This window comes from Kiloniella laminariae (assembly GCF_027214005.1).
GTDB lineage: Bacteria > Pseudomonadota > Alphaproteobacteria > Kiloniellales > Kiloniellaceae > Kiloniella > Kiloniella laminariae_A.
The window spans coordinates 114,335-229,677 of sequence record NZ_JAPWGY010000001.1; the positions used below are offsets into that span (position 1 = coordinate 114,335).

General features: G+C 52.6%; 100 protein-coding genes, 1 tRNA gene and 1 other RNA gene (2 of these 102 running past the window's edge). 44 read left to right on the forward strand and 58 right to left on the reverse strand.

Annotation, left to right across the window (positions count from 1 at the left end; translation table 11 throughout):
- From O4H49_RS00530 to O4H49_RS00555, 6 genes are all read left to right on the forward strand, one after another.
- A protein-coding gene (locus O4H49_RS00530) for a GatB/YqeY domain-containing protein (protein WP_269421452.1) crosses the window boundary here: on the forward strand, nucleotides 1-190 show its end. The gene continues 263 nt to the left of window position 1, outside the view; 190 of the gene's 453 nt are visible here — the last part of the coding sequence; its start codon lies beyond the left edge, outside the window; the stop codon is at nucleotides 188-190.
- Nucleotides 191-482: 292 nt separating this feature from the next.
- On the forward strand, nucleotides 483-2,456 hold the full coding sequence (dnaG, locus tag O4H49_RS00535; protein ID WP_269421453.1) for a DNA primase: 1,974 nt from the start codon (nucleotides 483-485) through the stop codon (nucleotides 2,454-2,456).
- Nucleotides 2,457-2,553: 97 nt separating this feature from the next.
- Nucleotides 2,554-4,578, forward strand: coding sequence for an RNA polymerase sigma factor RpoD (gene rpoD / locus O4H49_RS00540; RefSeq protein WP_269421454.1), 2,025 nt, complete (start codon nucleotides 2,554-2,556; stop codon nucleotides 4,576-4,578).
- A gap of 16 nt (nucleotides 4,579-4,594) precedes the next feature.
- Nucleotides 4,595-5,083 (forward strand): ASCH domain-containing protein, encoded by a 489-nt coding sequence (locus O4H49_RS00545; RefSeq protein ID WP_269421455.1) that lies wholly within the window; start codon nucleotides 4,595-4,597, stop codon nucleotides 5,081-5,083.
- A 47-nt stretch (nucleotides 5,084-5,130) separates the two neighbouring features.
- A complete protein-coding gene (locus tag O4H49_RS00550) occupies nucleotides 5,131-6,003 on the forward strand; it encodes an MBL fold metallo-hydrolase (RefSeq protein WP_269421456.1) in 873 nt (290 codons plus the stop codon).
- Between the two features lie 112 nt (nucleotides 6,004-6,115).
- Nucleotides 6,116-6,192 (forward strand) — tRNA-Ile (locus tag O4H49_RS00555).
- A 59-nt stretch (nucleotides 6,193-6,251) separates the two neighbouring features.
- On the opposite strand, the gene O4H49_RS00560 is transcribed toward O4H49_RS00555, so the two are convergent.
- From O4H49_RS00560 to O4H49_RS00575, 4 genes are all read right to left on the reverse strand, one after another.
- A complete protein-coding gene (locus O4H49_RS00560; protein WP_269421457.1) occupies nucleotides 6,252-6,872 on the reverse strand; it encodes a class I SAM-dependent methyltransferase in 621 nt (206 codons plus the stop codon).
- 156 nt (nucleotides 6,873-7,028) lie between these two features.
- Nucleotides 7,029-7,904: a glutathione-dependent disulfide-bond oxidoreductase gene (gene yghU / locus O4H49_RS00565; RefSeq protein ID WP_269421458.1), complete on the reverse strand. Its 876-nt coding sequence runs from the start codon at nucleotides 7,902-7,904 to the stop codon at nucleotides 7,029-7,031.
- Nucleotides 7,905-8,067: 163 nt separating this feature from the next.
- Nucleotides 8,068-9,171 carry a saccharopine dehydrogenase family protein gene (locus O4H49_RS00570; protein WP_269421459.1) on the reverse strand — a complete coding sequence of 368 codons (1,104 nt, stop codon included), beginning with the start codon at nucleotides 9,169-9,171 and terminating at the stop codon, nucleotides 8,068-8,070.
- Nucleotides 9,153-9,776: a DUF4166 domain-containing protein gene (locus tag O4H49_RS00575; protein ID WP_269421460.1), complete on the reverse strand. Its 624-nt coding sequence runs from the start codon at nucleotides 9,774-9,776 to the stop codon at nucleotides 9,153-9,155. Before O4H49_RS00575 ends, O4H49_RS00570 begins: the two co-directional genes overlap by 19 nt.
- Nucleotides 9,777-9,877: 101 nt before the next feature.
- Between O4H49_RS00575 and O4H49_RS00580 the strand changes: the two genes are divergently transcribed.
- A complete protein-coding gene (locus tag O4H49_RS00580; protein ID WP_269421461.1) occupies nucleotides 9,878-10,348 on the forward strand; it encodes a DUF2269 family protein in 471 nt (156 codons plus the stop codon).
- Between the two features lie 187 nt (nucleotides 10,349-10,535).
- On the forward strand, nucleotides 10,536-11,003 hold the full coding sequence (locus O4H49_RS00585) for a PAS domain-containing protein (protein ID WP_269421462.1): 468 nt from the start codon (nucleotides 10,536-10,538) through the stop codon (nucleotides 11,001-11,003).
- A gap of 198 nt (nucleotides 11,004-11,201) precedes the next feature.
- Here O4H49_RS00585 and O4H49_RS00590 read toward each other — a convergent pair whose 3' ends face one another.
- From O4H49_RS00590 to O4H49_RS00600, 3 genes are read right to left on the reverse strand one after another with little or no spacing between them, the layout of a single operon-like run.
- Nucleotides 11,202-11,573, reverse strand: coding sequence for a VOC family protein (locus tag O4H49_RS00590; protein ID WP_269421463.1), 372 nt, complete (start codon nucleotides 11,571-11,573; stop codon nucleotides 11,202-11,204).
- 2 nt (nucleotides 11,574-11,575) lie between these two features.
- On the reverse strand, nucleotides 11,576-12,028 hold the full coding sequence (locus O4H49_RS00595) for an ArsR/SmtB family transcription factor (protein WP_269421464.1): 453 nt from the start codon (nucleotides 12,026-12,028) through the stop codon (nucleotides 11,576-11,578).
- Between the two features lie 34 nt (nucleotides 12,029-12,062).
- On the reverse strand, nucleotides 12,063-12,509 hold the full coding sequence (locus tag O4H49_RS00600; RefSeq protein ID WP_269421465.1) for an SRPBCC family protein: 447 nt from the start codon (nucleotides 12,507-12,509) through the stop codon (nucleotides 12,063-12,065).
- Between the two features lie 190 nt (nucleotides 12,510-12,699).
- Between O4H49_RS00600 and O4H49_RS00605 the strand changes: the two genes are divergently transcribed.
- Nucleotides 12,700-12,939 (forward strand): YdcH family protein, encoded by a 240-nt coding sequence (locus O4H49_RS00605; RefSeq protein ID WP_269421466.1) that lies wholly within the window; start codon nucleotides 12,700-12,702, stop codon nucleotides 12,937-12,939.
- 80 nt (nucleotides 12,940-13,019) lie between these two features.
- On the opposite strand, the gene O4H49_RS00610 is transcribed toward O4H49_RS00605, so the two are convergent.
- The 7 genes from O4H49_RS00610 to O4H49_RS00640 all read right to left on the reverse strand — a co-directional run bounded on the left by O4H49_RS00610 (nucleotide 13,020) and on the right by O4H49_RS00640 (nucleotide 21,465).
- The gene (locus O4H49_RS00610) at nucleotides 13,020-13,787 is read right to left on the reverse strand and encodes a Fe2+-dependent dioxygenase (RefSeq protein ID WP_269421467.1); all 768 of its coding nucleotides are present in this window, start codon (nucleotides 13,785-13,787) and stop codon (nucleotides 13,020-13,022) included.
- A gap of 51 nt (nucleotides 13,788-13,838) precedes the next feature.
- On the reverse strand, nucleotides 13,839-14,945 hold the full coding sequence (locus O4H49_RS00615) for a DUF1513 domain-containing protein (protein WP_269421468.1): 1,107 nt from the start codon (nucleotides 14,943-14,945) through the stop codon (nucleotides 13,839-13,841).
- Between the two features lie 13 nt (nucleotides 14,946-14,958).
- Nucleotides 14,959-16,065, reverse strand: coding sequence for an imelysin family protein (locus tag O4H49_RS00620; protein ID WP_269421469.1), 1,107 nt, complete (start codon nucleotides 16,063-16,065; stop codon nucleotides 14,959-14,961).
- The gene (locus tag O4H49_RS00625; RefSeq protein WP_269421470.1) at nucleotides 16,065-17,612 is read right to left on the reverse strand and encodes a di-heme oxidoredictase family protein; all 1,548 of its coding nucleotides are present in this window, start codon (nucleotides 17,610-17,612) and stop codon (nucleotides 16,065-16,067) included. The genes O4H49_RS00620 and O4H49_RS00625 overlap by 1 nt, the downstream gene beginning before the upstream one ends.
- Before the next feature lie 198 nt (nucleotides 17,613-17,810).
- Nucleotides 17,811-19,094, reverse strand: coding sequence for an imelysin family protein (locus tag O4H49_RS00630; protein WP_269421471.1), 1,284 nt, complete (start codon nucleotides 19,092-19,094; stop codon nucleotides 17,811-17,813).
- Between the two features lie 307 nt (nucleotides 19,095-19,401).
- Complete coding sequence (gene bfr, locus O4H49_RS00635) at nucleotides 19,402-19,884, reverse strand: bacterioferritin (protein WP_020592562.1); 483 nt, start codon at nucleotides 19,882-19,884, stop codon at nucleotides 19,402-19,404.
- A 153-nt stretch (nucleotides 19,885-20,037) separates the two neighbouring features.
- On the reverse strand, nucleotides 20,038-21,465 hold the full coding sequence (locus O4H49_RS00640; RefSeq protein WP_269421472.1) for a PLP-dependent aminotransferase family protein: 1,428 nt from the start codon (nucleotides 21,463-21,465) through the stop codon (nucleotides 20,038-20,040).
- Nucleotides 21,466-21,581: 116 nt separating this feature from the next.
- Here O4H49_RS00640 and O4H49_RS00645 point away from each other — a divergent pair, with 116 nt between their 5' ends.
- From O4H49_RS00645 to ettA, 6 genes are all read left to right on the forward strand, one after another.
- Complete coding sequence (locus O4H49_RS00645; protein ID WP_269421473.1) at nucleotides 21,582-22,199, forward strand: LysE family translocator; 618 nt, start codon at nucleotides 21,582-21,584, stop codon at nucleotides 22,197-22,199.
- Nucleotides 22,200-22,553: 354 nt separating this feature from the next.
- On the forward strand, nucleotides 22,554-24,074 hold the full coding sequence (locus tag O4H49_RS00650; RefSeq protein WP_269421474.1) for a helix-turn-helix domain-containing protein: 1,521 nt from the start codon (nucleotides 22,554-22,556) through the stop codon (nucleotides 24,072-24,074).
- A gap of 188 nt (nucleotides 24,075-24,262) precedes the next feature.
- On the forward strand, nucleotides 24,263-24,646 hold the full coding sequence (locus tag O4H49_RS00655) for a response regulator transcription factor (protein WP_269421475.1): 384 nt from the start codon (nucleotides 24,263-24,265) through the stop codon (nucleotides 24,644-24,646).
- A gap of 128 nt (nucleotides 24,647-24,774) precedes the next feature.
- The gene (locus tag O4H49_RS00660; RefSeq protein ID WP_269421476.1) at nucleotides 24,775-25,233 is read left to right on the forward strand and encodes a hypothetical protein; all 459 of its coding nucleotides are present in this window, start codon (nucleotides 24,775-24,777) and stop codon (nucleotides 25,231-25,233) included.
- Complete coding sequence (locus O4H49_RS00665; RefSeq protein WP_269421477.1) at nucleotides 25,223-27,979, forward strand: sensor histidine kinase; 2,757 nt, start codon at nucleotides 25,223-25,225, stop codon at nucleotides 27,977-27,979. Before O4H49_RS00660 ends, O4H49_RS00665 begins: the two co-directional genes overlap by 11 nt.
- 134 nt (nucleotides 27,980-28,113) lie before the next feature.
- On the forward strand, nucleotides 28,114-29,790 hold the full coding sequence (gene ettA, locus O4H49_RS00670; RefSeq protein WP_269421478.1) for an energy-dependent translational throttle protein EttA: 1,677 nt from the start codon (nucleotides 28,114-28,116) through the stop codon (nucleotides 29,788-29,790).
- Nucleotides 29,791-29,957: 167 nt separating this feature from the next.
- Here ettA and O4H49_RS00675 read toward each other — a convergent pair whose 3' ends face one another.
- Together O4H49_RS00675 and O4H49_RS00680 are read right to left on the reverse strand one after the other, a co-directional pair.
- Nucleotides 29,958-30,587: an MlaC/ttg2D family ABC transporter substrate-binding protein gene (locus tag O4H49_RS00675; protein WP_269421479.1), complete on the reverse strand. Its 630-nt coding sequence runs from the start codon at nucleotides 30,585-30,587 to the stop codon at nucleotides 29,958-29,960.
- Nucleotides 30,588-30,597: 10 nt separating this feature from the next.
- Nucleotides 30,598-31,488, reverse strand: a complete 891-nt coding sequence (locus tag O4H49_RS00680; RefSeq protein WP_269421480.1) for a VacJ family lipoprotein — start codon at nucleotides 31,486-31,488, stop codon at nucleotides 30,598-30,600.
- A gap of 402 nt (nucleotides 31,489-31,890) precedes the next feature.
- Between O4H49_RS00680 and O4H49_RS00685 the strand changes: the two genes are divergently transcribed.
- The 3 genes from O4H49_RS00685 (at nucleotide 31,891) to O4H49_RS00695 (ending at nucleotide 34,950) form a co-directional block, all read left to right on the forward strand.
- Nucleotides 31,891-32,382: a thioesterase family protein gene (locus O4H49_RS00685; RefSeq protein WP_269421481.1), complete on the forward strand. Its 492-nt coding sequence runs from the start codon at nucleotides 31,891-31,893 to the stop codon at nucleotides 32,380-32,382.
- Between the two features lie 147 nt (nucleotides 32,383-32,529).
- Complete coding sequence (locus O4H49_RS00690; RefSeq protein WP_269421482.1) at nucleotides 32,530-33,030, forward strand: pentapeptide repeat-containing protein; 501 nt, start codon at nucleotides 32,530-32,532, stop codon at nucleotides 33,028-33,030.
- A 135-nt stretch (nucleotides 33,031-33,165) separates the two neighbouring features.
- Entirely contained in the window at nucleotides 33,166-34,950 is a 1,785-nt protein-coding gene (locus O4H49_RS00695; RefSeq protein ID WP_269421483.1) for a chloride channel protein, read from the forward strand.
- A gap of 108 nt (nucleotides 34,951-35,058) precedes the next feature.
- On the opposite strand, the gene O4H49_RS00700 is transcribed toward O4H49_RS00695, so the two are convergent.
- A complete protein-coding gene (locus O4H49_RS00700) occupies nucleotides 35,059-36,192 on the reverse strand; it encodes a succinylglutamate desuccinylase/aspartoacylase family protein (RefSeq protein ID WP_269421484.1) in 1,134 nt (377 codons plus the stop codon).
- A gap of 127 nt (nucleotides 36,193-36,319) precedes the next feature.
- Here O4H49_RS00700 and O4H49_RS00705 point away from each other — a divergent pair, with 127 nt between their 5' ends.
- From O4H49_RS00705 to O4H49_RS00715, 3 genes are read left to right on the forward strand one after another with little or no spacing between them, the layout of a single operon-like run.
- Nucleotides 36,320-38,608, forward strand: coding sequence for an ATP-dependent helicase (locus O4H49_RS00705; RefSeq protein WP_419715199.1), 2,289 nt, complete (start codon nucleotides 36,320-36,322; stop codon nucleotides 38,606-38,608).
- Nucleotides 38,608-39,486 (forward strand): 50S ribosomal protein L11 methyltransferase, encoded by an 879-nt coding sequence (locus tag O4H49_RS00710; protein WP_269421485.1) that lies wholly within the window; start codon nucleotides 38,608-38,610, stop codon nucleotides 39,484-39,486. The genes O4H49_RS00705 and O4H49_RS00710 overlap by 1 nt, the downstream gene beginning before the upstream one ends.
- 58 nt (nucleotides 39,487-39,544) lie before the next feature.
- Nucleotides 39,545-40,354, forward strand: coding sequence for a substrate-binding periplasmic protein (locus tag O4H49_RS00715; protein WP_269421486.1), 810 nt, complete (start codon nucleotides 39,545-39,547; stop codon nucleotides 40,352-40,354).
- Between the two features lie 105 nt (nucleotides 40,355-40,459).
- On the opposite strand, the gene O4H49_RS00720 is transcribed toward O4H49_RS00715, so the two are convergent.
- On the reverse strand, nucleotides 40,460-40,852 hold the full coding sequence (locus O4H49_RS00720) for a DUF1127 domain-containing protein (protein WP_269421487.1): 393 nt from the start codon (nucleotides 40,850-40,852) through the stop codon (nucleotides 40,460-40,462).
- Nucleotides 40,853-41,127: 275 nt separating this feature from the next.
- Between O4H49_RS00720 and O4H49_RS00725 the strand changes: the two genes are divergently transcribed.
- Nucleotides 41,128-42,945, forward strand: coding sequence for an aminopeptidase P family protein (locus tag O4H49_RS00725; RefSeq protein WP_269421488.1), 1,818 nt, complete (start codon nucleotides 41,128-41,130; stop codon nucleotides 42,943-42,945).
- Between the two features lie 94 nt (nucleotides 42,946-43,039).
- Here O4H49_RS00725 and O4H49_RS00730 read toward each other — a convergent pair whose 3' ends face one another.
- Nucleotides 43,040-43,930, reverse strand: coding sequence for a LysR substrate-binding domain-containing protein (locus O4H49_RS00730; protein WP_269421489.1), 891 nt, complete (start codon nucleotides 43,928-43,930; stop codon nucleotides 43,040-43,042).
- Between the two features lie 363 nt (nucleotides 43,931-44,293).
- Between O4H49_RS00730 and O4H49_RS00735 the strand changes: the two genes are divergently transcribed.
- Complete coding sequence (locus O4H49_RS00735; RefSeq protein WP_269421490.1) at nucleotides 44,294-45,097, forward strand: alpha/beta fold hydrolase; 804 nt, start codon at nucleotides 44,294-44,296, stop codon at nucleotides 45,095-45,097.
- Nucleotides 45,098-45,126: 29 nt separating this feature from the next.
- Here the strand turns inward: O4H49_RS00735 and O4H49_RS00740 are convergent, their stop codons facing one another.
- The 22 genes from O4H49_RS00740 to O4H49_RS00845 all read right to left on the reverse strand — a co-directional run bounded on the left by O4H49_RS00740 (nucleotide 45,127) and on the right by O4H49_RS00845 (nucleotide 71,692).
- Entirely contained in the window at nucleotides 45,127-46,029 is a 903-nt protein-coding gene (locus O4H49_RS00740; protein ID WP_269421491.1) for a DMT family transporter, read from the reverse strand.
- A gap of 143 nt (nucleotides 46,030-46,172) precedes the next feature.
- Nucleotides 46,173-46,922 carry a helix-turn-helix domain-containing protein gene (locus O4H49_RS00745; protein WP_269421492.1) on the reverse strand — a complete coding sequence of 250 codons (750 nt, stop codon included), beginning with the start codon at nucleotides 46,920-46,922 and terminating at the stop codon, nucleotides 46,173-46,175.
- A gap of 88 nt (nucleotides 46,923-47,010) precedes the next feature.
- Nucleotides 47,011-49,125, reverse strand: a complete 2,115-nt coding sequence (ligA, locus tag O4H49_RS00750) for an NAD-dependent DNA ligase LigA (RefSeq protein WP_269421493.1) — start codon at nucleotides 49,123-49,125, stop codon at nucleotides 47,011-47,013.
- Between the two features lie 5 nt (nucleotides 49,126-49,130).
- A complete protein-coding gene (gene recN / locus O4H49_RS00755) occupies nucleotides 49,131-50,801 on the reverse strand; it encodes a DNA repair protein RecN (protein ID WP_269421494.1) in 1,671 nt (556 codons plus the stop codon).
- A 33-nt stretch (nucleotides 50,802-50,834) separates the two neighbouring features.
- Nucleotides 50,835-51,674, reverse strand: a complete 840-nt coding sequence (locus O4H49_RS00760; RefSeq protein WP_331283731.1) for an outer membrane protein assembly factor BamD — start codon at nucleotides 51,672-51,674, stop codon at nucleotides 50,835-50,837.
- A gap of 225 nt (nucleotides 51,675-51,899) precedes the next feature.
- Nucleotides 51,900-52,853, reverse strand: a complete 954-nt coding sequence (gene lpxC / locus O4H49_RS00765; protein ID WP_269421496.1) for a UDP-3-O-acyl-N-acetylglucosamine deacetylase — start codon at nucleotides 52,851-52,853, stop codon at nucleotides 51,900-51,902.
- 168 nt (nucleotides 52,854-53,021) lie between these two features.
- Nucleotides 53,022-54,710 carry a cell division protein FtsZ gene (gene ftsZ, locus O4H49_RS00770; RefSeq protein ID WP_269421497.1) on the reverse strand — a complete coding sequence of 563 codons (1,689 nt, stop codon included), beginning with the start codon at nucleotides 54,708-54,710 and terminating at the stop codon, nucleotides 53,022-53,024.
- Nucleotides 54,711-54,803: 93 nt separating this feature from the next.
- A complete protein-coding gene (gene ftsA / locus O4H49_RS00775) occupies nucleotides 54,804-56,075 on the reverse strand; it encodes a cell division protein FtsA (RefSeq protein WP_269421498.1) in 1,272 nt (423 codons plus the stop codon).
- Nucleotides 56,076-56,148: 73 nt separating this feature from the next.
- Entirely contained in the window at nucleotides 56,149-57,006 is an 858-nt protein-coding gene (locus O4H49_RS00780) for a cell division protein FtsQ/DivIB (RefSeq protein WP_269421499.1), read from the reverse strand.
- Entirely contained in the window at nucleotides 57,003-57,935 is a 933-nt protein-coding gene (locus tag O4H49_RS00785) for a D-alanine--D-alanine ligase (protein WP_269421500.1), read from the reverse strand. Before O4H49_RS00785 ends, O4H49_RS00780 begins: the two co-directional genes overlap by 4 nt.
- A complete protein-coding gene (gene murB / locus O4H49_RS00790) occupies nucleotides 57,932-58,870 on the reverse strand; it encodes a UDP-N-acetylmuramate dehydrogenase (RefSeq protein WP_269421501.1) in 939 nt (312 codons plus the stop codon). Before murB ends, O4H49_RS00785 begins: the two co-directional genes overlap by 4 nt.
- A gap of 3 nt (nucleotides 58,871-58,873) precedes the next feature.
- Entirely contained in the window at nucleotides 58,874-60,310 is a 1,437-nt protein-coding gene (gene murC, locus O4H49_RS00795) for a UDP-N-acetylmuramate--L-alanine ligase (protein WP_269421502.1), read from the reverse strand.
- On the reverse strand, nucleotides 60,307-61,497 hold the full coding sequence (gene murG, locus O4H49_RS00800; protein WP_269421503.1) for an undecaprenyldiphospho-muramoylpentapeptide beta-N-acetylglucosaminyltransferase: 1,191 nt from the start codon (nucleotides 61,495-61,497) through the stop codon (nucleotides 60,307-60,309). Before murG ends, murC begins: the two co-directional genes overlap by 4 nt.
- Nucleotides 61,494-62,618, reverse strand: coding sequence for an FtsW/RodA/SpoVE family cell cycle protein (locus O4H49_RS00805; RefSeq protein WP_269421505.1), 1,125 nt, complete (start codon nucleotides 62,616-62,618; stop codon nucleotides 61,494-61,496). Before O4H49_RS00805 ends, murG begins: the two co-directional genes overlap by 4 nt.
- Nucleotides 62,615-64,051 (reverse strand): UDP-N-acetylmuramoyl-L-alanine--D-glutamate ligase, encoded by a 1,437-nt coding sequence (murD, locus tag O4H49_RS00810; protein WP_269421506.1) that lies wholly within the window; start codon nucleotides 64,049-64,051, stop codon nucleotides 62,615-62,617. The genes O4H49_RS00805 and murD overlap by 4 nt, the downstream gene beginning before the upstream one ends.
- A gap of 7 nt (nucleotides 64,052-64,058) precedes the next feature.
- Nucleotides 64,059-65,147, reverse strand: coding sequence for a phospho-N-acetylmuramoyl-pentapeptide-transferase (gene mraY / locus O4H49_RS00815; protein WP_269421507.1), 1,089 nt, complete (start codon nucleotides 65,145-65,147; stop codon nucleotides 64,059-64,061).
- The gene (locus tag O4H49_RS00820) at nucleotides 65,147-66,571 is read right to left on the reverse strand and encodes a UDP-N-acetylmuramoylalanyl-D-glutamyl-2,6-diaminopimelate--D-alanyl-D-alanine ligase (protein WP_269421508.1); all 1,425 of its coding nucleotides are present in this window, start codon (nucleotides 66,569-66,571) and stop codon (nucleotides 65,147-65,149) included. The genes mraY and O4H49_RS00820 overlap by 1 nt, the downstream gene beginning before the upstream one ends.
- Nucleotides 66,568-68,082, reverse strand: a complete 1,515-nt coding sequence (locus O4H49_RS00825; protein WP_269421509.1) for a UDP-N-acetylmuramoyl-L-alanyl-D-glutamate--2,6-diaminopimelate ligase — start codon at nucleotides 68,080-68,082, stop codon at nucleotides 66,568-66,570. The genes O4H49_RS00820 and O4H49_RS00825 overlap by 4 nt, the downstream gene beginning before the upstream one ends.
- Entirely contained in the window at nucleotides 68,069-69,838 is a 1,770-nt protein-coding gene (locus O4H49_RS00830) for a peptidoglycan D,D-transpeptidase FtsI family protein (protein WP_269421510.1), read from the reverse strand. The genes O4H49_RS00825 and O4H49_RS00830 overlap by 14 nt, the downstream gene beginning before the upstream one ends.
- Entirely contained in the window at nucleotides 69,835-70,185 is a 351-nt protein-coding gene (gene ftsL / locus O4H49_RS00835) for a cell division protein FtsL (RefSeq protein ID WP_269421511.1), read from the reverse strand. Before ftsL ends, O4H49_RS00830 begins: the two co-directional genes overlap by 4 nt.
- Nucleotides 70,182-71,222, reverse strand: a complete 1,041-nt coding sequence (gene rsmH / locus O4H49_RS00840) for a 16S rRNA (cytosine(1402)-N(4))-methyltransferase RsmH (RefSeq protein WP_269421512.1) — start codon at nucleotides 71,220-71,222, stop codon at nucleotides 70,182-70,184. Before rsmH ends, ftsL begins: the two co-directional genes overlap by 4 nt.
- Complete coding sequence (locus O4H49_RS00845) at nucleotides 71,219-71,692, reverse strand: division/cell wall cluster transcriptional repressor MraZ (RefSeq protein ID WP_269421513.1); 474 nt, start codon at nucleotides 71,690-71,692, stop codon at nucleotides 71,219-71,221. Before O4H49_RS00845 ends, rsmH begins: the two co-directional genes overlap by 4 nt.
- Nucleotides 71,693-72,163: 471 nt before the next feature.
- Here O4H49_RS00845 and O4H49_RS00850 point away from each other — a divergent pair, with 471 nt between their 5' ends.
- On the forward strand, nucleotides 72,164-72,976 hold the full coding sequence (locus tag O4H49_RS00850) for an enoyl-CoA hydratase (protein ID WP_269421514.1): 813 nt from the start codon (nucleotides 72,164-72,166) through the stop codon (nucleotides 72,974-72,976).
- A 6-nt stretch (nucleotides 72,977-72,982) separates the two neighbouring features.
- Entirely contained in the window at nucleotides 72,983-74,629 is a 1,647-nt protein-coding gene (locus O4H49_RS00855; protein ID WP_269421515.1) for an acyl-CoA synthetase, read from the forward strand.
- 28 nt (nucleotides 74,630-74,657) lie between these two features.
- Here the strand turns inward: O4H49_RS00855 and rnpB are convergent.
- The 9 genes from rnpB to O4H49_RS00900 form a co-directional block, all read right to left on the reverse strand.
- Nucleotides 74,658-75,099, reverse strand: an RNA gene (gene rnpB / locus O4H49_RS00860) — RNase P RNA component class A.
- A gap of 19 nt (nucleotides 75,100-75,118) precedes the next feature.
- A complete protein-coding gene (locus tag O4H49_RS00865; protein WP_269421516.1) occupies nucleotides 75,119-75,832 on the reverse strand; it encodes an N-acetylmuramoyl-L-alanine amidase in 714 nt (237 codons plus the stop codon).
- The gene (gene gcvA / locus O4H49_RS00870; RefSeq protein ID WP_269421517.1) at nucleotides 75,801-76,760 is read right to left on the reverse strand and encodes a transcriptional regulator GcvA; all 960 of its coding nucleotides are present in this window, start codon (nucleotides 76,758-76,760) and stop codon (nucleotides 75,801-75,803) included. The genes O4H49_RS00865 and gcvA overlap by 32 nt, the downstream gene beginning before the upstream one ends.
- A gap of 234 nt (nucleotides 76,761-76,994) precedes the next feature.
- The gene (locus O4H49_RS00875) at nucleotides 76,995-78,164 is read right to left on the reverse strand and encodes an NAD(P)/FAD-dependent oxidoreductase (RefSeq protein WP_419715200.1); all 1,170 of its coding nucleotides are present in this window, start codon (nucleotides 78,162-78,164) and stop codon (nucleotides 76,995-76,997) included.
- A gap of 18 nt (nucleotides 78,165-78,182) precedes the next feature.
- Nucleotides 78,183-80,030: an ABC-F family ATP-binding cassette domain-containing protein gene (locus tag O4H49_RS00880; protein WP_269421518.1), complete on the reverse strand. Its 1,848-nt coding sequence runs from the start codon at nucleotides 80,028-80,030 to the stop codon at nucleotides 78,183-78,185.
- A gap of 14 nt (nucleotides 80,031-80,044) precedes the next feature.
- A complete protein-coding gene (locus O4H49_RS00885) occupies nucleotides 80,045-80,782 on the reverse strand; it encodes a TerB family tellurite resistance protein (RefSeq protein WP_269421519.1) in 738 nt (245 codons plus the stop codon).
- A gap of 173 nt (nucleotides 80,783-80,955) precedes the next feature.
- Nucleotides 80,956-81,765, reverse strand: coding sequence for a DUF3750 domain-containing protein (locus O4H49_RS00890; protein WP_269421520.1), 810 nt, complete (start codon nucleotides 81,763-81,765; stop codon nucleotides 80,956-80,958).
- Nucleotides 81,766-81,903: 138 nt separating this feature from the next.
- Complete coding sequence (gene yghX / locus O4H49_RS00895; protein WP_269421521.1) at nucleotides 81,904-82,788, reverse strand: YghX family hydrolase; 885 nt, start codon at nucleotides 82,786-82,788, stop codon at nucleotides 81,904-81,906.
- 134 nt (nucleotides 82,789-82,922) lie between these two features.
- The gene (locus O4H49_RS00900) at nucleotides 82,923-83,618 is read right to left on the reverse strand and encodes a DUF2161 domain-containing phosphodiesterase (RefSeq protein WP_269421522.1); all 696 of its coding nucleotides are present in this window, start codon (nucleotides 83,616-83,618) and stop codon (nucleotides 82,923-82,925) included.
- Between the two features lie 188 nt (nucleotides 83,619-83,806).
- Between O4H49_RS00900 and O4H49_RS00905 the strand changes: the two genes are divergently transcribed.
- From O4H49_RS00905 to O4H49_RS00925, 5 genes are all read left to right on the forward strand, one after another.
- Nucleotides 83,807-85,201, forward strand: coding sequence for an FAD-binding oxidoreductase (locus O4H49_RS00905; RefSeq protein ID WP_269421523.1), 1,395 nt, complete (start codon nucleotides 83,807-83,809; stop codon nucleotides 85,199-85,201).
- Nucleotides 85,202-85,787: 586 nt separating this feature from the next.
- Nucleotides 85,788-86,885 carry an ABC transporter ATP-binding protein gene (locus tag O4H49_RS00910; protein ID WP_269421524.1) on the forward strand — a complete coding sequence of 366 codons (1,098 nt, stop codon included), beginning with the start codon at nucleotides 85,788-85,790 and terminating at the stop codon, nucleotides 86,883-86,885.
- A gap of 87 nt (nucleotides 86,886-86,972) precedes the next feature.
- On the forward strand, nucleotides 86,973-88,067 hold the full coding sequence (locus O4H49_RS00915) for an ABC transporter substrate-binding protein (protein ID WP_269421525.1): 1,095 nt from the start codon (nucleotides 86,973-86,975) through the stop codon (nucleotides 88,065-88,067).
- 152 nt (nucleotides 88,068-88,219) lie between these two features.
- A complete protein-coding gene (locus O4H49_RS00920) occupies nucleotides 88,220-89,479 on the forward strand; it encodes an ABC transporter permease (protein ID WP_269421526.1) in 1,260 nt (419 codons plus the stop codon).
- Nucleotides 89,480-89,484: 5 nt separating this feature from the next.
- Nucleotides 89,485-90,333, forward strand: a complete 849-nt coding sequence (locus O4H49_RS00925; RefSeq protein WP_269421527.1) for an ABC transporter permease — start codon at nucleotides 89,485-89,487, stop codon at nucleotides 90,331-90,333.
- A gap of 109 nt (nucleotides 90,334-90,442) precedes the next feature.
- On the opposite strand, the gene O4H49_RS00930 is transcribed toward O4H49_RS00925, so the two are convergent.
- Entirely contained in the window at nucleotides 90,443-91,498 is a 1,056-nt protein-coding gene (locus O4H49_RS00930) for a GlxA family transcriptional regulator (protein WP_269421528.1), read from the reverse strand.
- A gap of 185 nt (nucleotides 91,499-91,683) precedes the next feature.
- Here O4H49_RS00930 and O4H49_RS00935 point away from each other — a divergent pair, with 185 nt between their 5' ends.
- Genes O4H49_RS00935 through O4H49_RS00950 form a run of 4 tightly spaced genes read left to right on the forward strand, consistent with a single transcriptional unit; the run spans nucleotide 91,684 to nucleotide 96,945 of the window.
- The gene (locus O4H49_RS00935) at nucleotides 91,684-92,934 is read left to right on the forward strand and encodes a sarcosine oxidase subunit beta family protein (RefSeq protein ID WP_269421529.1); all 1,251 of its coding nucleotides are present in this window, start codon (nucleotides 91,684-91,686) and stop codon (nucleotides 92,932-92,934) included.
- 12 nt (nucleotides 92,935-92,946) lie between these two features.
- Nucleotides 92,947-93,333, forward strand: coding sequence for a sarcosine oxidase subunit delta (locus O4H49_RS00940; protein ID WP_269421530.1), 387 nt, complete (start codon nucleotides 92,947-92,949; stop codon nucleotides 93,331-93,333).
- Nucleotides 93,333-96,353 carry a sarcosine oxidase subunit alpha gene (locus tag O4H49_RS00945; RefSeq protein ID WP_269421531.1) on the forward strand — a complete coding sequence of 1,007 codons (3,021 nt, stop codon included), beginning with the start codon at nucleotides 93,333-93,335 and terminating at the stop codon, nucleotides 96,351-96,353. Before O4H49_RS00940 ends, O4H49_RS00945 begins: the two co-directional genes overlap by 1 nt.
- Nucleotides 96,346-96,945: a sarcosine oxidase subunit gamma gene (locus O4H49_RS00950; RefSeq protein WP_269421532.1), complete on the forward strand. Its 600-nt coding sequence runs from the start codon at nucleotides 96,346-96,348 to the stop codon at nucleotides 96,943-96,945. Before O4H49_RS00945 ends, O4H49_RS00950 begins: the two co-directional genes overlap by 8 nt.
- A 105-nt stretch (nucleotides 96,946-97,050) precedes the next feature.
- On the opposite strand, the gene O4H49_RS00955 is transcribed toward O4H49_RS00950, so the two are convergent.
- Nucleotides 97,051-98,919, reverse strand: coding sequence for a sensor histidine kinase (locus tag O4H49_RS00955; RefSeq protein WP_269421533.1), 1,869 nt, complete (start codon nucleotides 98,917-98,919; stop codon nucleotides 97,051-97,053).
- Nucleotides 98,920-99,305: 386 nt separating this feature from the next.
- Here O4H49_RS00955 and O4H49_RS00960 point away from each other — a divergent pair, with 386 nt between their 5' ends.
- The 3 genes from O4H49_RS00960 (at nucleotide 99,306) to O4H49_RS00970 (ending at nucleotide 101,122) form a co-directional block, all read left to right on the forward strand.
- On the forward strand, nucleotides 99,306-99,668 hold the full coding sequence (locus tag O4H49_RS00960) for a methyl-accepting chemotaxis protein (protein ID WP_269421534.1): 363 nt from the start codon (nucleotides 99,306-99,308) through the stop codon (nucleotides 99,666-99,668).
- 150 nt (nucleotides 99,669-99,818) lie between these two features.
- A complete protein-coding gene (locus O4H49_RS00965; RefSeq protein WP_269421535.1) occupies nucleotides 99,819-100,748 on the forward strand; it encodes a DMT family transporter in 930 nt (309 codons plus the stop codon).
- 47 nt (nucleotides 100,749-100,795) lie between these two features.
- The gene (locus O4H49_RS00970) at nucleotides 100,796-101,122 is read left to right on the forward strand and encodes a hypothetical protein (RefSeq protein WP_269421536.1); all 327 of its coding nucleotides are present in this window, start codon (nucleotides 100,796-100,798) and stop codon (nucleotides 101,120-101,122) included.
- Here O4H49_RS00970 and queG read toward each other — a convergent pair.
- The 4 genes from queG to O4H49_RS00990 form a co-directional block, all read right to left on the reverse strand.
- Nucleotides 101,083-102,258 carry a tRNA epoxyqueuosine(34) reductase QueG gene (queG, locus tag O4H49_RS00975; protein ID WP_269421537.1) on the reverse strand — a complete coding sequence of 392 codons (1,176 nt, stop codon included), beginning with the start codon at nucleotides 102,256-102,258 and terminating at the stop codon, nucleotides 101,083-101,085. The genes O4H49_RS00970 and queG overlap by 40 nt on opposite strands.
- A 96-nt stretch (nucleotides 102,259-102,354) precedes the next feature.
- Nucleotides 102,355-103,497: a tRNA guanosine(34) transglycosylase Tgt gene (gene tgt / locus O4H49_RS00980; protein WP_269421538.1), complete on the reverse strand. Its 1,143-nt coding sequence runs from the start codon at nucleotides 103,495-103,497 to the stop codon at nucleotides 102,355-102,357.
- Nucleotides 103,494-104,546, reverse strand: a complete 1,053-nt coding sequence (gene queA, locus O4H49_RS00985) for a tRNA preQ1(34) S-adenosylmethionine ribosyltransferase-isomerase QueA (protein ID WP_269421539.1) — start codon at nucleotides 104,544-104,546, stop codon at nucleotides 103,494-103,496. The genes tgt and queA overlap by 4 nt, the downstream gene beginning before the upstream one ends.
- Nucleotides 104,547-104,738: 192 nt before the next feature.
- Entirely contained in the window at nucleotides 104,739-105,377 is a 639-nt protein-coding gene (locus tag O4H49_RS00990; RefSeq protein WP_269421540.1) for a hypothetical protein, read from the reverse strand.
- 217 nt (nucleotides 105,378-105,594) lie between these two features.
- Here O4H49_RS00990 and O4H49_RS00995 point away from each other — a divergent pair, with 217 nt between their 5' ends.
- Genes O4H49_RS00995 through O4H49_RS01005 form a run of 3 tightly spaced genes read left to right on the forward strand, consistent with a single transcriptional unit; the run spans nucleotide 105,595 to nucleotide 107,512 of the window.
- The gene (locus O4H49_RS00995; protein WP_269421541.1) at nucleotides 105,595-106,815 is read left to right on the forward strand and encodes an O-antigen ligase family protein; all 1,221 of its coding nucleotides are present in this window, start codon (nucleotides 105,595-105,597) and stop codon (nucleotides 106,813-106,815) included.
- 56 nt (nucleotides 106,816-106,871) lie between these two features.
- Nucleotides 106,872-107,282, forward strand: a complete 411-nt coding sequence (locus O4H49_RS01000) for a DUF423 domain-containing protein (RefSeq protein ID WP_269421542.1) — start codon at nucleotides 106,872-106,874, stop codon at nucleotides 107,280-107,282.
- Between the two features lie 2 nt (nucleotides 107,283-107,284).
- Nucleotides 107,285-107,512 carry a sulfurtransferase TusA family protein gene (locus tag O4H49_RS01005; RefSeq protein WP_269421543.1) on the forward strand — a complete coding sequence of 76 codons (228 nt, stop codon included), beginning with the start codon at nucleotides 107,285-107,287 and terminating at the stop codon, nucleotides 107,510-107,512.
- A 120-nt stretch (nucleotides 107,513-107,632) separates the two neighbouring features.
- Here the strand turns inward: O4H49_RS01005 and O4H49_RS01010 are convergent, their stop codons facing one another.
- Nucleotides 107,633-110,842: an efflux RND transporter permease subunit gene (locus O4H49_RS01010; protein WP_269421544.1), complete on the reverse strand. Its 3,210-nt coding sequence runs from the start codon at nucleotides 110,840-110,842 to the stop codon at nucleotides 107,633-107,635.
- Nucleotides 110,842-112,002 carry an efflux RND transporter periplasmic adaptor subunit gene (locus O4H49_RS01015; protein ID WP_269421545.1) on the reverse strand — a complete coding sequence of 387 codons (1,161 nt, stop codon included), beginning with the start codon at nucleotides 112,000-112,002 and terminating at the stop codon, nucleotides 110,842-110,844. Before O4H49_RS01015 ends, O4H49_RS01010 begins: the two co-directional genes overlap by 1 nt.
- Before the next feature lie 402 nt (nucleotides 112,003-112,404).
- On the opposite strand from O4H49_RS01015, the gene O4H49_RS01020 reads away from it, so the two are divergent.
- From O4H49_RS01020 to dxs, 4 genes are all read left to right on the forward strand, one after another.
- On the forward strand, nucleotides 112,405-113,340 hold the full coding sequence (locus O4H49_RS01020; protein ID WP_269421546.1) for a histone deacetylase family protein: 936 nt from the start codon (nucleotides 112,405-112,407) through the stop codon (nucleotides 113,338-113,340).
- Between the two features lie 122 nt (nucleotides 113,341-113,462).
- A complete protein-coding gene (locus O4H49_RS01025) occupies nucleotides 113,463-113,726 on the forward strand; it encodes an exodeoxyribonuclease VII small subunit (protein WP_269421547.1) in 264 nt (87 codons plus the stop codon).
- Nucleotides 113,727-113,756: 30 nt separating this feature from the next.
- Nucleotides 113,757-114,644, forward strand: a complete 888-nt coding sequence (locus O4H49_RS01030) for a polyprenyl synthetase family protein (protein WP_269421548.1) — start codon at nucleotides 113,757-113,759, stop codon at nucleotides 114,642-114,644.
- Between the two features lie 121 nt (nucleotides 114,645-114,765).
- Nucleotides 114,766-115,343, forward strand: the 5' portion of a protein-coding gene (dxs, locus tag O4H49_RS01035; protein ID WP_269422265.1) for a 1-deoxy-D-xylulose-5-phosphate synthase. 1,372 nt of this gene lie beyond the right edge of the window; the window shows 578 of its 1,950 coding nt (coding positions 1-578); its start codon is at nucleotides 114,766-114,768; its stop codon lies off the right edge, out of view.

The following is a 115,343-nucleotide window of genomic DNA, read 5'->3' on the forward strand; positions in this document are numbered from 1 at the left end:
GATCGAGGGCTTCCTTCCCCAGCAGATGTCTGCTGAGGAGGTCGAGCAGGTCGTAACCGATCTTGTCGCAGAACTTGGTGCAGACTCCATCAAGGATATGGGCCGGGTTATGGGCGTGCTGAAAGAAAGATACGCCGGAAAAATGGATTTTGGTAAAGCCAGTGGTCTGGTGAAGACAAAACTGGTCTAGTCCATACAGACACAGGCCGTTATTCCCAGAGGGAGTCCGGCCTTGCAAGAAAGTTCCCGACTTCGGGAGACAGAAACAGAACCTGCAGTTGATGCGGGTTCTGTTTTCTCGTTTTGGCAGATGTGGTGCCCGGTTATAATATTCTGTTAAAATTTTCGGGTAGAAATTATGCCAGAAACTTTTGAACGGAATTTTTTGACAGGCAGTACGCAGAGGCTATTAGGGATGACCCTGTCGCTATGTTACGCTGGGTCATTGGTTGTGTGTTGCGGTTTGGGGTTCCAGTTTTACAATGTCATTCACACCGGAATTTTTGGATGAATTACGCGCCCGCGTGCCGGTTTCCGGGGTGGTTGGACGCAAGGTCAAACTGATCAAACGCGGCCGTGAATTCAGTGGTCTCTGTCCATTCCATAATGAAAAAAGCCCTTCTTTCACGGTGAATGACGACAAGGGTTTCTATCATTGCTTTGGCTGCGGGGCTCATGGGGATGTCATTACTTTTGTCACAGAAACAGAAGGGCTGACTTTTCCTGAATCGGTTGAACGCCTGGCGGAGCAGGCCGGACTCCAGGTGCCGAAAGGCAGCCGGGAAGATATCGAGCTCTCAAAAAAACGGGCCAGCCTCTATGACGTGATGGAGGAAATTTCTCGCTGGTTTGAAGAACAGCTTGCGGCAAGCGGTGGTCAGGACGCGCGGGACTATGTCAATCGCCGGGGCTTGCGGGGGGAAACGGTCAGCCGGTTTCGCCTTGGCTTTGCCCCCAATCAGCGCGGGCTGTTGCGAAAGGCGATGAATGCCCGAGGAATAGGTGACGAGCAGCTGGTTGATGTCGGGGTCATCAAGCCTTCCGAGGGGGGAGGGCGCAACGATGGTGACGAGTTCTGGGACTATTTCATCAACCGTCTGATGTTCCCGATTACCGATCGTCGTGGACGTATTATTGCTTTTGGCGGCAGGGCATTGGGTGAAAGCAAGGCAAAGTATCTGAATTCACCGGATACGACGTTGTTTCATAAAGGCAAGGTTCTTTATAATCTGGCCTATGCCCGGCAGGCGGCCCACGATCTGGGCGAGGTGATTGTTACTGAGGGCTATATGGATGTCATCGCTCTGTCCCAGGCGGGTTTCCCTGCTGCAGTTGCCCCTTTGGGGACAGCGGTAACCGAAGACCAGATTCAAGAGCTCTGGCGGATGGTTGCCGAGCCGACGCTCTGTCTCGATGGGGATCAGGCGGGAATTCGTGCCGCTTACAGGGTGGTTGAACGCGCTCTTCCGATTATAAAGCCCGGCAAGTCTCTTCTTTTCTGTACGCTGCCTGAAGGGGAGGACCCCGACAGTCTGATCCAGACACAGGGCGCGACAACGATGCGAGAACACCTGGCTCGGGCGCGGCCATTATCTGAAATGCTCTGGAAAAAAACGATAGAAGGGCTGAATCTCGACACGCCGGAACGGCGTGCGGCGCTCAAGGCGGAACTCCGTAAACAGATTTCCGTGATTAGCGACAAGGACCTGGCTTTTGAATATCAGAAAGAAATGTTCCGCCGGTATGATACCTTGACGGGCGGTGCCGGAAGCGGAGGTACTTCTGGTCAGAGCGCGGCTGCTTATTCCGGGCAGGGACGGAATACAGGCTATGGCGCCCAAAGCTATCAAAAGCCCTATAACAAAAACAGTAACTGGAAAGGCGGTGGACGGGGCAAAGGTCAAAAGAATGCCTATGAACCAGACCCGCGCATTCCCCGGGCAAGTATGCCGCCGAAGATGCTAGCGCGACGTCAGGAACAGGTTCTGCTGGCTACTCTGATCAACCATCCGGTTGTTCTGTCAAAACATCTGGAAGATCTGGCGACGCTACGCTTGCCGAGCAAGGACTTCGATGTGGTTTTGCAGGAGCTTGTTGACGCTGTTGTTCGAGAGCCGGACCTTGACAGAGAGGCGCTTAAATGCCAACTCTGCGATAAGGGATATTCTCGATTAGTGGATGAACTCTTGGGCCCGGCAGTTTTGGATCATGGAAAATTTGCGAGACCAGCTACGGACAGCTACGCTGCCGAGCATGGTGTTTCGCATATTGCGGCGATGTTCCGCGAGAAGCAGGCAGAACGGGAAAAGAGTATTCATAGTCGTGAATTTGCAGCGAATATGGACGAAACGGGACTGGCCCAGCTGGAGGAGCGCAAGCTGCACCGGCAGGAAGTATCCGGGGTTTCTATCGACCTTGATAGTTACGACCCCGATGCTTTTGAAGACAGTCACTGAGCGTTAGAAGAGGGCACGTTGGCCATAGATAATCGGTAATCGAATCGATGATCGAATCGGCGAGCGTGCTGAATTGCTATTTGGGGTACGAGGTTAAATGGCGACCAAGGCGACCGAAAACGCTGAAACAAGCACGGAAAATCGGGAAGATAACTCCGACGGACCTTTGATGGATATCACCTCCGCGACCGTCAAGAAGATGATCGCCAAGGCAAAAGAGGTTGGCTACGTTACTTACGACGAGCTGAACAAGGTTCTGCCGTCTGATGAAATGTCTTCTGAACAGATCGAAGACATCATGTCACTTCTTTCCGAGATGGGCATTAATGTCGTCGAGAACGAAGAGACTGACGATTCTAGCGATAATGAAGAAGCAAACGAAGAAGCCGTTACCGGAAACGTCAAAGAAGAGGATGTAGGCCGAACGGATGATCCGGTACGTATGTACCTGCGCGAAATGGGCACGGTTGAACTGCTCTCTCGCGAAGGTGAAATTGCCATTGCGAAGCGTATTGAGGCCGGGCGTGACAAGATGATTGGCGGGATTTGCGAAAGCCCCCTGACCATTCACTCGTTGTTGCATTGGCGTGAAGGCCTGATCGAAGGCAATCTGCTGCTGCGTGATATTATTGATCTCGACGCGACCTATGGAAATGGGCCGAACGACGATGATATTGCTTTTGAAGAAGCCGGCGGTGGCGACAAGACGGATGTCGACGATGAAATTGCCAGCCAGGCTGGTGATAGCAAAAAAGATGACGACGACGATGATGACAAGCCTGCGAAACCGGAAGGTGAAGAAGGCGAGGAATCTCGTGACGGCGATGATGGCGATGATGACGAAGAAGAAAACAACATGTCCCTTGCGGCCATGGAAGAAGCTTTGTTGCCACAGGTTCTTGAAATGTTCGAGAACATCGCCGATACCCAGCAGAAACTGAGCAAAATTCAGGAAAAGCGTCTTGCTTCCCTGCTTGCCGGTGAGCCGGTCGTCGATGCCATTGAAAAGAAATGTACCAAGCTGAAGCAGGAAATGGTTGAGCTGATGGAAGGAGTTCACTTTAACTCCAACCGTCTTGAGCAGCTCATGGACCAGCTTTACGGCCTGAACAAGAACCTGATGTCGCAAGAAGGTAAACTGCTGCGTCTAGCAGAAAAATCCGGTGTTGCCCGCGAAGAATTCCTTGAAACCTATTTCGGAAGCGAACTGCACCCGAACTGGCTTGAGGAAATCAGCGGTTATGCGGGTAAGGGCTGGGCCAAGTTTGCCGAGCGCCATGCTGAAGACATCATGTCGATCCGCGAAAGCATCTCTAAAGTTGCTGACGAAGTAGGGCTGCCTATTCCTGAATTCCGCCGGATCGTGAAAACGGTACAGACCGGAGAGAAGGAAGCTACCAAAGCCAAGACCGAAATGGTCGAGGCCAACCTGCGTCTGGTGATCTCCATTGCCAAAAAATATACCAACCGTGGCCTGCAGTTCCTGGATCTGATCCAGGAAGGAAACATTGGTCTGATGAAGGCAGTGGACAAGTTCGAATACCGCCGTGGATACAAATTCTCGACCTATGCAACCTGGTGGATCCGTCAGGCCATTACCCGCTCTATTGCGGATCAGGCCCGGACAATCCGTATCCCGGTTCACATGATCGAGACCATCAACAAGCTGGTTCGTACCAGCCGCCAGATGCTCCACGAAATTGGCCGCGAGCCACAGCCGGAAGAATTGGCCGAACGTCTGGGCATGCCGCTTGAAAAAGTGCGCAAGGTTCTGAAAATCGCCAAGGAGCCGATCTCTCTTGAAACCCCGATCGGGGACGAGGAAGACAGTCACCTCGGCGATTTCATCGAAGACAAGAATGCGGTTATTCCTCTGGATTCTGCTATTCAGTCAAACTTGCGTGAGACCACAACACGGGTTCTCGCAAGTCTGACACCTCGTGAAGAGCGTGTGCTGCGCATGCGCTTTGGTATCGGGATGAATACGGACCACACGCTGGAGGAAGTCGGGCAGCAGTTCTCTGTGACCCGTGAACGTATTCGTCAGATCGAGGCGAAAGCCCTGCGTAAACTCAAACATCCAAGCCGTTCGCGCAAACTGCGCAGCTTCCTGGATACCTGATCTGGAACTCCTGAAAGTGTCTCAAGCTCACAATCAGGATACCGAAAGTAAAATAGAGGCGTTTTGGAAATCCTGCCGGGAGTATCTCCCGGCGGAGGACCGGGACGCCTCTTTTTCTTCCTGGTCTTTTGGAGATAGCGCCGAGCTGTCAGAAGAACTGTTGAATCTGGTCCTCTCTGGCGACAAAACCGCGACCTGTGGTGCGTTGTTTGACTATGAAGCTGACGGGATCACGCCTCCCAAACAGGGCAGTTACCACATCGTTACAGATTTTTCCGGGACGCCAAGGTGCCTGATACAATTGACGCAGGTTGAACTTTGCGCTTTCAAGGATGTCTCTGCTGATTTTGCCGCCGCAGAAGGAGAAGGCAATCAGAGCCTTGAGGTCTGGCGGGAAGGGCATCAGGCATTTTTTGAACGCCGGGCACGGGACACGGGAAATGTTTTCGATGAAAACATCATGCTGGTCCTTGAGAGATTCAAAATGGTATATGCAGGATCTTAAAGTAGAAGCTTCGCACAATTAATGGCCCAGAACAGGAGAGCGCCGGAATGGATATCACGTTGCTTGGAACCGGCTGCCCGGCAGTCCACACGGAACGTTATGGCGCAGGTCAGCTGATCCGCCATGGTGATACCGAGATCCTGATCGATTGTGGGTCCGGCGTGACCCAACGTCTGGTCGGGGCGGGATCTTCAGGGGCAAAGCTTGAAGCTGTTCTGCTTACCCATCTGCACTCTGACCATCTGATTGATATCTACCAGCTCATTGTTTCGGCCTGGCATCAGGGGCGAACGAAACCACAGCGGATCTATGGGCCCACTGGCACACGCAAGTTTGTCGAAGGCATGATGGCGGTTTGGCGCGAGGAGCTCAATCTGCGCATCAAACATGAACGACGTCCTTCTACCGCAGCGCTGGATCTTGATATTACGGAAATTGAAGCCGGGCAGACGCTGGAATTTGGTGAGATCACAGTTGCTGTCGTCGCGGTGGATCACCAGCCGATCGACCCGGCCTTCGGCTTTATTTTCTCTGCCACCGGGACAAAAATCGCGCTTTCCGGGGATACCACCTATTGCCCGGCGTTGATCGAGGCGGCCAAAGATGTAGACCTGCTGGTGCACGAGGTCTTTGTCCACCGTGAAATGCACGTGGTCGACGGGCTGCGGTCGGCTGAGACGATCGAGGCGGTCGCCGGGTATCACACGCTGTCTCATGAAGTCGGCAAGGTCGCAAGCGCAGCCGGGGTTGGCTGTTTGCTGTTGACCCATATTGTTCCGCCCAACAGCAACCGGGATGAACTGCTTGCCGAAGTGAAACAGAGCTTCAGTGGGCCTGTACTGGTTGGTGAAGATCTGATGCGGGTAGATCCCGTCAATAAAACTGTTGCTTATGGAGTGGCACGGGTATCTTACGCCTGAGGGCAGTCAGGTATCCGACATAAAATCTGTATAAAAAGCAACCGAGGGTTTGAGAATCGTGAATTAACGCTTGAAGATTCAGTTTGTCTGAGCAACATTAGCGACCTCAAGTGGGCCTGTAGTTCAGTTGGTTAGAACCCTCCGCTCATAACGGAGCCGTCGCAGGTTCGAGTCCTGCCGGGCCCACCATTTTTCCCCGTTTCAATAAATCGGAAAACAGTGGCTCTCGCCGACATAAGGTTTTCCCGTTATTTTTTTCTGGCGACAATAAACACGGACATGGCTTTTTCCGGCTGCCAGAGGTGGTCGATTTCAAAACCCGCGGCGGTCAGAGCGTTTTCCATCTCTTTGGCAGTGAAGATCTTGAGCAGGGGCATCAAACCGAAGAATTTTCCGATGGGCGCGATAAACTTGAAGTACTTCATCTTGTCGCCGAGACAGACCGTACTGGTGATAAAGTAGCCACCGGGTTTGAGCATTTTGTAAACCCGGCTGATGACCTCTTCCTTGTTTTCCACAAGGTGCAGAAGACTGAGCGCGAGGACCGCATCAAGGCTTTGGTCCGGCACAGTCAGTTGATCAATGTCGGACTGTTCAAAGGTAACGTTATTAATATTCTGGGCTTTGGCTTTGTCCCGCGCGATCGTCAGCATCCCCGAAGAGATATCCGTTGCCCGGATGTGTTTGACAAAAGAAGCATGGCTGAGAGCGGTTGTGCCTGTGCCACAGCCGATTTCGAGGACGTCCATCTCGGGGTGAAAGTATTCCCGGCTTTTCTGAAGCTTTTGCTGGTAAACGGCTTCATCCGCAACCGGTCGCTTTGAATAGCTGACGGCGATCTTGTCCCAGAAACGTGCCGAATGAGCCATGATATTCCCCCTGAATGTGCTTTGTTTCTACAGGATAAACCCTGCTCTCCAGTATCTCACACGAGATTCTGTGAGACACTAGAGAGACTGGATAAGGCAGAGGAAAATCAATTCCTTGTGAAGATGCCGGGGTTTACCGCGAGGTTGGTTCCGTTTTTAGCTCGCAGCAGCCAGTTTATCCTGCGTTCTGGTGTCAAAGTCGCTGGCATCATGGCGTTCGTGCAGCTGTTCTTCTTCTGGCCCGAAGGTCCGGTTGACCATGCGTCCGCGTTTGACGGCGGGCCGGGCTTTGATTTCCTCTGCCCACCGGGTCACATGTTTGTAGGATTTGGCGTCGAGAAATTCGGTGGCGTCGTACTGATTGTTTGAGACCAGTCCGCCATACCAGGGCCAGATTGCAATATCGGCAATGCTGTATTCGTCACCGCAGATACAGTGGTTGTTTGCCAAATGCCGATCCAGGACATCCAGCTGGCGTTTGACCTCCATGGTAAAGCGGTCAATACAGTACTGGATTTTTTCCGGGGCATAGCTGTAGAAGTGCCCGAAACCACCGCCAACATAAGGGGCGCTGCCCATCTGCCAGAATAGCCAGGATAGACACTCTGTTCGTTTGGCCGGGTCTGTCGGCAGCAGGGCGCCAAATTTTTCGGCGAGATACAGCAAAATGGCGCCGGATTCAAAGACCCGTGTCGGCGTCGGCGTGCTGTGGTCCATCAGGGCAGGAATTTTGGAGTTGGGGTTAACCTCGACAAAACCGCTGCCAAACTGATCTCCGTCCCCGATCTTGATCAGATGGGCGTCGTATTCTGCACCACTAAAACCGAGAGCCAGCAATTCTTCCAGCATCACAGTGACTTTTACACCGTTGGGTGTCGCGAGAGAGTAAAGTTGCAGCGGGTGTTTGCCGATTGGAAGTTTTTTCTCATGCGTCGGGCCTGCAATCGGGCGATTGATCTTGGCAAAGGCACCGCCATTTTCTGACTCCCATTTCCAGACTTTTGGTGGTGTGTATGTGTTTGCTTCACTCACGTCTTGCACTCCGTGTTGTCGGTATCGTCACGTTTGTCAGGTGACATCTATGATGGGGACCGTTCTGAGGTTATTTATCCTGGGGATCACATATAGGAAGCAGCCAGGAGGGATGAAAGGTGTTGGGTGATGAAAAGACCAGCTTGCTCTGACGTGTTTGATCTTATTGTTCATAAGTCTGGATTTTATAGGGCTGAAGTTCCTTGAGGTATTCTGCCAGACTTACCAGGCCAACGCAGGGCATCGCACCGATGAGATCACATTTTTGTGAAGCCAATTTTCTTGCCAGAATAATTGCCGGAATTGTCGGGATCTGTGGTCCGTCGCTATCAAGGGCAATGATATACCAGCTGCGGATGTGAGCTTTGCCCCCCTTGTCTTGCCCGGAAAGGCGGAAAAACATGCCGCCGTCTGCTGTGCCCAAGCGATCAAAATAGTTGCTCGCCCGAAGCAGAAGCTCGGCGTGTTTCTGGAGCTTGAGCGGGAGCCCCCATCGCACGAGCCAAGACAAAATCCAGAGACCAAGATGTAGAGGTGCCAGTTCCAGCCCTGCGGAGAATGTCAGATTCCTGATGGCATATTTCTGTGGGAAAAGATCAAGATCAGGAATATCACAGTTGGCCATCCACCGTTTGCCGAGGACAGGGAAATCTTGCCGGAAAATATTCTGCCAGCCATATCGGGGGATTTTCTGGCAGACAGCAGGTTTCAGGATTTTGCCCGCGTAACCCAGAATACCCCGGGTTGTGGCGAGACCTCGTTCGGCCTTCTGACCGGGACTAATGCCATAGGTACAGTTTTCGATGACAGAAAAAGCGTCCGAAAAATGTTCGATGACCGCAGAGGAGAGCCCGGGTACCGTACTGGCACCACTGATCACCGGGACTTTATTGTCTCGGGCCTCTGCATCGAGGCTGGTGATCCCGGTGACAAAATCCCGGCCATCTGCAAGATCGATATAGGGAATAGCATGCTTGATGCAACACTGCGGAATTGAATAGTCGCTGTCCTGGAAGGGGCCACAGGTATTTATGACCACGGCTGGCTTGAGCTGGGCGAGCTTTTGATCCAGATCGGTAAAGGCATCAAAACAGGCAAAACTTGCCATGCCAGGCGGAAGCTCACGTACCAGAGCCGCTGCCTTGTCAGCATCTCGCCCGGTAATGATAACCGGAAGCGGGGCTGCGGTTCTTCCATTGGTCAGGGCGGTGGCAATGCGTTTGCCAAAATTGCCATAACCGCCAAGAATCAGGATGGGCTGTTGCATGATACCTCTGTAATCTCAAATTCTCCGGCGTAACCAAACGTGACACCGAACAGGGGGTGTTTTGCGTGGGTCCACATACGAAAGGACGTTTCTGTCAGGGCATATTCTTCTGCATGGCCACGACCAATCAGGAGTGACAGGGGGATTGGTATCACAAAACCGAAAAGGCGCCAGACATATCCCCGGTGGCACAGGCATATTTTCTCTCCGTCCCAATCGTAGGACAGTTTCCAGCCAATACCAAAGCGCATGAATTCAACCAGCTGGTTTCCGCTGGACGGCTCCATGGTTGAATGGAAAGTTACCGGGGATTTTCCCGGAAAATGAAACTGGCGTTCTAGGCGGAAGACATTTTTTCGGCAACTTCGGTAGGTCACCGAAACCGGGATTCCCTTGCCAGAATCAGCCACGAGCATGCCAGTCAAACGGGCCAGGACGGAGATCATTGGTGAAACGGTTACATCCAGCGTTCCTTTCGCGATAACAAAATCATCGCTGTAGGGAGGGACGGTGTAGTGCTTTTGCAGAACAGGTGGAAGTTTTTCCCAGTCTGCGCCGAATATTTGTTCAAAAAGAAGGCGCGAAGCCTGTCGGGAAACCTGCATTGAAAAACGGTTCTTTGTAATGCCAGCTGAGAGACGAGGCCAAGGCCCGGTCCGCAAGAAATGGGCTGTTCTTTTGAAGATAGTTCTGTCTTGATGTTTTTATGGATTATCTGCTGCTTAAATGGATTCATATCGTCAGTTCCACCATACTCTTTGGCACAGGAATTGGCAGTGCTTTTTACATGTTTGTTGCCAACCGCAGCAGGGATACGGCTGCAATCTACTTTGTTGTGCGTCATGTGGTGTGGGCAGACTGGATCTTCACCACACCTGCCGTCATCATCCAGCTAGCTACGGGCCTGGCGCTGGTTGAGGTGACAGGGGCAAGTTTTGAGGACGCCTGGCTGTTCTGGGGGGTAACTCTGTATTTCTTTGCCGGTGCCTGCTGGCTGCCAGTGGTCTGGTTACAGATCCGTATGTGTGCCGATTTGCGTGATTGTCTCGAAGATCAGACTGTGCTTCCCGCGCGCTACTGGCGCTATGAGCGCTGGTGGATTGTGCTGGGATCCTTGGCCTTTCCTGCAGTGCTGCTTGTGTTTTACCTTATGGTTTTCAGGCCGCTTGCCTTTTGACTTTACAGGCGATTTTACCAGAAATTCTACATAGGAATTGCAGTGTTCCACGTCACGAGATCTCAAGCAGGTAAATGTGGCGGGGCTGATTTCTTGGTGAGTACGAAAGAACAGTGTAAAATAGGTGTCACCAGAAGGGGCGTGACAAGATTTCTTCACCACAAGATTTTTCAATGAAGGAAAGTTTATGGATCGATTGGGTTTGGAAAATGACCTGCTGGTCGAACTGCTTCACTATTGGAGCAAACAGGCCCTTCCCGGATGTTTACCCGGAAGAAAAGATATTGATCCGCTTGATATCCCCCACCTGTTACCCTTTTGCGAACTGATTGATGTGGAAAAAGAGCCTCTGGATTTTATCTATCGCTTGCTTGGAACAAAAATTGATCACATAACCCGTGAAAAATACACTGGCATGCGAGTCAGTGATATTCCGACCCAACGTGCGCCGAGCCTGATTTTTGATCTCTACAGTCAAGTTGCAAAGAGCGGGAAACCTGTGCGGGCTGTTTTACCCTATGTTGGCGAAAAATTAAAAACCAAGGAAGTAGAATGCCTGGTCCTGCCCCTTGCCGCGAACGGGCAGGATGTTGATATGCTGTTGGGGGGGATTGCACTCTCGAATATGGAAGTTCGGCTGTTGGCGGGTTTATAGTTTATCGTGCTGGTTTCACTAATTCTCCCGACCAACTGCATTGCATTGTTGGTGGGACAAAGCCGGAGGCCGTGCATCGAAGAGTTCTCTTCGCTAGGATCCTCCGGGTGTCTTGTCTTTGTACGTCTACTGTAAACAGTCGACGTAGACGAAGAGGTGTTTGCCCCGTAGCCAGGTGGTAGGGCAGTAGGGCGGCGATTAGTCCCAGGACCCATCCCGGGCGTTGACCAGATGGATGACAGATGAAGGGCTGGTAACCCAATAGCCGTCGAAGGTCTCGCCCAGATCCTCGATCTCGTCACATCTGATGACACCGCTATCCGACAGGACCCTGGCGGCTGCGGCAGTATCGTCGGTCACGATTTCCAGCCATAATTCGGCTTGGCTCATAGTGGGCACTTTGTCGATCCAAAGGTTGTTTGATCCGAATTTAAACCCGACGGAATCACCGGCGGGTCCAGCGATCTGCTCCAGGCCGAGAAGGTCGCGGTAGAACCCAACTGTTGCGTCGTACTGATGCGGAGGTACCTTCATCGCGATGTTCTTGCCACCAGAAAATTTGGGGGTCATTTTCATTTCTCCCTGTTCTGTTTTATTGGGTTCTGTTTTATTGGGTTCTGTTCCTTTGGCTTGGCGAGGGCAGATCTTTGGCCAGCAAGCTCGAGTGCGGGATCACCCTCTGCCGGTTTGCCAGCATCCTGCGTAGCCTTAGCCGGTTGGTCCGCAGCGGGACTGGCAAGGTGCGCCTTCAGGCGGTCGAGGGCGTCATCCCATTTTTCGCCAACAAGCGCCAAGAAGGCGTTTGCCTCTTCCAGCTTTTCCTTTTCAAGACTGTAAAGTGTTTCCCGACCGGATCTTTCTGAGGAGACCAACCGCGCGTCGGTAAGAGTTTTTAGATGTTTACTGATGGCTTGTCTTGATACGTCCATGTCTTCACAAAGCACAGAAATCGACAGGGCATCGGCACTGTACAGTTTTTTGACAAGAGCAAGCCGCCGCTGGTCCCCGAGTGCAGAAAACGTCATTGCGAGGTCAGCTGTCCCGGCTGATTGTGCGGGGTTATTCGACATAGGATTTAATGTTGTTCATTTGCATGGTCCAACCACCCTCGTTCATTCGAAACACATTTATACCCTTGTTGTCCGGCAGCTTGTCGAAGCCACTTTCACGAAGCGTCATCCTTGTTCGGTCTCCTTTGGGTTCCAGCGTGAATTCCACCAGCGTTACCTTGTTCTGGAGATCCGGGTCATCCGGGCTGACAGTTTCATCCATTGGCCAGACGAAACTGAACCGCTTTGGTTGTTCCAGTGTCTCCAGACGCATCCAGAAAGGCAGGCCATGATGACAGGAAGAGGTTACTTTCCCCGTTGTTATCTTGCCGACCTGAAATGGCCCCTGCAGGTCGAGCTGGAACCAGCTGCCGAATTCCTTGTAGTCCGCAAGTGCTTGCCAAACCCGTCCTATTGGGGCGTTAAGGTCGAGGATTCGTTCTATGCTGTTTGTCATATGCAACTCCGTGGTTGCACAAAATATGCTTCAGGGGGAATTAAAATGCAACCATTTTGTTGCGTATCTATGTTGCTGTTAAATTGTCTGGTATCCGTGTCTTCCTCGGTGGCGATTGACGTAAGTCAAGGTCAGTTGAGAAAGTTCCATCTATTATGGTCCTGTAGACGGCAGACATAAGGGAGTAGAGATGTCTCAACATACACCGCACGAACTGGTGGACGAATTCCCGGAATATCGGGATCGCATTCGCGACAAAAAGCTGTCCGATGCCCACTTTGCCAAACTGGCTGATGATTATCACCGGGTTAACCGGATGGTGCATCGTCACGAAAGTGAGGTCGAGGTCTTGAGTGATGACCATATTACCGAGATCAAGAAAGAGCGTCTGGTGCTGAAGGATACAATCTTCTCGTTTTTGTCGGCTTGATTACTTGTTAAATTCCCCAAGAGACTTAGGCTGCCTTCGTGGCAGCCTATTTTTTTGTTGATCGCTCACAAACAGAAAGCTCAGGTCTCAGACCAGAGCCTGAGCAGGTTTGCATAGTTCTTGCTCAGAAGATCAAAGTTGCGGCTTTTGCCCTCCTGATCAAACAGGTTCCGGCGTACCTGATCAAGATCATAGAGAATTTCACGCTGTTCGGCAGAGCGTACGAGGCTCTGGACCCAGCTGACGGCCACGAGCCGTACCCCTTTGGTAACCGGGGCAACCTTGTGGAGTGTGGTTGAGGGGTAGGTAATGGCAGATCCGGCCGGGAGCTTGAATTTTTGTTCCCCCATGGGGCTGTCCATCACCAGTTCTCCTCCTTCATAGCTGTCGGGATCATTGAGAAAAACAGTGAAGGAAACATCGGTTCTCAGTCCCCGATCTGCCCCCATAATCGCGTCATCCACGTGAAAGCCGTATTCCATTCCTGCTTCATAGCGACTGAACAGGGGCGGGCGCATCCGCCGGGGCTGGAGCGCCAGGCCAAATTGGGCATTCTGCTGGAGAGAACGGACCAATACAGCTTTTGCCTGTTGTGCAACCGTATCACGGCTTGAGAGCTGTTGGTTGTTCTTGACCAGACGCGCGTGCCAGCCTGCAGTGAGCTTGCCGTCTTTGAAGGTTCCCTGTTCCAGCAGGCTTTGGATTTTTCCCAGGTCACTTTTGTTGAGCAGGTCGGGAATGACGAGAATCATGTGGTGGCCTCGATAATAATCCAGCAGGAAAAGGGTGTTGAAAGGATAGCCACCCTTTTGCCAAAGGTACAGAGATCCACAAGAAGATACTGGCAAAAAGAATATACATGCCAGAATCTCCAAAGTTCAAAAGAGTCACCCCTCGCTTTAGAGTGAGGTGAGGTGGTTGTCCCAGGCGATGTCAGGGTTTTGATAGAGCAGTTCCCCGCCTTGATAAATTCTGCCCATGCCATCGGAAATGACAAAATCTGCCGGGTTATCCGGACTGGCGGCGACCCCGCCAGCATCGACCAGTTCTTTAATTTCGAGCAGGTTGCCATCGAGGCTGTTCCATATGGCGATGCGATCGCCTCTTGGGGCAGAAGTGGCGATCCGTTTGCCATCTCTGCTGGCAGCAACAGATCCGATATACTGCTTCATGTGGGAAAACGTTTTTGGTGGGGCCGAGAAAACGATTTCATTTCCTCTGCTATGTTTGCCAACCAGGCTGATACTATCTGCGGGGTTCCCTTCATATTGCCCCCCGAACCAGATTGATCCATCCCCGGCTTCTGCCATGTGGCGAATTGAAAGCTGATAGTACTCTGCTGGTAATTTTACCCGCTCAAGCAGGCGACCATCTCTGGCATCAAGATAGACGAGGGACGGCTCCATGGTTGAAAGGTTGAGTTTTTCACGCGGATAGTCCGGATGGGTCAGTATCCCGCCGTTGGCAACAGCGATGGTCTTTTTATCTGACATAAGCAAGGCTTCATGTGGGCCGATACCATGGGTATCAAACTGTCCCAGACGTTTATAACTCTCGCGGGTATCGTAAATGCCCAGTATGCCACGTTCATTTTCATAATCATTTTCAGTGGCATAAAGCAAAGCGCCATCGGGAGAGAAAAAGCCGTGCCCATAAAAATGCAATCCTTGGGGGGGCGTGAAGAACTGCTGCCGGGAGAAAGTCTCAAGATCAAGGGCCAGAGCGATGTGCCCGGGGCGACGGGCAAAGGTCACGGCCTTTTTTCGATCGGGGGATATGGTCGTTGCATGTCCCCGGTTTTCGAGTTTCTCGCTGAAGAGCAACGTTCCATTCGGGTCCAGTACCGCGACAGAAAAGAGTTCTCCAGCTTCCCTGCGTGCAGCAATGAAAGCTGGCTGGCCGCTTCCCGGTTTTGATTGTGCTGCAGCGTTTTTGTCAAAGGGAAGCAAGAATGAAGAGAGAAGTGTTGTAGAGCCTATCCCTGCCAGCAGTTTTCTCCGCGTCATACTGTTCATTGCATTAGTCACCATCAAGGGAGTTGAAACCCAGACTCAGACCGAGATACTCAGGCAGAAGATCTGCGACAATATTTTGTGCGCCAGCGAGAGGGATCAGGCTATAACTCAGACGTTTGTGTGAAGCAGGATCTTTGGTCAGGGCAGACCAGCTCTGGGGTTTTTTCAGCTGTTCAACGAATACCTGGCTTGCCTGATCGATTTCAAAGTCGAGAGAGCTTGTCAGCCGGGGAGCCAATTTTGTCAGTCCGCCCGCTTCGACCAGTTGCCTGATGCTGGTAAGGTCAGCCTGAAGGGCAACAAGCGTCAGGTTGGAACGCCAGAAGGGGGCAAGCTTGGCTTTTGAGGCCGCCGGGTTTTCCCGCAGGGCGTTGGCAAGCTTCATGTCCCGGCTGCTTTGCAGATTTTCGCTGATGACCCGCAAAAAATCCTGCATCGCTTCTGCATCATTTCGATAGGTCGGATTTTCCGGACCGGTGTTGTAAAGCAAATTTGCAAAGCCGTCCGGATTTTTCCATTCAGCAACAATTTCGTCTGCAGTTCGGGTAATCGCCTGTGTGATGCTTACCCCATAGCGGCAGCGGAAATTATCGGCAGAAGCCGTGGCCAGATTTTCAGAACCGCGGCCAAACAGAACATATTCCAGTGCAAGAATCCCCTGTGTAGGGACTGATTTTTTACGTAGATCCTCTACAGCAAGGGCCGTTGGGTCCTGTTGGCTGATCAGCTCTTCAACCTGTTTCAGACCACGGGAGCGCCGATCCGGCCAGAAAAACAATCGTTCCTGACGGTTGTCCGAAATTGCGGGGCCAAGGCGGTACATCTCGACAGCGGACCAGGCGATGACCAGATTCCTGAATTCATCCCGGGTCTGTTGCAGCTGTTCTGGCCCGGGAGCCTGACAGAGAGTTTCAAGCACGCGCCCCTGTGTCATGGCTGCGGTGATCAGTTTTTGATAACCGGGGAGAACCGAATGCTCGACCATCTGTTTCACGACCGGGGCAAAATCCGGTTGAGGGAGAGGCTCCTGTGCTGACAGTCCGTTCTGGAATATACCTGCAAGAAACAAAGACACCGCAAGTAGGCGTAGGCGGGGGGCGAGGCTCGGCATCAGAGGGACTCCAGGAAACGGATCAGGGATTTTCGATCTTCGGGGGACATGGTGACGACCTTGTCTCTGGCACTCTGGGCCTCTCCACCATGCCAGAGCACAGCTTCCAGCAAGTTTCGCGCCCGGCCATCATGAAGAAAATAACTGTGCCCATTTACGGTCTGGGTCAAGCCAATTCCCCAAAGTGGAGCCGTACGCCACTCTCTTCCGGTCGCGTCGCCAACAGGGCGTCCGTCTGCAAGTGCTTCACCCATGTCATGAAGAAGGAGGTCGCTATAGGGCCAGATCAGCTGAAACTGCAGTTCTTTTTGAGGCGCGTTCCGTCGGGTGACAAATTTGGGATGGTGGCAGGAAATACAGCCCGCGGTATAGAACATTTCCTTGCCTGCCAGAACCTCTGGATCATTGACATCCCGGCGGGCAGGAACCGCCAGATTGCGGGAATAGAAGGCAACAAGGTCAAGTACTGGTGCTGGGGCCTCGCTGGTACCTAGGTTTTCCTGTACCCCGTTGGGTTGCTCGAAACAGTCCTTCTGAGCGGCGGTGCAATCCCCCCAATGCGCAAGAACATCGGGGGTCGATATGCCGATGTCGCCAGCAAAAGCATTGGCTGACTGTTGACGAATAGAGCTGTTGGATGCTTTCCAGCCGAAACGTCCAAGCTGTTTTTTATCACTTCCGGGGGCAAGTACCATACTTGCCTTGCCCGAGATTCCATCCTGGTTCTGATCGTCGGGATCGGCGAGAGCCAGAATATCCCCTTCATGAATTGCCTCAAGCAATCCGAGGCCAATCATCGGCTGGGCGATGCGGGGAGACAACATGACATCGTCATCCATTGGGCCATAAGCCAGTTCGCCGACAGAATAACTGGGGTGGCGCAGGGTTGCGGTTTCTCCCCCGGAAAGTTCGATTGTCTCTTCCCTGTAGCTGATCAGCATCCGGCCTTCGGCAGGGAGGCCCGGTGTCGCCTGATCCTGAAGTTGTCCTCCATAGGTAGGTTCAGGGATACGTTGCAGTTGGCCTGATGAGATGGCGGCTTTTTCTTCTTCTGTACGGGGAGGCACCGACAGGCGCAGGAACATCGAGGTGGCAATGTCAGCGTTGCTTTCTGGGGGGTGTCCGCGTCCGTCTTTCAAGTGGCAGCGCTGGCAGGATCTGGCATTGAAGAGGGGGCCGAGACCGTCGGAAGCCCGGGTTGATGAAGGGGAAGAAACCCAGATTTTCTTGAACAGGCCATTGCCAAGCTTGAAGTCACGTTCGCCCTCGAAACTGAGGTTTTCAGAAAAATGTGAAAAGGCATCGCTGTTGACTGTACGGGTCGAAGTTGTGGCTCCAGCCTGTTTTTGCTCAAACCTCTCAGCCGTTGAAAAAAGCTCGGCTGGCTGGATAACGGCAAGGACTTTTTGCAGCTCTTCTTGTGTCAGATCATTACGCCAGGGCTGGGGGGAGGGCTCGGCTGAAACGGCTCCTGAAAATGAAGACAGAAGGATCGCGAGGCAGAAGGTGTTTGTGAGGTGCACAAGCCGCATAAGGTCTGGTTTCATCGTATCTAGTGAGCGCGACCGAGTTTATTTATACAAAGCCGGTATTATTCAAAGCTGGTATTATTCAAAGCTGGTATTATTCAAAGACTGTGGGCAGCTCCGGAAGAGCCGCCCACAGCAGTAACATAGTTTGTGGGGAGGGAAACATGGACAGTTGGTCGCAGTTTACTGTTTCTGTATTTCCCCTTCCCTTCGGTCCTAGTTAAAGACGGCCCCTGGATTGTCGAGGCTGTCAGAACCTTCTACTTCGATAGAGGTCAGACCCAGTGTTGCGACGGCGCGTTCAATAGAGCGGGTCTGATCAATCAGGCCATCAATGGCGGCCTGGACGATGGCGTTGCCAACTGTGTTGCCTGCACCGATCATCTGGTCATAGGCTTCTACAGTTTCAGCACGGGTTTTCATCGCAGCCATGGCGCTGACAGTCGCTTCGAGTTTGGTGACAAGTTCAGCATCAACAGCCGCGTCGCCTGCTTTAACCAGATCGGAAACGGAAGGACCGTTTACTGTTGTACCGTCAATACGTTTGTAGGCACCAAGGTAAACATTCTGGATACCCAACTGGTCGTAATAGTGGGAGTTGTGTGTGTTGTCAGAGAAGCAGTCATGCTCTTCTTCCGGGTCGTTCAGCAGGAGGCCGAGCTTCATGCGTTCGCCTGCCAGTTCTCCATAAGACAGGGAACCCATTCCAGTCAGCATCGCTGTAAGCCCGGCAGCAGGATCATTCAGCAGTGTTGTTCTGGCTTCACCACCGGTTTTCCAGTTGCCAATCATTTCTTCCAGATCAGACATGAGCAGAGTGGACGCAGCCTGAAGATACTGTGCCCGTCGGTCACAGTTGCCGCCTGTGCAGTTTGCAACGTCAAAATCAGTGGCTGGACGAACTCCGGCACCGGCGTTATTTCCGTTAAGATCCTGACCCCAGAGCAGAAATTCAATCGCGTGGTAGCCTGTGGCGACGTTTGCTTCGACTTCTTCTGCCTCATGGAGAGTTTCTGCAAGAAGTTCCGGGGTGATTTCTGTTGCGTCGATTTCCTTGCCATTGACAGTAAGCTTGGCATTGGAGATGACGTTTACAGTGTAAAGCGCATTGTCGTCTGACTCTGAACCGTAAGACGTGTCGACATAATCGATCAGACCTTCATCCAGTGGCCAGGCATTCACGCGACCTTCCCATTCATCAACAATAGGGTTGCCGAAGCGGAACACTTCTGTTTGCTGATAGGGTACCCGGGCTGCCAGCCAGGCTGAGCGCGCGGCTGTCAGACTGTCTTCAGACGGCGCTGTGATCAGATTATTGATTGCGCTGTCGAGCGCTTTGGCGCTTGTCAGGGAGTCTTCATAACCTGCCTGGGCAATGTTGGCATAGTTGTTAAGGACATCAGCGGGGCTAACTGCCTCTGCTGAAGCGGTCGTGGAAAGACCGGTTAGTAACGCGGCAACACCAGCAAGATGTGCGGCTTTCGTCAGTGCATGGTTCAATGTATTTCCCTTTCCTGGACGGGTCAGTTCGCGATTGTAAATCGCCTGAACAACGGCCCTGAAATGTTCGTCAAATCGATAGATTTTGATTATTACTCGCAACTGCTAACACGAATGAGAATGAGTTGCAATTTTGAAAGTGCGATTTTTCGGGGAAAATAAAGTTGGACCTGTGCAATACAGTACGGAAATTCAGAACTTATTCTGGCGCAGTCAGATCCGAAAAGAAGACCAGGCCTCGGGCCATATGACAGCAAAAAAGGCCGGTGTTGCCACCAGCCTTTTAAAATTCCGATGATTTCAGATGTTAGTCTGAATCAGGCAAGCCGCTCTGGGACTGCACATAATTCTGAATTCCGATGCGCTTGATCAGCTCGAACTGTGATTCGAGATAATCGACATGTTCTTCTTCATCAACCAGAATCTGTTTCAGCAGATCGCGGCTGCCGTAATCCTGAACTGATTCACAATGTTTGATGCCCGCCTTGTAAACTTCAACAGCTTCAAGTTCACCAGCAAGATCAGCTTTAAGGATCTCTTCGACATCCTCGCCAATCTTCAGCTTGTTCAGGCTTTGCAGATTCGGGAAACCATCCAGCAGGAGGATGCGGTCAATCAGCTTGTCCGCATGGTGCATTTCTTCGATGGATTCCTTGTACTCATGTTTGCCGAGGGCTTTCACACCCCAGTCATTAAGGAGCTTGGAGTGAAGGAAATACTGGTTAATTGCGGTTAGTTCGTGAGTCAGAGCAATGTTGAGATGCTCGATGACTTTTTTGTCGCCCTTCATAATGCGTTCCTCAATTTTATCTTTTCAGAAAAGGAAATCTCTTTCCTTACGGGGAGTTGATCTGTCTTTTTAGAATGTTTCCAATAATGTAATTTATCCTGGTTTTTTTTCAAGTTTTTTTTGGTTTATTTGACAGAGTTTATCGGGCGAATGTTAAAAATATTCGACCGAGTTGAGTGTCGGTGTGGTGAGGATCGCCCCCAGTTTGCTGAGAGCGATCACCAGGGTTTCTGTTTTTCTTGGCGCCATAATTGATAGTCTGATGTGCTGGTTTCCACTGCCTGTGCGGCTGGAGAAACGCTGTCCGGATGTCACAAGAACCCCGGCGAGTTCGGCCTGTTTGACAAAAAGGTCTACATTGCAGCTGTCGGGGAGTTTGAGCCAGGCGTGTGAACGGCAAAATTTGAGTGAGACCACCTTGTCTGCCAGTTCTGCCCGGGTCAGCTTCTCTCTTTCATCTGCCTGGACGAGAGAGGCATCAATCATTTTTTGTAAGCTGTCGTGGCGCAAAGCCAGTTCAGATGCCGCGACAGCGAGAACCGGGGATACCATCCAGCTTTGGGCTGTGATGCCCTGGGCCATCAGCATGGTGATCTGGGGGGAAGCCACGGAAACGCCGATACGCAGAGAAGGTGTCAGGCGTTTGGCCAGACCTGTCAGATAAATTGCATTGTCCGGAAACAGAGCGGCATAGGGAGGAGGAGCGTCGGGGTAAAGAAATCCATAGATGTCATCTTCGATGACAAGCACATCGTATTTTTTTGCGATCTCGCCAATCTGTAATCGGCGTTCGAGCGGCGTGGTGATGCAGGTCGGATTATGTCCGGTGGGTGTCGTCACCAGCAATCGCAAGCGCCCGGCCTGACAGAGCCTTTCAAAATCGACGGGGTCTATTCCCCGGTCATCACATTCAACTATGACGCTGGAGAGACCGGCCTGACTGAGCGCGGCTGAAACACCCGGATAACACAAGGGTTCCAGGCAAATGGTGTCCCCCGGTGATGTCAGGCGATTCAGGGCGGTAAAAATTCCGTTCTGGGCACCGTGATTAATCAGCAGTCGTTCTTCACCGACCTGCTGCAGGCATGCGGGAAGAAAAGCACGCATCGCCAGTTTTTGCGCGGCAGTTCCATAGCCATCGCGATAGGTCATAAGGGTCAGGGAAGAAGCTTTGTCTGCGGTGCGTCGCAGGGCCCAACGCAGCAGATCTTCACCTTCTTCGTTGGTAATGGCATTCATGGCAAGGTCAATAACCCCGATATCAGCCAGATTACTATCGCTTTTGCGAGAGGAGGACGGGCGGGGCAGGATGATATCGGCGCCGATGCTGGCCTCTTCGCGAACAAAAGTACCGCGACCGACTTCCGCGGTGACCATGCCTCTACGCTCAAGTGCTGCGTATACACGGGACATGGTCCCCAGACTGCAGCCTGCTTGCCAGGCAGCATCCCGCAGGGGAGGAAGCTTTTCCCCGGGTTGCAGTGTTCCTTCGCGGATGGCCTGGCGAAAGAGACTTTCCAGCTGGCTATATTTCTGTCCCGTGGCGGGAGCACGGGATTTTATGAGAGAAAGAATTGTCATAGGAACAATATAAATATTGTTCAATGAACAATGCAAGCGGATATATAAGGGGATCCGGGGGCAGAAATATCCTGAAGTGCTCCGGACGTTAAGTAACTCTGGCGGAATTTAGAATCATGCTTTCAGAAAACATTATACCTGCGTGGATCTTTGCTGTCGTGATGTCAGGAACACCGGGACCCGCAAACATGATTCTGATGGCAACAGGCGCAGCTTTGGGATTTCGCCGGGCATTGCCTTTTACCTGTGGTGTTTTTATCGGGTTTACAGTGGTGCTTGCTGTTGCGGGGTTTGGCATCACTGCACTGCTGGATGGTTTCCCGGCCCTGGGGCCAGTGATAACTGTGGGAAGCAGCTGTTACCTTTTGTATCTGGCCTGGAAAATCGCCCGTATTGATCTGAAAAAGACGTCGGGGGATGTGGCGGCAAAGACTGTCGGATTGGTCAATGGCCTGATTGTTCACCCAATGAACCCAAAAGCCTGGTTGATGGCAACAACCGTTTTTGCCCAGTTTTCAGACCACTCCAGGCCAGCCTGGGAACAGTGGCTGGTCATGAGTGTGATTTTCTTCTTTGGCGGTTTTCCAACCAACTGTATCTGGACCTGGGGTGGAGATCGTCTGATATCCTCTATCCAGAGTCCGGGGCGGCGGCTTGCTGTAAATTTGTTTCTGGCAATATCCACGGTCGCAATTGTTGCCTATATGGCCTTTAACCAGTTTGTCGTGGTGTAAAACCGAAACAAAAACCGACCTGATCGGCGTTCTTTTAAGATCTGGTCAGAAAAAAACGAGAGAGGAAATCCTCTCCCGTACAGTAGGGTCGATAGAGCTTCTCTGGTCACAAAGTTGGCGATGACCAGATCGCGAAAACCTCCGGTTTTTTCCCCATTCAGCGTAGAAGCCAGTCAGGGCCGAAGATACCTCATGTTCCGAAACAAAAGACAGTTGGCTGACTTTCGCCCGATACAGGATTGAAAGAAGACTAGGGCGAGGTCAGGAAGCGGGCAATAATCCGTTGTCGTACAGCGCAATATTTGTAAATATATTTATCAATCGAAAAACATATTTGTGAATGTTGTAAAAGATATGGCGCGTCAGATATTCGCAGGGCGGAAAATCCGCCACCTCCGGGCACAGTTGGGCCTGACCCAGGTGGCAATGGCAGGGCAGCTGGATATTTCAGCGGCCTATCTCAATCTAGTTGAGCATAACCAGAGACCTCTTTCAAGAAAGCTGCAGAAAAAACTCGAGAGTGTCTTGCCAGTCAAAGAGGGGGAGCTCTCTGGTGGGGAGGAAGCAAGAATGCTTTCGGCCCTGGAAGAACTTTTTTCGGATCCCCTTTTCGATCGCAACCGTCCTGGTGGGGCAACCCTCGGTGACTTTGTTGCGGTTCACCCCGAGATTTGCCGGGCGGTGCTCAAACTGTACCGGGCATTTCGCAATGCGCGTGAGGATCGCCTCAAGGCCCGGGAAAGCCTCTCTGCGGACCCGTATTTTGCGGATACCAGTCACAAGCTGTTGACCCAGTTGACGTCCATACGGTCCTTTGCCGAAATACTTCAGGATAACGACGATCTTTCTGATCATCAGCGCGGACGTTTTACAGATGTTCTGGTGGATGAAAGTAAAAAGCTTACCTTGATGGTTGGAGAATTGTTTGATTTTATCAATGGAGAGTCTCTGGAATCATCCAGCCTGAGTGAAACCCCCACGGATGAAGTGGTGGATATGCTTTCGGTTAATGACCACTATTTTCCCGAGCTGGAAGACGCGGCTGAACAGTTGCGGGAAAGAATAGGCAATCCCCAACCCTACGGACTTTTTGATGCCTTGGTCCACTATCTGGATGAACAGCTGGGAATATCTGTCGAGATTGTTCCGGTGACAACGCAACCCTCGCTAAAAAAAGGCATGTGGGAGCTGGAAGGAGAGGACGGTGGTGTACTTCGCCTGATGGAGACACTCTCGGTCAGTTCTCTGGTCTTCCGCCTTGCCCGGGTCGTTGCCGAAGTTGCCTATGCTGACGTTTTGGAAAAAACGCTGGCGCGCGGACATGTGAGCAGCGACGAGGCGCGGCGGCTCTGCCTGAAAGCACTGGGGAGTTATTTTGCCGGAGCCTTGATGATGCCATATGCGGCTTTTCGTCAGGCCGCACTTGAATTGCGCCATGATATTGATCTGTTGCGGCGGCGTTTTCGGGTCGGTTTTGAGCAGGTTTGCCACCGCCTGACCACCTTGCAAAAACCGCAGGAGGAAGGGGTGCCATTCCACTTTGTCCGGGTTGATCTTGCCGGACAGATTTCCAAACGCTTTAGTGCCTCAGGATTAAGAATCCCGCGCTATGGTGTGCTGCCTGCGCAATGGGGGGTTCAGGATGCCTTCCTTAAACCGGGAAGAATCAGTACCCATTCTATGCGGGCGGAAGACATGGCCATATATTTTTCGATCACCCGCACAGTTACAAAACCAGGTACCATGGTGGGGCAAGCAGGAAACACCTTTGCTGTCAGCCTGGGGTGTGAGGTATCCTTCGCGCGCCATATGGTTTATGCCGATGGCCTGGATTTCACGCATCCTGACAGTGTACTGCCCCCGGTAAAAAAATAAATTGCAGGCCATACACCAAGCCCGGCGGTGATGGGGAAACTGATCGTTTTTCCGGGATTATTCCAATATTGGCAAAGATAATGTTGCCAAGGTGAAATCACGCCTTGGCAAAAGGCTGGGGCTAACGTTAATCTTGCGGGAACAGGGAAAATAAACAGAGAAAACCGGATTGCGGAGAAAGGCAGAAAATGCCTCAAACGGTTCTCGTAGTTGAAGACGAGCCCCATATTGTCGATTCACTCAGCTTTTTGATGAAGAAGGCCGGTTTCGACGTCTTTATTGCACGCGACGGTGATGCCGCCTTGCGGATGGTGGAAAGCTGTCCGCCCGATCTGATGCTGCTGGATATTATGTTGCCACGGCGGGATGGCTTTGATGTTTTGAAATCGGTCCGGTCCAATCCGGCGTGGCGGGATATACGGGTCATCCTTTTGACGGCCAAAGGCCGTGACGTGGATCGTTTAAAGGGGATGGAACTCGGCGCTGACGATTTTGTAACCAAACCTTTTTCGACCAAGGAAGTTGTCCGGCTGGTTCGACAACATCTGGGTGTTGAAGAAAAAACGGCATAAGAAAACAAACATATTTTGACGTTGCGTTAAAGTCTGCCTCCTGCCGTCTCGCTTGAGAAAAAGCGGGTACCTGACTTGTCTGTTTTCTGGTGTTTGCTTAACCTTGCTGCTTCAATCGGGGAAGAAACATGAGACGTCCGGGTGAGAAAGCTGATCGGAGTATCGCGCTTTTCCTTTTGGCCGTTTTATTATTTAGCCCTCTGGTCCTGTCAATTTTTAGTCAGGAAACTCTGTTCCTGGGTCTGCCCCCTCTTTTTGCCTACCTTTTTGCGGCCTGGGGAGCTGTTATTCTTGCTGTAGGCTGGTCGTCCTGGCGCGAACAGGCGGATATGTCACAGGATCCTCTCTTGTCAGGGGGGGCAATCCCCGGGTTGGGTAATCTGGATGGAGACAAAGCACCGTTTGATCCCGAAAATGGCCTTCCATCCGGTGTGGAGCCGAGGGAAACAGGTTATCCTGAGCCAGATATCTCCTTGCCGTCTTCGCAGCAGACGATGAGTGAAGAAGCCAAGATTGGCGATAAAGGGGGCTCTCTTCCCAAAGAGCAAGATCTTTCGAAAGAAGCAGGAGCCAAGGATGCTGGTTGACTGGTTTATTGTCCTGGCATCGATTGGCTATCTGTTGGTCCTTTTTGCCGTTGCCTATATTGCAGACAAACGGGCGGAACGGGGGGCGGGGATAACATCGCACCCTTATATCTATGCCCTGTCTCTAGGGGTCTATTGTACGTCCTGGACCTTCTATGGTTCGGTTGGACGGGCGGCGTCTAGCGGACTGGATTTCCTGCCGATCTATATTGGTCCGACGCTGGTTTTTATTCTCTGGTGGCTGGTGATCCGAAAAATCATCCGCATTACCAAGGCGCATCGTATTACCTCGATTGCCGATTTTATTTCGTCGCGCTACGGCAAAAGTTCGCGGATGAGCATTCTTGTTACAGTGATCGCTGTCGTCGGGATCGTTCCCTATATTTCCCTGCAGCTGAAAGCCGTTGCCACCAGCTTTAATGTGCTCAAGCAATATCCTGAGGTGATTGCCCCCAGTTATTCACCGCCGATTGCAACTGTGGCTGATACGGCTTTCTGGGTTGCGTTGGTCATGGCGCTTTTTGCAATCCTTTTTGGGACCCGTACGGTCGATAACAGCGAACATCACGAAGGGGTCGTGGTGGCGATTGCCTTTGAATCCGTGGTCAAGTTGCTGGCTTTCCTAGCGGTGGGCATTTTTGTCACCTATGGACTTTACGATGGCTTGGGTGACCTTTTTGCCAAGGCCTCTGCCTATCCCGAACTGGTCAAGTTAATGACCTTCGAGCAGGAGGGGGCCTATACCACCTGGATAACCCTGACCACGTTGTCTATGGTCGCCGCAATCTGTTTGCCACGACAGTTTCAGGTGATGGCGGTCGAAAACGTCAACGAACCGGAACTGCGCAAGGGGGCCTGGCTTTTCCCACTCTATCTGTTGGCGATCAATATTTTTGTTCTGCCCATCGCTCTTGGGGGGCTGCTGCAGTTCCCGGATGGGGCCGTCAATGCCGATACCTTTGTCTTGACCCTGCCAATGGCGCACCATCAGGAATGGCTGGCTCTTTTTGTGTTTCTCGGTGGCTTGTCCGCAGCGACGGGCATGGTGATCGTGGCGACCATTGCCCTGAGTACAATGGTGAGTAACGATCTGGTTATGCCGGCGCTGTTGCAGTTGAAGTGGTTGGGGTTGACAGAAAGAGGCGATTTTACCGGCATAGTGCTCTTTGTCCGGCGCAGCAGCATTCTTTTGATTCTGTTTCTGGGATATGCCTATTTCCGCTTTCTGGGCGAAAGTGATGCTCTGGTCACGATTGGCCTGATTTCCTTCGCAGCCGTTTTCCAGTTTGCGCCAGCCATGCTTGGTGGCATGTTCTGGAAGGGAGGCAACCGGTCAGGTGCGTTGACGGGGCTATTCCTGGGGTTCATCGTCTGGGCCTATACGCTCTTGCTTCCGTCTTTTGCCAAGTCTGGAATATTACCCCTTTCCTTTATTACGGAAGGACCGTTGGGTATTGAACTGCTCAAGCCCTATGCCCTGTTTGACCTGCAAGGTCTTGATAACCTCACTCATGCCCTGTTCTGGACGACGGTAATAAATGTTGGTGCCTATGTTTTTGTTTCGCTTTACAGCAGACATTCAGCGCTGGAACGGGTGCAAGGTGCGCTTTTCGTTGATGTTTTTCGCTACGCAGATCAGGGGCCGCGGTCTCAAATCTGGCAGGGATCTGCGCTGGTGGAAGATCTGTTCAATCTCCTGGTCCGGTTTATCGGGCGGGCCCGGGCTGACCGGGCATTCAGCAATTATTTTCGGGACCGGGGGTTGGAACGCCGCCGGGTGACCACTGCGGATGCCGATCTGGTCAACTTTACCGAACGGCTGATGGCCGGAGCCATCGGAACAGCTTCGGCCAGGGTAATGATTTCCTCTGTCGTCAAGGGCGAGGCTGTCCGGATTGAAGAGGTGATGAAGATCCTTGAGGAGACTTCCCAGGTTATCGAATACAGCCAAAGTCTTGAGCAAAAGTCTTTCGAGCTGGAAAGTACTACCCGACAGTTGCGGGCAGCGAATGAAAGGCTCAAGGAGCTAGATCGTCTGAAGGATGAGTTTCTTTCGACAGTTAGCCATGAGCTGCGCACCCCCTTGACCTCTATTCGTTCTTTCAGCGAGATCCTGAGTGATCACCCGGATCTCGATGAAGCCGAGAAAAGCAGATTTCTCAGAATTATTGTCAAAGAGAGTGTTCGCCTGACCCGTTTGATCAACCAGGTGCTGGATCTGGCCAAGATAGAGGCCGGGCAAATGGAGTGGGTGGTTGAGAAGCTGGATGTGGCCAGAGTCATCGAGAATTCCATGGAGGCCATGAGTGCCCTGTTATCCGAGCGGACGATACAATTGGAGAAAGATATCTGGGCCAATTTGCCAGCGGTAAAGGGAGACCGAGATCGCCTGATGCAGGTAATTGTCAATCTGCTCTCCAATGCAGTGAAATTTTGCGATCCGGACAAGGGGCGGGTCAAGGTTTCGGTCCGCAGATCAGGACCTGAACTCGTGGTTTTGGTCTCGGATAACGGCCGGGGCATCCCCTGGATTTCCAGGGAAAAAATATTTGAAAAATTCCATCAAAGCCGGGAAGGTTTAACAGATAAACCCCATGGAACCGGGTTGGGTCTGAGCATTTCACGACAGATCGTCGAGTATTTTGGTGGACGTCTTGAGCTGGTTGAATCAAGCAACAAGGGATCCGTCTTTGGCGTTTTCCTTCCGGTGGAAGAAGGGAAAGACCAAATCCAGGTTGGCGAGTGAGGGGGATGATGTTTTGAGCCGGAGAGATCTAGAGGGGTGGATGCGCGATAAGATTGCACCTGTTGGGCTGATGGGGTAAAACCGCTCCAGTGCAGTGATCTGCAAAAGAGATAACACTTTTTCTGGAGCGCCGAATGGCATCATATCAGTATATCTATCAGATGGACGGGGTCTCGAAGACCTTTCCTGGCGGTAAACAGGTTCTGAAAAATATCCGTTTGAACTTCCTGCCCGGTGCCAAGATTGGTGTGTTGGGTCTGAACGGTTCCGGTAAATCGACTTTGATGAAAGTCATGGCAGGGCTTGATACCGAAATCAACGGTGAAGCCCGTGCAGCCGACGGTGTAAAAGTCGGTTATCTGTCGCAGGAACCTGCGCTTGATGCTTCAAAGACTGTTGCCGGTAACGTCTTTGAGGGCGTTGCCGAAACCAAGGCTCTGTTGGAAAAATTCGAGGAAATCAGCGCACGTTTTGCTGAAGTTGATCCTGATGAAATGGACGCCCTGATTGAAGAGCAGGGGGAACTGCAGGAAAAGATCGACTCGCTGGATGCCTGGGATCTGGATCGTCAGGTTGAGATCGCCATGGATGCATTGCGCTGTCCTCCGGGAGACGCTGATGTGACCAAGCTTTCCGGTGGGGAGCGTCGCCGTGTCGCACTCTGTCGCCTGCTGCTTTCCAGCCCCGACATGTTGTTGCTCGATGAGCCGACCAACCATCTTGATGCCGAATCAGTTGCCTGGCTTGAGCGTTTTCTTGAAGAATACAGAGGGACTGTGGTCTGTGTAACTCATGACCGCTATTTCCTCGATAATGTCGCAGGCTGGATCCTGGAGCTGGATCGTGGTGAAGGTATCCCTTACGAGGGGAACTACTCCAGCTGGCTGGAACAGAAACACAAACGTCTGGCACTGGAAGAAAAACAGGAAAGCGCCAAACAGAAATTTCTTAAGGACGAGCTCCAGTGGGTTCGTCAGGGAGCCAAGGCGCGTCAGACAAAATCCAAGGCGCGTTTGCAGGCTTATGAAAATCTGGTTCAGGAAGAGAGCCAGCGGGCACCGGATCCTGGCCGTATTGTTATTCCACCTGCTCCACGTCTTGGCGATCTGGTTATTGAAGCAACCAATATTGGTAAAGCTTTCGGAGACCGTTTGCTGGTTGAAGATCTCAGTTTCAAGATTCCCAAAGGTGCGATCGTTGGAATTATCGGGCCTAACGGTGCTGGCAAGACCACACTCTTCCGGATGATCACCGGGCAGGAAAAACCAGATAGTGGTACCCTGAATGTTGGGGATACCGTAGAAATCGGGTATGTCGACCAGAGCCGTGACGCCCTGGCTGCAGACAAGACCGTCTGGGAAGAAATCGCGGATGGTCTGGATATTATCGAGATTGGCAAACACACCTATCAATCTCGGTCCTATGTTGGTGCCTTTAACTTCAAGGGCGGAGATCAACAGAAAAAAGTTGGTCAGCTGTCTGGGGGGGAACGTAACCGTGTTCACCTTGCGAAGATGTTGCGCAAGAGTGCGAACGTTATTCTGCTCGATGAGCCGACCAACGATCTTGATGTTGATACTTTGCGGTCTCTTGAAGAGGCTATTCTTGAATACAGTGGCTGTGTCCTGGTGACATCGCATGACCGTTGGTTCCTTGACCGTATCGCGACCCATATTCTTGCCTTTGAAGGCGATAGTCAGGTTGTCTGGTTCGAGGGGAACTACGAGGATTACGAAGCTGACAGAAAGCGTCGCCTGGGGGCTGCTGCTGATCAGCCGCACAGGATCAAGTACAAACCTTTGAAACGCTAATCGTTCGAGCGATTAATCGTAAAATTCTTGAGAAAGGCCCTGATAATTGTTTCAGGGCCTTTTTTCTTTGATGATGAAATTTCGTTGGCGCAACAGGGAAAAGCTAGACACAAAAAAACCTGCCGGAAAGCCGGGCAGGTTTTTTTTATACATATCCGAAAGGTGTTTTAGCTGTTTGTTTTTGGAGCAAAATCACCAGCTTTAATCTTTTCCCGAAGTTTCTGGTTCAGGGTCGCAAGGTTGCCATCAACGCTTTTTAGTGCGGAAGTGTAATCCGAGCGATAGGTGTTCCGGAGGCTGATGCCTTCTGCTGCAACATCTGTGATAACAAAGCTCGCATCTGCTTTCTTTTCGACGCGCCAGAGAACCTGGGCGGTTTCACCATTTTCTGTTTTTACATCGCTGAAAACGATATAAAAATCCTGTTTTGGTGTAACCTTGGTTATCTTAAAGGCCGCCCCTGCGTAGTTGTTAAAGGTCGGCAGGAAACGCTGGACCATAATGTCTTCAAAGATCTGTTTGAATTCGCGACGGGCGGCTTCATCTGCGTTGCGCCAGTACTTGCCAATCACAAAGCTGGCAATGCCATCAAGATCAAAATTTTCGCTCATCAGTGCGCGAAATCTTGTTTCACGTTCGTCTTCACTGATATCGTTGTTGGCAAGGTGCGTGAGAGCCTTTCCCTGAAGAGCAACAAGGAACTGGCCTGCATCATCAGCTCTGGTCGCTTGTGAAAGGACCAGAGACAAAGCAGCCCCCATAAAGAGGGCTGTTGTAAGGGAGATAAGACGTTTCATCCGATTCATCTCAGTTTGCCAGATCGGAAACCTGATCATCTTCAGGGAAGATCTCTGTCAGACCTGGAGCCTGTGTTGGCTCGTATTCCCCGTCATTGATCTCGTTTTCACGTTTCTGATGATAAAGAGAGCGTACACGGGCATAAAAATCGATGGAATCACGTTCCAGTTCTTCGACAGTCTCGATGTTGCGCGAGCGTGTATCGATACCGTCTGCAACGCGGCGCCCAATCAGAACTTCTGTTCTGGCGATGTAGGTCAAAGGATCCATCAGGGTATCAGCGATCATGCCGACACCATCCCGGACGTTGGAGGGGCCGAGAATCGGCAGAACCAGGTAAGGTCCTTCTGAAACGCCCCAGGTTCCCAGCGTCTGGCCGAAATCTTCTTTGACATAGCTGTGACCGACAACATCGGCAACATCGGCAAGTCCGCCGGCACCAAGTGTCGTGTTGATCAGGAAGCGGGCAAAAGTATTTTCTGCTTTGGCAATGTCACCCTGAAGCAGGTCATTTGCGAGAATAACCGGCGTATAGGTGTTGCGGATAAAGTTTCGAACAACGTCCCGAACAGGTTCCGGAACAACAAAGCGATATCCCTGTGCCACCGGTTTGAAAATCAGGGTGTCAGCAACTTTGTTGAAGCCAAAAATAAAGCGGTTCACTGATTCAATAGGATCATTGTCCCCGGCTTCTACCGTTGGTGAGGCATCGGCCTGAGCCCACTGATCATCCTGGTTGCTGGATGCATCATCCTGCAATGCGGAGTTCGGCTGACTGGCGCAACCTGCTACGAGAACGGCGACAGCTGCAAGAGCTGTGACACGATTGATGAGTCGAGAATTGATCTCGGACAAAATACCTAACCCCACGACATTTCGCCTATCTTTGTTATTGTTCACCAGAGCTTCCCCCGAATTCCGAAAGTTTTGCATGCCTTAACCGCTGCGACTAAATTCCAGACACAAGCGAACACTCAAAATAAATAATCTTGGTACTGTATCTGTTTATATACCAGAAAGCTTACAAATTCCCTATGCTTTCGGGCACAAATACAATCTTGTGAAATTAATTATCACAGACATGGGGGTAAAACCAGTAATAAGCGCCATAAACCCGGGAGAGAAAGATGACTGTGGTATAAATGCACCAGTAGTGCGGCATTTATGTAAGTTTTTAGGGAATATAACTGGCTAAAGACCGAGAAATGTAATGATATTTTAATGGTTTCTCATCTTTTTGATGCTCAAATCGATTCGTGAGAAAACGCGACAAAAAAGCAACTAATTGGAAGGGACGCTTTAGTGAAGATACAACCCCGGGACGTCGATCCGCTTGTCTCATACCGGGGGCAGGTGCCTGCCGACTGGCTGGATTATAACGGGCATATGAATGTCGCTTATTATATGCATGTATTCTGTCATGGTACGGATGGTTTTCTGGAGTTTTCCGGCGCGGACCAAAATTATCGTGCGCAGACAGGCTGTTCGACATTTGTTGTCGAAAATCATGTGAACTATATGCGGGAGCTGCGCCTGGGAGCAAAAATGAGAGTTGAAACCCGGTTGCTTGGTTTTGATCGTAAGAAGTTGAGTTACCATCACACACTGTTTCACGATACAGAAGGCTATCTGGCGGCTACGTCGGAATGGATTTCAGTACATGTGGATCTCAAGCAGCGCCAATCTTGTCCCATGCCAGATTTCCTACTGAAAAATCTTGAGGAAATACTTGAAATACAAAAGAAGAAGCCTTTGCCGCTTAACATCGGGCGCTCGATTATGTCCTGGGCGTGACGTCTCCTGCGTGGTGGTGAAACTGTCTGGCTATATGCCCTGTCTATCTGTCGGAATGTTTGTCGAGAGGCCTGCCGATAGAGTATCTGTTTTCAGACTGTGTCGAAACAGCTTGAAGTGAAGGTCAATTTTCCTAACATGAAAGATATGAAACACAAATATCTTGCTTCGGCTTTTCTGTTCCTCGCTTTTATGCTGCCGCTAAAATCAGAGGCGGCTTGCGTCGATCCCCCTCAGCCGGAGGTGAATTGGCAAAGATGCAACATGGATGGCCTGGATTATGACGACGTTGATCTGACAGGAGCGCGACTACGCGATGCGAGTTTCTTACGCAGTTCGCTTAAAGGTGCAGACCTGACAGGGATTTCGGCTTTTCGGGTCAAGTTTATCAGCACGGAGCTGCATTCAGCAATTTTCAAATCAGCGTCTTTACCGGAAGCGGACTTTACCAAAGCTGATTTGACCGGGGCGGATTTCACCAGGGCAAATCTTAAGCGGGCCCGGTTTTTCAGGGCAAATCTCCGGGGGGCAATCCTGGCGAATGCACAACTCACGGATGCTGATTTGACCCGGGCTGACCTTTCTGGGGCACTCTGGCTTGATGGCAAGAAAATTTGCGCTGAAGGCTCAATCGGTCGCTGTGAGTGATCTGCCATAAAATTCTCTTTGACCAGGAAGAGTGCTGGATAGCGTTTTCTGAAAGCGTTACAACTGAATGACATGCAAAGGGGAGTGATACTGGCAAAATACTAGAGCCTGATTGTTGCCGGTACGGGGAGAACCATGTCAGAAAAACGGGCGCCAAGGTTGCCACTCATTCATCAAGTTCGTCTTTTTGTTCGGAATGAGCAGGTTGTGCTTTCCGTGCTGGCGATTGTGATTGGTGCTGCTGCCGGGCTGGCTGCAGTTGGTTTTCGTCATTTCATCGACATGGTCCAGTTATTTTTTTACGGTTTCTCCGGCCCGAATGTTAGTGAAGGTCTCATGGATCTGCCCTGGTGGCACATCGTTCTTGTGCCCGTAATTGGCGGCGGTATTGTTGGGGTTTTTATCCGTTATTTTCTGCCTGATGGGAAACCACAGGGTGTTCAGCATGTCATTGAAGGCGTTGCTCTCAAGGGCGGGCGGATGTCTTTCAGAACCGGCATCCGGGCAGCAGTCGCATCAGCTTTTTCAATTGGTGTTGGGGCGTCTGTAGGCCGTGAGGGACCGGTGGTGCATCTCGGTGCCAGCCTTGGTTCCTGGATCTCAAAGCGGCTTTCTCTGGGATATATTCTGTCGCGCACCCTGTTGGGCTGTGGGGTTGCCGCTGCTGTGGCCAGTTCTTTCAATGCGCCGATTGCCGGTGTTTTTTTTGCGCTTGAGGTCGTGGTCGGGCATTATGCGTTGTCTGCCTTTGCCCCGATTGTAATCGCATCGGTTGTCGGTACGATCATCAGCCGGATTTATTACGGTGATTTTCCTGCTTTTATTCTGCCCAAGGCCATGGCACTGGGGTCATTCTGGGAATTCCCAGCCTTTGCCCTGCTGGGTGTTGTGTCAGCCATTGCCGCTATTGCCTTTATGCGGTCGGTGATCTTTGCAGAAGACAAGATCGGTCAGCTGAAATTGCCTTTCTGGCTTCAGCCGATGGCGGGGGGGCTGGTACTCGGGCTGATGGCACTGGTTTTCCCCCAGATTATCGGGGTTGGTTATGAAGCAACAGATGCCGCAATTTCAGAGCTTTATCCGCTTTGGCTGTTACTGGCACTGATTGTTGTCAAGACGGCAGCGACGGCGATTTCATTCGGCAGCGGTTTTTCCGGCGGCGTCTTCTCGCCGTCCCTGTTTATCGGGGCGATGGTTGGCGGAGCTTACGGTATTATCGCGACCAGTTTTTTCCCGGAACTGTCATCGGGTTATGGGGCCTATACCCTCATTGGTATGGGGGCTGTGGCCGGGGCCGTTCTTGGTGCGCCGATTTCAACCATTCTGATGATCTTTGAGCTGACCAATGACTATGCTTTGACCATTGCTGTGATGATTGCGACTTCCTTGGCCACGGTGATTACGCAACAGGTCCACGGACGTTCCTTTTTTATGTGGCAGCTGGAAAGACGGGGAATTGAAATCAGGGGGGGGCGGGAAGCCAGCCTGATGCGCGGCGTGACGGTTGCCGACATGGTGCAGCAGGATATTACAACGATTGCACCCGATGCGGCTCTTTCCATGGTTCGACAGGAGCTCCGACGGACCAAGCTGGGGCAGGTGTTTGTTGTCGATGAGAAAGGGAGCCTGAAGGGAAGTATCTCTTTTATTGAACTGGCGGAAGGGCTGGAGCAACAGGAAGAGAGCGGTGAAGCCGCCACAGCATTGGGTATCGCCCGCCGCAAGCCCGTATTTCTTGTTGAGAACGCTAACCTTGAACAGGCGTTGCAGCTTCATGGAGCGAGCGGAGAGGTATATGTTCCTGTCGTGAACAACGCGGAGGACTGTGTGTTGAAGGGTGTCCTGCATGAACACGATGTGGCGCTGGCCTACAAGAAGGCGCTGGAACAGGCGAGAGCAGAAGAACGCGGGGAATCCTGATAGAAGATCAGAAGCTGTAACGTGGCAGGAAGCTGTGAAGTACAGGAGAGGATCATTTTAACAATCCCCTCCTGTTATCTAGGGCTTTCTTAGCAGAGTAGACCGAGTTTAATCCTCAAGCAGCAATCCGTCTTTTAGGGCAACGGTGCCAGCCACTTTGGCAACGACCATCCCGGGTTTGACAGCCTTGTGCTGCTTTGCTGTGAAAAAGATGCCATCCGTCCCGGCGCAGATGGGGGTACGGGCTTCGGTGGGATCTTCGGCTGTGGGGTCGATCAGGGTGGCGATCTGCTGGCCTTTTTTCACAACTGAGCCAAGTTCCAGACAATAGGTAACAAAGCCGGCACCGGGAGAGGTGATGATTTCACAGGCATTGGTACCGGTGGCGTCACAAAGGGCTTTGGGGAGGGGAGGGGCGCTGCCTTCAACAAGTCCCCGGCGAACCAGGAAATTGAACAGGGCGGTCGCATCCTTGGCCCCGATTTCATCTGAAACATCTGGGCGTCCCCGCAGCTCCACAGTCATGGACATGGTCGCCTGTGGAATGGGATGGTCGGGGTAAAGACGTCCAAGTTCCGCCCAAGGCCGGGTGTAGACTTCGTCAAAGCTGTTGCCGCCAGAATTTTCTGCCATCATCACGGCATAGGAGCCAAAGTCGGCCGCGAAGTCCTGGCAATCAGGCCAGTTGAGGCTTGAAATGTAGAGATAAGGCAGGGAATCGTCATCGCAGTGCAGATCGAAAACAAAATCTGCTTTTGCAGCTTCGCCAACCAGAAGCTTCCGCAGGCTGTCAAACTCGCTTACCGGGACAACCTCGTTGATGGCTTCTTGCATCGCGGAACGAATGATGTCGACATTTTCCGCTGCGTCTTTGCCCAGACGACCCTGGAGCCGGTCTTTGGTCATTTCTGTCAGATCGTACCAGCTGCGGTTAAAGTTCCCTTCTCCTCCAGTGTGCAAACGCCCCAGTAAAACGTCGCTGCTGAATTGATCAAGGCCAATTGGGTTGGCGTAAGGGACGACAACAATCTCGCCTTTGATCAGGCCTTTTTTGTCCGCGTCTTCCAGTTTTTGCAGAAGGTGGTGAGCTGCTGCCATGGCAGGAGTTTCGTCGGCATGAAGCGCGGCCTGGATATAGGCTTTCTTGCCAGGAGTACCGGCTCCATAGCGGTGGAAAATAACGGTTCTCTGGGTTCCGGGGGCTTCAGAGATAAGCGGGTGGCGCTCTGTTTGGCGGGCCATCTTTTGTCCTGTCTGGATTCTGTCTTGAATGGGGCCGTAGCATACCTGCAGGAGCAAAGATCAATCAATAGACGCTCGTGCGTTAAAAGAGGGTGAGCTTGCGGGCGGCCTGCGCTATAAACCAGTCATGATGGACGAATCGCAACATAACTCGATAGATAATTCTGCAGGGCTTGCGCCCTATATGGATGGTCTGAACACGGCTCAGCTTGAGGCCATTCAGGCGACTGATGGCCCTGTGCTGGTACTGGCTGGTGCAGGCACCGGGAAGACCCGTGTGCTGACAACGCGTCTGGCGCACATTCTGGCGACGGGGAAGGCTTTTCCCGGGCAGGTCCTGGCGGTGACCTTTACCAACAAGGCTGCGCAGGAAATGAAAGAGCGCGTCGCCTCGATTCTGAACCTGCCAACAGTCGAGCGCTGGTGGTTAGGGACTTTCCACGCCGTTGCTGTTCGGATGTTAAGGGCGCATGCCGAAAAGGTCGGTCTTGGCAGTGATTTTGCCATCATTGATACGGATGATCAGCTTCGTTTGATCAAGGCGTTGCTGAAAGAGCAGAATCTCGATGATAAAAAATGGCCGCCCAAAGCGGTGCTTGGGGCAGTACAGCGCTGGAAAGATCGAGGGCAGGGACCCGATCAGGTTTCGACCAACGAGGCCCGGGAATTTGCCGGTGGCCGGATCCACAAGATCTATGCGAGCTACCAGCAGCGCCTGAAAGAGCTGAATGCCTGTGATTTTGGCGATCTGTTGTTACATACCCTGATGATCTTTCAGAAATACCCGGAGGTACTGGCCGATTACCATCGCCGTTTCCACTATATTCTGGTCGATGAGTATCAGGATACCAACGTGGCGCAGTATCTCTGGCTACGTTTGCTGGCACAGGGCCATCAGAATGTCTGTTGTGTCGGGGATGACGACCAGTCCATTTATGGTTGGCGCGGGGCCGAGGTCGGCAACATCCTGCGTTTTGAAAAAGACTTTCCCGGGGCCAAAGTTGTTCGACTAGAGCGCAACTATCGTTCCACCGGACGAATTCTGGCGGCGGCTTCCTCTGTCATCAGTCACAACGAAGGCCGTTTGGGCAAGACGCTCTGGACAGACGACGAAGAGGGGGAGCCAATCCGGGTTCGCGGCCTGTGGGATGGGGAAGCAGAAGCCCGTTTCATTGGCGAAGAGGTCGAGAATTATCAACGGCAGGGCAAATCCCTGGATAGCATGGCCATTCTGGTGCGTGCCGGTGCCCAGACCCGTGAGTTCGAGGAGCGGTTTCTGACGCTGGGTATCCCCTATCGTGTTATCGGTGGGGCACGTTTCTACGAGCGGCTGGAAATTCGGGATGCGCTGGGATATTTGCGTCTGGTTAATTCTCCCGATGACAGTCTGGCGTTTGAGCGAATCATTAACACTCCCAAGCGCGGGCTTGGCCCGGCTGCGGTGAGTGTTGTCCATACGCTGGCACGAGAGATGAACTGTTCGCTGTTCAATGCCGCGTCTGAGATTGTGGAAACCGATGAATTGCGCCCCGCTGCCCGCAAGGCCATGGCCGGATTTGTCACACAGATGCAACGCTGGCATGGCCTTAAGGCCGATATGTCGCCACCGGAGTTGGCGGATCTGGTGCTGGAAGAGAGCGGATACCTGGAGTTCTGGCAGAATGACAAGTCTGTTGAAGCCAAGGGACGCGTCGAGAACCTGCGCGAGCTTGTCAACGCGCTGGGTGAATTCGAGAGCCTTGCCAGCTTCCTTGAACATGTCAGTCTTGTGATGGATACAAACCGGCAGCAGGGGCAGGAAATGGTGTCGATTATGACCTTGCACGGCGCCAAGGGACTGGAGTTTGACACGGTATTCTTGCCAGGCTGGGAAGAAGGTCTGTTCCCCAATCAGCGGGCTATGGACGAGCAGGGATTAAAGGGGCTTGAGGAAGAACGCCGTCTGGCATATGTCGGTTTGACCCGGGCAAGGCAGAGGGCTGTGATTTCCTTTGCGGCCAATCGCCGGATGCATGGCTCCTGGGCGTCGGCCATTCCCTCGCGGTTTGTTGACGAGTTGCCGCCCGAGCATGTCGAACGCGAAAGTGACCGGGGGATCTATTCAGCCCCGCTTGAACCATCCTATGGCGGTTTCGGCAGTGGGCGTTGGCAGGATACCGATCGGGCCTTGAGTCCAGGAATGCAGCGGGCTCGCGACTACCAGAGCGGAGAATCCCAACTGGTTCGCAAGGCTGCGCAAAAAATATCTGAAGGCAAAAGCGGCTTTAGCAGAGGTGAAAAGGTTTTCCATCAGAAGTTTGGCTATGGATTGGTCACCTCTGTAGAAGGCGAGCGTCTGACAATTTCATTTGATAAGGCGGGCACGAAAAAAGTGCTGAGCAACTTTGTTGTCCCCGCATCACAGGCAGGAATGTAATGAGCGAAAACAACAGCGCCGTCTGGTGCATTTCCTTTGATGTGCCCGAGGCTCATCTGGCGATCTATGAACTGGCCCTTGAGCCTTTGGAAGGGGCAATTGTCGTGACCAATCCGGATGCGGCAGGGATGATTTCGGCCAAGGTCTATGTCGATGGCAAACCATCACAGGATCAGGTCGAGAAACTCTTGTCTGATACGGCTGATGTCATGGGTGGCAAAATGCCTGGAGTTTTGATTGAACAGCTTCCGGATATCGATTGGGTTGCGGAAAGCCAGAAAGCTCTGCCACCAATCGTCGCCGGAAAGTTTTTTGTGCACGGTTCGCATATCACCCAGGCTCCCCCGGAAGGATCTGTGCCTTTGCTGATCGAAGCCAATGTGGCCTTTGGTACCGGACAGCATGATACGACCAAGGGCTGTCTGATTGCGCTGACGGATCTGGCCGAAGATCGTAAAGTCAGCTCAGCACTGGATATGGGATGTGGGTCTGGGATCCTGGCGATGGGGATCAAAATCCTCTGGGATTGCCCGGTGTTGGCAATCGATATTGATACGGATTCAGTTCGTGTCGCGCTTGAAAATGCAGCCTTGAACAAAGTATCCGGCATTACGGGGATTTGTGGAGATGGTTACGCCACGGCCGAGGTGTCCGAGCAGACGCCCTTTGATCTGATCGTTGCCAACATTCTGGCAGAACCACTTTGCCAGATGGCGCCAGATCTGGTGAGAAACCTTGCACCTGAAGGTGTTGCGGTCCTTTCCGGATTGTTGATTACCCAGCAGGATCAGGTCGTGAAGGCACATGAAGCACAGGGGTTGAAGGTTATTCGCGAACTCCATCTGGGGGAGTGGGCAACACTGGTTCTGTCTCGGTAACAGAACTCTTTATCTGTCTTTACTGACGGTTAGGATTCTGGGGGTATGCTGTTGTAGCATGATTTCACTAACCTGCCTGCCCCTGAGATTGCTTCGCCCTGTAAAGGGGGATTTGATCAGTGCTATCGCGCTGGTCATCCTCCTTGTCAGCCCGTTTCCGACTTCGGCACAGGATCTGGGTGAAGTCGAGTTGCTGGGAAAGCAGATCCCTGTGTATCTGGATGACCCGGAAGCCAGTGTTTTTGGCAAGGTCGTTTCCTCTATCCGTCAGGAAAGCCAGCTTGATCTGGCCCTTTCGATTCTTCCACCGCAGAGGGCATCAAAGCTTTTTGCATCGGGCAAGGGGGATATCCTTATTCCCTATCCACTGAATCAGAAAAATGTGAAGACACCCGGGCAAGAATTGGGAGGCGCGTTTGTTGCCTCAAAATCACTGGCCATGATCAACCGTCATGTTCTGACCTTGTCGAACAAAAATACTGTGTCTTCACCAGAAGACATGAAGGGCATGAAAGTCGGGATTTCTTTGGGGTATGCCTATGGGAATCTTGAGGAGATTGACGGCATCAGGTTGATTAGCGCGACCAACCAGACTTCCCTGGTCAAGATGCTCTATTCAGAAAGAGTAGACGCGATAGTCTCTTTTCCTTTTGAAGCGCAAATAATCGCGCGGAATCTGGCGCTTGGTCCTATGCCCTGGTTTGATCCAGATTATGTTCTCTCAAGATCCAGCATCGTTATGCTGTTTCGGGATACGGCAAGAGGAATAATATTGCAGAGTAGAATCAATGGGGCGCTTGAGAAATTGAGGCAAAGAGGCGACCTTGAGATGATTGCAGAGGCCTTCGAAGCCGAACAGAAAAAGTAAAAAACGATCAATCAATATCTGCGGGTTCTTTAATCAGAATAAAAAACGCGACGGAGAAAAAACTCCGTCGCGTTTTGCCAATGCAGTCGCGGGCATAAGGGGGGATTATGCTGCGCGAGCTGCCTTGTTCAGGTTTTCGGCTTTCTTGTTGTCTTTCGTTGAAACGAAATCTGAAGAAGAAAGGAAAGCAAAACCAGGCTTGAAAGACTTCGCCTCTTTTTCAACTGCTTCTGCATAGAGGCTGTTGACAGTTGCTTCGATGTTGCCACGGCTCAGACCGATATCGTTCAGTTCACGGTCATTCAGGTCCCAGAGCTGGCGCACAGTTGCGCGGCGTTCCATGTAGCTTTTAAAGCTCTTTACGATACCGGAAACTGCTGCATAGATGCGGTAAGCTTTGGTGTAACGGTGTGGTGCAACAGTTACCAGAACTGGTGCGTTTGCGATTTCCGTGCGTGCTGTGGTGGCCGCGGAAAAACCGAGTGTTGAATTTTTCATCGATCTGACTCCTAAATTTGATTTCGCGGCCCGGCTAAGTGTAAGATCACTCAGGTGTTAAACACTCGCCGCCGTGTTGTTGACATCATATCTAGCTCATTTTGTTGTTTTCGCTAGCGGTGATTCTGCACTTCAGCCATGCATTTTGTGAATATTTGTGAATAAGTATTTGATATTGTTTTTTATTTAGCCATGTCAAAGCTTGTGTTGCCCCCAGCTGAAAGCTCGGATAATCTTCGAAAAACAACATTGTATATTGTATAAAGGAACTCAAAATGCCCAAAGCGACGAACAGTGATCACGCTGTCCGGCTTACAAGCTTACGCGCGCAGCTATCAGAAGCAGGTTTTGACGGCTTTATCGTGCCGCGTACAGATGAACACCAAGGCGAGTATGTTCCTTCCCAGGCGCAGCGCTTGCGTTGGTTGAGCGGCTTTTCCGGATCGGCAGGCCTGGGCGTCGTACTGGCAGAGCAGGCGGCAATCTTTGTTGACGGACGTTATACAATTCAGGTTCGGCAAGAGGTGGACGAAAGTCTTTTCACCTACAGGCATCTGATCGAAGAGCCTGCTTCCGAGTGGCTTGAACAGAAAGTGCAGCCGGGGATGAAGATTGCCTATGATCCCTGGTTGCAGAGTGAGGCCCAGGTCAAGTCCTTGCGTGAGGGAGTCGAAAAAGCGGGCGGAGAACTGGTTGCTGCGCTGGAGAATCCTCTGGATCAGGTCTGGTCTGACCAGCCGGCGCGTCCAAGCAGTAAATCGATGCCCTATGATATGGCTCATGCAGGTTGTAGCTCGAAAGAAAAGCGAGAAGAAATAAGCCGGAGCCTGAAGTCCAGTGGTGCAGATTGTGCTGTGCTCAGTCTTCCGGATTCCGTTGCGTGGCTGCTGAATGTTCGGGGAGAGGATGTGGCGCATACTCCACTGGTTCTCTCCTTTGCCGTTGTTCATGCTGATGGCGAGGTTCAGTGGTTCGTTGATAATGAAAAAATTACGAGCGAGACCCTTTCTGCACTGGATAATATGGTAGAGATTGCAGAGCCGGGTGCTCTGGAGGGTCGTCTTGCGGCCTTTGCCAAGGCGGGTAAAAAGGTTCTGATCGACCCGGCTACCTGTCCTGAGCGGGTGGCGACTGTTCTGGAGCAGAACGGGGCAAAGCTGGTGCGAGCCATGGATCCCTGTCAGAGGCCGAAGGCCCGTAAAAACCCTGTCGAGCTTGACGGTCTTCGGGCCTCGCATATTCGTGACGGGGCGGCGATGGTGCGATTTCTGAAATGGGTGACAGAAACAGCCCTGACCCGGGCAGGAACAGATGATCCTGTGACTGAAATGGAAGCGGCAAACAGGCTGTTGGAGTTCCGCAAGGAGGTGCCGCTGTTTCGGGACCTTTCCTTTGATACGATTTCAGGGGCGGGGCCAAACGGCGCGATCTGTCATTATAAGGTGACAGAGGAAAGCTCCTTGCCGTTAAACCGGGATGAGATCTTTCTGATCGATTCCGGAGGGCAGTTTCTGGACGGGACGACTGATATTACCCGGACGGTGATTATCGGTGCAGCCAATGATGAAATGAAAGACCGCTTCACCCGCGTGCTCAAGGGCCATATTGCCCTGGCAACAGCAAAATTCCCCAAAGGGACGAGCGGGATGCAACTGGATAGTATGGCCCGGAAACCTCTGTGGGACGCGGGGCTGGATTATGACCATGGTACAGGGCATGGCGTGGGCTGTTTCCTGGGGGTTCATGAGGGGCCGCAGCGTATAGGCAAGAACGTTTCTCCTGCGCCACTCGAGCCCGGCGTTTTCCTTTCCAATGAACCTGGATACTACAAGGCCGGGGAATATGGGATCCGGATTGAAAACCTGATGATTGTCCGGGAGGCCGGGAAAATGGTCGGGGTGGAGATTCCGCTTTACGACTTCGAGACCGTTACACTTTGTCCGATTGATCTGCGACTGGTTGATCGCACTATCATGACTGCGGAAGAGGTAACCTGGCTTAATGACTATCATGCCCGCGTTCGCAGAGAACTGACTCCCCTGTTGGATGATGAGCACAAAACCTGGTTGGAAGAGGTGACGCGTCCAGTTTAGGTTCCTGCAAAAAAAAGCAGAATGATATTCGGGGGTGGCTTTAAGCTGCCCCCGATTGTTTTTGCCTGGGTTTCTTCTTGTTGCGTGGATGGGGTCAAAAACGGGTGTCTTCAGGATTCTGGTTACGGAGCCAGGACAGGAAAGCCTTGAGATTGCTGGAGACCATTCCCGGTTTATACAGGAGGTAATAACCTGCATATTTATTGCTGTTCAGGGAGAAGAGCTCGACAAGTCTCCCGGCGGCAATGTCCTGGCTTACCCAGTTGGAAGGCAGTGTACCTACTCCCTGTCCATCCCGGATTGCATCGCGCATCAGATGTCCAGGTAGATGGATGCGGGCAGAATGCTTTTTGGGATCTATGTTATTTTGGCTCAACCAGTATTCCCACTCGGCGTGGTAGTCATCAACATCACAAACCCAGGGAAGCTTTGTGATGTCCTGGGGTGTTGATACGTCAATTTTTTTCAGCAGGCTGGGAGAGACCACAATGCTGGTGTAGCTTTGCATCAGCTTTTCGACTTCATAGCCTGTCCAGTTGCCACTACCGTAGCGAATGGCCAGATCGTATTCTTCTCGCTTGATATCGATCACTTCACTGTTGGCGTTGAGCAGAAGTTCGATCTCGGGGTGGAGGTTGCGAAAGTCACTCAGGCGCGGCAGGAGCCAGAAGGTGGCAAAAGAGGGCGTCATGGTGATCCGCAGCGGGCGTTCGCTGTCGCTCTCCTGCAGTTCCTGCACAACCTCGTCAATGATATCAAAGCTGCTGCCCAGGGCTGTGCCGAGTTTTATTCCTGCTTCGGTGATGGCTACGCCCCGTCCTTCCCGCCGGGTTAAGGGGGTGGCAAACCATTCCTCAAGACGTTTGATCTGCTGTGCTACAGCGGCGTGAGTAACGTTTAGCTCACGGGCGGCATGACTGAGATTTTTGTGCCGGGCGACAGCCTCAAAGGCACGTAATCCGGAAAGGGGTGGGAATTTACGCATCTCTATATGTAATAAAATCTAACATATCTAGATTTTTCCTGATTTTGATTTCTCTCAAATATCACTGATATTAATGAGAATAAATCTTCATCAGGAGAGTGGCAATGCTAAACATTCTAGCTAAATCTTACATTATAGCGGCGCGGATGGATCGGGTTTTTTATCTGGATACACCGGTTTCAAACGGCCAGAAAAATACAACGACGAACCTTTCTGAGACTAAGAATGTTCCTGGCGATAAGAAAGCTGTGTCCTCCCGGAAGCGGGAGATGATCTCTAAACTGCCATCCCTTCCGACAATCTGCCACGGTTAGCAGCTTCATCCGGTGTGAAGGCAATTAAGGAATTTATGAGGCTGGTGTTGTGCTGGAACTGAACCATCGTTTTCTTTTTGCTGAACGTGAGGTTGCCTGGGGTGTTTCAGGACAGGGGGATCCCTTGGTCCTGATACACGGCACCCCTTTTTCTTCGCAGGTCTGGCGCAATATAGCACCTTTGCTGGCACAGAAATGGACGGTCTATTATTTTGACCTTCTGGGCTATGGGCAGTCGGATAAAACGGCGGGTGCAGATGTTTCTCTTGGTATTCAGAACCGCCTGCTGAACAGTTTACTGGCCCATTGGAATCTGGAGAAGCCAGAGGTGCTGTGCCATGACTTTGGCGGTGCGACGGCTCTTCGGGCCTATTATCTCAATGGTTTGCGTTACCGCAGGCTTACACTTGTTGACCCTGTGGCTTTGGCGCCTTGGGGCTCGCCTTTTGTACAGCATGTTCGAACACATGAGGTGGCCTTCGCCGGACTTCCCGATTATGCGCATGAAGCGCTGCTGACCGCTTACCTGCAGGGGGCAGCTCATAATCGTCTGAGTGAAGAAACCCTGCAGATATACAAAACGCCCTGGCAAGGCGATATCGGTCGTCCGGCTTTTTACCGTCAGATTTCACAAATGGATACTGGTTATACGGATGAAATCGAACCTCTTTATGGAAAGATGTCCTGCCCGGTCAGAATCCTTTGGGGAGAAGAAGATCAGTGGATCCCTGTCAAGCAGGGACAGAAGCTGGCAAAGGTGCTAGAGGCAGAGAAGTTTCAGATTGTTCCCGGCTCTGGTCATCTCATGCAGGAAGACCGCCCGGAAGCGATTGTTGCGGCCATGCTTGCTTAGGTTGGTGAAGTCCTGCACCTGTAGCGGTGTCAAGTCTTGCGTAACAGTTTGACTGAGGCGAGGAGAGCTCCGCCGACAATCAACAGGCAGGCCCCCGCCAACAGCCAGCTTGGTTCTGCCTTTCCAGAAAAGACCAGCACGAGAGTGCTGAGCAGAGGTGCGCCATAGGACAGGGCGCCGAGAACCTGAATGTCGCCGTGCTTGGTGCCATAATCCCAGACAAAAAATGCAAGACCGACAGGCCCCAAACCCAAGGCGAGAATGGCCAGCCACTGCAAACTATCCGGCGCGATCCAGGTTTCTGTCGTCAGATGAAAGATCAAACCTAACAGGGCAGTTGCGGCACAAAATCCCGAGACGGCTTCGGTGGGGACGCTACTGAACCGTCGATTGAGCACCGAATAGCCAGACCAGGTCAGGGCACAGGCGACAGCAGCAAGGTAACCGATGTAGTGTTCGGCTTCCCAGGCCAGGGATTGCCCTTTGGTAACAATTAATACCGCCCCTGAAAGGCCCATCAATGTTCCGGCAATATGAAACCAGTAGAGACGTTCCCCCGGTAACAGAGCTGAAAAAAACACAATTAATAAAGGCCAGAGATAGGCAATCAGGCTGGCCTCGACCGCAGGGGCATTGGAGAGGGCAATAAAATAAAGCAGGTGATAGCCAAACAGACCGCCAACGGATAGCATCCAGACAACAAGCGGTTGTTTGACTTTGCGCAGACTATCTTTGCCTTTACAGGCCAGGATAATGAAGCCGGAGAAAGCGGCAATCGCAAAGGATAGGCCAAGCAGTTGAAAGGTTGGAATGCCCTGAGCCCATGTTGTGAACAGAGCAAGGGAGGACCAGAGCAAAATGGCTATGCCCCCGATGACGGTTGCCCGAAGTGTTTTGCCATCAGCAACCGGTAATAAAGTCGTGTCTGTCATCGGATTTGTTTCTATGTAATTGCTGCTGTTTCCTTAGGGAGGAAACGACAAGCTAACCTGAAAATGGTTTCGGGTCTTGGTCTGTATTCCGAAAAATTTGACAGCTGTTCCGTTTGTGCTCTGCGGAAGGGGCGCGGGTTGTTTCAGGAACGCTTGTCTTTACGCTTCTGTCCTGGCGCTTCGGCAAAGAACTTGCGATAGGCACGGTTGAAACTGCTCTGTTCCGGGTAGCCCACAGCAAGGGCGATATCGGCCAAAGATCGGGAACTCCCGTTGATCAGCTCTCTCGCCCGCTCAAGGCGAACCTGGGTCTGATATTCTCCGGGCGTGAGGGAAAGAGTTCCCTTGAAAAGATTGTGCAGCTGGCTTACCGAGAGACAGGCTGCCCCTGCGATATCTGCAGATGCCAGTTTGCGGGTATGATGCTGGCGTATAAAAGCCAGAGCTTTTTCAAGCTTTGCCGGAAGGTTTTTCTCCGGGCCCTTGCCATTTTCGGCAAGGGAGAGAAGCAGAAGCCGGATTGCCTTTTCAGCGGCAAGGCCCAGACCTGTTTTGTCCAGCTCCAGAGAAGTGTAACGGGCGAGATGGTGCAGGCGATCATCAAGCGGGAAAAATGCCTTTTTGTGCGCCTGATCCCAGAGATTCATGAGGGTCTGGTCCTGCTGGAATTGCAGGATTGGCAGATCGACGACCGTAAAGCTGTTGATCCCGGAACCCTTGTAGGCATGACTGTCATTGGCGCTGATCAGGGCTGCGCAATGTTCACCGACGTAGCCGCTGTGGGTCTCGACTTCCAGTTCCAGCTTCCCCGACCCAGGCAGGATAAGCTGGTGAAAGTCACTGTGACTGTGGCGACGCTCTTCACTGTCATAACTTCGGAATTCAGCTTTCATGGCGTTATCTTAGCAGTCCCTGGTTTGCCCACCCAGTAAAAACAGTTTTGCCTGTCTTTGTATCGTCTGCTTCTGGGGCTCGTCTGCTTCAGGAGGTGGCAACGAGGGCGTGCCAGTCTTCCTCGCTCAGGACTGTGACACCCAGTTCTGCTGCTTTCTTGAGCTTGGAGCCGGCATCGGCACCTGCAATGATATAGTCGGTTTTTTTTGAAACAGACCCAGCAACCTTGGCGCCCAGGCTCTCTGCCTTTGCCTTGGCTTCATCCCGGGACATGGTCAGAAGTTTGCCGGTAAAGACAACCGTCTTGCCTGTTACAGGAGAATCGCTACTGACTTCGAGAACGAATTCCTGGATTTCGATCTGGGCACGGAGTGCTGCCACGGCTTCCCGATTATGGGGTTCGCCAAAAAAGGCGATGAGATCACCTGCCATAGAGGCGCCGATACCATCGATAGACAGGAGCTCCGGCAAAGCATCGCTTTCCGGATCATGGGCAAGGCGCATGACGTCTTCTACCCGGTCAAGGGTGCCATAGGTCTTGGCCAGGAGTTTGGCCGTCGCCTGCCCAACCTGTGGAATGCCCAGGGCGTAGATGAAGCGGTCCAGCCCGATCGTGCGCTTGGCTTCTATGGCGGCAAAAAGATTGTCGGCAGACTGTCGCCCCCAGCCGGGCTGGTTGCGCAGGGGAGTGAGGCTCTTTTTATCGCGCTCACCAAGGGTAAAGATATCTGCAGGTGTCTTGATCTGTCCCTGTTCAAAAAAGAAGCGGACCTGTTTGTCACCCAGTCCTTCGATATCAAAAGCATTGCGACTGACAAAGTGTTTCAGGCGCTCCACGGCCTGTGCAGGGCAAACCAGACCACCGGTACAGCGGGTGACGACTTCTCCTGCTTCCTGGATGGCCAGCGATCCACACTCCGGACAGTGGGTGGGAAAGACAAAGGCAACAGAACTATCCGGGCGTTTGTCGAGCAGAACCTCGACGACCTGGGGAATAACATCACCCGCGCGCTGGATGACAACAGCATCTCCTTCGCGGACATCCTTGCGAACGATCTCGTCCCGGTTGTGCAGTGTTGCGCGGGAAACCATGACGCCGCCGACAGATATGGGTTCCAGATTGGCGACCGGTGTAAGAGCCCCGGTCCGACCGACCTGAATAGTGATCTGATTGAGGCGGGTAATCGCACGTTCAGCGGGGAATTTATGGGCGATGGCCCAGCGTGGCGCACGGCTGACAAACCCGAGCCTTTCCTGCCAGTCCAAACGATTGACCTTGTAGACTATGCCATCGATCTCATGATCCATATCCGGGCGATCAACCATGATGCCTCTGTAATACGCCAGCAGACTGCTGCTGGAATCACAAAGTTGCCCCGGATTTACAGGGAGACCCCAGCTCTGCATCCGTTCGCGCACTTCGATCAGGTTTTCGCCAAGCGGGGCAGACGTCTCGCCCCAGGCATAGGCATAAAAATCAAGGGGACGGGCGGCAGTGATAGAGGGATCAAGCTGACGCAGGGAACCTGCCGCAGCGTTGCGGGGATTGGCAAAGGTCTTGCCTCCTGTCGAGGCCTGGCGGCTGTTGAGTTCGAGAAAACGATCCCGTCGCATATAGACTTCGCCGCGGATTTCGAGAACATCGGGATAGCCACTACCCGCAAGCTGGTGCGGAATGGAGGCGATGGTTTTCACATTGGCGGTAATGTTTTCACCTTCAGCCCCATCACCCCGGGTGGCAGCCTGTATCAGCATGCCTTTTTCATAGCGGATAGAGCAGGACAGGCCATCGATTTTTGGTTCGGCAAAGATCTGTATTTTTTCGTCCTTGCCCAGACCAAGAAAGCGTTTGATACGACCCAGGAATTCTTCGACATCCTCATCCGCAAAGGCATTGCCAAGCGAGAGCATCGGGACACTATGACGGATCTTGCCAAACCCGGAAGAAGGGGGGGCGCCGACCGTCTCGCTGGGGCTATCTGATCTGATCAGATCAGGGAATTTCTGCTCCAGTGCATTGTTGTGGCGGCGCAGGCGGTCATAGTCACCGTCCGATATTTCCGGCGTGTCCTGCTGGTGATAGAGAATATCGTGTTTTGCAATTTCCTGTGCCAGGGCGGATAATTGTTTTTCAGCCTGCGCCGGAGACAGTTTTTCAACCGGCTGATCGAGGAACGCCAGAATTTCTTTCGATATCGTCAAGGTACTTATCCCAATAGGCTGTCAGCAGCAGCGCGTGCTTCGTTGGTTATCTCGGCTCCGGAGAGCATCCGCGCGACCTCTTCTCGCCTGTCTTCGGGCGAGAGTGTGAACACCGTTGTCGTTGTCAGTTCCCCGTCACTCGACTTGGCAACTTTCAAATGCTGGCTGCCCTTGGCGGCGACCTGCGGGCTGTGCGTGATCACAAGTATCTGTCGCTCATCGGCAAGGCGAGACAGACGTTCGCCAACAGCGTGAGCGGTCGCACCACCGATCCCGGCATCGACTTCATCAAAAACAAGGCAGCCGATGGGGCTTACCTTGGCCATAACCACTTTTAGCGCCAGCAGGAAGCGGGCGAGTTCTCCGCCTGAGGCGATCTTGCCAAGCGGGCCTGGTGCCGAACCGCTGTTTGTCGCAACAAGAAAAGAAACCTGGTCCCAGCCCTGGCGGCTCCATTGCTCTTCGTCGAGATTCTCGATTTCGGTTTTAAAGGTGGCGCGCTCCAGTTTCAGCGGGGGAAGTTCCGCGTTGATTTCAGCATCCAGCTCAAGCGCTTTCCTGTGACGGGTCTGACTCAGCTTTTCCGCAGTCAGGGCGTAGAGTTTGCGGGTTTCCTCGCACCGCTTGTCCAGTTTTTCGAGATGGGCATTGCCCGTATCGATCAGATCAAGCTGGGTCGCGATCTGGTCGCGAACCTGCGGCAGGGTTTCCGGCTCAACCCGGTGTTTGCGGGCAAGATCCTGGTAAAGGAAATAGCGCTCCTCAATTTCCTGAAGCCGGGAGGGATCAATATCGAGATCATGGGACAGCGATTGCAGCCCGGCCAGAGCATCCTGAATTTCGAAACTGGCGCGATCAAGTGCATCAATGACCGGCTTGAGTTTGTCTCCGGCACGGTCCGCGACATTCCCAAGATGGCGCAGGGCATCAATCAAGGCATTCTCTGCGCCGCCAACCCCGTTATCCCCTGTTAGATCAACGATCGAGGCGTTCATGGCACTGATCAGCTTCTCGCTGTGCATCATGAACTGTCGCTGGGTGACGAGTTCTTCCAGTTCGCCTTCCACTGGAGACAGGGCGTCGAGTTCCGCCAGCGCATGACGGAGGAAGGTTTCTTCCCGCTGGGCCTGGGCCAGTTTTTCATCGGCGCTTTTGCGTTCCTTGACAGCGGCGCGCCATTGATCCCAGATGCCCGAGAGTTCTTTTACAAGCGGGTCAGTATGGCTGACAGCATCAAGCAGGTTACGGTGGTTGCTCTGATCGAGCAGGCCGCGTTGTTCAAACTGTCCCTGAACTTCAACAAGAAGGTCTCCGGCCTGACGCAGGAGATTGGCTGAAACCGGCAAGTCGTTGAGATAGGCCCGGCTGCGACCATCTGCATTGACGACCCGGCGAAAGACCAGTGTGTCGTCTTCCAGGGTAATATCGTGTTCTTCGAGAAGGGCAAAAACCGGATGCCCGGGTGCTGGTGCAAAGACAGCACTGACAGAAGCTTTGTCCATGCCCTGACGCACCAGGCGGGATTCAGCTCTGGCACCCAAGGCGAGCCCGAGCGAATCAAGCAGGATGGATTTTCCTGCTCCGGTTTCTCCGGTGAGCACGCAAAGGCCATCTTTGAATGCTAGCTCAAGGTGGTCAATGAGGACCACGTTGCTGATAGTAAGGGTCAGCAGCACGGCACACCTGTTTTCATTAGAGGGCTGTTTCCATCAGAGAATAGAATTCCAGGTACGGGAAATCCAGGAGCCGTCTACATCTTCAGGCTCAAGATCCTGCCCGTTGAGCAGAGCGTAGCTGTCCTGATACCAGCGGTCACCCGGAAAGTTGTGTCCGAGGACGGCGGCTGTTGCCTGGGCTTCATCAATCACTCCAAGTGCGAGGTATGCCTCTACCAGCCTGTGCAGGGCTTCGGGAACATGTGTGGTGGTCTGGTATTCGCCGATAACCGTACGGAAACGGTTGATCGCGGCAAGGTATTCCTGACGCTGGAGATAATAGCGCCCGATGGTCATCTGCTTGCCAGCAAGGTGATCGGTGGCCAGATCTATCTTCAGCTGGGCATCACGGGCATATTCTGTATCGGGAAAGCGGCGTACAACATCGCGCAAGGCTGTCAGGGCTTCGCGAGTCATCTTCTGGTCCCGGGTCACGTCAGAAATCTGTTCGTAATAACACAGGCCCTTGAGGTAGTACGCATATGGTGTATCCCGGTTACCGGGATGGAGTTCGATAAAACGATCCAGTGCTGCAATGGCATCGTCGTACTTGTTGTCAGAATAGTGTGCATAAGCGGCCATAAGCTGCGCTTTGGAAGCCCAGACGGAATAGGGGTGCTGGCGCTCGACCTCGTCAAATAATCGGGCTGCTTCCTTGTACTCTTCCGCTTTCAGGGCGTTGTTGGCACTGCTGTATAGCTCTTCTACCGGTCTTTCGATGTATTCTGGCTTGTCGTCCGAACTGCAAGCTGCAAGAGCTGCAGCCATGAAAAGGGCAAGTCCTGCGCGCTGAAAGGGCGTATTTCTGATGTGTCGGAAAAGACCGGATATCATTCTGCAATTCTCTTTTCGTGAGCCATACTTCTGGTCATGAGCTGTTTCTCAAGTCGATCAATCGAATTCTCACAGCACTATAGGGCTTCATAATCCCGGCCTCAAGCCAACTGAGAGCTTCTTGCGATTAAATGCGGTGAAAAAAGTATCCGGAGGGAAGGGAAAAGCAAAAAGCCCGGCGAAACCGGGCTTTTCCAAAACTGTAAAGCGGGATCAGAAATCAGCCTAAGCTGTGGCTGCAACCGCCCGTTCCGGAACCGTGAAGCTTGAGCGCGGGGTTGCTGCTTGCTGGATTGGCAATGTTGCCCATTCCCAGGCTGAATTGTCATTCATAAGCTTGTGAACCAGACGATAGGTCTGGGCATGCCCTGTACGGACGCCGTGATAGTGACCGACAATCGGGGCGCCTGCGAGATAGAGATCGCCGATGGAATCGAGGATCTTGTGACGTACGAACTCGTTCGCATAGCGCAGACCGCTTTCGTTCATGATCTCGTCACCGTTTATGACGATGGCATTGTCGAGGGAGCCGCCACGTGCCAGGCCCATTTTCCGCATCTGGTCAACTTCATGCAGGAAGCCAAAGGTCCGGGCGCGGCTGATTTCCTGTTTATAGCGGTTGGCGCGGACTTCCATATAGAGTTCCTGACGGCCAATTGCCTGACTTTCAAAGTCAATGGCAAAGCTGACTGAGAAATCTTCGCCGGGGCTGAGAATGCCGGAACGGTTTTCTTCGTCGTCACGGACTTCCTTGAGGATGCGAATCGCTCTTTTCGGGGCGTTCTGCTCAAGAACTCCGGCACATTCAATCAGGAAAACAAAGGGAGCGGCACTGCCATCCATCACGGGAACTTCGCCCGCACTGATATCTATGGTGCAGTTGTCGATACCGAAGCCTGCGAGGGCAGACATGAGATGTTCGATGGTTGCGATTTTTACACCGTCTTTGACCAGTGTGGTGCAAAGCGGAGATTCGATTGCGTATTTCCAGGTCGCGGGGATAACGGCGCCTTTTCCAGCAACGTCGGTGCGGCGGAAAACAATTCCGGTTCCCGGTGCAGCCGGGTGGAGTGTCATGATGACCTTATCGCCTGAGTGCAGACCAACCCCAGAACAATTAATGGCACTCTTAAGGGTTTTCTGTTTCTGAACGCGTGTGGCGGCAGTAGCAGTTTTCATGATGACACTTCGTTTGTTAGTTAATCCCCCCGGAGGCAGTGGGACTGCTCCGATCGATATAATGCAACAGGGGAACGATAGCGCGTCCCCCTGTCTCTAACAAATCACTGTTTGTTTCAGTATGTTACGAAGTCAGCAACATACTGAAACAATTACCTGTGCATGGATTTAATTCGCCTGACGCCGCAGAAATGCTGGGATATCCAGCAGATCTTCATCAGCGGCGGGAGACTGGATCCGGTCATGAGGATCAAGACCTGTCAGGCGTGGCTGTTGTGCAGGTGCTGCCGGTGCCGATTCGGCAGGTGCTGTTGCTGTGGCAACAGCTGGAGCGGCAGCGGCCGGAGTGGCTCTGCCAGTCTGCAGTTCTTCCTGTTCATCCGCCTGCGTTGCTGCCTGAAGGGCGCGCGCTGCGCCACCTGTGATCCGGCCAAACAGGCCTTTGCTTTTTTTGGACTCTTCAAACCTGTCCGTACCGTTGGCCATAGCGGCCGCAGCAAAGGGGTCAGCTTTCTGAGGTGCAGCCTGTGGGGCTGCAGGTTTCTGATTGCTGACTGTTACGGGGCGTGGAGCAACAAAGCTGTCATTCCTGATTTCAGCCTGCGGTGCCATTTGCTGTGGGTTCCGCTGATTTTGTCCCTCAGCTTCGCTGCGTGTGATTGCGGCTTCGATGCTGGTGTGGGCCGGGCCGCTTTCAATAATTGGCTGGCTGCTGGCAGTCGCCTGAGCAGCGGCTGGCTGTGGTGCCATTGATGGTCCCTGCGCCGGGGCTGTCTCTGCCCGGGCAACCATTTCTTCAGCAGGTTCTGCTTTAGGTTCGGGGGAAACATTCAACGGAGCCGGTGGCGTCTGGAAAGACTGAGCGGCCGGACGGATATTCCGGATCGATTCTGCATCAATACCTGTTGCAACAACAGACACACGCATGGTGCCATCCATGTTCGGATCAAAGGTTGATCCAAAGATGATGTTGGCTTCAGGGTCGACTTCGTCCCGGATGCGGTTGGCAGCTTCGTCAACTTCAAAGAGGGTCAGATCAGGGCCGCCAGTGATGTTGATCAGAACACCCCGGGCACCTTTCATGGAAACTTCATCGAGCAATGGATTGGAGATTGCAGCTTCGGCAGCGTCCATCGCGCGGGTTTCACCACTGGCTTCGCCCGTTCCCATCATTGCCTTGCCCATTTCGGTCATTACGGCCCGGATATCGGCAAAGTCGAGGTTGATCAAACCAGGCATAACCATCAGGTCGGTAACACCACTGACCCCGGAGCGAAGAACATCGTCAGCCATTTTAAAGGCGTCAGCGAAGGTGGTTTTCTCGTTGGCGATACGGAAGAGGTTCTGGTTCGGGATGATGATCAGTGTATCAACATACTGGGCCAGTTCTTCAATTCCTTTCTCGGCAAGGCGCATGCGGTGCACCCCTTCGAAATGGAAAGGTTTGGTGATAACGCCGACGGTCAGAATGCCGGCATCTCTGGCGGCTTTGGCAATAACCGGCGCTGCTCCTGTCCCGGTACCACCACCCATCCCGGCAGTGATGAACACCATGTTGGAGCCTTCGAGGTGGCCGAGAATTTCGTCCATGGCTTCTTCGGCAGCAGCATGACCAATGTCTGGTCTTGAACCTGCGCCAAGGCCCTGGGTGATGTTGCGTCCCAGTTGAATCGTGCGTTCACAGGATGACTGGGCAATTGCCTGGGCATCTGTGTTGGCAATGAGGAATTCAACACCTTCCAGATTGCTCTGAATCATGTTGTTTACAGCATTTCCGCCTGCACCGCCGACACCGATTACGGTGATCCGGGGAGTCAGTTCGGATTCAACTGGTGGTACATCTAAATTTAAAGCCATCACTAACCTCCGTTGATCGCCGACTCGGCGAATTCGTTTGTCAAGTTGTACTATAAAGTCAGGGAATCAGTCGAGCGATTTCCAAACTTTTATCTAAAAATTTTCCCGAAACCATCTTCCGAATCTTCCAACGAAGTTCTGTGGGTGGTGTACTTCGGGTACTTTTTCGCCCTGAACGTCATTATGGGCGATGGTGGCGTAAGTTAATAAACCCGCACAGGTTGCAAAACTGGGGCCTCCTGTGGCATCTGCGAGACCAGTAACACGTATTGGACGTCCGATCCTGACCTGCTTGTCGAGGATCAGGCTGGCGAGATCCGGAAGTCCCGGAAGCTGACTGGCGCCACCTGTAAGAACGACACGGCGCCCGCCGATTTTGTCAAATCCGCTCATCTCCAGTTTGGACCTGACGATTTCAAAGGTTTCTTCAAGACGCGGTTGAATAATTCCAACCAGTAGGGAACGGGGGACCTGCTGGGGTTGACTGCCGGCAGCTTCTCCGACCTGTGGCACATCAATCATTTCCCGCTCATCGGTCACTGTTGCTACAGCGTGTCCATAAAGCGTCTTCATTCGCTCGGCTTCGACCACAGGAGTGGACAGGCCGCGAGCGACATCGTTGGTAACGTGGTGTCCGCCGACAGGAATAACATCGCAATAGACCAGTTTCCCTTCGCTAAACACAGCGATTGAAGTCGTTGATCCCCCCATATCAACCAGGGTGACGCCCAGTTCCATCTCGTCTTCGACCAGACAGGCGAGGCCAGAGGCAAAGGGGGAGAGAACAAAGCTGAGCGGATCAAGATGACAGCGTTTGATACAGGTCTTGAGGTTGCGCAGAGAGTTGGAAGCAGCTGTGACCAGATGCATGGTCACGCCAAGAGTTTCTCCGTGCATCCCCCGGGGATCCTTGATGCCGCGATTGCCGTCAAGGGTATAGCCGGTCGGCATGGAATGGATCAGCTGGCGCCCCTGTTCCGGGTTACCGGCTGGTCCCTGAACCTGGCTGGCATGTTCAAGGGCCTGGGTCAGGTCACTTTCAGTAACTTCATGGCCGTTGATGGATATTTCGAGATTGATATTGTGGGATGAAGGATTCCCGCCTGAGAGGTTGACGAAAACAGAATTGACTGTTTCGCCTGCCATCTGTTCAGCTGCATGAACCGCGTTAAGGATGGAATCCTCAAGGGTCTCCATGTTGACAATGTTACCACTCTTCATGCCATGGCTGGCCTGCTGACCGATACCAATGACCTTGGGCAGGTTATCGCCATCCATCTGGGCAATAAAACAGCAAATCTTGCTGCTCCCGACATCGAGAACCGCGACTGTTCCATGTTTGATGGCACCAAGGGGACGCTTCATGATCGACAGCTCTCTTCGGCTGGACCAGGGGCAAGCGGTCTGATGTGCCAGAATTGGTGGCGGGAAAACGGCATCAGGTTTTTTCTCCTTTAACGACCTGGCCTTTGTCTTTGGCTGCGCCACTAGAGGTCCTGACGATAAGGCGATCTCGCAGACGAAGATCTACCAGTACGACATCGCGCTCCAGGACGCCTTCTTCTCGTTCGATCCTGGCAAAGAATGACCAGGCGGCTTCCGGGTTTTCTTCGGGAAGCTGAACATCAACGCCGTTGTTGAGACGAATGTTCCAGCGGCGTCCACTGACCCTGACGGCAGCTTCAACCTGCCCGCCCAGCTCTGGTTCACTTTCCAGAAGCGCCAGAATTTCCCTGGCGTAGCTTGGGGCATCCGAGCCAACGATCAGAGGAAGCTTGGCGAAGTTGCTGGCTTTGGAGGATTCAATCACGTCGCCTTCCTGATCAATCACATGAAGTACACCGTCCTGTTGCCACAGGGCCAGGGGTTCGCGTTCAATCAGATTGACATAGATAACGTTCGGCAGGCGTCTTTCCACCACGGCCTGTTTAACCCAGGGGAGTGCTTCAATCTTGAGTTTGGCTTCTTCGGGGGAAAAAGCGAGGATAGGGGTGCCGCGTTCAACATCAAGCTTGGTCAGGATGGCCGCTGCTTTGGTGCGGTTGCGTCCTTCGACCAGCACATCCTGTACTTTGAGACCAGCGTCGGCAGTCATGCCATAAAGGTTTTCCTGAGCCCGGGTAATTTGTTCAGGAATCCAGCCATTGGTCCAGAGCACGGTTGTTACGGCAGCCGTGGCGCAGAAGGCTACTGTTGCTGTTCCAACGAAAACCCGACGCCAGTTTGTATCGCTGAAAGGAAAACTCCGGCGTTTTTGAATCCGTTTACGCCGACGCGTTTTTTTAGGGTCGCTCATGACTCCTCCTTGCTCCGGAGAGCATCTTCGACCATCCAGGCGCAAAGTTCCGGAAAGGACATCCCGAGATATTTTGCTTGCTCGGGAACGAGACTGAGATCTGTCATTCCCGGCTGGGTATTGGTCTCGAGATAATAGAGCTTCCCGTCACCTTCGGGTGTATCGTCATAGCGAAAATCGCTGCGGCTGACGCCACTGCACCCCAGGACCTGATGGGCTTTCAGGGCGGATTCAAGTGCTTCCTCGTAAATCTCAGCAGGAACTTTTGCTGGAATGATGTGCTCTGTTTTGCCTTCTGTGTACTTGGCTTCATAGCTGTAGAAGCCCTGTTTTGGTACAAGTTCTGTGACAGCAAGTGGCTTGTCTCCCATCACAGCAACCGTAAGCTCGCGACCGGGGATGTAACGCTCGACCATGATCGCGCCATCAAATCCGAGTTCTTTTCTTGTCATCGCAACATGATTGTCGCCCTGAAAGACAATGTGTACACCAACGCTGGAGCCTTCACTGAGTGGCTTGATCACATAGGGGCGAGGAAGGGGATCACCCTTGGCCAGAATGCTGGCCTGTATTGTTTTGCTTTCCGGAACCCGGACACCAACCTGAGAGACCATTGTTTTGGTTCGCTCTTTGTGCATGGCCAGGGCAGAACTAAGTACACCGGAGTGGGTATAGGGAATGCCCAGCAGTTCAAGGAGCCCCTGAACACAACCGTCTTCTCCCCAGCGTCCATGCAGTGCATTGAAAACAACTGCGGGAGCGAGATCCTGTAACTGTTTGATCAACAGGGAGATATCTTTGCCAACATCGATTTCGGTGACATCATAGCCTGCTTCGCGCAATGCCTTGGCGCAGGCTGTCCCACTTGCCAGAGATACATCTCTTTCAGCAGAAACGCCTCCTTTAAACAGTGCGACTTTGCAGGTCATGACTTCTGGTTCCTTGTTGTGATCTCGCCAATACGTTTGATTTCCCACTGCAACTCGACCCCGGAAGTCTCTTTAACCTTCCTGCGGACGGTTTCTCCGAGCTCTTCCAGATCTCTGGCAGTGGCCTTGTCGGTGTTGATGAGGAAGTTGCAATGTTGCTCTGATACCTGGGCATCGCCGATTTTCATTCCCCGACAACCAGCCTGATCAACCAGCTCCCAGGCTTTGTAGCCTTCCGGGTTCTTAAAGGTGCTGCCACCAGTACGCGACTTGATTGGCTGACTGCTGCCGCGGGCATTCTGGATTTCTTTCATTTGCCGGGCGATGGCTTCTGGGTCTCCGGGGCTTCCTGCAAAACAGGCGCTCAGGAAAATCCAGTCAGATGCCAGTGCGCAGTGCCGATACTCAAACCCCAGTTGTTCAGCTGTGAGCCGGTGTATTTTCCCTTGCGGATCCATCGCTTCAGCCCAAACCAGTATGTCCTTGGTTTCTCTGCCATAAGCACCGGCATTCATCCGCAAGGCACCGCCAATGGTGCCAGGCACCCCACAGAGAAACTCCAACCCGGTCAAGCCTGCTTTAAGCGCAGTTTTGGCAACTTTGACATCCAGGGCGGCTGCGCCACACACGACCAGGTTGCCATCAGAAACCACCTGGGCAAAAGCGGGGCCGAGCCTGATGACGACCCCTGAAACACCGCTGTCACGTACCAGGAGATTTGAGCCAACGCCGATCACCATAACGGGGAGGTCAGCGGGCTTGTTCTGCATGAAACAGACCAGGTCTTCCTGATCTGCAGGAGTAAAGAGAACATCAACAGGCCCACCGACCCTGAACCAGGTGATCTTGCCCAGACGTGCGTCAGGGGTATAGCTCCCCCGGACAGCAGGCAGGCGGTGGATCAGATGGTCTGGTGAAAGTGCGGCTTCGTTCATGTCTCAGTGGTGCCCCTCTTTTTGCGCAGGCAGTAGTTTTTCCAACTGTCCGGGAAGAGCATGTGCCCAGGCCGAGATATTTCCCGCGCCAAGACAGACAACGAGGTCACCTTCTTCTGCATAATCGGCGACCATCTCAGCCAGCTTTTCCGGATCAGGCAGTGCTATGGCGTTACGGTGACCACGGGTTCGCAATCCTGTAACCAGGCTATCTTTGTCGGCTCCTTCAATCGGGGTCTCGCCTGCTGCGTAAACATCGGCAACGATGACCTGATCGGCGTCATTGAAACAGGAACAGAAGCCCTCAAAGTGATCAGATAGGCGCGAATAACGATGGGGCTGCACGACAGCGATCACCCGGCTTTCGCCTTTGATGGCCTGTCTGGCTGCCTGCAACACAGCAGCGATTTCAACGGGGTGATGCCCATAATCGTCAATAATGGTGATGCCGTTGACTTCACCGGTTTTGGTGAAGCGGCGTTTGACACCGCTGAAATTTGACAGGGCCTTGCGGATGGCTTCATCGGCCATACCCAGCTCACTGGCAACCGAAATTGCGGCAAGTGAATTGAGGATATTGTGATTGCCCAGCATGGGGAGATGACAGTCCTTGATTACCCGGCTTTCGTCGCCACTGCGGCTTGAAATGGTTACATCAAAAAGATTGCCTGTGATTTCTGTGCGAATGTTTGTGGCGCGAACGCTTGCCTGTGGGCTGAGACCATAGGTGACAATTCTGCGATCCTGGATGCGACCGATCATGGATTGAACCACGGGATGGTCGATACAGAGCACGGAGAAACCGTAAAAGGGAATGTTCTTTACAAAGGTGGCAAAGGCATCGTGCAGGGCTTCGATGGAGCCATAAAACTCCATATGTTCCGGATCAATGTTGGTGATCACAGAGATAGTAGCCGGCAATTTGATAAAGGTGCCGTCACTTTCATCGGCTTCAACCACCATCCAGTCACCTTCGCCCAGACGGGCATTGGTGCCATACGCATTGATGATGCCGCCATTGATGACCGTGGGATCGAAGTGACCGCCATCAAGCAGAGCAGCAATCATAGATGTGGTCGTGGTCTTGCCATGTGTGCCACCAACAGCGACACAGGATTTGAATCTCATCAACTCGGCCAGCATTTCGGCCCGGCGAACGATAGGGATCAGATTATTTCGTGCTTCGGCAATTTCCGGGTTGTCCAGCTTGATGGCCGAAGAGACGACAACGACCCGTGCATCGGTAACGTTTTCAGCCAGATGGCCAATCATCACCTTGATGCCCATTTTACGCAGGCGTTGGACGTTGGCGGATTCAGCGATGTCACTGCCTTGAATCTGATAACCCAAATTGTGCAGAATCTCGGCGATTCCACTCATACCAATGCCGCCAATGCCGACAAAGTGCAGGGGGCCAATATCGAGGGGCATGCCTCTCATGCTGCCGCCCCGTTTGAAACGTTCGTGCTTGTTGATGATGTGTCTCCAATTTTTTCTGGTGGTCCGCAGACCAGATCAGCGAGATTGCTGGCAGCATCGATGATCGCGTGTGACCGCGCGCAGGAAGCTGCTCTTTGCAAAAGCTGGGTGTTTGAAAAGAGTGAAATCAGTCGGTTGGACAAATCCTGGGCATTGAGGCTTGATTGTGACATGAGCCAGCCTGCACCTGCATCGGCGAAATCCTGGGCGTTATCGTTCTGATGATCATCTGTTGCATGCGGATAAGGCACAAGAATGGCAGGTCTGCCTGCTGCTGCCAGTTCAGTAATGGTTGAAGCGCCGGAACGACAGATAACAAGATGGGCGCTGGACAGACGCTCGGGCATGTCATCAAAGAAAGATTTGAGATCAGCGGCGATACCAGCTGTATTGTATATCGTCGCAACGCTCTCGGCACTATCCCCGTCCTTGCGTACCTGCTGGCTTATTTGAATTCGATGGCGCAGATTTTCGGGCAAAAGGGCAAGAGCTTCGGGAACCAGGCTGTTGAAAACAGAGGCGCCCTGGCTGCCGCCGGTTACCAGCAGGCGAAGCGGGCTCTGTTCGCTCGGGGTGGGATAAGGGGTCTCTCTCAGGTTCATGATTGCAGGGCGAACCGGATTACCTGTGAGGATAATCTTGTTCTCACAGCCTGCAGGAATATGACTGACCTTGCGAAAAGAGGTGCAGATATTCCTGGCCCGGGTCGCCAGCAAACGGTTTGCCCGACCCAAAACCGCATTCTGTTCATGGAGATAGACAGGAATTCCCAGAAAACTGCCTGCCAGCCCCGCGGGTACGGAAGCATAGCCGCCAAAGGCAACCACGGCATCGGCTTTGATGCTTTGCAGTTTCTTCATTGCCTGCAAAATACCCATAGCAAGCTTGGCTGTACTGAGTGCCTTGTGCAGCAGGCTGCCACCAGCAATTCCACCTGCGGAGACCTTGTGAACGGTCACCTGTGGCAGATCATTTCCAAAACCCTGTCCTCGCTGGTCAGTGACCAGGCTGACTTTGTGTCCGCGTTGGATAAGTTCCTCGGCCAATGCACGCGCGGGGAACATATGCCCCCCCGTGCCCCCGGAAGCCAGAACGATGTGTTGCCGTTTCATGATTTTCTTCGGTGTTTTCTTCGGGGTCTGGCTCATGCCTCATACCCTCCATGCGGACGTCGGCGGGTGAGGGCCAGGACCATTCCCATACCGACAGCGAGAGCCAGGAGAGAAGAACCGCCGTAGCTGACAAAGGGCAGGGTCATTCCTTTGGTTGGAATGAGGTGCAGTGTCGATGCCATGTTGATAATGGCCTGTAGCCCAAACTGGGTCAAAAGCCCGGTGCATGCCAGCAGAACAAAAAGATTGTTTTCATGGAGCAAGCGACTGAAGCCCCGCAGAACAACGAAAGCAAATAGGCAGACGATGATCAGACAGGCAATCAGGCCCAGTTCTTCGCCCGCGACAGAAAAAATGAAGTCGGAATGAGCGTCTGGCAGGAGTGATTTTATCGTGCCTTCACCAGGTCCCTGACCAAGCAATCCGCCATTTTTGAACGCCTCCATTGAGCGGTTAACCTGAAAGCTGTTACCGGTAGCCGGGTCCAGAAAACCGTCTATTCGGGCTGTCACATGTGGCAGGGTATAGTAGGCAATAATCAAACCAAGAGCGGCGAGGAGAATAAATACACCAACCAGCATCATGGGAAGCCCTGCCAGAAACAGCTGGACACCGCCAATTGCAGTGATGACCACGGTCTGCCCCAAATCCGGTTGCATCATAAGCAGGCTGATCACCACCAGCCAGATACCAATGGCGATCCATGTTCCGGGAATACCTTCTTCCGTCTTGGCGCTGGCAAGCATCCAGGCGATGGTAACGGCGAAGAACGGCTTGGCAAATTCTGACGGTTGCAGAGAAAATCCCAACAGGTTTACCCAGCGTGTCGCGCCCTTGATCTCGACCCCGAAAACCAGAGTTGCGAGCAACAAAACAACGGTAAATCCCAGACCAATAACGGCAAAGCGCCGGATCTTCCGGACGGAAAGAAGCGATATGCCAATCATTAAACAGGCTGCGGCAGGCAAAAGTGTGAAGTGGCGCTTTGCCAGCTGGAAGGTGCCGACACCAATCCGGTCAGCCGCGGCAGGTGATGCGGCGAGCACCAGCAAGGCACCAAACGCCATCAAGGCAAGAAGGGCAGCAAGATTCCAGCGGTCAACAGTCCACCACCAGCGGCCAACAATAGAGGTATCTGTCCTGGCAAAAGTACTCATGATGCCTCCCTCCCGCTGGCCGTACTTGGCTGTTCGAGGTTATTGCTCTGAGTAAGCTTCTGGACGCATTCCCTGAAATGATCGCCCCTGACCTCAAAGCTGCGATACTGATCCCAGGACGCGCAGGCTGGAGACAGCAGGACGACGGCATTATCACAGTTATCATGCTGTGCATCTTTTGCGGCCTGTGCAATCGCCCGATCAAGAGTCTGACATTGTGTATAGGGAAGATCTTTCCCGATTTGCCGGGCAAAATCTTCAGCACATTCGCCGATCAGGTAAGCTTTACGGATACGGGAGAAGAGGGGCTTCAGACTGCTGATGCCTCCGTCTTTGGCGCGTCCGCCTGCAATCCAGTAGATGTTTTCATAGCTGCTGATCGCCCGGGCAGCGGCATCGGCATTTGTTGCTTTGGAATCATTGATGTAACGAATGTTCCCCTGTTGGGCGACAAGCTGTTGGCGATGGGCCAACCCTGGGAAACTCTTCATTCCCGCGACGATAGCGTCATTCGTCAGATTCAGGCGGCGACAACAGGCAAAAGCGGCAGCAGCGTTCTGGTGATTATGATCTCCGGGGAGACGTTCAACAGACTGCAGGTCCAGAATCTGCTCTTCACTGGCAAAGCGGTCGTCAATCAATTGTCCCTGGGCGGCAAAGACACCTTCTGCCAACCGGGTGTTGCCAGAAATCGGAATGGCTTTGCAGTTCCCAAGTGAATTGATCTGATCGAAAACCTGACGGCTGTCGGGATCATCCATCCCAATGATCGCGGCGTCGTCTTTTTCCTGACGATCAAAAATGTGCAGTTTTGCCTTGATATACCCTGCCATATCGCCGTGCCGATCAAGGTGATCGGGACTGAAGTTCAGCAGCAGGGCAATATCAAATCGCAGTTGGCTGAGCAGATCCAGTTGGTAAGAGGACATTTCCAGGACATAGACCCCATCGCTCTCCAGCATCGGGAGCTCAAGTGCCGGAGTGCCAAGGTTTCCCCCCACTGCGACTGGTCGGCCAGCCTGCGCGAGAATGTGCGCAATAAGGCTGGTTGTCGTGGATTTGCCATTGGTGCCGGTGATGCCAACAAAAGTTGCGTCGGGGCAGGCACGATACAGCAACTCGACCTCACAAATCACCTCTACCCCGGTAGCTTGTGCTGCAAGAGCAACGGGGTGCGGGACGGGGTGGGTCAGAGGGATGCCCGGTGACATCACTAGCGACTGAACAGCTGTCCAGTCGCAGTTGCCCAGATCAACAACCTTGAGTCCTGCTTCCGCAGCCTTGGCGCGTCCATCGGCATTGTCATCCCACGCCCATACGTCAGCTCCCGACTGTGCCAGGGCACAGGCAGCGGTCAAGCCCGAGCGTCCCAAGCCAAGGACTGCAAAGGCTTTGCCGTTTGTGGTGCTGATATAGGGACGCAGATCAATCATGCTTTACCTATCGCAGTTTCAGGGTCGCAAGCCCCAGCAGGGCCAGGATCATTGAAATAATCCAGAAACGAATAACAACCGTTGGTTCTGCCCAGCCCTTCTTTTCGAAATGATGGTGGAGCGGAGCCATGCGGAAGACCCTTTTGCCTGTGGTCTTGAAAGAGGCCACCTGGACAATGACGGAAATAGTTTCCAGTACAAAAAGCCCGCCGATTATTGAAAGAACGATTTCGTGTTTGGTAATCACTGCGATGGTTCCCAGAGCTCCCCCCATACTCAAGGAGCCGGTATCGCCCATAAAAACCATGGCTGGCGGTGCATTGAACCAGAGGAAACCCATGCAGGCGCCAACCAGTGCGGCGCAAAATACGGTGAGTTCTCCGGTCCCCGGTACGTATCCGATCTGGAGATACTCGGAAAAAATCGTGTTGCCGACCAGATAGGCAATCAGGCCAAAACAGGCTCCGGCGATCATGACGGGAACTGTCGCCAAACCATCCAGTCCGTCTGTCAGGTTGACAGAGTTGGAGGCACCGACCATTACGAAAACGGCAAACGGTATATAGAACAGGCCAAGATTGACGAGCAGGCCCTTGAAGAAGGGAATTGCCAGATGGGTGTCCATGTTTTCGGGGCTGACAGCGATAATGCCCCAGGTAGCCGAGACCGAAATCAGCACCTGGGCCAGAAGCTTGGCTTTTCCGGGCAGACCTTTGGTATTGCGTTTGGTCAGTTTCAGATAGTCATCGCCAAAACCAATCATGCCGAAGCCGACGGTGACCAGAAGGGTGATCCAGATATAGGGGTTTCGCAGATCAGCCCAGAGAAGAGTGGAGACAGAAAGGGCCAGCAGGAGCAGGCAGCCCCCCATCGTCGGGGTTCCCTTTTTCGTCAAGAGATGACTTTCAGGGCCATCGTCCCGGATCGGTTGACCTTCCCCCTGCTTGGATTTAAGCCAGCGGATAATCATGGGACCAAAGATGAAGGAAATCAGCAGCGCCGTCAGAACCGCTCCACCGCTTCGAAAGGTGATATAGCGGAACAGGTTGAAGATTTTGAAATCATCGGCAAGGGGAAACAGGAGTTCAAATAGCATCAGACATTTCCTCCCCTGTCAGGGGTAGGTTGGGATTTCAGGGCTTCGATGATGACCGACATCCGGCTTCCCAAAGATCCCTTGACAGAAACGACATCTCCACTGCGTAAAGCCTGAGCTATACAAGAGGCCAGTTCCTGGGAATTATCCTTGTGAATACCGCGAATTTCCGCCGGCAGGGCATCGTGTAAGGCTTTCATTTGCTGCCCGCAAGTAAATACCAGATCAATTGCTGAATCATTTATGGGGCCAGCCAGATCAGCATGAAGTTTTCGGGATTTTTTTCCCAGTTCCAGCATGTCGCCCAGGACTGCAATCCTGCGACCACTTGGTCCAGGCATCGAGTTGGTTAAAACATTGATACTGGCCCGAACCGATGCAGGATTGGCATTGTAACTGTCATCAATCAGCTCAAAGCTTTCGCCGTTACTCAGGGTTTGCATGGTTTTTTCGCCACGACCGGGTAGCCCTCTGACACTGCTGAGGTCAGTGGCGGCCTGATGGACATCAGCGCCGACAGCTTTGACAGCAGCGAGGACAGCGAGACTGTTTATGATCCAGTGAAATCCGGGATTGGCGATTGTAAAGTCAAGGATTTCGCCACAGATATCAGCTTCAACACGGCTGTATTCCGCGAAAAGTTCATATCCGATAAGTCGGGCCTGGGCATCGGGGTTTTCACCAAAGCCGATAATATTGGTGAGCCCGTTTTTTTGTGCACTTTCAGCCATGAGATCATAAAGCGGGTGATCCCGGTTCAGAATTGCCACACCATTGCTGGACATGGATTCGAATATTTCGCACTTGGCCTGAGCAATTTCCTCAAGCGATTTGAAGAACTCAAAATGTGCGGCTTCGATGGTACTGATGATTGCAACATCTGGACGTACAAGCTTGGTGAGTTCGCGGATTTCTCCGCTGCTGTTCATCCCCATCTCATTGATGGCATAGACTGAATCACGCGGCATCCGGGCCAGACTGAGCGGCACACCCCAGTGATTGTTAAAGCTTGCTGCACTGGCCGCTGTAATGGCCTGTTTGCTCAAACAGTGCCGCAAGGCTTCCTTGATGCTGGTTTTCCCGACCGATCCGGTTACACCGATAAATTTTGCCGAGCTGTTCGAGCGGGCTGAAGCGCCAAGGCGATTAAGGGCCCCAAGTGTATCATCAACCAGCAACAGGCTGACATCATCGCCAAGATGTTCCGGGCGATTGTGCACGACAGCAGCCGCAGCACCCTTTTCGAAGGCCTGGGCAACATAATCATGACCATCAAAGTTTGGTCCCTGCAGGGCAAAGAACAGATCACCTTTTTCCAGTGTTCTGGTGTTGAGAGACAGGCCTGTGGCCTGCCAATCTCGTGTATTTTGTCCGCCAGTGGCACTGGCGGCATCTTCGGCTGTCCACAGAACCGCACGCGTCATTTTGGACCTCCACTATTCAGGGCTGCAATCGCCTCGCGAGCAACCTTGCGATCATCAAAAGGAAATACTTTGTCGCCGATGATCTGGCCACTTTCATGACCCTTTCCGGCGATAATAAGGAGATCTCCTGTCCGAAGATCGGCAACGGCCTGGAAAATGGCCTTGCGACGGTCATCTATCTCGATCGCTCCCGGGGCAGCTGCCATCATGGCCGCGCGGATCAGGACAGGGTCTTCTGTGCGGGGGTTGTCATCTGTAATATAGGCCTGGTCACTCAGGCGTGCGGCGATCTCTCCCATCAGGGGACGCTTGCCCGGATCGCGATCCCCCCCGCAGCCGATAATGACAGAAAGCTTGTTCTGGCTATGAGGACGAAGGGCATTGATTACTGTTTCCAGTGCATCTGGCGTATGGGCATAATCGACATAGACAGCGCCACCGCGGGGGGTGCTACCGACATTTTCTGCCCGCCCCGGCACACCCTTGAGAGCAGGTAGAACTGCAAGAATGTCTTCGAGCCTTGCGCCACAGGAAAGTACCAGACCAAGAGCGGCCATGATGTTTGATGCCTGAAAACTTCCGGCGAGATTAAGATCCAGCTCATAGGTCTGCCCAAAGAGCGAAAGCACAAGGGACTGGCCCTCCAGACCCGGGGTCTGTTCAATCACCTGCAGGTCTGAAACACCATGTCCGTAGGAAATGATTTTTTGTTCTCTCTGGGCGCACAGCTCGGCAAGCCTGGCGTATTCAGGCATATCCGCGTTGAGCACAGCAGTGCCTCCCCGAGGGAGAAGGCGGTTGAACAGTTGCGCTTTGGCCTGGAAGTAGCTTTCCATGTCGCCGTGATAATCGAGATGATCTCGGGTAAGGTTGGTAAAGGCAGCAGCTTTCAGCTTCAGGCCGTCGAGGCGATATTGGTCCAGCCCGTGACTGGAGGCTTCGAGAGCCAGATGGGTAATGCCTTCGTGGCAGAGGTCCTTCAAGCAGGCAAAAAGCCCTATGCTGTCGGGGGTGGTCAGAGCCGCGGGGGCGTTGGGAAGGGGAGGGAAAAGACCAAGGGTTCCCAGACTTGCTGCTTTATGACCAAGTAGTTCCCAGATCTGGCGGGTGAAAGTTGCGATCGAGGTTTTGCCATTGGTCCCCGTGATGGCAACCAGATTTTGAGGCTGCGCAGCGTTGTAAGCTGCGGCGAGAAGGGCAATGGTCTGACGCGGGTTGGAACTTTCCAGAATTATCGCTTTGTTTCGATAGACGTCGAGATTTCGCCCGCGCGGAACAAGAAGAACTGTCGCGCCATTTTCGAGAGCTTGCGGGATAAAGTCGCAGCCATCCAGACCTTTGGGATTGGTTGTTGGCAAGGCAGCAAAGAGATAACCTTCCTGAACTTTTCTGCTATCAAGCGCCAGTCCGGAAATTTCCACGGTTCCGACTTCTTCCGCGGAACTGGCATCAAGGCCACTCCGGGGGCGCAGATCTTCGGGTAACTGTGTCAGCAGATCAACGAGCCGCAATCTTTCGTCCTTCCATGCGGGCTTTTGCTTTTTTCAGGATCGAGTTCCCGGCGTCATCGGCGCTTTCGATGTGTACAGGCTGAATCCCCAGCAGAGGTGCCATGCGCTCAACAACGCGTTTGACCACAGGAGCAGCAACCCAGCCGCCTGTTGCAAATCCATAGGTTTTTTTTGTGCCTTTAGGTTCATCCACCATTACGTAAACGACATAACGGGGATTATTCATCGGAAAGGCAGCGACAAAGGACGATACGCGAGAGTTTGTCACGTAACGGCCACCTTTAAGCTTATCAGCCGTCCCGGTTTTCCCGCCGACGAGATAACCTTCTGCATCGGCGTTTCTACCTGATCCATGCAGAACGACAAGTCGCATCATATCCCGCATCAGGATAGAGGTTTTTTCATTGAGTATACGTCGGCCCGCCGGGACATAATCCTTGTCGCGCTTGATAAATGTAGCGGGTTTCATAACTCCACCATTAACCAGACTCGATACAGCTGTGGTCATCTGCAGGGGGCTGACGGCAATACCATGTCCATAGGAGATAGTCATGGTGTTGATCTCTCGCCAGGGGGAAGGAACCAAAGGGGTGCCAACCTCGCTCAATTCTGTCGATGCGGTCCGAAGCAGGCCAAAGTTGGACAGATATTTGCGTTGGGATTCCGTCCCAACTTCAAGGGCCATCTGAACCGTGCCGATATTGCTCGAATAGATCAGAATTTCCGGTACCGAAAGCCAGCGTTTCATCGGTTTGTAGTCTGTGATGCTGAAACGGGATATCCGGATTGGCTTGCTGACGTCGTACCCATCATAAACCGAGGCAACACCTTCATCCAGTGCCATTGCTGCCGTCAGGAGTTTAAAGGTAGAGCCCATCTCGTATATGCCCAGGGTTGCGCGATTGAACCGCGCATCATCCGGGGCATCACCGGGAGAATCGGGATCGAAAGTAGGCAGGGAGACAGACGAGATGACCTCCCCTGTATTGATATCCATGACCAGACCAGCGGCACCAATGGCACTGAACTCCTGCATTGCGGCAGACATTTCTTCGGTCAGTATATGCTGAACCCGCAGGTCGATGCTGAGCTCAAGAGGTTCCCCATTTTCGCGAAGGGCGGTATCAAAAGACTGTTCAACCCCGGCCAGCCCTTTGTTGTCAACATCTGTGAAGCCAACGATATGGGCAGAGAGATTCTTGTGCGGATAAAAACGGCGCTGTTCCTGCTCAAAGTTCAAGCCCGGGATGCCAAGGCCGTTAATCGCATACTGCTGCCGGGGAGTCAGATTGCGTTTGATCCAGATAAAGGCCCGGTCTGAAGACAATTTCTTTAAAAGCTTGTCCTGAGAAATCTCGGGGAGGATATCCGCAAGCAACCGGGCTGCGATTTCCGGGTTCGGAATTTTTTTAGGCTCAGCATAGAGCGAAGCAGTAGGCAGGGTTGTTGCCAGGACAATACCGTTGCGGTCCACAATGTCAGCCCGACGGGTTTGTACGGGCGGGGCTTCGTCAATCTCCTGGGCCGTGGAGGTGTTGTTGGCTCTGCCCCCCTGAAGCAGGGTCAGGTCAACAAGACGGATGCCTATGATGACAAAAGCCATGGCCATCAGGGCGCCGGCAACAATCAAACGGGTGCGTCCGACTTCAAGAGCATGGCGAATTCTGCCATCAAGTGAAATAACCGCCTTGGGAGACTGCGGATTACGCAGGTTGGTCAAGAGTCCCTGTTTGCGATCTTCGCGCCAGTCACTCATTCATAGATCTCCCCGCTTGTCAGGGTTGCGGTTCCCTGTGAATTGTCCGCTGTACCTTGGGTTGCCTCTTCGCCTGGGCGAGGAAGGTCATCAAAGGTGACAATCTGGGAAGAAGAGAGCGGCTTGAGGTCGAGATAGCGTGTCGCAAGTTTTTCCAGTCTGTCCGGCTGGTTCAGATAACTCCATTCCGCCTGGAGAATCCGGATTGCCTGTTTGTCAGTGGCGATCTGCCGTTCAACCACAGCCAACTGCAGTTCGAGGTCGGTCACATCCTGTTTTACCTGGAAAAGGACGATGGCGCAGGCGGTGCCAGCGACAATCCAGATAATGATTCCCAGATTTTTCATGCGCGACCTCCCTCTCTGGCCGGAAGAGTTCCGACAGGATGATCCGTGGCTGGGGCATCGGTCCGAATGGCAACACGAAGCTTGGCAGAGCGTGAGCGGGGGTTTTCGCGACACTCTTCATCAGAAGGGGGAATGGCTTTTTTGGTCGGCAGGTCGAAGGGAGCTTTACGCAACGCCGAGGGCTCGACCGTCGGAGTATGACGGGAGCCCTGCGGCGTTCCCCCACTGCGTTCGCGTAAGAAGTTTTTGACGATGCGATCTTCGAGGGAGTGAAAAGACACAACCGCGAGTCGACCACCGGGAGCAAGTAACTGTTCTGCTGCTGCCAGGCCGCGCTCAAGTTCGCCGAGTTCATCATTGACGAAAATCCGGAGAGCCTGAAAGGAGCGGGTAGCAGGATGAATCGACTTGCCATCCTTGTTGGGTTTGGTTTTCAGGAGGCGGCGAATAAGTCCGGCGAGCTGCAGGGTGGTCTCGAAAGGTTTTTCAACCCGATCCGTAACGATGGCGCGGGCAATCAGGCGGGATTTTTTCTCTTCACCATATTTATAGAGAATGTCAGCCAGCTCTTTTTCGCTGTAGGTGTTCACAACATGGGAAACGGGCTGGCGTAACGTGGATTCAGGACCATCCATACGCATGTCCAGCGGGCCATCTTCCTGAAAGGAAAACCCGCGCTCTGCCTGGTCAAGTTGCATGGAAGAGACGCCAAGGTCGAGGACGATACCATCTACGCTGGAAACGCCGATATTTTCCAGCAGTTGCATCATGTCGCCAAAACAACCGGCAAGGGGAACAAGTCGCCCGGCCTTGGTTTCTTCGAACTCGGCAGCTCTGCGCAGGGCAGTCGGATCGCGATCTATACCAAAAACCTTGCAGGGGGCCTGTTGCAAGATTGCTCGACTGTAGCCACCAGCGCCAAAAGTTCCATCGACAAAACACTCGCCTTCTCTGGGAGCAAGTGCATCAATGATTTCCGGCAGCATGACGGAATAGTGTCCCTCCTGCTGGGCAATGATCGGGGAAGAAGAGGTCATAACTGCCCCCCCTTGTTCGCCGGATTCAGGGACAGACTGAGTTTTTTGTCGCGAGCACGATCACGGGCTTCGAGCTTTTTCTGCTCAAGGGTTTCGGTGTTCCAGATCTGGAAAATATCCCCTTTGCCAACAAAGGCGGCACGATCGGTAATATTCGCATGTTCGATCAGGGCAGGAGGAAGAAGGATACGACCTTCGCCATCAAAGGAAAGCTGGTGGGCGTCAGCCAGAATGGCGGTGGCGAGGTCATCATGTTCATCGGAAAAAAGATCAAGGCTGGAGCTCATGCTTTCATGCAGGCGACGCATGAAATCCATGCCAGCAGCTTCCAGGGCCTGGGCGCGATAGGACCTGAAGACAACAATTCCTTGAAAAGGCTGGTCGGTGAGCATCTGGCGAAAGGTAGCCGGAACTGAAACGCGTCCCTTCTTGTCTACCTTGTTTTCGAATGTACCTAAAAAGAAGGTCACCTGAATTCCGCCCTGAATGATGCCGCCCGAAGAGATCCCGATGTGATCCCTGTTTGCGATTCACTGGAAAGCGCCCCCGCTTTCCTGAACCTGATGTGTTCCCTGTTTGGTCCAGATTGGGTGTATCTGGGTCACAAATGGGATTTTATGGGATAACATGGGATTGAATGGGTGTCAATGGTTTGGGGTGTGACATTGATATGGTTAAAACATCGTTAACTGTTTATATTTCAAGGAATTTTCAGGATGATAGTGGTTGTTTTTCAATCGCTTGTTTGGCGAGCTGTAGGGGCTTTGGTGAAGACATCGGGTTCAGCTCTGCCTGATCGGGAGAAGAAGATGTCCTGGATAAAGGCGTTTCAGCTGAATTGGAGAAAATGCAAGATCGGGCGTATCGTTATTGTTTTGTTGCCAATACACTGACTGGTAACGTTGAAATCAATAATGCCTCGGCGTCGGGAGAGTAATGCAATGCCAGAGTCTGAAGCGGTTCAGGATATTCTATGCAGTGAGAAAGACGGAAATGGGATTTTGCGTCTGACTTTGAATGACGACAGGCGGCGTAATGCTTTGTCTGAAGCGATGCTCCTAAAGTTAAAGGAGGCTGTTTCCGATGCCGCCAAAGATGCTGCTGTGCGCGTCATCATTCTGGCGGCGAAAGGGCCTGTATTCAGCTCTGGGCACAACCTCAAGGAAATGACCGCAGCTCGTGATGCACCGGATCGCGGGCGGGCGTATTTTTCCAGAATTCTGGCACTTTGTGCCGATGTCATGCAGGGCATTGTGGCGTGCCCTAAACCGATTATAGCCGAAGTGTCTGGAGTTGCTACGGCCGCAGGTTGCCAATTGGTGGCGAGTTGTGATCTCGCGGTTGCTGCTGAAACCGCGCAATTCAGTACGCCAGGGGTTCATATCGGACTGTTCTGCTCTACACCCATGGTCGCTTTGTCCCGCAATGTGTCCAACAAACATGCGATGGAAATGCTGTTGACCGGCGATATGATTACCGCCGCCCGAGCTGCCGAGATTGGCCTGATCAATCGGGTGACTTCGTCGCAGGCTTTGCAGGATGTGACGATGGAACTTGCCCGCAAGATTGCCTCAAAATCCAGTCTGACGCTTGCTGTCGGGAAACGTGCTTTTTACGAACAGCGTGAAATGGGGTTGTCGGAGGCTTATCAATACGCTTCAGGTGTGATGGTTGAAAATATGCTGGTACATGATGCCGAAGAAGGTATCAGCGCTTTTATTGAAAAACGCGCAGCTCAATGGCGAGATAAATAGTTTGCCATGACCAGCCCCTATAATGTTGACCTTGATCGTAATCCGGCGAATTTTCAGCCCTTGACGCCCCTGACCTTTCTCGAACGCGCTGCAAGTGTTTTCCCGGATCATATCGCAATCGTTCATAGTTCTTTGCGCCGCAACTATGCAGACTTTTATGCACGATCACGCCAGCTGGCTTCGTCCTTGTCCCGGCAGCATGGCATAGGTCGAGGCGACACGGTTTCAGTTCTGCTTGCGAATACGCCAGCAATGCTGGAGTGTCATTATGGCGTGCCGATGTGTGGGGCCGTGCTGCATTCAATAAACACCCGGCTGGATGCGGCCATCATTGCCTTCCAGCTGGATCATGCCGGTGCCAAACTGGTGATTGTTGATCGTGAATTCATGCCCTTGATGCAGGAGGCGCTTGCTCTGGCACAGGTGCGCCCGGTTCTCGTTCAATATGATGATCCGGAATATTCTGAACCGGGGCATTCTTTTGATGTGTTGGGTGATCTATTGGATTATGAGGACCTTCTGGCACAGGGGGATGAGCGGTTCGACTGGCTGATGCCCGAGGATGAGTGGGACGCAATCTCGATTAACTATACGTCGGGTACAACTGGTGATCCCAAGGGCGTGGTCTCGCATCATCGCGGTGCCTATCTTCTGGCACAGGGGAATGCCCTAACGACCTCAATGGGAAAGCATTCTGTTTATCTCTGGACCTTGCCGATGTTCCATTGCAACGGCTGGTGTTTCCCCTGGACGCTTTCGGCGATTATTGGCACACATGTTTGCCTGAGACAGGTCCGCGCCGACCAGATCTGGAATAGTCTGGCGGAAAACGAAGTTACCCACCTCTGCGGTGCTCCGATTGTCATGTCCTTGATGATTTCGGCACCGGAGAATGTGAAGCGCGATTTGAACCGCAAGGTCCAGTTTTTTACTGCGGCCTCTCCGCCGCCGCAAAAGGTACTGGCTGACATGAACTCTGCCGGGTTCGAGGTTACACATCTATACGGTTTGACCGAGACGTACGGTCCGGCTGTGGTCAATGACTGGCACCGTGAATGGTCAGATCTGCCGTTAGATGAGCAGGCAGCTTTCAAGGCGCGTCAGGGTGTGCGGTATTTGCCGCTGGAGCAGTTGGAAGTCATAGATCCTGAGAGCATGAAGCCCGTACCACGTGATGGTGAAACTATGGGTGAGGTCATGTTTCGTGGCAATGTCGTCATGAAAGGATATTTCCTGAACCCGAAGGCAACACAAGAGGCCTCTGCTGGAGGATGGTTTCATTCCGGTGATCTGGGTGTCATGCACCCAGACGGGTATATCCAGCTCAAGGACAGGTCGAAGGACATCATTATTTCCGGCGGGGAAAATATCTCGTCAATCGAAGTCGAGGAGATCCTTTACCGGCATCCTGCTGTATCTGTCGCCGCGGTTGTGGCGATGCCGCATGAGAAATGGGGGGAGACACCTTGTGCTTTTGTCGAGCTGGTTTCTGGTCAGAACCTGGATTCCGGGGCCCTTCGGGACTGGTGCCGGGAACATCTGGCTGCCTATAAAGTACCTGGAAAATTCATTTTCACGTCTATACCCCGTACCTCAACAGGAAAGATACAGAAGTTCATTTTGAGAAAACAGGTCGCGGACGCGGGTGTCTGAAACTGAAACTTGAAATTTGAAGAGATGAAATGTCAGACGGTCATAAGCCGGGTTTTGTCGCTTGCCCCAGAACCGGAGCCCTGTGACAACGGAAGGCTATTCATCTGGGATGTTCATTGCTGAACACCTCGCGCAACTGACCCGGTCGACGGTGCGGAAAAACACCTGAACCCGCAAGGCCGAGGCCCTGTGGTTCTGTCGACCCTATTTAGTCTTGCTCCCGGTGGGGTTTACCATGCCGCTTCCATTGCTGGCCGCGCGGTGCGCTCTTACCGCACCCTTTCACCCTTACCTGCCTGTCGAACCTCCGAAGAAATTCTGACCTACAGGCGGTTTCCTTTCTGTGGCACTTTCCCTGGGGTCGCCCCCGCCGGACGTTATCCGGCACCGTATTCCCGTGGAGCCCGGACTTTCCTCCCTTTCCGGTTCAGGCGAACCTGCCGGAAAGAGCAGCCTGTCGGACCGTCTGACGGCCAAGAGTTAGGGGGATTAGCTGCGGGCGTCAAGCCGGGAAAGTAGCGAACCGAGAATCCGGCAACTTTCCCTGTCGATCAATCCATCGAATTTTGCTGGCCGGAAATGTCGCTGGAAGGCAATGATCGCTGCCCGGTTCTTTTCTTCTTCAAGGCCCGCGAGGTCAACATCGTAACCATATCGTTGCAGGGCTTCGAGGAAAGTCTGCTCTGTTACATCCTGCGTGATGTCAGTGGTTTCAGGCCAAAGACCAACACCCGCGTGTGCCAGGCGCGCCCAGTCAAACAGCTCACCCGGATCTTCCTTGCGCAAGGGGGCAACATCGGAATGGCCCAGTATCCGTTCTGCAGGGATGGCGTGGCGGGCAAGGATGTTCTGGCAAAGCTGGATTACGGAGATCATCTGCGCATCTGGAAATGCGCGGTAGCCCCACTCGTGTCCGGGATTGACGATTTCGATGCCGATAGAGCAGGAATTGATATCCCGGTTGTCACCCCAGCAGGAAAGGCCAGCGTGCCAGGCTCGTTGAGTTTCATCAACCAGTTGAAAGATCGTGCCGTTTTCTTCTATCAGATAGTGGGCGCTGACCTGGGCGGCAGGGTCGCACAGACGTTCTAGCGCTGCAGCACCGCTTTGCATGCCGGTGTAATGCAACAACAGCATGTCCGGTCTTTGTCCCTCGGGGCGCGGGCCGAAGTTAGGCGATGTAACGGTGGAGCAGATCTGCATCGCGTGCCTCTAGTCGTTGAAGGTCCGGGCTGTTGTCAATGATGGCGCGGCATTCATCGGTTAACCATTTTCGAAAGTGTTTCAGGGCAGGTTTGTTTGCCTTGCTGTGAGGGCAGACGAGATAATAAACCCCGACCAGCGATGCAATATCGGGAAAAGGCGTAACAAGGTGGCCGGTTTCCAGTTCATCAGAAATCATCATCAGGTCCGCAAGGGCGATACCGAAACCGCTTGCCGCAGCTCTGAGGGCGGTGTCCATCAAATCGAAAACCTGACCGGATTTCGGGTCTACTTCCGAAGTATGTGCTTCCTTGCACCACTGTATCCATTCGTAAGATTCTCCCCCACAGTGCAGCAAAGTCAAATTTTTGAGACTGTTTACATCTCCTGTTCTGATTTTCCCGTTCAGCAGTTTGGGCGAGCAGGCGGGGGTCATCCATTCAGGCGTTATGATCGTTTTGTGAAGCTGATTGCGCTGACGCATTTTCATGCTGTGAACGATCCCGGCATCAAAGTGTTCTTTGTCGAAGGCAACGGTATGCCAGGCGGTGGTCAAGCGTACATTGATTTCAGGAAAGAGCTTCTGGAATTTTGGTAATCTTGGAATGAGCCAGCGTATGGCGAAGGAGGGGAGAACCTTTATGGTCAGGTCTTCTGAACCGCCTCTGATTTCATCCGAGATAGCCTGAATTCGGTCAAAAATTTCGTTTAGGACCGGGAGCAGTTTTTTACCATCATCCGTCAGGGTGAGGCGGCGATGATGACGTTCGAACAGGGGGTTTTGGAAATGCTCCTCCAGGGTCTTGATCTGTCGACTGATCGCTCCTTGGGTGACATGCAATTCTTCGGCGGCCTCCGTGAAGCTCAGATGTCTGGCTGCTGCCTCAAATGCTTTCAGGGCGTTCAGGGGCGGGAGCTGTCGGTTCATCGGATAAACCATAAATTATTACATGAGAAATTCTCACTCCATTATGAGTATTCCCAGTTTGAAGTGCAAGGGGGATTGTCACTATCTTATTGTAATAAAGTGGTTTGATGAAAGAGAGATCAGGTGATGTTCCAGCTATTAATGAGTAAATTGCAGGGATTCATCCGGCTGTTCACGTACCCCGTTCTGGAGCTGCCGAATAGAAGCAGACAGCCAACCGATTTTCTGGCTCGCTCAGCCCAGGTCCAGTTGCATGAGGACATTTTCGGCAATTGCCATCGACGAGGTCAATCCCGGAGACTCAATGCCAAACAGGTTGATCAATCCGGGAACATCATGCGTTGCAGGCCCCTGGATCATAAAATCGACAGCTGCTTCTCCGGGAGCTTGTAGTTTGGGACGAATGCCGGAGTAATCTGGAGCCAGTGCGTTATCCGGCAAGTCGGGCCAGTAGCGCCTGATTGCTGCGTAGAAAGGGGCAGCTCTGGCCGGATCGACCGGGTAGTCAAGTTCCCTGACCCACTCCACATCCGGGCCGAAACGAACTTGCCCTTCAAGATCCAGTGTGACGTGAACCCCCAGACCGGCCTGTTCAGGAACGGGATAGATCAGATGCCGGAACGGTGGTTTGCCCGGCAGGCTGAAATAATTACCCTTGGCATAATAGAGTTCGGGCACAAATTTTTCCGGGAGCCCCTTTAACTGGCGGGCAAGGGCCATTGCCCCCAATCCCGCAGCATTGATAAGGGTCTTTGCCTGCAAAACCATGGGGCTGTCTCCCCCTGTTTCCAGAACAATACCGGAATCTGTAACCCGGCCGCCCAGAACCGGGGTATTGTAAGCGATCATCCCGCTGTGATTTTCTAGGTCCCCCTGAAAAGCAAGAATGAGGCTGTGAACATCAACGATGCCGGTCGAGGGAGACAGCAGAGTCTTTGTCGCAACTAACGCGGGCTCGCGTTCGGCGACTTCCTTCTGCGAGAGATAACGAAGATCATCGACACCATTGGCACAGGCAAGCTTGCGAATGTTCTCGAGAGCCGTTTCTTCTGTGGCTGATGTGGCAACAATCAGCTTGCCGCAACGGCGATGAGGCACGGCGTGATTTTGACAATAGTCATATAACAGATCTTTGCCACGCAGGCAGAGCTGCGCCTTGAGGCTACCGGTGGGATAGTAAATTCCGGCGTGGATTACACCGCTGTTACGGGCTGATATTCCGGTGCCGGGCAGGGACTCTTTTTCAATTACGATCACTTCCCTGCCAGCCAGGGCAAGGGCGCGGGCGCAAGCCATGCCGACCACGCCTGCGCCAATTACGATAGAGTCAACCTGTTCGATTGCCGTCATCTGCTTACTTTTGCCCGGTTCAGAAGAAAGGATCGAAAAGATCTGTTTTTCCATCCGGTCCTTAATCTGTGTCTAAATTTTAAAACTTTCCTGCTTCTCTTCCAGCTCAAGCCAGCGTTCTTCGGCTTCGGCTTGCCGGGTCAAGGTTTTCTCAAGCTGATCACTGACCTTCTGGAATCTTTCGGGATCTTTACTGTAAAGCTTGGGATCGGCCATTTCGCCTTCAAGTTTCTGGACTTCTGCAGCCAGCTTTTCAAGCTGTTCGGGCAGGGCATCCAGTTCGCGCTGTTCCTTGTAACTGAGCTTGCCGCTGGTTTTGCCTTTGGGCGCAGCTTCTTTTTTAGCTGTCTTTGCATTCTTGTCGTTACTGAACTGTTTGGTTAATTCTGAATCAGTAACATTCCCGAGGGCTCTCTGACGCCGATAGTCGCTATATCCGCCAGCGTATTCAACCACGCTTCCGTCCCCTTCGACGGCATAGATGGCTGTGGCCAGACGATCCAGGAAGTCACGGTCATGGCTGACGAGAAGCAGTGTGCCTTCGTACTCGTCGAGCACTTCTTCCAGCAGGTCGAGCGTGTCCATGTCGAGGTCGTTGGTCGGCTCATCGAGAACAAGAAGGTTGCTTGCCTGTGCAAACATGCGCGCAAGCAACAGGCGGTTTTTTTCTCCACCCGACAGGGTATAGACGGGCTGGCGTACCTGCCCCTCGTCAAAGAGGAAGTCTTTCAGATAGCTGACCACATGTTTTTGCACCCCCCGGACCATGATTGAATCGCCACCACCGGGCGCCATGGTTTCCCAGAGAGTGCTGTTAGGGTCCAGATCTTCCCGTTTCTGGTCGAAGTAATGCATGGTCAGGTTGGTGCCAAGCTTGACCGTTCCGCTGTCCGGTTCGATTTTATTAACCAGCATCTTGACCAGCGTTGACTTTCCAGCGCCGTTGGGGCCGACAATACCGATACGATCTCCACGTTTGATCTTGGTGCTGAAACTTTTGATAATTTCCCGCGTCCCACCGTCTTTCAGGGGATAGGACTTGCTGATATTCTCCGCGGTAATAACCTTGTCGCCTCCGGTATCGAGCGTTTCCAGTTCCAGCTTGGCTGAACCGGTTTCCTTCATCCACTCGGACCGCTTTTGTCGTAAGTCCTGAAGATTGCGCAGACGACCCATATTACGCTTGCGCCGGGCTGTTACACCGCGCTGAAGCCAGTGTTCTTCGCGCGCAATTTGTTTTTTCAGGCGATAGAGTTCCTGTTCTTCCTTTTCGCGCAGTTCCTCGGCCCAGGCTTCGTAGTGTTCGAAGCCCTTGTCGAGACGATAGATGCTGCCGCGGTCCAGCCAGAAAGTCTGTTTGGTCAGGTGGTTCAGGAAGGCGCGGTCATGGCTGATAACCATCAGGGCACCGCGAAAACGCGAGAGTTCTTCTTCGAGCCACTGGATGGTTGGCAGATCCAGATGGTTGGTTGGCTCGTCCATCAGCAGGACTTCAGGTTCACTGATCAGTGCCCGGGCCAGGGCTGCTCTTCGGCCTTCGCCACCGGAAAGTCCATGCAGCAATCTATCACCGGGAAGCTGGACGTGGTGCAGCATGGCATCGACCAGGTAATCAGCCTCACCGGCATCTGGCCGGAGACCGGCTTTGACATGATCAAAGACAGTGGCGTTTTGCTCGAATACTGGGTCCTGGGGCAGATAGGCAACAGTAATTCCAGGCTGAAGAAAGCGTTGACCGCTATCCAGTTCCTGCTGTCCGGCCATAATCTTCAGCAGGGTGGATTTTCCCGTGCCGTTCCGCCCGACAAGACAGGCTTTTTCCCCGCGTGCCAGTCCAAAAGACAGCTCTTGAAAAAGGGTTTTTGTGCCAAAACGCAGTGCGGCACCGTTCAGTGCCACGAGATGTGAGGGAGGGGCCATTTTTTACTGTTGTTCTATTTTCTGAGTTGTTTGATCTGGTCGTAAGCAGCATTAATCGCAGCCAGTTTTTCGTTGGCAAGATCAACAAACTCCTGGGGCATGCCCTGGGCGACCAGGCGGTCCGGGTGATTTTCCAGAACCAGACGGCGATGGGCTGATTTGATCTCGGCATCGCTATCATTTCTTTGAACCCCGAGGATACGGAAGGGATCTGATTGATCGGCACCGACGTTTGAGGCATTGACGCGGTCCCACTGCTGTTCACTGAAACCGAAAATTTCAGCGACGCTGCGGAGGTACTGAATCTCTTCTGGTGAAACCGTACCATCAGCCTTTGCAATATGAAACAGGCCGTTGAGAAGTTCCTCGAGCACGGCGGGATTGTCGCGGAAGGTCCGGCTCAGTTGTTCTGCATAGGGTTCAAATCCCCCGGCATCTTGTCTGGCGCGGTCAAAAAGGCGACCGACATTTTTCATTTCTTCTGGTGGAATACGGAAAACCTGTTTGAAGGCTGCGACTTCATCCTTGGTGACGACGCCATCAGCCTTGGCCATCTTGGCCCCAAGAACAATCACACCGATTGTAAAGGCAATCTGCTTGGTTCCGTCATCCTTGAGGCCATCGGGACCGCCTTCGTTTTCAGCGCGCATCCGGTCAACCGCATGCCCCGCCAATGCGCCAAGAAAGGCACCGATTGGACCACCAAAGGCGAAACCGGCAGCTCCCCCGACTATTTTTCCCCAGATACTCATGTCCAGCACATTCTCTTGGTTTGTTTACGCTTTCCCGAGCTTGATTGTGATCAGGAAGCAAGGCCTTGATTTTGGTCTTTTTGCACTAGCCTGCCCAGACTGGGGAGTCAATCCCGCAAGGTATATCTGATCCCTATTTGTTCTGGTTTTCAGGCTTTCAGGCAAAACTTCTTCTAGCTTTCCGGTCGATTGATATTTTCTGGCAGCGGAATTGTATCCTTGATAAATCCAACCTTGCCGATACCGGGTAATCGCAGGGCAAGGTTGTCTGGGTCAAGGCCAAAGCCCAGCCCAAGCAGATTTATTTCCAAGCCCTCAGCCTTTGAGGCAATTGCACCGATCAGACCGAAGAAAGAAACCTGTATACCCGTATTGCTGGGGGCCATGGCAACAAAATGATTGCTGCTGTCGAGATAGTCTTTACCAATGGCCGTAGGGGGAAGGTCGACTGTCATCTCGGGGATACGCCTGAGGACAAAAGCGGTAAAGGTATTGGAGTTGGGCCCCGGCCAGGCTTCGTACTCATCAGGATAGGGGTATTGCCGGGCGGCCTCCAGAATTGCCGGGATCATGTTTTCTGCAGCAGAGCCATGTAACTCGTAATAGAGCTCTGGTCTGGAGCCAAACCAGTTTCGATCCGGCCAGCCGACGGTGGCAGCGGTGACAGGCAGGCCACGCCGTTTGCGCCAGCCGATGACTTCCAGTCTTGTGTAATTTTTTGCATTTTCCGGTTTGACCGCGATCCATGTATGGACGGCAAAGGCGCCGCGCCAGCTGAAGGTCCGCGCGCCATAAACCTGAACGATAGCCTGGGGCGTTGTCGCTGGGTCTGGCGCAAGACCGCTGCGATCATGGTTGGCTTTGCCCCAGGGCGTGGAAAGATCAATTTCATCCGAGGAGACGACAAAAATCGGCCCGATCAGCAACAACATCAGGGTGATTGCCACAACGCCGAGGCATTTAAAGAAAGAAGATATCATCATCTTTTCATGCCTCCTGAATAAGGCAGCCTGATGGCAGAAAAAAGCCGATCTGGCTAAGGTCTGGATCAAAGGGGACAGAAAAGGCAGCGCTTTCCTGGATTTGGGGGGAAAGGGGTGCCTCTTGCTGTTTTTTGTTTGCTAGCCCAGTTTCTCAGTGAAGAATTCTATGGTCCGCTTCCAGGCAAGCTCAGCAGCTGCTTCGTCGTATCTGGGGGTGGTGTCGTTGTGGAAACCGTGATTGACCCCTTCATAAATATGCGCTGTGTAGTCCTTGCCGTTTTCTTTCAAGGCTGCTTCATAGGCAGGCCAGCCCTCGTTGACACGGGTGTCCAGCTCTGCATAGTGCAGCAACAGGGGAGCCTGGATTTTTGCTGTTTCCTCTGTGCTTACCTGGCGTCCGTAGAAAGGTACGCTGGCACTCATGTCGGGCAGGTGGACAGCCATCTTGTTACAGACGCCCCCGCCATAGCAGAAACCAACTGCGCCAACCTTGCCATTGGAGTTTTTGTCTGCTTTCAGAAAGTTGTAGGCGGCGATGAAATCTTCGGTGAGTTTATCTGAATCGAGCTGCTTCTGGAGCTCCTTGCCCGCTTCATCTGTGCCTGGGTAACCGCCCAGAGGGGTGAGGCCATCCGGCGCGAGGGCCGTGAAGCCTGCGATCGCCACGCGTCTTGCGACATCTGCGATATAGGGGTTAAGCCCGCGGTTTTCGTGGATGACAACGACACTGCCGCGTTTGCCCCCCTCAACCGGACGAACCAGATAACCTTTGATTTTTCCGTGCCCATCCGGAGATTCATATTCAATCGTTTCGGCTGTGATCCTCGGATCGTTTTCCTCTACCTGTTTTGCCAGGGCATAGTCAGGCGAAAGGGATTTGAGCAAGGCAGCACCCGTGAGTCCGCCGACAGAGTATTTTACCGCCCTTTCCATGAATTCCCGGCGGCCAATAAGGCCATGGGCGTAGTGGTCATAAAGATTGAGCAGTTCCTGGTTGAAATCGCTGGCTTTTTTGCGGGTCATTTCGGATCTTCCTTATATCAAAATGATTATAATAAGGCGTACAGAAATACTTGGCCTGTTTATAATACAGGTTGTTGCGCCGGGCTGTTTTCATCGGATTGTTTTCCCCGGATCCTTGTTCGTCGGGGAACAGTTTAGCTCAATGCGTCGAGGACATCAGAAAAAATTGTCAGGGCTTCTTCACCTTTTGGTGAAAGGCCGTAGATGCCACGGTCTGTGCGTTGGAACCAGCCGTAAACATCGCGTTGCAGGATGGCGGAGGCTTTTTCGACAGCTGTATTTTTTCGGATATCCGCTACTTTGGCTGTCCCCTGCTGCTTGATAAAGGCAGCGCACCGCAGGGCATCCTGCCGATAGGCCGTGATAATCGGGCGCTGGTTGCTGCCACCAAGATTTGGATCTCCAACCCTTCGCTCAAATTCCTGAAGTAACAAACTGCTTCGACGTTTGTTTTTTCTCGGAACATAGGGGGCGGGGTCCTGATGCACGACGACATCCGGGCTGCGGTTTTCACTAATGCGAACGGTGATCAGTCCCAGTCCAAGTCGGCGGCAAAGTCTGATGATGTCTTTTTTGTAACGAAACCAGAGGTTATTTTTTGTGAGGCGATGTGGAACGGCAAAAGCGAGATAGACATCGTCGCTCAAACTTTGTCGCTCAATGCCCTGTAAAAACAGGGGGAGTGTAATTCCGGTTTTTATTTCAATCACCACCGGAGGTTCATCGCCACGACGGGCGACCACATCGCAGCCCCGGATTTCCGACTTTACCTCATAACCCTGGCGTTCAAGATAGGCTTTGAGAGGCGGGTAGAGGTCAGTTTCGCGCAAGGCACCGTTCCGGGATAATCAGGGCTCAGATATTTCCTGCGCATCCTGCCTGTCACCTTGGGCAAGATCAAGGTATCACCGTTTGCCTGCTTGCACTTTACGCCGATCTTCGCCAGCATGAGAGGGTTATCTTATGATCAGATAGTGTCCAGAAAAATCAGACAAAATTTCCTTAGTGGATGTGCCCTATGACTGTTTTCCCCCGCCTTACACCTGTTTTGCAGGATGCTTTGACTAAACTTCTTGGCGAGCGCCTGAATCTATCGACAGCAATCTGTGAGCGTCACGGGCAGGGAGAAGCGCATCATCCGGGAATGCCGCCGGAAGCTGTTGCTTTTGCCCGTACGACGGAAGAAGTCTCGACTATTATGCAGCTTTGTCATGCCTATGACTGTCCTGTGGTGCCTTTTGGAACAGGAACATCTCTTGAAGGGCATACGGCAGCTGTTGCTGGTGGACTTTGTCTTGATCTATCCGAGATGGCAGAGATCCTCGAGACGAATGGTGAGGATCTGGATTGCCGGGTTCAGGCCGGTGTTACCCGAAAACAGCTCAACCAGTATCTGAGGGATACCGGATTGTTCTTTCCGATCGATCCGGGTGCTGATGCCTCGCTGGGCGGCATGGCGGCGACCCGTGCTTCGGGCACAAATGCAGTGCGTTATGGAACCATGCGGGACAATGTCCTGGGCCTGACGGTGGTGCTTGCGGATGGCGAGGTTATCAGGACTGGTGGGCGGGCGCGGAAATCTTCTGCTGGTTACGACTTGACCCGGCTGATGGTTGGCTCTGAAGGGACACTGGGAATCATTACCGAGCTTCAGCTCAAGCTATATGACATTCCTGAAGCTATCTCCTCGGCTGTTTGTTCTTTTGACGATCTGGAAGCCGCGGTCAACACGGTTATGTTGACGATCCAGTCCGGAATTCCTGTGGCGCGGATTGAATTACTGGATGCTGTGCAAATGGATGCGGTTAATCGTTATTCAAAGCTTGATTATCCCGTTGCACCGACATTGTTTTTTGAATTCCACGGGTCTGAGGATGCCGTGAAAGAACAGGCAACACGTGTTGGGGAAATTGCCCAGGAGTACGGAGGGGGTGATTTTCAGTGGGCCAGCCGCCCTGAAGATCGCAACCGGCTCTGGCAGGCCAGGCACGATGCCTTCTATGCGGCGATTAATCTCAGAGCAGGATGCCGGGGTTGGCCGACAGACGTCTGTGTGCCTGTTTCCCGTCTCGCCGAAGCAATTCTGGAAACCCGTCGACTGATTGAAGAGGCGCATCTGATTGCGCCGATGGTCGGTCATGTTGGTGACGGGAATTTTCATGTGCTTTTTGTTGTTGATACAGACAATCAGGAAGAAATGGCACGGGCAGCAAGGGTGAATACGGCCATGGTCGAGATGGCAATTGATCTTGGTGGGACCTGCACGGGGGAGCATGGTGTCGGCTTGGGAAAAAGAAAATATCTGGTGAGGGAGCACGGTGAAGGTGCTGTCGGGGTTATGCGTCGGGTAAAAATGGCGCTGGACCCAAAGGGGATATTGAACCCGGGAAAGATCTTGCCGGATAGGGAATGAACATAAAGGTCGGACTTAATTCTGCACTGCGATTCTCAGTTCACGGCTGTAACTCTTTTGGGGAGCTATCGTGAGAGTGGCGGTAATGCTGGGGTGTAACTTATTTTATTTTACATAGGTTCGTTTCAAAAGTTGATTGTGTCGCAGATCGATAAAATTTTGGTCGATTTGTCTCAATTATTCATGTTAATGTCACATCCGTTCATGACACTTGCGAGAACATCGGTCATCGTGAGAGTGGTTATGGCAGTACTAAGTCGATTAAGGATCAGATCAGCTCTCGCAAAGAAGGGCGGTCGCTATGAAAGCCCGAACAGAGGCTGACGGTTTTTATTCGATTAAAGAATTATAAAAACATGCGCGACCTCGAAGTCGCGCTGACTTATGGAGGCAGGTCATGAGCAGGTTTATTTTTTCCAAGATCCAGCCTTAAAAAAGACGAGTTTTAGGAACGCTTTTCCTGAAAAACTGTGCCCTGTGTTTTTGGCGGCGCTTGATTTTAAAGGAATAAGTGTTTCTAATGGTGTGCAATTAATAATTCGCGCACTGCGAGCTAATTTTGAACAGGTAGCGAGGCGAAAGCGCAATGACGAGTCCCGTATCCAGCGAGGCGTTTGTGCGCTTTGATGGGGTCCAAAAGAGTTACGACGGCGTCAATCTGGTTGTTAAAGACCTGAATGTCGATATCCCACGAGGCGAATTCCTAACGATGCTTGGCCCTTCCGGGTCTGGCAAAACGACTTCACTGATGATGCTTGCCGGATTTGAAACCGCAACACATGGTGACATCTTTCTCAACGGCCGATCCATTAATAATGTGGCACCTCATAAAAGAGGTATCGGCATGGTGTTCCAGAACTACGCCTTGTTCCCCCACATGACAGTTGCTGAAAATCTGGCGTTTCCGCTTCAGGTGCGCAAGATGGGCAAGGCCGAGGTTAAGGAACGCGTTCAAAAAGCGCTTGATATGGTCGAGCTGGGTGTGTTCGGCAACCGCCGTCCAGCGCAGCTTTCCGGTGGACAGCAACAGCGCGTGGCTGTGGCTCGTGCACTGGTCTTTGAACCGGATCTGGTGCTGATGGATGAGCCTCTTGGGGCACTTGATAAAAATCTGCGTGAACAGATGCAGTATGAAATCAAGCATATTCATGAGCGTCTGGGTGTAACGGTTGTCTATGTGACGCATGATCAGTCCGAAGCCCTGACCATGTCGAACCGGATTGCGGTGTTCGAAGATGGTCGGATCCAGCAACTGGCACCACCAACTGAGCTTTATGAAAAACCCGAGAACGCTTTTGTTGCCCAGTTTATCGGGGAAAACAACACGCTGACAGGCCGGGTTGATGCTGTGGCTGGTGGCATTTGCGAAGTCGTCCTTGATAATGGCGATCGGGTAAAGGCGCTTGATATCAACACGGATGGTGCTGGTCATGGAACAACCCTGTCCTTGCGCCCGGAACGTGTGTTCCTCAATCCTGTAGATGGGCAGTGTCAGAACATGTTCTCTGGCCTGGCCGAAGAAGTTATTTATCTTGGTGATCATATCCGCGTCCGCATGAATATCTGCGGTCATAATGATTTTATCGTCAAGGTTCCAAATTCCTCCGACAAAAAAGGTCTCGCCAAAGGCGACACTATTCCTGTCGGCTGGAGTATTGATGACTGTCGGGCACTTGATGCCTGACAATCGACCATCTTCTCGCCGGTTTTGGCGGAAGATACCAACGTGTTTTTGACACATGGTCACAAAGCCTTAGGGAGGCATATACGAATGAAGAATAGTTTGAAACTTTCCACTGCAATCATCCTGGGTTCCGTTGCTGTTGCAACGGTTGCTCAGGCTGCTGAAAGCATCACTGTTGTATCCTGGGGTGGTGCATACACTGCCAGCCAGCGTGGCGCTTACAGTGATCCTTTCACTGCAAAAACTGGCATTACTGTTCTTGACGAAGACAAGTCCGGAAACGCTCTCGCCGGGATGCGTGCCCAGGCTGAAGCTGGTAATGGCACCTGGGATATTGTTGACATCCTCGAAGGCGATGCCCTGACAGCTTGTGACGAAGGCATTGCAGAAGAGATCGATTACAACAATGATCTGGAACAGGGTGCAGATGGTTCCGCACCGCTGGACGATTTTGTTGCCGGTTCTTTGACAGGCTGTTTTGTTCCGACAATCGTATACGCAACTCTTTTTGCGTATAACAACACTGCTTTCCCGGATGGAGCTCCTCAGACAATTGCTGATGTGTTTGATCTTGAAAAGTTCCCGGGAAAACGCTCGCTGGAGAAAATTCCAGCTGCGAACCTCGAGTGGGCTCTGGTTGCTGATGGTGTTCCTTACGACAAGGTATATGAAGTTCTTGATACACCCGAAGGTGTTGACCGTGCTTTTGCCAAACTTGACACCATCAAGGACTCTGTTATCTGGTGGGAAGCTGGTGCACAGCCACCACAGCTTCTTGCTGATGGCGAAGTAACAATCGCTTCTGCATACAATGGCCGTATCTTCAACGCGCAGGTTGTTGAAAACCAGCCGTTCACCATTATCTGGGACGGTCAGATGTTCGAGCTTGATGGTTGGGTTGTTCCAAAGAACGCACCAAACAAAAAAGCTGCGATGGACTACCTGCGTTTCTCCACAGATACACAGCGCCTTGCTGACCAGGCGAAATACATCTCCTATGGTCCAGCTCGTAAGTCTTCTGCTCCGTTGATTTCCACACACATTTCTACCGGTGTGGACATGAACCCGCATATGCCAACAAATCCAGCCAACTTCAAGACACCAATCAAGAAGGATGCTGCATTCTGGGCAGATAACGGCGATGATCTGAAAGAGCGTTTCAACGCTTGGTTGGCTCAATAAGCCAGTTTACGGGAGGGAGCCTTCGGGCTCCCTCAACCGTATTATACAAGACAGCTGATTTAATGATTCCTGATATCTGTCAGGAGAAAAAAACCTTGTACAGACCCTTTATATAAGAGGGTTTGCAAACGAGGTGCGTCTGGGAAAAATTCATGGCAATAACAGTCGATGCCTCGGGTGATCTGAGCCCGGAAGAACAGAAGAGACTCAAGGCTGACCTACATCGTTCCCTCTTTCGGAACAAGGTTAGAGCGTGCCTGCTCGTAGCTCCTCTTGTCGTGTTTATTTTGGTAACTTTTGTCGCGCCGATTGGCAACATGCTGATCCGGAGTGTGGAAGATCCTCAAGTCAACGAATACATGCCTTTGACTTCTGCAGCCCTTCAGGATTGGGATGGTCAAGAGCTGCCAGACGAAGCGATATTTGCCGCGCTAGCTCAGGACCTGATTGCGGGTCGAGAGAGCAAGGAAATTGGTAAGGCTGCCACGCGCTTGAATTACGAGAGCAGTGGCATGCGCAGTCTGATCATGGGATCAGCGCGAAAGATTTCCCGTATAGAACCGCCATATAAAGAAGCGCTAATCGAGGCCGATAAAGACTGGGCTGATATTGATAACTGGAAAGTTATCAAACGCTTAAGTTCTCCTTACACGACGTCTTATTATGTAGCTGCGCTCGACATGGAAACCTCCCCTGATGGTGAAGTGTCTTTTGTGCCGGAAAACCAGCAGATTTATCTGAAGCTGTTTTGGCGCACGCTGTGGATGTCCATGCTGATCACAGCTATGACGGTTCTTTTGGGCTATCCGGTTTCCTACTTCCTTGCATCTTTGCCGGTCAAAAAAGCAAACGTTCTGATGATTCTGGTGCTGCTGCCGTTCTGGACATCACTTCTGGTCAGAACAAGCTCCTGGATTGCGATGTTGCAATCCCAAGGTATCTTGAATGATTTGCTGGTCTGGCTGGGTATCATTGCGGATGAACAGCGGCTGCAGATGATCTATAATGCTTTGGGAACCGTGATTGCGATGACCCATATCCTGTTGCCCTTCATGATCCTGCCGCTTTACTCTGTAATGAAAACAGTACCTCCGAGTTATCTGAGAGCAGCCCGATCACTGGGCGCTAATCCTTGGACGGCTTTCTGGCAGGTCTATTTACCCCAAACGATACCGGGGATTTCTGCTGGGGCCATTCTGGTTTTCATTCTTGCCATCGGGTATTACATCACTCCGGCTCTGGTTGGTGGCCAGTCCGGACAGTTTATCGGTAACCTGATCGCCTATCATATGCAGGGCTCTCTGAACTGGGGAATGGCTGCGGCTCTGGGTGTGATGCTATTGGTTCTGGTGATGGGTATCTATGGTCTCTATAGCCGCTTTGTCGGTGTTAACAACGTCAAGCTGGGGTAAGAGATATGGCTGTTCCTTCCTATGCTGGCCCACTCGAACGTACATGGTATTATGCCTTTCGCGTTTTCTGTGCGGCCGTGTTTATTTTTCTGATTGCGCCGATCCTTGTGATTGTACCGCTGTCGTTTAATGCTGAACCCTATTTCAGCTTTACCCAGGGGATGTTGACCCTCGATCCTGATGCTTACTCAACCCGTTGGTATGAGGAATTTCTCACCAGTGACCGCTGGCTGGAATCAATCAAGAACTCTGTCATTGTCGCTTTCTTCTCCACGTTTCTTGCTGCCTCTCTTGGGACACTTGCGGCTTTGGGGTTGAGTCGTTCTGAGCTACCTTACAAGGGCCTTATTATGGGGCTTTTGATTTCCCCGATGATCGTGCCGTTGATTATCGCTGCTGCAGGGATGTTCTTTTTCTATTCCTCGCTGGGGATTTCCCAGAGCTATCTGGGACTTATTCTTGCGCACACTGCGTTGGGAACGCCGTTTGTTGTTATCACGGTGACAGCAACACTCAGCGGGTTTGATCACAATCTGGTCAAAGCTGCGGCCAATCTGGGCGCGACACCGACCTATACCTTCTTCAAGATCACCATGCCGCTGATTATGACGGGCGTGATTTCAGGGGCGCTTTTTGCCCTGATGACATCTTTTGATGAAGTTATCGTGGCGATCTTTATTGCCGGGGTCGAGCAACGGACCATTCCAATGCAGATGTGGTCCGGTATTCGCGAGCAGATCAGCCCGACCATTCTCGCCGTTGCGACCATTCTGATTACCTTTTCGGTTATTATGCTGGCAACAGTGGAGATCTTGCGTCGTCGTTCAGACCGCATCCGCGGGATTATTTCCTGATCGTTCCAGAAGATATAATCTGCTGGATAGCGACTAACAAAAAACAGGCCCTCTAGAGGGCCTGTTTTTTGTTGCAAGGGGGAACGAGCCGAGCAGCGGCCTGCCTCTCTTATATGCCTTCCTCGACCAGCGCGCGGAGAATTTCCTGCCCTTCGTCGGGGGCGCTCCGGATGGAGGAGGGGGGGCGTTTAAAGGTCTTGCTGAAGTGGCGGGAAAAATGTGAGGCATCAGAAAATCCGCAATCGGCGGCGATGTCGCTGATTGCCTTTTCCGTGTTCAGCAATTGCCAAAGACCATAGCGTAATCTGAGTTCACGGTAACAGGCTTGCGGGCTCATGTTGAGGTGTTCGCTGAAAATCCGCTCCAGCTGCCGTTTGGAGATATTTACCCGTCGGGCAATGTCCTCGACAGAAAGCGGCGTGCTCATATTCTGTTCCATGGTCAGCACAGCTTTTCTAACCCTGTCATTGCGCGAGAGCTTGATGGTTGGTGGCTGGGGCTGGGGGGCATTGGCCGAGCGAACTTTTTCGACCAGCAGGATGCGCAGGCTTTTCTGGGCAATGGCCTTGCCCAGATGGCGTTCGACCAGCCAGGCAGCAAGATCCAGCGCGCCAGCGCCGCCTGCACAGGTAATGCGCTTGCCATCGATCACGTACATCTGGTCGGCCACCGGTTTTACATCGCTGAATTCCTCAAGGAAATCGTTGTGGTGGTACCAGCTGACACAACATCTTCGCCCGTTCATCAGGCCGGCACGGATCATGGCAAAGCTGCCAGTACAAAGGCCAACGATGCTGACGCCAAGTGCGGCAGCCTGTTGCAGGACCTTAATGGTTTCGGCATCAGCCTGGGGACCCTTGTGCAGAAGGCCGCCAACCACGACGAGATAGTCGTACTGGCCCAAATCTGCTATATCCTGTGTTGGGGTAATTTCTATTCCGCAACTGGATTTGACAGGTTTTCCCGGTTTTGGACTGATCAGTGACCAGCGGCACTTCAGTGGCCGGCTGAAATCTCCTTCATCTGCAGCAAGGCGCAGAACATCAATTACGGATGAGAATGGTGTCAGGGTGAAGTTGGGCAGGAGTATAAATGCGACACTTAGGGAAATCTTCTTGTCAAGGCTCTGTACTGGAGCTTCAGGCGGGAGTTTGTTTTTGTTCACGGTTGTATTCACTGGCTCTCAGGCCTTTTTCTGACTTGATTGAACAAGAGGATATTTAGGGTCGCTATCAGACAGACAGGGTAACAGAATGTCGCAAGTATTCAATCATCTTGTCTTCGTTGTACATGGTCGCGAGGTTCAACTCGGCGTAGGATACCGACAACTAACAGAGGAGTATTGACGGCATGTCCCGTTTTTCGATTTTCAGCCTGGCCCGCAATGCCATGAGCTGGCATCAGAACTGGCCCAGTCAATGGCGCAGCCCGGAACCAAAACCGGAATATGATGTCGTCATTATTGGTGCTGGTGGTCACGGTTTGGCTACGGCCTATTACCTTGCCAAGGAACATGGCATTACAAATGTTGCCGTGATCGAAAAGGGCTGGCTCGGTGGGGGGAACACAGGTCGGAATACGACGATTGTGCGTTCCAACTATCTTTGGGATGAGTCTGGTCTGTTTTATGAAAACGCCATGAAGCTTTGGGAGAACCTGTCCCAGGAGCTGAACTACAACGTGATGTTCTCCCAACGCGGGGTGATGAACCTTGCGCATAATCTGGGGGATGTTCGTGAATCGGTTCGCCGTGTGAATGCGAATAACCTGAACGGGATTGACGCCGAGTGGCTCAATGCCGAACAGGTCAAAGAATTCTGTCCGATTATCAATATCTCGAAAAACAGCCGTTATCCTGTTTTGGGTGCGACCCTGCAGCGCCGGGGCGGCACTGCCCGCCACGATGCTGTGGCCTGGGGTTATGCCCGTGGGGCTGATGCCATGGGCGTTGATGTGATCCAGAACTGTGAAGTTCAGGGGCTGGTGGTCGAAGGCGGTGTGATCAAGGGCGTGCGTACAAGCCGGGGTGAGATCAAGGCAAAGAAAGTTGCCATGGCCTGTGCCGGACATACTTCAGTAGTGGCTGAAATGGCCGGGATCCGCTTGCCGATTGAATCCCATCCGTTGCAGGCGCTTGTGTCCGAACCAATGAAGCCTGTTATCGACTGTGTAGTCATGTCGAACGCGGTACATGTCTATGTGTCCCAGTCAGACAAGGGCGAACTGGTCATGGGTGCGGGGATCGATCCCTATGTCGGCTACAGCCAGCGCGGATCATTGCATGTGATTGAGAACCAGTTGGCTGCAGCTATGGAGCTTTTCCCGCTGTTCAGCCGGACACGTCTGATGCGTTCCTGGGGTGGTATTGTTGATACCTGTCCGGATGCCTCGCCGATCGTTGGCAAAACACCAGTTAAGAACCTCTATGTCAATGCAGGTTGGGGAACTGGTGGCTTCAAGGCAACACCGGGCTCCGGTTTCTGTTATGCCCATACGATTGCCAAGGATGAGCCGCATCCTCTCAATGCGCCTTTCTCAATCGATCGCTTTATAACAGGTGCGCTGGTTGATGAACACGGCGCTGCCGGTGTAGCTCACTAAGGAGTTTTTTCGATGCTTTATATCAAATGTCCCTGGTGTGGTGAACGCGACGAAACCGAATACCACTATGGCGGCGAGGCGCATATCGCCCGGCCAGAAAATCCTGATGAGCTGACGGATGCTGAATGGGCTGAATACGTCTTCATGCGGACGAATACCAAAGGTGTTCATCGCGAACGGTGGGTTCATTCTGACGGATGTCGCCGCTGGTTTAACGTTGCGCGTAACACAGTGACCAACGAAATTGTCGCTGTCTACAAAGCAGGTGAGAAACTTGATTTGCCGGATGCGACTGCACCTGTGAAAGCCGCAGCAAAGGCTTCCGCAAAATCGCCGGCACCTTCTGAGGCCAAAAAGCCAGCCAGAAAAACGGCTGCTGACAAGAAAGAGGGCGCGTGATGACCGAAAAATTCCGTACATCACAAGGAACCCGAGTAGACCGTTCCAAAGTGATCAACTTTACCTTCAATGGTAAAGCCTACCGTGGAGCAGAGGGAGATACTCTCGCCTCGGCGCTTGTGGCTAATGGTGTTCATCTGGTTGGACGAAGCTTCAAGACACACCGTCCACGGGGTATTTTGACCTGTGGATCAGAAGAACCAAATGCGATCATCCAGCTGGAAACAGGGCCTCGTAGCGAACCAAACCTGCGCGCAACCCAGATCGAGCTCTATGAAGGGCTGATCGCCAAATCAGTCAACTGCTGGCCGAGTGTCAATTTTGATGTTCTGGCTGTGAACGGTCTGGCATCACGTCTGTTCGTGGCGGGTTTCTATTACAAAACCTTTATGGATCCCAAGTCCATGTGGATGACGGTTTACGAACCGATGATCCGCCGGATGGCCGGGCTCGGGGTTTTGCCACGGGAAAAAGATCCGGACACCTATGATCACATGAACGAGTTCTGTGAAGTCATGGTTATCGGGGCCGGGCCTGCCGGTCTGGCAGCGGCCCTGGCCGCCGGGAAATCCGGTGCCCGTGTGGTGCTCTGTGATGAACAGGTGGAATTCGGTGGTTCCCTGCTCAACAGCAAGGAAATTATTGATGGTCGCCCTGCACTTGAGTGGGTGGCTTCTGCTGTTGCCGAACTGGAAGCCATGGACAACGTCCGCCTGTTGAAACGGGCAAATGCCTTCGGGTATTACGACCACAACTACATTACGGTTCACGAGCGTCGGACGGATCATTTCGGTCCTGGGGCAAAACCGGAGCTGGCACGCCACCGTGTCTGGCATTTCCGCGCCAAGCAGGTTGTTCTGGCGACGGGGTCTCATGAACGTCCTCTGGTTTTTGCCGATAACGATCGTCCCGGTATCATGCTGGCGGCTTCCGGTCAGGCCTATGCCAACAGGTATGGTGCTTTGCCAGGTAAACGCGGTGTTGTATTCACCAACAATGACAGTGCTTACAAGGTTGCTATTGATCTCGTCGATGCGGGAATGGCAATTCCACTGGTTGTCGATCTGCGTGAAGTTGCCGATGGTGAGCTGCCAAACACGGCACGTCAAAAAGGTATTGAGGTTGTTACGGGGGCAGGGATCGTTGCCACAGAAGGACGCAAGCGTCTGAAGGCAATCGAGATCGCCCAGATTTCTTCCGATGGTGAGAAAATCACCGGAGCAAAGCGCCGGATCGAGTGTGATACCATCCTGATGTCTGGCGGGTGGAACCCCGCTGTTCACCTTTTCTCCCAGTCAATCGGGAAACTGCGTTACGACGAGGAAAAAGCCTGCTTCCTGCCAAATATTTCTTCCCAGAAAGAACGGACTGTCGGGGCCTGTAAAGGAACCTTTGACCTTCAGTCGGCTCTGGAAGAGGGCATGACTGCCGGGGCGCTTGCTGCCCAGGATAGCGGTTTTGGCAAGGGGAAAGCTCCTGCCGCGCCGAAAGCTGTTGTTGTTGCCGAGAAGCCGCTCAAGGCGATCTGGGTTGTGCCAACGGACCATCCGGTGGGGCAGGGACCGCGCAAACACTTCGTCGATTATCAGCACGATGTGACCGCTGCTGATATTATGCTGGCGGCGCGTGAGGGGATGCACTCTGTCGAACATATGAAGCGTTTTACCACGACGGGTATGGCGACGGATCAGGGGAAACTCTCCAACGTAAATGGTCTGGCTATTCTCTCGGCACAGCTGGGCAAGGCAATTCCGCAGGTTGGGACAACCACTTTCCGTCCTCCTTATACACCAGTCACCTTTGGTGCTCTGGCCGGGCGGGGAATCAACGGTGATCTGGCTGATCCTGTCCGACGGACGCCTATGTACAGCTGGCATCTTGAGCACGGGGCAACCTTTGAACCTGTAGGTCAGTGGCAACGCGCCTGGTATTACCCGAAGGCCGGGGAAGACATGCATGCAGCCGTGACCCGCGAGAGCAAGGCCCTGCGTGATGGTGTCGGCATCCTTGACGCCTCTACACTCGGCAAGATCGATATTCAGGGCAAAGATGCAGCACAGTTCCTGAACATGATCTACACCAACGCCTGGCTGAAGCTTCCGGTGGGTTCCTGCCGTTACGGCTTTATGCTCAAGGAAGACGGAATGGTCTTTGATGACGGTGTGACTTCCAGACTGGGGGAAAATCACTTCCACATGACGACCACCACAGGGGGGGCTGCCGGGGTTCTTGACTGGCTCGAGGAATACCTGCAGACCGAGTGGCCTGACCTTGAAGTCTACTGTACGTCCGTGACAGAAGAATGGTCGACACTTTCTATCGGTGGGCCAAAAGCCCGCGCGCTTATGGAAGAGCTGGCGCCGGAGATGGACTTCTCCAACGAGGCGTTCCCCTTCATGACCTGGCGCGAAGGCGAAGTTGCCGGAGTACCTGCAAGGGTCTTCCGTATTTCCTTTACCGGAGATCTTTCCTACGAGATCAACGTGCGGAACTGGCACGGGCTTCATATGTGGGAAAAATGTATGGAGTTGGGAGCAAAGTACGACATCACTCCTTATGGTACCGAGACCATGCACGTCCTTCGTGCAGAAAAGGGTTTTGTCATTATCGGTCAGGATACCGATGGCACCCAGACACCCCAGGATCTGGGGATGGACTGGATCATTGCCAAAAGCAAAAGCGATTTCATCGGACGCCGCTCCTTTGTACGCGAGGATACCAAACGGCCTGACCGCAAACAGCTTGTTGGTCTGATGACAGAGAACCCGAAAGAGGTTCTGACCGAGGGTGCCCAGCTTACCTATGAACGGGTCAATCCGACACCGGCACCGATGGTCGGCCATGTGACGTCGGCTTATTGGAGCCCGAACCTGGATCATTCCATTGCCATGGCTATGGTCAAGGATGGTCATAACAGGATGGGGCAGTGGATCTATGCGCACGACCGCGGCAAGGTGACAAAGGTCAAAATTGTCAGCCCGGTTTTCTATGATCAGAAAGGGGAACGTCGTGATGGTTGATAATTTCCGCCGCAGTATCATCGCCAACAAAGCAGAAGCTATGGTCAACGGTTCAGTCACGGGTGACAACGGCGTTGTTCTGACAGAAATTCCATTTCTGGCTCAGGTCAATATTCGAGGCAATAGCGACGACAAGAAGTTTGTTGCCGGGGTCAAGTCAGTCACAGGGCTGGCTGTGCCAACCACACCGAACAGCTATGTCACAAAAGGGGATCTGACCATTTTCTGGCTCAGCCCGGATGAGTGGCAGATTATTGGCCCGGTTGATGCCCAGAACGATCTGGTTGCCAAACTGCGTGATGCCCTGTCGGGACAACACGTGGCAGTTATCGATGTTTCCGGTAACCGGACCACACTGGAGCTCAGCGGTGCCCAGGCCCGTAACGTGATGAAGAAGAGCTGTCGTCTGGATATGGACCCTCAGTCCTTTGTCCCGGGACAGGTTGTCCAGACCCGTGTTGCCAAGGCGCCGGTCATTTTGCAGATGCTGGATGACAAACCTGTTTTCCGCATGTTTGTCCGGCCCTCGTTTGCAGAGTATCTGGTGGACTGGTTGCTGGATGCGATGAGCGAGTATCGTTACTCTGCTTAGGAGCTGTTGAAACAAATCACAATACTGAAAGGGCCCGTAACATATGTTACGGGCCCTTTCAGTATTCGGCAGAAGAACGTCGAGAAGTAATTACAGGGCGCAGGATCAGACCCGGGTCAGGGCTGACTTGCCCTCCCGAATCGGGTTGCCCTCGTTTTTGAGAACCCGGTTGGCCGGGAAGGTTATGGTCGCGGTTGTTCCCTTGTTGATTTTGCTCTCCAGCTTCAGGGTGCCGCCGTGCTGCTCCATCAGGGATTTAACCAGCGGGAGGCCCAAGCCAGTACCTTCAAAGGCTCTGGTCATGGGGGTGTCTGCCCGGATAAATGGCTCCAGAATCCGTTCTAGTTCATGTGAGGGGATACCGATCCCGGTATCCTTGACCGCGATGGAAAGGCTGCCATCAGAGTTTTCCTCTGCGGAAAGAACAACTTCGCCACCTTGGGGGGTGAACTTGACCGCGTTGGAAAGCAGGTTGAGCAAGATCTGTTTTACCGCCCGGAGATCTGCTTTCACGTAAGGCAGATCCAGGGTCATGTTCAGGGTGACAGGGACATGATCTGAAGAGGACTGGCCGACGACAAGTTTGTGTGCTGCACGAGCCGTCTGGGTAAGATCCACTGTCTCGTCATGGAGTTCAAAAGCGCCGGCTTCGATCTTGGAAAGATCCAGAATGTCATTGATCAGATCCAGCAGGTGTGTTCCTGAGGAATGGATGTCCTGACAATAGGATTTGTAGTGTTGCGATCCAAGCGGCCCCATAAGTTCACTTTTCATGATTTCAGAGAAACCAAGGATTGCGTTGAGCGGCGTGCGCAGTTCGTGGCTCATATTGGCAAGAAACTGTGATTTTGCGGTATTGGCCTGATCGGCAATTTCCTTGGCCCGGCGGATTTCCCGTTCCTGATTTTTCAAAGGGGTGATGTCGGTGGCGAGAACCACGATTTCACGGGCGGGAGTTTGCCGGTGATTGTATTGCAGCCAGGTGCCGTTACTCAGGTGCAGGATCATCCGTTCCTGCAGGGATTTGTGACTGTTATAGGTTTCCCGGATGAACTCTTCTTCATGCCCCTCTGTGCCGACAAAATCCCCGGCATAGACCAGCTCGCGAATGATGTCTTCAAAGCGGGAGCCAAGGGTAATGATCCGGGCCCGTTTGGCTGAAATATTCCGGTAGTTGCTGTTACACAGAACCAGTTTGTCGTCCTGATCATAAAGGGCAAAGCCCTCAGACATGGTTTCGATCGCCTGGGTGAGCTGGGCTTCGGAGCGTTTGGCTCTCAACTCACTGGCCTTAACTGCCGCTTCATAAGCAGACTGTTTCTGGAGCAGATCGTTGTATGCTGTAACCACTGCGCCAAGTTCGTCGTTTGATGTCCAGTTAACAGCGGCGCGATTCTTGTGCTGTTTTTCTGTCTGGATTGATTCAAGGAGAAGCTTGAGTGGAACCCCGATATAGGAGTTTGCGCCGAGAAAAGTAAGGGCTGATAGTACCAGGATGGTGACGACCATCACGAGACCATCAAAGATCAGGCGTTCTCTGATTTCTGCAGAGATCAGCGCATCGTGAAAACTGACTTTGACGGACCCGATGGTTTCCAGACGGTCAAACGAGTTGTGTTTTATCGCCGTTTCCCGGGTCAGGGCGGCCTCGATCGTACTGGCTGTCTCGCTGGTGAGTTCTGCGAGAACAAGTCCGTCGGTATCATAAACCTGTGCTGAGTGAAACTCAGGATTTCGGGAAAGGGCAAGCAGAGTTGCCTGAATGGAATCAAGGTCATAGTTCCATACGGGGGTCGACAGCGCCGTTCCCTGTATATCCACCATCTTTTCCAGGCGAGTTCCCAGTTCGGAATTCAGCTTGTGAATATTCCGGCTTTCGAGAACGGTAAACAGCAGCAACAGGCTGATGCTGATCAAAGGAATGTATATCGACAGCAGCTTGCCGCAGATGGAGTTGCGTATATTTAAAATCACTCCGAGACCCACACCCTCTCGATCAAAGATTTTTCTTTAATTGCTCCTGCGAGCGGATTTATTTGTCTGGTTCAGACGCTGAAGATAACACTATCCCCTTAAATAAAGGTGAATAGTACCCCGGTAAAAGCCAGAGCAATGTAGAGCATAGATTGTAAAGTCGATGTCTATCAACCTTCAGATAGCGTAATCACTGAAATTATCGCTTCCTGCGGGTTTTTGTGTTCTTTTAATCTGATTGCCCGCCGCTTTTTTGATGAAGCTAATCAATTTTGAGGGGCACGCGAAAAATAAATGCAGATTTATCAAATTTTCGACGTTGGTTAATCTGGTGTTAAGGGCATGGTTGTTATCACTTTAATCCTGATCAACGGGAGCTATAGATTATGAATTCAAACACCAGTATTTTCGAAAAGAGTATTACAAAGATTTTTGAAGAAATTGCTCAGCTTGGTATCGAAATCGAAAAGGTTGGTCAGGTTGCCCAGCAGATTGATGCCATCGCGCGTCAGACAAATTTGCTTGCCCTTAACGCCACAATCGAAGCTGCCCGGGCAGGAGATGCTGGTAAGGGGTTTGCTGTTGTTGCCGGAGAAGTCAAGCAACTGGCCGGTCAAACCAGCCAGGCAACGACTGAAATCGGGGCGATCGTCCAGTCTCTTTCTTCACATGTTGATCAGCTCAAGGTTATCAGTAACGAAGCAAAAACCAATATAGACTCGCAGAATGCAGCTGAACAGGCTGGGTGATACAGATAATCTGGAGTCTACTTTTTTCGGTTTGTTTTGAGGCAAACGCTTGTTTTCCAGTTAACGATTGCATCTGGGTAATTTTCTTGGAACAGTGACGCCCGCCCGGTTGGCGGGCGATGCCACAACTTTCTGGAATGCTCTCAAGAGATGTCGCCACAAAAACCTGAATTGCACCAATATATATTACTGCTTCTGTTGGGGGCGATTTGGGGAAGTTCTTTTCTCTTTATCAAAATTTCCCTTGAAAGCATTACCCCTGTTACCTTGACAGCCTTTCGCCTGCTCCTGGCTTTTCTTGTGATGGCTGCCTTGGTTTTTGCTTTAAGAAAAAAAATTCCTACAGGAATAAGTATCTGGCGAAAATACGCTGTCGTTGCAATCTCGGGTAATATTCTGCCCTTTATTCTGATCTCCTGGGGCGAATTACATATAGAATCCGGGCTTGCTGCAATTTTGATGGCAATCATCCCACTTTCAACACTGGTGGTTGCCCATTTCTGGACGGATGACGAGAAACTATCCCTGCCAAAACTTGCTGGAACCTCTATCGGTTTTGCCGGAGTGATTTTGCTGGTGGGACCAGAGGCATTACGTGGTCTGGGCGATTCCGTATTGGGACAACTGGCTGTCGCTGTTGCTTCATTCTGTTACGGTATTACCTCTGTTTACGCGCGCAAGAGTGGGTTGACTAAACAGGATCCGTTGGTAAACGGTGCCTCTATCCTTCTGCTGGCCTCTTTGATGGCCTTGCCGCTGGCTTTTGTCCTGGAAGCACCATTGCAGCTGGAGCCATCCGGGCGCAGTCTTCTCGCGCTCCTGGCTCTTGCCGTCATCTCGACAGCAATCGCCTATACGATTCTTTATTACCTTCTGTCGACCGTCGGGGCGACCTATACTGCCTTGAACAACTATATTGTCCCTGTTGCGGGAATGTTTTGGGGATACCTGTTTCTGTCTGAACGGTATGATGCCGAAGCTTTTATTGCACTGCTGGTCATCTTTATCGGCATCGTGGTTTCGCAACTTGGCAGAAGACAGAAAAAGCAGGAAAACAAGCCATGTCCAGAAGCCATATGATGTTCAAAAATTCTCTTTTTTCTGTCTGCTTGAAAAGACTTTTATTTGTGAGTGGCGCTTTGCTCCTGGTCAGTGCCTGTGCAAATGAACCCATCAAGGTAGACGCTTCGCGAAAGGTTCAGACAGTCGTAGAGCAAAGTATTCAGACGTATGGCAAAAATGAGTACAGTCCCTGGGGATTTGGTGTCTGTTACGGTAGTCAGCTTAATACACCGCAACAGGTTCTTGAGTTTGCGCGGGAAATCTGTGGAACTGGTCGGCTGGAACCCCGCGGGGAAGATTTGCTCTGGAATGGATGCCCGATGTTTCAGGGGGCCAAGGTTTCTTTTGTCTGTTATCCCAAAGGGCCCAAACGTTCCTCGGTCGGAAGCTGAGGGTTTTTCCACTCTTCAACGACATCGGGATCTGTTTCGCCAGAGAGATGTTGATGGCGCAGTGCTGAAAAATCTTTGTGGTCCTGAAGACGTCCCAACGCCCAGACAGCCATAGCTCTGACATAGGGGGAGGGATCGGACAACAGAGGGGTTATTCTTGGTGTAATTGCGGCATCACCACAATTCCCCAGACCGATCAGAACATTCCGGATAAAACGATCCCGCCCTATCCTTTTGACCGGTGACCCAGAGAAAATCTGGCGAAAGCCTGCATCGTCCAGTTCGGCAAGATCTGCCAGACGGGGGGCGGTGAGTTCAATCCGGGGATAGACGTTCTCTTCACTGGTGGGTTCGGCGAATTTGTTCCAGGGGCATACGGCGATGCAATCGTCACAACCATAAATCCGATTGCCCATGGGGGCACGAAACTCCCTGGCTATGTGTCCGTGATATTCTATCGTGAGATAAGAAATGCAGCGTTTTGCATCAAGAACATAGGGGGCCGGGAAAGCATCCGTCGGACAGACGGTCAGGCAGCGGTTGCAGGTGCCACAGTGATCTTCTTCTTTTTGCTCTGGCTTGAGGTCGAGGTCGGTATAAATTTCGCCGAGGAACAGCCATGATCCATGTTCGCGTGAAACCAGATGGGTGTTCTTTCCCTGCCAGCCAATGCCGGACTGGGCAGCGGCGACCTTTTCCAGAACCGGGGCTGTATCGACGAAAACCTTGACCTGACATCCCAGGTTCTCGACCATCCAGCGGGCCAGGGCTTTCAGTCTTTTTTTGATGAAGTCATGGTAATCCCTGTTTCGGGCATAGACTGAAATGTTGCCCCGTTCGTCATAGGCGAGATTCGCCAGGGGAGGTTCGGACGGACCGTAGTTGACGCCGAGAACGATAATGCTTTTTGCGTCTTCCCACATGGCGGTCGGGTTCTCGCGCCATTCAAGACGGTTTTCCATCCAGCCCATATCACCATGGTATCCCCTGGCCAGAAAGGTGCGCAGGTTTTCTTTGGTCTGTTCATTGATTTCGGCGGGGGAAAAGCCGACGGCATCAAATTTGAGCGACAGAGCCTGCTCGCGGATGGCGGCAGCCGGATCAGTGATAAGGGGCGGAGGAGATTTTTTTTTCATGTTAAACCTCCTCCTGTGTGGCAGTTGTGGGATGATCTGAAGATGGTTTGATTATTTTATCATAGGTGATTGAGCCGCAATATTACACCGCTGATATTAATCCAGAGGTTCTATATCACCTCCGGCCTGGAGACGATAAAATTCCTCCTGAAAGGCTGCAAAGGTTCCAGCTGCAATGGCCTCGCGCATCCCCGCCATCAGCTCCTGATAATAAGCCAGGTTGTGAATGGTCAACAACACGGGGCCAAGCATTTCCTTGGCGATGAACAGGTGGCGCAAGTAGGCTCTGCTGAATTGAGTACAAGCCATACAGCTGCACTGGTCATCTATGGGGCGATGATCATCCTGATGGCGCTTGTTACGCATGTTGATGGCCCCACGACGTGTGAAGCCCTGCGCATTACGGCCGGACCGGGTTGGCAGAACACAGTCAAACATGTCAATACCACGGGCCACGGCCCCAACCAGGTCGGCGGGTTTCCCCACACCCATCAGATAGCGGGGTTTGTCTTCTGGCAGATGCGGGACAGTATGATCGAGAACCTCGAACATGACTTCCTGTCCTTCTCCAACAGCGAGCCCGCCAACAGCATAACCTTCAAAGCCGATATCAATGAGGGCTTCGGCTGATTCCTTGCGCAGGTCTTCATAGGTTGAACCCTGAACGATTCCGAACAAACCATACCCGTCACGATTCCGGAAGGCCTTGCGGCAACGTTCGGCCCAACGCATGGAACGCCGCATTGAATCTGCGGCTTCTTTGTGTGTTGCGGGATAAGGCGTGCATTCGTCCAGAACCATCGTGATGTTGGAATCCAGCAGATCCTGGATTTCCATCGAGCGTTCAGGTGTCAGATTGTGTTTGCTGCCGTCGATATGAGACTGGAATTTTACACCCTCTTCCGTAATTTTGCGCAATCCCGACAGGGACATGACCTGATAGCCGCCGGAATCCGTCAAAATGGGATGCGGCCAGTTCATGAACTTGTGCAGGCCTCCATGACGGGCGACCAGTTCAGCAGTTGGACGCAGCATCAGATGATATGTATTGCCCAGCACGACCTCTGCCCCGGTAAGGCGCAGTTGATCCGGGGTAAGCCCCTTCACCGTTCCGGCGGTTCCTACAGTCATAAAGGCCGGAGTCTGGAAGGTTCCGTGTGCAGTGGTGACTTCGCCGCGGCGGGCTTTGCCTTCGGTAGCTTTCAGTTCATAGCCGAATTTTGGGGCTGGAGTATTCATAGACGGTCCTCACGCTGCAACAGGCTGCAGTCTCCGTAGGAGTAAAAACGATAACCATTATCCATGGCATATTGATAGGCCGCTCGCATGCGGTCCAGCCCGGCAAAGGCGGATACCAGCATGAAAAGGGTGGAGCGGGGCAGATGAAAATTGGTCAGAAGCAGATCGACAATCCTGAAACGATACCCGGGGCTGATAAAGATATCGGTTTCGCCGTCAAAGGGTTTGAGTGTGCCATCTTCTTCGGAAGCACTTTCCAACAACCGTAGAGCCGTGGTTCCAACGGCAATGATACGCCCGCCCCGTGCCTTCACAGCATTGATCTTTTCTGCTGCTTCTGGGGTAATGTGACCAATCTCGCTGTGCATCTTGTGATCGCGGATATCATCGACCTTGACCGGCAGGAATGTCCCGGCGCCAACATGCAGTGTCAGGGTCAGGTGCTCTATTCCCCGTTCCTCCAGCGCCTGCATGAGCCGGTCTGTATAATGCAGGCTGGCTGTTGGGGCCGCAACCGCGCCCTTATGACGGGCAAAGCGGGTCTGGTAATCTTCTGCATCGTGCTGGTCAGAGCCTGCTTCCCGCTGGATATAGGGGGGCAGGGGCATCTTGCCGTATTGTTCGAGATAGGGATAGAGTTCCTCCGGCGGCAGATCAAAAGAGAGCAGGACCTCTCCGCCATCAAGTTTGTTTTCGACAGTTGCGCTGAAGCCATCGGCAAAGCGTACGACATCGTCAGGCCGGAGTTTCTTTGCTGGCTTGGCAAAGGTCCACCAGCGGGCTCCTCCTTTTTCTGAAGGCGGCTCCTGTTTGTGCAGGGTGACCTCAATCCCGGCTTCTCCTCTTTTGCCTTTCAGGCGGGCAGGGATAACTTTGGTGTCGTTGAAGACCAGAAGGTCGCCAGGTTGAACAAGGTCTGGCAGATTGATCATATGATGATCTTCGAAAGCGGCGCCAACGGACAGGAGCTTGGCCATGTCGCGAGGGTCTGCCGGGCGTTGAGCAATAACCTCACGCGGCAGGTCGAAATCAAAAAGGTCGGTTTTCATTTACTCTTGTCCTGTTACCAGCCTTGCATCCTGCCGATACAGAAAAGGGAAGGAATACACTTTGGTGGAATTCTGGCGATTGGTAGCAGAACTCTGCTCTTGAGGCAAAGGGAGGAAGGCTTTTATCTGCTATGCACAGCAGGAATGGGGAATGCTGTATCTGGCCAGATACTCAAGATGGCAACCCCGGCATCAGCGGGCCTTTTCTTCAGGTTCCCGAACATTATAGCGCAGGCCATAGCCGACCCGGTCCCGGGTGATGCCTTCGACATAATGGTACGGGCGATCTGGTAACCCGGCAAAGTTCTTGCCGCGCATCAGGATCATAACGCCTGCTTCGGCATTCATGCGCCGGGCGTTGGTTTTCTCCCGATCATCGCAGATATAAAATCCGGCTCCGCCTTTCAGGGTAAGGATGGCGATCACAGCCTCAAAAAACACCAGATCCCGATGAGGGGAGATCCCTGTAGAGCCCTTGCTGTAGTGGAGCACTGCCCGGTCATTGAAGCTGAAAGGTGTTGGGTAGGGCTGAGGTTGCATGAGCTGGAAAGCCTGATTGAGCTGTTTTTCAAAACTCTGTTGATAGTCGTCCAGCGCGGAGGCTTCGTTAAAATTCATGCAGATTCTGAAATCCTGTGTCACCTCATTGCCGGGAGAGCCGACAACCGGCGTTCCATCCCTGAAAGAGAGACCTTCTGTTGCCATCAGCATTTTCTGGCAACCTTCGGCATCAACCAGCGGGAAAGCAACGGCGCCTTCACGGGGTAACCTTGCCATCTCTGCAGCCAGAACAGCTGGTGTCGTCAGCAGGTGTGAATCAAAATTTGGCATGACAGAGGGCTCTTGAATTCAGAAGACTGTTTTTGAATATAAGCAGAGTTTAACAGACGGCAATGTTCAGTTGGCGATGAGCTGTTTTGAAAAACCGTCGTAACGATCAGCTTTTGCCGTCAGCGATGTGGGTGTTGATGACGAGGGGTTCTGTACAGTAACGGCAAAGCCGTCTATAGGTGTTTTTCCAATTCATTTATTCCAAGTTGTTGTTTCTATGAACGGCCCTTTCCTGAGATTATTTTTTTTTCTGATTCCCAGCCTAAGTGTATTCAGCTCAAACGCCCTCGTACCTCTTGTCGGGATTGTTGCTGTCGCCACGACTGCGATCCACTTTTATGAGACACGAGAGCTTCCGCGCCTGAGCAGGTTACAGCTTGCGCTGCTGATCGGCTTTTTTGGCTGGGTTGGCCTTTCTACTGTCTGGGCGATCAATCCGGAAAACTCCTTCCTGCTGTCGTTGCGTTTACTGGCACTGACGCTGGGCGGACTTCTGTTGATATCTGCGGTCGAGAAGCAATCTGCCGCGGTGAAAAAACAATATGCAAAGGCTTTGCTCTGGGGCTGTATCCTGGGGGCGGTGTTGTTGCTGGTTGAATCAAATCTTTCTGCACCGCTTACCAAGTTGGCGAAAGGCAAGACACTTGATGAGGCAATGAATCTGTCCCGCTTTAATCGAGGGGCAAGTTTCCTGGGTATTGCCTGCTGGGCGCTGTTTGCCATCTATAGTTCGTCTCTGCCGCGGCTGTTACGGGGCATCCTCCCTTTGCTACCAATCGGGGTGCTTTATTTTGCCCCGAGTGAAAGCTCTTTGCTTGCCGTGATCCTGGGCGGGATCTGGTATTTGATGTTTTTTCTAAAACCACGCCTCGGGTTCTGGCTGCTCCCGGTGCTGATGACGGGCTCCATTCTGCTTATGCCGTTGATTGTGCAGAAAGTTGAACCCCTCTATGGTCCTGAATCCTCGCAGTCCATCCCGTTTTCGGCCAAGCATCGGTTCTTTATCTGGGATTTTGTCGGGAGCCAGATTATTGATCATCCACTGATCGGGTCCGGGTTTGACAGTGCGCGAGATTATCCCAATAACGGGGTGGAGAATTATGTCCATACGCGGCCGGATGGAACAACCCGAGCCCTTGGTGGCCGGATTATTTCGTTACATCCGCATAATTTCGCTTTGCAGGTCTGGCTGGAACTTGGCGTGATCGGCGTGTTGCTGGTTTGTCTGATCATCTGGACGCTTTTTGTCCAGTTGAAGAAAAAAGGACTGGATGATGATCCTGCAATACAGGCGATGATGGTTTCTCTCTTCATCATTGCCTTGCTGGGATATGGTATCTGGCAAAATCGCTGGTTTGTGATGTTCTTTATCTTTGCTGCTCTGGTTCCGCTGGTGACTGCAGCAAAACAGGCTGACAAGCAAGATGTGAAGCGATAACAGGTGGTTCTTTCTGTCTCTATGAATTCTGGTGTCTGAGCAAAAGCAGGAAAAATATGATGATGAGCGGGTCAACAAGGTTCTGGCTGAAATTCTGGATTATCTATGCAGCACTTTGGGGGGCTGGATCTGTTGCGGTTGGCGCTTATGCTGCTCATGGCTTTGAAGGAGACGAACTGCGGGTGCTCTGGGCCCAGACCGGGAGTTTATATGGTTTAGTTCATGCCTTGGCATTGCTGGCTTTGACGGCCTTGGGCGCTGCCGGCTCAGGATGTTCCCGGGCACGAACTATTGCCAGTGGTTGTTTCTCTCTGGGTTTGCTGTTCTTTAGCGGAGGACTGTTTCTCAAGGCACTGTGCGATCTGTCGCTTAACGGCCCCTATATTCCGGTTGGAGGCAGCCTTTTTATTCTGGGCTGGTTGCTTACCGTGGCCTTCGGCTTTACTTACAGGCAAAAGGATCTCTGAGCATGGCGGAACATTTTCTTGATGCAACCGGGCTCAAATGCCCCATCCCGGTTTTACGGGCCCGGAAAGCGATGAAGCCCCTTGTTGCGGGTGATGAGCTGGTGATCCATGCGACAGATCCAAGTGCTTTGCTGGATTTTAAAAATTTCTGCGAGACCACAGGGGACGAGTTGTTGTCTTCTGAGGTCAGGGAGGATGATGTGATGGTTTTTCGCATCAGGAAAAACTGAACGCTACAAATCTCTGGCCACAAATCTCTGCCTGTAAATAAAATGGCTAAATAAAAATGGCCCTCACGGAATCCCGCGAGGGCCATTTTTTTCGCTACGTCACAAAGGAGATTGTGATGACTATTCTGCTGCTTCAGCCGTCAGTCCCGGCCGTGATTTCAGTTCCTTGCTGCGTTTGCGATCCCTTTCCAGGGTGCCTTCCATCAGAGACAGCATGGGAGGAATAATCAGCAGTGTGAGCACAGCAGAAAGCGACAGACCGCCAACAACAACAGAGCCCAGGCCCCGATAAAGCTCTGATCCCGCGCCGGGAACCAGAACCAGTGGCAACATCCCGACAACGGATGTCAGGGTCGACATGAAGATCGGCCTGATGCGGTTGCGTGTGGCTTCGAGAATGGCTTCCTGTGCCGGCATGTTTTCCTCCCGCAGATGATAGAGTGTCTGATGCACCACGAGAATGGCATTGTTGACGACGATCCCGACGAGAATGACAAATCCCAAAAGGGTCAGCATGTCGAGCGGTTGGAAAACAAAGCTGTTAAGGAAAGCCAGTCCGGCAACCCCGCCTGCTGTGGCCAGCGGCACAGCAAGCAGGATAATCAGGGGATAGAAAAAGCTTTCGAAGAGAACAGCCATTACCAGATAAACAATGACAATAGCCAAGAGCAGATTGACGATCATGGCATCCCAGGTCTGTGCCAGATTGTCTGCAGTACCACTGAGGCTTATTTTGATGTCGCTAGGCAGACCTGCAGCTTCCAGAGGGGCGATAACGTCTCTTTGAAGGGTTTCGAGTGCTTCTTCCAGCGGAATGCCCGCGGCTGGCCGGATTTCAAGGGTAATGGTCCTCAGGCGTTCGCGATGACGGATCTCGGTTGGTCCGGCGGTCAGGATAATTTCAGCCAGGCTGGAAGCCGGGACAATAAGACCTTCTGATGTGACGACGGGCAGACTTGCGATGCCCTGTGTCTGGGTCACACTGTCTTTCGGACCTTTCAGGGTCAGATCCAGTCTTTTACTGCCAACGGTCACTTCATCAACACGCAGGCCGTCGTTAAAGACATCAATTGCTGTTCCCAGTTCATTGACAGACACCCCGTTGTCGGCGAGGCGAACACGGTCAGGCAAGACCCTGACCTCCGGAGCGCCGAGCTCTAGGCCTGGTCTCGGGCGAAACTGGTTTCCGGCTTCCTTGGGGAAAACGGCGAAAATCTTGCCTGTCGCTTGCCCGGCAACATTCAGGATCTGATTAAGGTCAGAGCCGGAGATGTCGAGGTCAATTTTTCGGCCACCACCAATACCTCGCCCAAAGAGTGAGGGCTGGTTGATAAAGCCAAAGGTTCCCGGTTCCTTGAAAACCGGTTCCTGCAAAACCGGTATCAGTTCTGCAACCCGGCTGCCATCAATGGCTGTGGCTCCGAGAAATGTATTCGATTGGGTCGCAACAAAAAAGAAACGTTCCATTTTTGGAGGAGCACCGGGATCAGATTCAGGTCCGGTTTCAGTCGCCCAGAGATGACGTACAGAATTTTCGACTTCTTTTGCGATAGAGGTCATTGTGTCGAGGTTATAGCCGGGTGGAGGGATAATCACTCCAAAGACGAGGTTCCTGTTCCCTTCTGGCAAGTATTCCAGCTTGGGTAAAAACTGCCAGGTTCCCAAGGCTGCAATGACTGTGACTGTGCTGACAAGGGCAACTGCAACCAGTTTCTGTCGAACCACCAGCGCCTGTGATGCCATGATGAAAGAAACAAACCCGGTGCCGAACTGATCTATCCCGGGAAGAGGAATGCGTTTTACGGTGTCGCTCCCATCGGTGTCATGTTCACGAAGGAACCGCCGCGAAAGTGCGGGAATAACCGTAATCGATACGACAAGAGACAGAACCACGGATACCGAGATTGCAACGGCGATATCCCGGAAAAGCTGCCCGACTTCCAGTTCCATGACCAGAATAGGGATAAAGACCATTACGGTTGTCAGGGCGGAGACCAGAATTGCTCCCCAGACCTGCTGTGCTCCCTGATAGGCTGCGACAGCAGGTGATTTTCCCTGTTCCTTCAAGCGGAAAATATTTTCCAGAACAACAATTGCTGCATCGACGACCATCCCCACAGCAAAGGCCAGACCTGCCAGAGAAATAACATTGATGGACCGGCCGAGGACAGCCATCGCCACGAAAGAGCCCACGACAGAGACCGGAATAGCCATGGAGATAATGATTGTGGCCCTGACGGAGCGGAGGAAAATCAACAGGATGACTGCTGCGAGAAGGCCGCCATACCAGATGTTTTGCTGTACCAGATCTATGGCTGAGGTAATGTAGATGGTTTCATCATACACCTGTTGAAGTTTCAATCCTGCCTGAGGAACGGCGCTGCTGTTGAGTTCTTCAAGCGCTTCATAGATACCGTTCATGGTCTCAATGACGTTTGCCCCGGTTTCGCGGGTGGCATTGAAGGCCAGGGCAGCATCACCAAACATTCTGATGTTGGATGTCGGTTCCTTGTAATTAAAGCCAACCTGGGCAATGTCCCCCACAGTGACCCTGGATACTCCACCGGTAAAGGGGTCCTGTACGCTCCGCAGAACAACCTGCCTGATCGCTTCGACTGTATTGAGTTCCCCTTCGGTTCGAACGATGTAACGGCGTTTGCCTTCGTCCACATCTCCAGCGGAAACGGACGCGCTGGCCTGGCGCAGGGTCGAAACAACCGAAGCGGTGGTCAGCCCGTAGCGGGCAAGAAGCGGTGGCTGGATTACAACTTCGATTTCCTGCTCACTGCCGCCATAGATGTTGACTCCACTGACACCTTGAACGCGTTCTATCCGGTCTTTTATGATGTCTTCGACGAAGTCACCGTAGTGATAAATCGGTGTGGTGTTCCCTTTCTGGCGGGTCAGAATAAACCAGGCAATCGGGCTGTCTTCTGAACCTGCTGTATCAAGGGTAGGTTCATCAGCCTCATCCGGGTAACCGCTGACGCGGTCCAGCCTGTTCGCCGTCAGAAGAAGGGCTTTGCCCATATCTGTCCCGACATTGAATTCCAACGAAATCCGTCCCTGGCCAAATTCTGACTCACTGGTCATGGTGTGGAGATTTTCGAGGCCTTTGAGCTTTTCTTCCTGTTCGTTGACAATCTGGCGTTCAACTTCTGCTGGCGCGGCTCCAGGCCAGTTTGTCCGGATGGTGATCACCGGACGATTGACATCCGGGGTGAGCTGAATCGGGATCATCTGCAGGGCGACGGCACCAAAGAGAACCACCATGATGACGGCAGAAATGATCGCTATGGGTCGTTCGATGGAAACCTTGATCAGGTTCATCAGGAAGCCTCCCCGTTTTTCTCGGCCTGTTCTTCTGTAACCGGAGCAGCTTCAGCCGGGGCATTGCCGTTAATCTGCAAAGACATTCCCGGGAAAAGACGTTCATTCCCCCGGGTGACAACCAGATCCCCTGCCATGAGGCCATAGACAACTTCGATCCGCTCTCCGATCTGCTGACCAAGCTGGACCGGGCGGGGTTGTGCTTTCCCGTCCACGTTTAAATAGACCATTGGTCCATTGGGGCTTTGAATGACAGCATCTTTGTGCACCGTAACCGCGTCCCGCTCGGGTCCCGCCGGGACCAGAAGCGTAATACTCTGGTTATCGGCAAGAGTGTCTTTGTTCGGCAAATCGGCAGAGAGCCTGACAGGCCTCGTGCGTGTCAGGGGGTTCTCCCGCGGCAGGATCGCCCTGATCATTGCCTGCAAAGGCGTACCATCGCTAAGGCTTATACTGAATTCCATGCCCTCTTTTAGGGCGATCAATCTTTGGGAAGGCACCTCGACCTCGATCTCAAGGCTGTTGCGTGACAACAGGGTAACGACAGGATCACCCGTCTGGACATAAGAGCCTATTTCGGTTTCCCGGCTGAGAATTACCCCGTCATAGGGGGCTTTGATTTCAGTGTAGCTCAAGTTGATTTCAGCCCGGCGAAGACGGGCCTTGGCTGTTTCGATATCAGCCCGGGATTGTGAAACCTCAGCTTTGGCGATGGCGCTGTTCTGAACAGCATCTTCATATCGGGATTTATTAAAGGCGGCAGATGAGCGGAGTTTTTCCAGCCGCTTTAGTTCCTGGTCTGCCAGTATCAGGCGGGCCTGAAACGTGCCGAGGCGGCTTTGCGCAGCCTTGACCTCGCTGGCAGCAAGATCCCGATCAGCACGAAGGGTTGCTGAATTTAACAGGGCAATCACCTGATCGGTTGTGACCTTGTCGCCAATCTCGACTTTGAAGTCTTCTACAGGTCCGGCAATTTTGGCAGCAACATTCCCGGTTTGTCGTGCGACGAGTCTCCCGATTACCGGTACAGTCTGTTTCATCTGCTCTGTACGCACTTCGTCAACACCGACAAGGGCATCCTGCTGGGCATAAACGGTGAATGTAGGAACCATCAAACCCAAAGCGGCGACAAGGGTAAAAGGTGCAAAGAGCTGGCGCAAAACGGCCTCCTGAAATCATATCAAACCGAAATAGGGTCTTTGGTGAAACTCTTGCCAAACGCCAAAGACCGGGGAGACCCCGACTCTATGGTGCAAAGCGGAAAAAATAGCGGCAGCTGTACTATTATACGCTGCCGTTTGTTTGGTGTAGCATACCAGAAGGTATCGCCAGAGGAAAAGTCTCGCTATGATTATAGAAATGTCATCCTTTTTCAAGAAAACATGTTTGTTTGATTCTGCTGTTGAACGAGAAAAATAAAATTATCCGTCGGTGTTTTGTAAAAATAATGAGATTATTTCGCTGACCTGTGGAGTATCGGGGCGGGTTAGACCGAAATGATAGCGACCAGCCAGGAATACTCGCAAATGCTGGTTTGGTGTTACCTATCCGGAGGAAACCAAATGACCACTGCGCTTTTCAGCCATGCCGCCAGTCAACTGCATGATCCTGGCATTCACCATCCGGAATCACCTCACCGATTTGAGGCAATCATGCGGGCTTTGTCCGAGCCTGTATTCGACGAACTGGACCGTCGAGAATCTCCAGAAATCGAACGCGGGAAGCTCCATTGGGCACATACAGAAGAGCACGTGAGTGAGGTTCTGCGGGCGATCCCTGCAACGGGGTATGTGGCACTTGATGGGGACACGGTGGTCTGTAAGCACTCGGGAGAGGCAGCCCTTCGAGCTGCAGGGGGAATTTGTGCGGCGGTTGACGCTGTCATGAACAAGGATGTGGATAATGCCTTTTGTCTCAGTCGTCCACCTGGACACCATGCCGAGCGGCATCGGGCTATGGGGTTCTGTCTGTTTTGTAACCCGGCCCTTGGAGCCTATCAGGCGCGATATGAACATGGTGTTGAGAGGGTTGCTGTGATCGATTTTGATGTCCATCACGGTAACGGAACCCAGGATATCCTCTGGGATGATCCCAATATGTTTTACGGTTCTAGCCATGAATCGCCTCTTTTCCCGGGAACCGGGAGTGTTGGGGAAACGGGCGTTGCCAACAATATCCTTAATTGTCCTCTGCCTTCGGGGGGAGGCTCCTATGAATTTCGCAAGGCGATGGACGATCATATTTTTCCGGCTGTACAGAACTTCAAGCCTGGCCTGATTATTGTGTCGGCAGGGTTTGATGGGCACAGGGAGGACCCGCTTGCCTCTCTCAATCTGGAAGACGAGGATTTTGGCTGGGTCTCGCGGCGGATTGTCGAGCTGGCAGATGAGCTTTGTGAACGGCGTTTGGTCTCGATCCTTGAAGGGGGCTACAATACGGATGCTTTGTCCCGCTCTGTTGCCCTTCACATCATGGCCTTGATGAATGCAGCAGATTAGAACGGCGCTGTGAGGCTTCGGATGAGAGGGAGGGGAAATATACTCTTTCCAGCAGGGGCCGGGTCTTGTCTGATGCAAACTGACAACGTAGAGTGCCGCAAGAATTAACAGTTGAGGTTCCCATGACCGACGTTTCGCAATCCAAAGCCAGTCCCGCCGATATCAAAAGCATGAGTTTTGAAGAAGCTCTTGCCGAACTCAAAACGATCGTTGGTCGGCTTGAGCAGGGAGAAGGTAAACTGGATGAGGCGATCGAGGCTTATGATCGTGGTGCCAAGCTGAAGGCGCATTGCGAAAGTAAATTACGCGAAGCCCAGGAAAAGATTGAGAAGATCACCATGGGACCGGATGGTGAGCCACAGACTGAACCTTTCGAAGTGGCATAACGACGTCCGTCAGCCGGAGATCTGACTTCCATGCAGGATATTACACAGGCCCTGAGCCGTTGTGCGAACGCTGTTGAAGCGCACCTTGAAAGACTTCTTCCTTCCGTATCCACTGCAGAAGGGGAGGTCGTTGAGGCCATGCGTTATTCTGCCCTTGGGGGCGGGAAACGTTTGCGACCCTTTCTGGTTATGGAAAGTGCTGCCCTGTTCGGTGTTGATCCCTCCCGGGCTCTACAGGCGGCGGCAGCACTGGAGATGGTGCACTGCTACAGCCTGGTGCATGATGACCTTCCCGCCATGGATGACAGCGATTTGCGCCGGGGAAGAGCAACGGTCCACCGGAAATGGAACGATGCCACAGCAATCCTGGCTGGCGATGGTTTGTTGACAGAAGCTTTTACTGTTCTGGCCTCGCCTGAGAGCCATCCCGATGCGCAAGTTCGCCTTGAATTGATCACCGAGCTTGCGACGGCGGCTGGAGCCAAAGGTATGGTTGGTGGTCAGATGATTGACCTTTCTCCTGATCGGGCGAAATTGGATCTCGCCGGGATCACAAGGCTTCAGGCTTTGAAAACCGGGGCGCTTATTCGTTATGCCTGTGAGGCTGGAGCGATCCTGGGCCAGGCGCAAAGAGAAGAAAGAACCGCTCTGCGTCTTTATGCGGAAGATCTGGGGCTGGCATTCCAGATTGTTGACGATCTACTGGATCATGAGGCAACTCCAGAGGAAACCGGGAAGCCTACAGGAGTTGATTCTGACGCTGGAAAAGCAACTTTTGTCGGGCAACTTGGTCTGGAAAAAGCCCGTGTCAGAGCAGAAGAGCTGGTTGTCTCGGCAAAATCGAGACTTGATATTTTCTCAGGAAAGGCGCAGTTACTGCGCGAGATTGCCACATTTGTACTGGAACGTAGGTCGTAAGTTTTTTTGCTTCCGGGTGTAAGCCTCGCTCGACCCGATGGGGAAACCCGGCGTATAGTGTGAGATTGGCTGCCAGAGATACAGAGAATGAAAGCCCGTTAGGGAACTGGAAACAGAAGTGATGGAGAGTAGGGTGAGTCAGTACGGTCACAATCGCCAGACCCCTCTGCTGGATACGGTCAAGAACCCGGCAGATTTGCGTACGCTGGAAGAAAGCCAATTGCCGCAACTGGCTGAGGAACTGCGTCTGGACATGATTAACGCGGTGTCGCGTACCGGCGGTCACCTCGGAGCTGGTCTGGGCGTTGTCGAGCTGACAGTTGCCATCCATCATGTTTTCAATACCCCCGATGACAAGTTGATCTGGGACGTCGGACATCAGTGTTACCCGCACAAGATCCTGACCGAGCGCCGTGACCGTATTGGTACTCTGCGTCAGGGGGGCGGATTGTCCGGTTTTACCACCCGCAAGGAAAGCATCTACGATCCTTTTGGTGCGGCGCACAGTTCTACGTCGATTTCAGCTGGCCTTGGGTATGCTGTTGCGCGTGATCTGGCGGGCAAAGACAACAATGTGATTTCCGTGATCGGTGATGGATCTATGACGGCGGGCATGGCCTATGAGGCCATGAACAATGCCGGAGCAATGAATTCGCGCCTGATTGTGATCCTGAACGATAATGACATGTCCATTGCTCC

Bases quoted from the DNA above. Each gene is read 5' to 3' on its own strand.
- O4H49_RS00950 (WP_269421532.1), top strand. From the start codon at position 96,346: ATGGTTGATAATTTCCGCCGCAGTATCATCGCCAACAAAGCAGAAGCT.
- O4H49_RS00865 (WP_269421516.1), bottom strand. From the start codon at position 75,832: ATGCAGATCTGCTCCACCGTTACATCGCCTAACTTCGGCCCGCGCCCC.
- O4H49_RS00570 (WP_269421459.1), bottom strand. From the start codon at position 9,171: ATGCAACAGCCCATCCTGATTCTTGGCGGTTATGGCAATTTTGGCAAA.
- queA (WP_269421539.1), bottom strand. From the start codon at position 104,546: ATGAAAACCGACCTTTTTGATTTCGACCTGCCGCGTGAGGTTATTGCT.
- O4H49_RS00590 (WP_269421463.1), bottom strand. From the start codon at position 11,573: ATGACCCCCAAATTTTCTGGTGGCAAGAACATCGCGATGAAGGTACCT.
- ftsA (WP_269421498.1), bottom strand. From the start codon at position 56,075: ATGAAGCGTCCCCTTGGTGCCATCAAACATGGAACAGTCGCGGTTCTC.
- O4H49_RS00875 (WP_419715200.1), bottom strand. From the start codon at position 78,164: ATGGAAAAACAGATCTTTTCGATCCTTTCTTCTGAACCGGGCAAAAGT.
- O4H49_RS00945 (WP_269421531.1), top strand. From the start codon at position 93,333: ATGACCGAAAAATTCCGTACATCACAAGGAACCCGAGTAGACCGTTCC.
- O4H49_RS00830 (WP_269421510.1), bottom strand. From the start codon at position 69,838: ATGAGTGACTGGCGCGAAGATCGCAAACAGGGACTCTTGACCAACCTG.
- O4H49_RS00880 (WP_269421518.1), bottom strand. From the start codon at position 80,030: ATGGCCCCTCCCTCACATCTCGTGGCACTGAACGGTGCCGCACTGCGT.
- O4H49_RS00910 (WP_269421524.1), top strand. From the start codon at position 85,788: ATGACGAGTCCCGTATCCAGCGAGGCGTTTGTGCGCTTTGATGGGGTC.
- O4H49_RS00890 (WP_269421520.1), bottom strand. From the start codon at position 81,765: ATGATGATATCTTCTTTCTTTAAATGCCTCGGCGTTGTGGCAATCACC.
- O4H49_RS00605 (WP_269421466.1), top strand. From the start codon at position 12,700: ATGTCTCAACATACACCGCACGAACTGGTGGACGAATTCCCGGAATAT.
- O4H49_RS00805 (WP_269421505.1), bottom strand. From the start codon at position 62,618: ATGAGTACTTTTGCCAGGACAGATACCTCTATTGTTGGCCGCTGGTGG.
- O4H49_RS00935 (WP_269421529.1), top strand. From the start codon at position 91,684: ATGTCCCGTTTTTCGATTTTCAGCCTGGCCCGCAATGCCATGAGCTGG.
- dnaG (WP_269421453.1), top strand. From the start codon at position 483: ATGTCATTCACACCGGAATTTTTGGATGAATTACGCGCCCGCGTGCCG.
- O4H49_RS00710 (WP_269421485.1), top strand. From the start codon at position 38,608: ATGAGCGAAAACAACAGCGCCGTCTGGTGCATTTCCTTTGATGTGCCC.
- O4H49_RS00600 (WP_269421465.1), bottom strand. From the start codon at position 12,509: ATGACAAACAGCATAGAACGAATCCTCGACCTTAACGCCCCAATAGGA.
- O4H49_RS00620 (WP_269421469.1), bottom strand. From the start codon at position 16,065: ATGCCGAGCCTCGCCCCCCGCCTACGCCTACTTGCGGTGTCTTTGTTT.
- O4H49_RS00730 (WP_269421489.1), bottom strand. From the start codon at position 43,930: ATGCGTAAATTCCCACCCCTTTCCGGATTACGTGCCTTTGAGGCTGTC.
- O4H49_RS00715 (WP_269421486.1), top strand. From the start codon at position 39,545: ATGATTTCACTAACCTGCCTGCCCCTGAGATTGCTTCGCCCTGTAAAG.
- O4H49_RS00820 (WP_269421508.1), bottom strand. From the start codon at position 66,571: ATGACGCGTGCGGTTCTGTGGACAGCCGAAGATGCCGCCAGTGCCACT.
- O4H49_RS00960 (WP_269421534.1), top strand. From the start codon at position 99,306: ATGAATTCAAACACCAGTATTTTCGAAAAGAGTATTACAAAGATTTTT.
- O4H49_RS00700 (WP_269421484.1), bottom strand. From the start codon at position 36,192: ATGGCCCGCCAAACAGAGCGCCACCCGCTTATCTCTGAAGCCCCCGGA.
- O4H49_RS00850 (WP_269421514.1), top strand. From the start codon at position 72,164: ATGCCAGAGTCTGAAGCGGTTCAGGATATTCTATGCAGTGAGAAAGAC.
- O4H49_RS00725 (WP_269421488.1), top strand. From the start codon at position 41,128: ATGCCCAAAGCGACGAACAGTGATCACGCTGTCCGGCTTACAAGCTTA.
- O4H49_RS00740 (WP_269421491.1), bottom strand. From the start codon at position 46,029: ATGACAGACACGACTTTATTACCGGTTGCTGATGGCAAAACACTTCGG.
- O4H49_RS01030 (WP_269421548.1), top strand. From the start codon at position 113,757: ATGCAGGATATTACACAGGCCCTGAGCCGTTGTGCGAACGCTGTTGAA.
- O4H49_RS01000 (WP_269421542.1), top strand. From the start codon at position 106,872: ATGATGATGAGCGGGTCAACAAGGTTCTGGCTGAAATTCTGGATTATC.
- yghX (WP_269421521.1), bottom strand. From the start codon at position 82,788: ATGACCCGCAAAAAAGCCAGCGATTTCAACCAGGAACTGCTCAATCTT.
- rpoD (WP_269421454.1), top strand. From the start codon at position 2,554: ATGGCGACCAAGGCGACCGAAAACGCTGAAACAAGCACGGAAAATCGG.
- O4H49_RS00560 (WP_269421457.1), bottom strand. From the start codon at position 6,872: ATGGCTCATTCGGCACGTTTCTGGGACAAGATCGCCGTCAGCTATTCA.
- O4H49_RS00695 (WP_269421483.1), top strand. From the start codon at position 33,166: ATGTCAGAAAAACGGGCGCCAAGGTTGCCACTCATTCATCAAGTTCGT.
- O4H49_RS00780 (WP_269421499.1), bottom strand. From the start codon at position 57,006: ATGAGCGACCCTAAAAAAACGCGTCGGCGTAAACGGATTCAAAAACGC.
- queG (WP_269421537.1), bottom strand. From the start codon at position 102,258: ATGAAAAAAAAATCTCCTCCGCCCCTTATCACTGATCCGGCTGCCGCC.
- O4H49_RS01005 (WP_269421543.1), top strand. From the start codon at position 107,285: ATGGCGGAACATTTTCTTGATGCAACCGGGCTCAAATGCCCCATCCCG.
- ettA (WP_269421478.1), top strand. From the start codon at position 28,114: ATGGCATCATATCAGTATATCTATCAGATGGACGGGGTCTCGAAGACC.
- O4H49_RS00745 (WP_269421492.1), bottom strand. From the start codon at position 46,922: ATGAAAGCTGAATTCCGAAGTTATGACAGTGAAGAGCGTCGCCACAGT.
- O4H49_RS00585 (WP_269421462.1), top strand. From the start codon at position 10,536: ATGGATCGATTGGGTTTGGAAAATGACCTGCTGGTCGAACTGCTTCAC.
- O4H49_RS00940 (WP_269421530.1), top strand. From the start codon at position 92,947: ATGCTTTATATCAAATGTCCCTGGTGTGGTGAACGCGACGAAACCGAA.
- O4H49_RS00660 (WP_269421476.1), top strand. From the start codon at position 24,775: ATGAGACGTCCGGGTGAGAAAGCTGATCGGAGTATCGCGCTTTTCCTT.
- murB (WP_269421501.1), bottom strand. From the start codon at position 58,870: ATGAACGAAGCCGCACTTTCACCAGACCATCTGATCCACCGCCTGCCT.
- O4H49_RS00785 (WP_269421500.1), bottom strand. From the start codon at position 57,935: ATGACCTGCAAAGTCGCACTGTTTAAAGGAGGCGTTTCTGCTGAAAGA.
- O4H49_RS00990 (WP_269421540.1), bottom strand. From the start codon at position 105,377: ATGCCAAATTTTGATTCACACCTGCTGACGACACCAGCTGTTCTGGCT.
- murC (WP_269421502.1), bottom strand. From the start codon at position 60,310: ATGAGAGGCATGCCCCTCGATATTGGCCCCCTGCACTTTGTCGGCATT.
- O4H49_RS00640 (WP_269421472.1), bottom strand. From the start codon at position 21,465: ATGACAATTCTTTCTCTCATAAAATCCCGTGCTCCCGCCACGGGACAG.
- O4H49_RS01010 (WP_269421544.1), bottom strand. From the start codon at position 110,842: ATGAACCTGATCAAGGTTTCCATCGAACGACCCATAGCGATCATTTCT.
- gcvA (WP_269421517.1), bottom strand. From the start codon at position 76,760: ATGAACCGACAGCTCCCGCCCCTGAACGCCCTGAAAGCATTTGAGGCA.
- lpxC (WP_269421496.1), bottom strand. From the start codon at position 52,853: ATGAAAACTGCTACTGCCGCCACACGCGTTCAGAAACAGAAAACCCTT.
- O4H49_RS00905 (WP_269421523.1), top strand. From the start codon at position 83,807: ATGACTGTTTTCCCCCGCCTTACACCTGTTTTGCAGGATGCTTTGACT.
- murG (WP_269421503.1), bottom strand. From the start codon at position 61,497: ATGAGCCAGACCCCGAAGAAAACACCGAAGAAAATCATGAAACGGCAA.
- O4H49_RS00665 (WP_269421477.1), top strand. From the start codon at position 25,223: ATGCTGGTTGACTGGTTTATTGTCCTGGCATCGATTGGCTATCTGTTG.
- O4H49_RS00705 (WP_419715199.1), top strand. From the start codon at position 36,320: ATGATGGACGAATCGCAACATAACTCGATAGATAATTCTGCAGGGCTT.
- ftsL (WP_269421511.1), bottom strand. From the start codon at position 70,185: ATGAAAAATCTGGGAATCATTATCTGGATTGTCGCTGGCACCGCCTGC.
- O4H49_RS00760 (WP_331283731.1), bottom strand. From the start codon at position 51,674: ATGATATCCGGTCTTTTCCGACACATCAGAAATACGCCCTTTCAGCGC.
- O4H49_RS00885 (WP_269421519.1), bottom strand. From the start codon at position 80,782: ATGAGTATCTGGGGAAAAATAGTCGGGGGAGCTGCCGGTTTCGCCTTT.
- mraY (WP_269421507.1), bottom strand. From the start codon at position 65,147: ATGCTATTTGAACTCCTGTTTCCCCTTGCCGATGATTTCAAAATCTTC.
- O4H49_RS01025 (WP_269421547.1), top strand. From the start codon at position 113,463: ATGACCGACGTTTCGCAATCCAAAGCCAGTCCCGCCGATATCAAAAGC.
- O4H49_RS00595 (WP_269421464.1), bottom strand. From the start codon at position 12,028: ATGACGTTTTCTGCACTCGGGGACCAGCGGCGGCTTGCTCTTGTCAAA.
- O4H49_RS00995 (WP_269421541.1), top strand. From the start codon at position 105,595: ATGAACGGCCCTTTCCTGAGATTATTTTTTTTTCTGATTCCCAGCCTA.
- O4H49_RS00655 (WP_269421475.1), top strand. From the start codon at position 24,263: ATGCCTCAAACGGTTCTCGTAGTTGAAGACGAGCCCCATATTGTCGAT.
- O4H49_RS00925 (WP_269421527.1), top strand. From the start codon at position 89,485: ATGGCTGTTCCTTCCTATGCTGGCCCACTCGAACGTACATGGTATTAT.
- O4H49_RS00675 (WP_269421479.1), bottom strand. From the start codon at position 30,587: ATGAAACGTCTTATCTCCCTTACAACAGCCCTCTTTATGGGGGCTGCT.
- O4H49_RS00690 (WP_269421482.1), top strand. From the start codon at position 32,530: ATGAAACACAAATATCTTGCTTCGGCTTTTCTGTTCCTCGCTTTTATG.
- O4H49_RS00650 (WP_269421474.1), top strand. From the start codon at position 22,554: ATGGCGCGTCAGATATTCGCAGGGCGGAAAATCCGCCACCTCCGGGCA.
- O4H49_RS01020 (WP_269421546.1), top strand. From the start codon at position 112,405: ATGACCACTGCGCTTTTCAGCCATGCCGCCAGTCAACTGCATGATCCT.
- O4H49_RS00920 (WP_269421526.1), top strand. From the start codon at position 88,220: ATGGCAATAACAGTCGATGCCTCGGGTGATCTGAGCCCGGAAGAACAG.
- tgt (WP_269421538.1), bottom strand. From the start codon at position 103,497: ATGAATACTCCAGCCCCAAAATTCGGCTATGAACTGAAAGCTACCGAA.
- ftsZ (WP_269421497.1), bottom strand. From the start codon at position 54,710: ATGGCTTTAAATTTAGATGTACCACCAGTTGAATCCGAACTGACTCCC.
- O4H49_RS00625 (WP_269421470.1), bottom strand. From the start codon at position 17,612: ATGAAACCAGACCTTATGCGGCTTGTGCACCTCACAAACACCTTCTGC.
- O4H49_RS00550 (WP_269421456.1), top strand. From the start codon at position 5,131: ATGGATATCACGTTGCTTGGAACCGGCTGCCCGGCAGTCCACACGGAA.
- O4H49_RS00645 (WP_269421473.1), top strand. From the start codon at position 21,582: ATGCTTTCAGAAAACATTATACCTGCGTGGATCTTTGCTGTCGTGATG.
- O4H49_RS00575 (WP_269421460.1), bottom strand. From the start codon at position 9,776: ATGCAGGTTTCCCGACAGGCTTCGCGCCTTCTTTTTGAACAAATATTC.
- O4H49_RS00855 (WP_269421515.1), top strand. From the start codon at position 72,983: ATGACCAGCCCCTATAATGTTGACCTTGATCGTAATCCGGCGAATTTT.
- O4H49_RS00580 (WP_269421461.1), top strand. From the start codon at position 9,878: ATGGATTATCTGCTGCTTAAATGGATTCATATCGTCAGTTCCACCATA.
- bfr (WP_020592562.1), bottom strand. From the start codon at position 19,884: ATGAAGGGCGACAAAAAAGTCATCGAGCATCTCAACATTGCTCTGACT.
- rsmH (WP_269421512.1), bottom strand. From the start codon at position 71,222: ATGACCTCTTCTTCCCCGATCATTGCCCAGCAGGAGGGACACTATTCC.
- murD (WP_269421506.1), bottom strand. From the start codon at position 64,051: ATGATTGATCTGCGTCCCTATATCAGCACCACAAACGGCAAAGCCTTT.
- O4H49_RS00915 (WP_269421525.1), top strand. From the start codon at position 86,973: ATGAAGAATAGTTTGAAACTTTCCACTGCAATCATCCTGGGTTCCGTT.
- O4H49_RS00720 (WP_269421487.1), bottom strand. From the start codon at position 40,852: ATGAAAAATTCAACACTCGGTTTTTCCGCGGCCACCACAGCACGCACG.
- O4H49_RS00965 (WP_269421535.1), top strand. From the start codon at position 99,819: ATGTCGCCACAAAAACCTGAATTGCACCAATATATATTACTGCTTCTG.
- O4H49_RS00615 (WP_269421468.1), bottom strand. From the start codon at position 14,945: ATGACGCGGAGAAAACTGCTGGCAGGGATAGGCTCTACAACACTTCTC.